The following is a 115,343-nucleotide window of genomic DNA, read 5'->3' on the forward strand; positions in this document are numbered from 1 at the left end:
GCCTGATACACGCCGCCATCGTTACCTAAGATGATGCCGTCTTCAGGGCCAGGATCACCATTATCGGCACTGATGATTTGTGCATTATAGGCTACACCATGCATCTTCTCGCCATCCCGGATACCGGCCGCAGTACCGCCAACGTGAGTGCCGTGCGCCCCCAGCTTACCGGATGAACCTACGGTCGGTGTGCCATTATAATTAAATTTATCCCCTTTTTTCACTTTAATATAGGGATCGGTATATTCACGGATCCCCGAGGTGGCAAGGGTGATCACCTTATCCGGACTCATAAATTCAGGGTGCTTGGTATAAACCGGCTGATCGAATATCCCTAGTTTGATCCCCTTACCGGTATAGCCACGGGCATAAGCCTCGTCAGCATGAATAGCGCCAAGCCCCCAGTCAGCTCGGAACTCACTGGTACGCCAGCTGGCAGGATCATTCAGCCTGCCAGGATCATTATAACTCCCCGCAAATGCACTCGCGCTGACGGCAGCCAGACAGCAGGCCACGGCACGGAAAAGGATACGTGACTCGGTTTTGACCGACAAACGCCCAGCAACCGGAATCTGCTGGAATATTCTGTATCGCTTATTCATCTCAGTTACCATCCATTGTTAATTTGCAAAAATATCATTTATGAGCAATGTGCAAGACAGCCGCCAGCGACCGGTTTTTTCACAGGAAAAACAGTTGACCACGGACAATACCGCGGAGTTTTATCTAATATTTTCTGGCTAAGTACAGGCCGTAACCTGTGTTAACGTTGACGGGTTAACGCCATCGCGGGGATCGTTCCCTGAAAGCAGAAGCAGGCTAAAACGGTAAATAAATAATTTGAATACCTGAACAAAGATCAAAACCGCGACATTGACTGCCTTGAATACATTTCATCAGCACTGCCGATGATGCTTAATAACATGCCACAATCTGTTATCCATTTTTATACATATATTTTAACTTACCATTAACAAATGGTAGTCTTATGTCACCGTTTCTATAGGAAAGTTGTTCTTGGTGATTGGCGGGATGCGAGAGAGTACCTCCCCCATTTGATTAAACTGACCAAACAGCAGAGAAGAGGAGCCGGTTATGATGTGAAGCCATAGTTACAACACAATGCCGATGCGGTGTTAGTTAGGATATTAATAATTTAATTTTTTCTAAATCCTGATTTAAATAATTTTAAAAGAAGTTATAAATTGAAAATATCAATTATTGGCGCAGGCGTGATAGGATTAGATACTGCGATGTATAGCTAATATATTAAATGAATTTTTACCACAAAAAAATAAAATTGAACAGGAGAAGAATATGAGTAATAAATATTTTGGTGATATAAAACTGAGACCTATCGAGCATGACAATGATGTACAGGCGGTAGTCGATGTTTGGTTCAATACTTCGATTAAGTGTCATGCATTTGTATCAGAAGATTTTTGGCACTCATGTAAAACGGATATGAAGGAAATTTATATTCCGAATTCTGAGACAGTTGTCGCGACGATAAACAACGAAGTCGTCGGTTTTATTAGTCTTCTTGACAATATTCTGGCCTCAATTTTTATACTTCCTGAGTACCAAAACCGAGGGATCGGGTTACAATTGTTAAATCATGCATTTGAAGTCCGTAATTCTTTAACACTAAATGTCTATGAAAAAAATACCAACGCTCGAAAGTTTTATGCAAGCCAGGGTTTTGAAGAAAAAGAGCAGGGTATTGATGAACATACCGGTGAGCCTGAAATTACCATGGTATGGAACCGTTCATAGATGCCCGCTGAATTTTCAGATGATAAAATAATTAACACTGAAATAATTTAAACATTGAAAATTAATTAATTTGGTATATGTTTCGAAAGATTATTTTTCCATATACCATTACTACGTTAACCTTATTTTAAATTCCATCAAGCGCAGAATAAATAGAAGTAGTCGATCTAATACGATATTAAAGGTTCTGTCGCATTAAGCGGTCATCAGGTAAGCTCCCCTGTTTTTGAGCGAGTCCAGAGCGGTATCCCTTATCTGAAAAGCGTTCAAACGTCTGCATTATCCTGTCGATATCATTGCCCAATGTGTTCGTTGGTACCTCGCTTATGCCCTGAGTCTGTGCAATCTCGAAGATAAGACATTGTCACCGGCAGAGATATTTTATCGATTGACTGCATAAAGAGTCATCACTCCCACCTCTGTACAAACAGGTCGAATCCAGATAACCGCGATATGTATTTCGTAGCTGTCATATTCTTGATCTATACTATCGCCCCTTTTTTAATAGACAAAAACACCATGGAACGCTTTCTCGAAAACATAATGTATGCCTCCCGCTGGCTGCTTGCCCCAGTTTATTTTGGTTTGTCACTGGCACTGCTTGCCCTTGCCGTTAAGTTCTTTCAGGAAATTATTCATATCCTGCCGCATATCTTTTCCATTGCTGAATCCGACCTGATCCTGACACTACTTTCTCTGATTGATATGGCGTTGGTTGGCGGGCTGCTGGTGATGGTCATGTTTTCTGGTTATGAAAACTTTGTTTCAACTCTGGATATCTACGAACACAAAGAGAAATTGAGCTGGCTGGGGAAAATGGATGCCACTTCTCTCAAAAATAAAGTAGCGGCCTCAATTGTTGCTATCTCATCCATTCACTTACTGCGTATCTTTATGGATGCCAAAAATATTCCGGACAATAAACTGATGTGGTATGTCATTATCCATCTGACTTTTGTGATGTCCGCATTTGTTATGGGCTATCTTGATAAGCTTACCCGCCACAAGCACTAAAACGCGCCTTCAATCAGATACCTCACCTCATTCCCCTGATGCCAGTTGATCACAGTCAACTGGCATAACGATGATTTATCTTTTCTGCGAATCCACGTCCATGGCCTCTTTCTGTAGTGTCTCCATAAACCTGTCTACCACCATTTCGACCACGTCACTTCGGGTTGTCTCAAGCCGATTGGCCAGCCCGTCAATTTTTCGAATAACGGACATCCTCAAGGAGAGAGAAACCGGCTTTTTCTTCTCCTTATCAAGGAAAACATGGCTGATAGCTTCTTCGGCCTTGAGACTATTATTCTGGATGAGCAACTCTTCAATTCTGCGCACATCTTTTTTAGTCAGTGTGCCTTTATCGACCAATTGATAGGTATTCCCCATTTTGCTGAACCGGATATCGGCACAATAGAGATCGCGTAGCTCCCTCAATGCACGGGTCAGTGTCGGTTCTGAACAATTCAGCTCTCGAATCATTCTCACTTTGCTAACGGGTTTCTCATGCGAGAGTAATAAGGTCAACCTGAAATTTCTAAATTGCTTGGGGCTAAGTAACATCGTTTAAATTACCAAATCGGGGATAACTAAACAAAAAATCCCTAATGTTAATCATAGGCATAGCGTCCAGCATAGCTCCTACCACAAGTAAATCAATATCAAAACAAATTAAAAGTTTTACAGCTTTCTTCATTGAATTCAGGCGCAATACCATAGTATTTCGCCCGGTCGAGGATATTCACAGCCCAACGTCGATGGGTAGCAGGCTCACACATCGTTCCCTGAGACTTGAATACAGCCTGACTGGAATTGAGGATACGCAGAGCATCCGCATAATCATGCCCATTGACCATCAACGCCCGCTGGATATATTCAATCTGCCCCGGATGGATGGCCGTTTTCCCCACAAGACCATGAGCAATATCCAATACCAGTTCTTTCTCAAGCAACCGCAAATCATCGATATGCTCGCAAACAGGTGCAGTCAGGGAGAAACCCCGCGCAGCAAAAATAGTCACCAGCATTTTTATCACATATCCCATTGGCCCCTCATATAAGGTGAAGTCACGCGAACGCCGCAGGGATATCACGTTCATCAGATCATTGCCGCCAATGCGCAGGGCGATAATACGCTTATAACAGGGATGGGCTTTAAGACTGTCCGCTAGCTGATTCAGCTGCCGGGAATCAAAGACTTCTTCGGTTTCCAGCGTTGGCATCATGCTGAGATGGGTCGAACCCACGATATTCCACCAGCCAGCTAATGAAGCGCGGGTAAATTTCGGCAGAACCAGCCCATCAACGGCGCTGAGGTTAACGTTGTCTACCAGATAACGTCCCATCTCTTCATTGCGGGGGCGGATAAAAATCAGGGGGTAGTCACGCTCTGTATGGGAAGAAGAGATATCAGCTCCCGCCAGTGATTGTAGTACACCGTCAAGATTCTCAATAGCGGCGGGAATATCCTGATCACTGACGGCATCTTCCAGGCAGATCACCAGAGAACGCAGACCGGGAATTTTATTGTGTAGTACAATTTCTGCAATACCTTGACGAGTGGCCGGAATGTACAGCGTTGCACCAAGTTGATGTGGGGAAGGGATCGGTTTCATCAAGCTACCTTCTTAATGATAGTCACGGCGCGATATTGTCCTATCAGATCGCCGACTTCAGTAATAACGACGTTTTTCTGACGTGCCAGATGAACCAGCAGAGCAACATCAGGATCATATTGAGATCGAACCAGTACATGTTCCGGAACGCGCCGCAATACCGCACGGGTCGCTTCTGCAATGCCCGGCTTGATGCGATTAATGCTGTCGACCCGGTACACTTCGGTAAGGGTTGAGATCACGGTTTTGCTCAATTCCAGCAAAGATATCTTTTCCTGCGGCTGCCAATCCACCACCGGTATCGTACCCAGATCCAAGCGATCGCGACAATCAGCAACGGTATCCACCAGCAGACGACTACATTCAAACTCACTCAGGTGGTCACATTGCACACAGCCGTGCATTCCTTCCTCACGCCAGATCGAACGTGATATCAGACCCGATACAGGCGCTCCCATAATGCCAAAGGGAATGAGCCAATCATCATCACTGGCCGCCAGCCATGAACATCCACAAGGATCGGCCAGTACCACCAGACGGGGGATGCCTGAATAGCCAGACCGACCCGCCAGAGAACGGGATAATTCAGCCATAATTGCGCCCTTACCTGTCCAGCCATCCACAAACACCAGCCCATCCGTGCCATGTTGCTGCTCAATATACGACAGCGCCGTACTGTCGATACCGCGATCCCGTATAATGCTGATGCCATAGTGATAAGATTGCCTGCCCATTTTTCTGAGTGTCTGGTGCAACATCACCCCCAGAGGAACCCCTGCTCTGACCAGACTCACCAACACTATCGGCGTATCACCAAAGCGTGATATCAACGCATTGGCGAGCATCACCACTTCGGTCGCCAGACGAATTGCACCTTGTTCAAGCGCTCTGTCAAATAAATCAAGATGATAAGGTGTTGGCTCTGGCTCTTGACTCAACATCTCTGAATAGTGACGAACGCCAGACTGAATAAGCTGCTCTTTGATATCAACCGGTGTCATCTCAATCTGGACGGGTTTTAGCAGAAACTGGACATCGTCAGGAGCATATGAACCAGAAAAAAGGGGAAAGCTATTCATTATTTACAGTTCCGAATAAAGAGGTCATCAAGGTGTTAGCAAACTGGCTGTGCTGGGGCATACCGAACCAATTACACAGTTTCATGAAACGGTGGTCACTCAGGCTATCCCCCAGACCAATGATAGGAAAAACGCCTCTCTCAGTACGAAGCCTTGTCAAAAGGTGACGGGTTGCCAATCCCTTGTCAATGCACTTTGGCAGCAAAGTCAGGTTGTTATTATTTTGATGAAGATAAAAATTACCAGAATCAAAAACATCAGCCATTTCTTGGGTAATATTTTCAGCAAGCACATCAAGGCCTTCCAACCGATTACAGTCTCTGTGCTTAATCACCAGATAGACGGGAACATCGCCATATTCATAATCAATCCGCGCCCATGCTTCTATACCATGAGCAGCAATCAAGCGATGACTCAAGTGCTCCAGTTCCCGAAACTGATCACGGTAAGGCGTCAGTTCTGCCAGAATATGTGCCTGCCACTCCTGATCCAGCGTACTTTCTGGCGTCAAGAGCACTGCGCCATGTGCCGCAATCCGCCATGAATTGAAAGGGATTTTCACCCGGCTAAGTTGCTCTGTATTTCTGGCCGTCACAGGGATAACCTCCGCATAAGCCAGCAACCAGTCAATCAATATTGACTGCTCTTCGGTCATATAGCTGCAAGGAGAATATTTCCGATCCAATGCGCCCACACGACAAGACTCAATATCCGGTGCTTTTTTTATCTTCCGACGCGTTTGAAATAACGTGTCATCAAGATCAGTCAAAAAAACGGGCTTAATCATAGGAGACAATCTCGACAATCGGGGAAACACGGGCAAGTTGCGTCATCAGTGCCGGATCGACGGCGGTTTTAGGCGTTTCAAGGCAGAGCAGTATGCGATCAAATTGCTGATGTGCCACATTGTAGAGAAAATTCGGGATCCCCAATCCGTAATTATCCGTAAAAGACATCACTGACTGAATGGCATGGCCGCAGGAAATGGGAGAGCGGGTTGTGGAACCAAACTTCACCTGTGCGCCTTCCTGCTCCAGCCGTTCAGCCAGCAAAAATGGCTGCCAGACAAACTCACTGGAACCCAGCACCAGCACTTTTTCACCCGCTTTAGCATGAATTTCGGTGCCGATATCACACTGAATGTCATCCAATCCGAGCCGTCCCCAACTCTGCTTACCAATAATGCCGGCATCTCCCCGCGCCGTGACATTGACTTGCGGCATGACGGGGATCGGGGCGGAAATATCTGCATCCCAATGCCAGTTTCCCTCGATCAGAGCAACCGTAGAGACTGGCAGAGGACAACGTTCTATAACAGATTTGCCACTCCAATCTGTTAACGTCACGGTGACGATATGTTCAATCTGATTAAGGCCGGCATGACTCAGTGCATTGAGTAAATTAAGGAAAGTATTTCCCGTGGTCGCTTCATCATCGATCAGAACAAGGGTACGGGCATTAACCACCCGTTGGCGCAATCTGTTTTCTTCCGGCCAGTAAATCAGATGATCCGTGGCATGACTGTGATTTTCTTTAAATTCACACAGCAGGTCACCCTCAACGGGATGACGTGTCGACGTCAAAAATACCGGAGCTTCAGCCTGTTTCCGGGTTTCTTGAAAAACCCCGGCTGCCAGCCCAACTGCCGTTTCAGCCATACCGATATACAGCACAGGGCCGGGAATGTGGGTCGGAAATTGTTCAGATAACTGCCGGTAAACCGAGCGCATGATCGATGGACTGACCGGAATGTGGCGTCCCAATACCTTGCTGACAAATAAAAATGCCCTTTTGGGGTTACGGCGTTCAGCAATATCAAACAGGGTTTCCAGAGATGCGGTGCCACGGGCTGCCGTTACAGTCAACGTCCCGCTGTTCAACTTCCATTTGGAAATCTGGCCTTGATAACTCTGCGTATCATTAAATGCTGTCATAGGGAGCCTTTTAAAAAATTTCTACCCGTCTGAGATGACTGATGGGAAACAATAACGATCCTTTCATCAACCTAATTTTATTATTCATTCGGAAGCAATGATTGAACTGTCGCTGGTCAAAATGGTCACTTTCAATAATTTTTCCAGCTCAGGCGAAATATGCGCCGCAGTCTAGAACTGGGGGGAAGTACGTGTCAATCATAATATGATTTTTTATCACAAAATTTGTTTGACTTTTGGTCTTGGAAAAGAAATCATAAAAAAAGAAATCAGATTGTTTTCTATCATAGACTTAACAACAATATTTACTGATTGCAGGAATCATAATATGACAGAATTTAGCCACATTTTTGTCATATTATGATTTTTTCCATAAGTAGAATTATCACGATTCACCGACAAAAAAAGAGGTGTTATTAATGATTTCGTTAAGCAAAAATCAGTCAATTTCGCTCGCCAAGCAGAGCGCTTCACTGGCTAAAGTTGATTTTGGTCTAGGGTGGGATCCTGTCTCCAAGAACAAAGGCTTTCTGTCTCGTATGTTCGGCGGTGGCAATGACGAAATTGATCTGGATGCCAGCTGCATACTGCTCGATAACGCTGGCAAGACTATCGACACAGTGTGGTTTGGTCAACTGGACTCACTATGTGGTTCCGTGGCACACAGTGGCGATAACAGAACCGGTGAAGGCAGCGGCGATGATGAAACCATCAGTGTCGATCTGATCAAACTGCCTGCCAGTGTCGAATATCTCGTTTTTACCGTTAACAGTTTCCGTGGTCAAACCTTTAATGATGTTGAAAATGCCTTCTGCCGTGTCGTTGACCAAAGCGGCAAAGAGCTGGCTCGCTACCAATTGGATGAGCAGGGCGCCCACACCGGCATTATCATCTCTTCCCTGCGCCGCAATAGGGGTCAATGGGATTTCACGGCACATGGTGCCGCTTGTCGCGGGCGTACTATTGACGATATGTATCCCCAAATCGTTGAGACGGTGGTGCGCTAATGAACCTGACCCCCGGGGGAAATGCCCCCGTATCCAACCAGACTCTTACGGTGAGAGTACTTTCAGGCACGGCCGTGGATGTATCCGCCTTCCGCCTGTACGCCGATGGCAAAGTTCAGGGCGATCCCGACATGGTGTTTTATGGCCAGCCGGTCAATGATGACAACACCATCCGTCAGGCAGGGGGGAACGTTAATACCTCGTTCTTTGTTAACCTGCCTACCCTGCGTCACGATGTCCAAAAAGTGGCGTTTACAGTGACCTGCGACGGCAACCAGACCATTTCCAGCCTGCGGACTCTTTCTATTCAGGTAGAACTGAACGGAAGCATCGTTCTGCAGGGCAGTGTTGACGTTCAGGGTCGGACAGAATCCGCTTTGATCCTCGGTGAATTATATCGCCGCAACAATGAATGGAAATTCCGCTTTATTGCTCAGGGTTTTAATGGTGGCCTTAAACCACTGGCGGAGCATTTTGGTGTGAATATCGTTGATGATGCGCCAGCTAAAACGCCTGTACCACCCCCTGCTCCCACTCCAGCACCAAATAGCGTCAATTTAAGCAAGGTTTCGCTCACCAAAGAAAAACCGGCGATTAGCCTGAGCAAACGTGACAATTTCGGTGAAATTCGCGTCAACCTGAACTGGAATCAGGCTGCTTCTCCGGCAAAAAAAGGGGTATTGCAGGGCATATTCAGCGCCAACAAAGGCGTGGATCTGGATCTCGGCGCATTCATTCGGCTGCATGACGGAGAACGTTATGTCGTGCAGGCGATAGGCAAAAGCTTTGGGGATTATCATCGGGAACCCTACGTAAAATTGCAGGGTGATGATCGAACTGGTGCCGTCCGTGATGGTGAATGGCTCCACATTAATGGGCTCGAATGGAAAAACATCAGTGAAGTGTTAGTTTATGCCTTGATCTATGAAGGCGTTCCCAGTTGGGACAATACAGACGGCGTGGTCACAATTCATATCAGTGGCCAAGCCCCTATCGAAACCCGCATGACGGAAGGCAATAACCAGAAACGTATGTGTGCGGTCGGCCGCCTTGTCAATGAAAACGGTGCAATCAAAGTAGAACGTATCAATCAGTACTTCAGCGGGCATAAGGAGATGGACCGAGCATTCGGCTGGGGCTTTCGCTGGGTCGCAGGCAGTAAATAATCCTTCACATTTTAGACAATCGGAGAGAACTATGTCCTTTTTAAACAAAATCAAGACGGCTTTCAGCGCGGGCCGTGAAGAGCTGACCAATCAGGTCGGCCGCTTCAAGAACCGCAAGTTCATGGAAGGCACCGTAGCCGTGTGCGCACACATTGCGATGGCAAGTAACGGCGTCAGCTCAGAAGAAAAACAGAAAATGGTAGGGTTCATCAAAAACTCCCCTGAACTGAAAGTCTTCGATACCACTGAAATTATTGAATTCTTCAACAAACTGGTCAGCAGCTATGAATTTGATGCTGACATTGGCAAAGGTGAAGCCATGAAATTCATCATGATTCTGAAACCGCAGCCGGAAGCGGCACAGCTTGCCTTGCGCGTAGGTATTGCCGTCGCCAAAAGTGACGGCGATTTTGATAACGACGAAAAAACGGCTGCCCGTGAAATTTGTACAACTCTGGGCTTTACACCCGCAGATTTCGAACTGTAATCGCAGATAACTTTAAGAGGCTCACTTCATGGTATCCACGCACATAGGTTTTCCGATGGAAACCGTTGCTGTATTCATTATTCTGTCGGTTGGCGCGCTCTTTATCGACCTCTTTATGCATCGTCATGATAAGCCGATTTCGCTGCGCAGCGCTGCCCTCTGGTCCATTTTCTGGATCGCTATTGCCTTTGTTTTCGCCGGATTCCTGTTTGTTCATCACGGTGCTGAAACCGCGAGCCTGTTTGTTACCGGTTATGCACTGGAAAAAGTGCTGTCTGTCGATAATCTGTTTGTCATCATGGCGATTTTCTCCTGGTTCGCCGTTCCTGATCGCTACCGCCATCGTGTCCTTTACTGGGGCATTATCGGTGCAATCGTCTTCCGTGGCATCTTTGTCGCTATCGGGACAAGCCTGCTGACGCTCGGCCCTTGGGTCGAAATGGTTTTTGCCGTTATCGTGGGCTGGACTGCGGTTATGATGCTGAAAAGCGGTGATGACGGTGATGAAATCGAGGATTATTCACAGCACCTTGCCTACCGTCTGATAAAACGCTTTTTCCCTATCTGGCCCAAACTGCGCGGCCACGCTTTCATGTTGAATCAAAAGGAAGTGAATGCCGAACTCACCAAACCGGAAAACGCAGATGTAAAAGTGGGTCGTACGGGCAAAGCGGCGCTTTACGCCACACCACTGATGTTATGTCTGGCGGTAGTGGAACTGTCCGATGTGATGTTTGCCTTTGACTCTGTACCTGCGGTTATTGCTGTCAGTCGGGAACCTTTAATCGTTTACAGTGCCATGATGTTTGCTATCTTAGGCCTGCGTACACTTTACTTCGTGCTTGAAGCACTGAAAAAGTATCTGGTTCACTTGGAAAAAGCGGTTATCGTCCTGCTGTTCTTTATTGCCATCAAACTCGGCCTGAACGCATCTGAACATATGTTCCACCACGGTTATTCAATTTCGGCGACAACCAGCTTGTTCGTGGTGATTGGAGTACTGACTGTCGGTATTATTGTCAGCCTGCTGTTTCCCCAAAAAGAAGAAAATGAAAGTTAAATCCTGCAATTAAAATTAATACGATCAATCAATATACCCAAATAGATTTCAAGCTGCCGCCCACAAAGCAGCAACTTAAAAAATAAGGGTATGCGACTTAATAAGTGAGGAAATAATAATGGGTGTATCTCTTTCTAAAGGCGGTAACGTTTCTCTGAGCAAAGAAGCGCCAACAATGAAAAATGTTCTGATCGGTCTTGGCTGGGATGCCCGTGCCACCGATGGACAAGATTTTGACCTTGATGCTTCTGCATTTCTGCTGTCAGCAAACGGCAAAGTACGTGGTGATGCCGATTTCATTTTCTACAATAACCTGAAATCTGCTGATGGTTCCATCATGCACACTGGCGACAACCGTACCGGTGAGGGAGATGGCGATGATGAATCACTGAAAATCAAACTGGATCAGGTTCCGGCCGATGTGGAAAAAGTGGTGTTTGTTGTGACTATCCATGACGCACAAACCCGTCATCAGAGCTTCGGACAAGTTTCCGGTGCCTTCATCCGATTGGTTAACGATGATACTCAGGTTGAAGTTGCCCGCTACGACCTGACTGAAGATGCTTCAACGGAAACGGCCATGCTGTTCGGTGAACTGTATCGCCACAATACAGAGTGGAAATTCCGTGCAGTTGGTCAAGGTTATGCGGGTGGTCTGGCATCTGTTTGCGCTCAGTACGGCATTAACGCTTCCTGATCATTCAGCTATCACTTAATTCATGATCGGGCAGGTGTGCCTGCCCGATACTTTAAAATACTATTTGGAGAGTAAAAATGGGTGTATCTCTGGTTAAAGGCGGCAATGTATCACTGACAAAAGAAGCCCCTGCGATGAATATTGCGCTGGTGGGTCTTGGCTGGGATATGCGTGCCACTGACGGAGCGGCATTCGATCTTGATGCCTCAGTTTTCATGGTTGGGGAAGATGGCAAAGTTCTGTCAGACGGCCACTTTGTCTTCTTCAACAATAAAGTCAGCCCTTGTGGCTCAGTCAACCATCAAGGGGATAACCGTACGGGTGAAGGCGCCGGCGATGACGAACAGATTAAAATCGATCTGGCGAAAGTGCCTGCTGACGTGAAAAAAATGGTGTTTGCAGTCACTATTTATGACGCAGACAACAACAAACAGAATTTCGGTATGGTAAGCAACAGCTTTATCCGCGTAGTCAACAACGACAACGATCAGGAAATTGCCCGTTTCGACCTGTCTGAAGATGCGTCAACGGAAACAGCCATGATTTTCGGTGAACTGTATCGCCACAATACAGAGTGGAAATTCAAAGCCGTAGGCCAGGGTTTTGCCGGAGGCCTCTCTGCCCTTGCTATTCAGCACGGCATAACCATTTAATGTAGTTCCACTATGATTAAAAAACCCTGCTTGGTAATATCGGCGGGGTTTTTTAGCAAGTTATTACTGATAAACATGATTATTCAAAGGCAATGTTCAGGACAACTCTGAACCAGAAAATTCATCGGCAGTTAACAGCTTGGTACTAAATATCACCCTTCTTCTCTTCCCTCTTGCTCTCCAAATTCCATCAAAGCGACCTGCGTTACTCGCGGTATATATGACTGTATGACGAATATTGCGATGGCCTAAATAATCTTGAATCAATCGTGTATCGACACCATTATCTGCTAGTGCATAACCACACGAATGACGCAACATGTGAGGATTCGCGCAAATCGCAATTTCTGCCTTGATACTTGTATTTCTAATAATTTTATAGAATTGCTGACGTGATAACGGCTCCCCGGTTCGGGAAATAAAAAGCCATTCACTCTTACCAAATTTTTCAAGTTTCTTTCTAATTGTCATCCATTTACGTATTAGTTGAATTTCTCTGGCAATCATGGGATGGATAGTAGAAAAGCCATTTTTCAAACGGTTAACACTCAAACTACGGTCACGTAGATCCACATCAGACATTCGAAGCCTCAAAAGCTCAGAAACTCGAAAACCGTGAATGAAACCCATAAAAAACATGCAGATATTACGCTCTGCATTTGGCCCTTTTTCCAATTCAGCTAATAGCTGTTCAATTTCAGAATGGGTTAAATATTTACGTTTTAGCATTATATATTATTCTTTTTGATAGGTAGTTAATTATTTTTCTTATAAATTAAAGCATTCATAAAACAACACATTTCAGTTAAAAGAATCATTTTAAATAATAATTTCCTTTGTGAAATATATTCATAAAGTATAATTATCAACATAAGCACCAATAATAAATAGTCAACCGAGTAATTATTTTTATATAAATAAAAAACCATAATAACATTCCCATAATAGAACATATGAAAAATTGATAACAAAATTAAATCTCATACAATTAACTTAATTTTCATTGTCAGATTACAAGGAAAAATATCGAGAAGATATATTCCTATACTTGAATAATGCGATAAATAAAATATACGATCAATAGATTTAAATTATCCATTGATATTCAGAGACTATCAAATCACCCTTTTAAAAATATAAGAATGGTATTTTTCTAATAAAAAAGACATATAAAATCCACAAAATAGGCTCAATACAGAGAAAATGATATTAAAGAAGCTATATTTAATTACATTTATATTACAACTTTATTTCATATATATGACAATATTATTACAGCGAAAAAAATAATAACAGCAGACTACATTTAGCCAGCATTCTGAGTTGTATTTCCAAGACATCAAATAAAGCTATCGCTTTCTGATTATTTATCGTTATCAATCGGTTTTAATCTCGATACGAAATGGGTCATGACTCCAATTTATTGATCGTGATGAATGTTCAGATAATACCCTATAATTCTGCCATGCATTTCTATGGATTTTGAAAAAGACAATGTCTTGCGAGTCAGTCTTGCCAAATGCTGTCGAAGATGGCGCATTAATGTCTTTTTTGTTCTGGGACCAAAAACATGGGCGATCACTTTTCGTCTTATCCTGTCGTCGGCATAAAAAAGCCAACGAGGCGGCTTCTTTGACTTTACGTACGACCATTGTTCATCCCTTTCACAGCAGACAATCACTTCGGTGACGGGTTTAATGGCTTCTTTACCGATTTGGGTTTGAGTTTTTTAAATGACGAATGACCAGAACGTGAGCGCCCGTTGCGATAGATCCCTTTAACTGAACAACAAGAGGGGCAAGTCACATCAATCTTTGCCATTTGAATGTTCTCCAAATAGGCAGACTATACATAATTCAATAAATTGATGTCACGACCTATTTTTGATTTATATATGGATGAAAAGGGAGTATAAGTAAAATAAGATATCTTCCAGACTGAGTAGTGAATACGCCAGGCAAGATTATAAATCAATTAAATATATCTAATTTATTAAACAGTAAGGAATGTAAATTAAACTTTTCTATACCGCAAAGAAATATTAATTATATTTATATGGAGAAAAAAGCGATGTTCAGATCAAAATCTTTTATTAATCGATCCTTGTCATTTAATTCGTTGCCTCTCTCTCAATCCACTTCGAATATTGAAAAAACTGTTTACAGTGTCAATACGTTGATCACAGTAAAAAAAGTTAGTGCAGAAGAAGCAGTTAAAGCAATTGATATAATATTAACAAAAAACATGATGGAGGAATGGAGTTTTTGTGATTTTCATGACCAGCTTGATGTTCAACATGATGTTAACCAGAAAAAATGGAGAGAAAGATATATGAATTCACATCATATTTTTCATAATATAAAGGATCATGCTGAAGATTATATGAAAAAAGCCAAATCAAACGATGATAGATTATTTTTTATTGTTTATTTTGGTAGTGTTCCCATAGGGGGACTACAATTGAGTCTTAAAAACTTATCTGAGTCTAATTTAATTTTTCCTAAATTACCTGAAGTCGAGTATATAGTAACCCATTGTGGTATTAGAAATTGTGGTATTATTCTAATGGAACAAGCAGTAAACGAATCCCAACAGTTAAATATGGGTGGAAAACTAATGCTTTATCCATTGCCAGACGCTGTGCCAGCATATTTGAAAATGGGTTTTACGAAACAGAATGGAACATATTTGTATCTTGACCCAAGTGAAAGTAGTGTATGGCACATTGTAAATGGTTGTTATAAATATAAAAAATGTTAAGTTAGTGTTTTGGTGTTAATATATTGGTCATGTATTTAATGTGTTGAAAGCTGTGATTGCAGTACAACTCTACCATTAAAGTTTTTCTGCAATTTATATGCATTAATCAGCATTAGATGCATACAATGAAAATCACAATACACACTTTGAATACGTGACCATTTTTTCCCTTTAAATTGAACATTTATCGTTATCGGATACTTGTAATCTATCCTTACAACTCAACAATAAACAGATGCATTTATGGGGCTTGGGGAGCAACGGATCATAACTCCAATTTATTGATCGTGATGAATGTTCAGATAATACCCTATAATTCTGCCATGCATTTCTATGGATTTTGAAAAAGACAATGTCTTGCGAGTCAGTCTTGCCAAATGCTGTCGAAGATTCAGGTTATGCCTCTCTATGCGTTGGGTATAACGCTTGCAGGCCACATGCAGTTTCCCCGCTAACGCCTTTTCATAACTTTGCCAACTATCCGTCATATAAATAATAATATTGAAAGGAGTCAGCAAAGCCAGTAGGCGCATTAATGTCTTTTTTGTTCTGGGACCAAAAACATGGGCGATCACTTTTCGTCTTATCCTGTCGTCGGCATAAAAAAGCCAACGAGGCGGCTTCTTTGATTTTACGTACGACCATTGTTCATCCCTTTCACAGCAGACAATCACTTCGGTGCCAAGTTTAATGGCTTCTGTTACCGATTTGGGTTTGAGTTTTTTAAATGACGAATGACCAGAACGTGAGCGCCCGTTGCGATAGATCCCTTTAACTGAGCAACAAGAGGGGCAAGTCACATCAATCTTTGCCATTTGAATGTTCTCCAAATAGGCAGACTATACATAATTCAATAAATTGATGTCACGACCAAAAAAAACTTATAAATAACACCAAATGACAACTCATATATTAACCTAAAACTAATTAACCTAAACAATATATACTTATACAACAATGATATTTCCCTGCCTATAATTCCCTTAAACATATGATACATCAGAATTATTTTGGATAAAAACAAATCTGTGTTTAAAGTATAGTATTAATAATAATAAATAAAAACACCATAATCATATTCAATCACAATGAAAAAATACATTTTTCTGAAAAATTCAAAAAAGGCTAATTCACAATCTAAAGAATAAAAAATTGAAATAATGATAAAACTCAATTTATTTGTTTTTATTTTAATCGAGACATTCTCTAGATAATTTCATCTTGTTGAGCCTTTAATAGTCTTATCTTCTATTTTTATTTTTTAAATCAGTCAAGTATGTCAGCATGGATAAATATACAGTCATTTTTTGCGAGTTACTTCGCAAAGACCAACATTATCGATAGCATATTGTTCATCTAAGCGCTAGTGTGTAGATATTGAGAATTAATCAACAAATCCGGTACAAATCAAAACACACATGAATTTGAAAACACGTATGAATTCGCAGTGCAGTATCAGCGAAGTACTGATAAAGTATCGCAATATGCCTAAATAACACAAGGAACGTACAAATGAGCCTTCATGTTTCATTTCGCCATACTGATATTCCCGAATTAATGCTTAATGGCAGCACACTCAGCGATGCTGGATTTAGTGCGGATGCGTTATTTCATATCTCACAATTGTCCAATGGGATAATTATCTCTCTCGTTGATCCTGATGTTGATCTTGTTAGTTTGATCCATGAAGTGGAAGATCATGCAGATCAAGGTATCGACAACATTCGTGAAAACGGTGAGCTTTATATTGCTGGTGATTGGCTGACGAGCAGTCAGTTAGTGGAGCAACCGATCAATATTGAAGTGACGCCTGGTAAGATTATTCTTAAACCCAAATTGACGGAATTGTTAGATTAAGAACCCATGCCCATTAATAAGCCGGAAATATCCTTAATCTTCTTTCCGGCTATTCATATTCACAACTCTTCAGCATCAGACAATAGCCACGCAATAGCTTGTGCGATTTCCTGAGCCAACCCAATTGTCAACGTATCAAAACCCTTTTCGATGCCACATAATCTATATATTCATGGGGAGACCCCACCTTATAGCCACCGATGAAACATTCACAATCGCCCCTCCCCGCCCACCATGACGCAAAGCCATTCTTTTTACCACTTCACGAGCACAGAGAATTTACCTGATTCAGCTTCTGCTTACCCGCATCGACACAAAGCATAATATCTCTATAAAAACCAAGATTACACCTATAGAGCTGTTCCAGAATATAGATATATTCTGTATTATTGATTCTCTAAAAAGCACGGCTCTTAGCCACTCAAATGGTGTTAAAATTCCTCAATTAATTGATATAAGTCATCCAAAAGAATACATTTAATTTACAGGTCATTAAAACAATACTGAATTAGGTGGCCATCTGAATAGCCACCTTTAATGGAAATAACACAAATCGGGTGCAGGCTCAAACTAACCTTCACTTTCCATAATAAACGCCATCGTTATCCATCGAAACATTCTTAATTTTTTCTTCCGCCAAAGACCAGAATGAGACTTTTTTCTTATGCTTTGCGTAGAGGGCGGTTAAATAGGTTTGATTAGAGGAAATATCGTCCGTACTTTGTATTTTTTCTCCATAATCCAAGCTTTTCTTAAGATCAGAAACGGAATATTTATAATACTTACTTGCTCCACGACCAAGTACATCTTCAACAAGCGCACGTCTTACGAGCGTCGCAGAAAAGGGAAAACCACTTTTATACAGCAAACTTGACACTTTTCTCGCCGTACTGGGAATAATAGAATCGGTAATTTTTATTACATTATCTTTTCCCAAATTCAAAATGTAATCATTGATCACGTCGAATCTTTCCACTTCTATTAGGAATAGTAAATAAAAGAAACGGTTTTCTTCATATTGATTGGCTATATCCAAAAATAATTTTATAGCCCCCCCTTTCTCATCCTTATCAAGAGTATTTTCATATAATTTATAAAATTTATGGTTATAATACTCCTTGAAAGCGTCAATACAAAGTTGTCTGGCTTCTTCTTTCTTGCCCTCTTCAATATTGGCCTTAATCAATAATTCCATTATCTTATCATCATTGAGTTCAACTGGCAGTTTGTTGTTTTTTTCTCTGAGATTTTCCAACAACACAATAGCTTCATCAGATCTGACATCTTCAATCAGCAATTCAGCGTAATCCAGATAATATCTTGGATATAAAAATCCTTTCTTCTTATCGAGATACGTTTTAAAGAATTCAATATCTTTAATGGAATAACTCAACTCCAGTGCTTCATCATCTTTTTTGTGCTGATAAAATATATCTCTTAGCTGGCGAAGAATATCAAGACCCAAAGTAGATTTATATTCACCCAACTGGGACAAAGAGAAATAATATTCGCCTTGGAAAATCTTGAAAAGCTTATTTGCTACCGTAACCTTATCAGTATCTTTTTGCAGAGATAACGCCTTAATCCAAGATTCAACAAGGTAGTAGTAATAATCCTGCCAGCCACCACTGGAGGTGTCTTTAGTTTCACTCATGCGTTCAAAGTCTTGTAACATATATGACAGTAACACTTCTGATTCTACTGGTTTTAAAGGAATAACCCGGTTCAAAAGCGTTGCCATAGAGTTATGTAGTTCATTGAAGAAGGTATCCGTTTCATAATAATCGAAAAATCGTTTGCTCTTGCTGCGTTTTTTATACTCTTTTTCAATGAGTTTCAGAATGTCTTCAGACTCCAGCAAATATCCACTGACTAATGTGATTTGAGCCAGCTCATTATTTCTGATTAATGCATGGATGATTTCAAGTAATTCTTCTTTATTAAAACTGGCAAGTAACTCAGATTGTTTTTTATTCAATGCATTTTTCATCATAAAAACCCTATATTCTGACTTTATTAAAAAACCACTGTATAAATAACCACTACAAGTGCTATAATTTAGGCTACTATTCATTACAATGTAGAGGCGGCTCTTTGCCCTCAACACAAAAGCAGTTGCAGAAATATTATGCAAACAAAGCATGTTGAACAAGGTTTCATACTCACCCGTCACTGGAAAGATACGCCATCCGGTATTGAGTTAGTATATTGGCTGGCGACGGATCAGGGTGCTCGCCGCATCACTATTTCTCACCAAAAAGCGGTGGCTTTTATTCCCCAGCATGATTTGCAGAAGGCAAAGCGTATCATCGACCAAGAACCGCGTTGTGAACTCAAGCCTCTACCGTTGAAAGATTTCAATCGCCAACCCGTAACTGCCTTATATTGCCTGCAATATCGTCAATTGCAACAGCTGGAAAAGACCCTGAAAGAACAGGATATTCCACTCTACGAAACCGATATCCGCCCACCTGACCGATTTATGATGGAGCGCTTTATTACCGCACCCGTCTGGTTCAATCAGAAACCGGATGGCAGCTATCAAATGAAACCGAATCCCACCTATCGCCCTAAACTGAAATGGGTTTCACTGGATATTGAAACCAGCCAGCATGGGGAGCTGTATTCCATCGGCTTAGCGGGTTGCGGTGAGCAAACAGTGTTTATGCTGGGGTCAGAAAACGGGAGCAGGCAAGATAGGGATTTCAAGCTGGAGTACGTCGCCAGCCGTCCGCAGATGCTGGAAAAGCTAAACGAATGGATAGCATTTTACGATCCCGATGCCATTATTGGCTGGAGTCTGATCCAGTTTGATTTAAAAGTATTACAGAAACATGCTGAACGCTATAACGTACCGCTGAAACTCGGTCGTCGTCATGGTTTGCTGGAATGGCGGGAGCACGGTTTCAAGCCGGGGCATTTTTTCGCCTCGGCTGAAGGCCGCCTGATTATTGATGGCATTGATGCACTGAAAACCGCAACGTGGAATTTTCCTTCGTTCAGTCTTGAATATGTCGCACAGGCGTTATTGGGGGAAGGAAAAGCCATTGATAGCCCCTATGATCGGATGGATGAAATCAATCGCCGCTTTCAGGAGGATAAACCTGCTCTCGCCCACTATAATTTGCAGGACTGTATTCTCGTCAACCGCATTTTTGATAAGACGGATTTGATGACGTTCCTGCTGGAGCGCGCTACGGTGACAGGATTGGCAGTGGATCGCAGCGGAGGATCAGTCGCCGCGTTCACACACCTTTATCTGCCGAGAATGCACCGCATCGGCTATGTCTCTCCCGTTCATGCAACTGACTCCGGTGATAGCCCCGGTGGTTTTGTGATGGATTCGTTTCCGGGGCTGTATGATTCAGTGCTGGTTTTGGATTATAAGAGCCTCTATCCTTCTATTATTCGCACTTTTCTGATCGATCCCGTGGGCATGGTAGAAGGCCTCGCCCAGCCCGATAGTGAACATGCCATACCCGGTTTTCGGCAAGCGTTTTTCTCTCGCACTCAACATTGTTTACCTGATATCATCACGCAAATCTGGCATGAACGTGACAAAGCCAAAAAGCAACAAAACGCCCCGCTCTCCCAAGCTCTGAAAATTATCATGAATGCGTTTTATGGCGTACTGGGGGCGTCAGGCTGCCACTTTTTTGACCCCCGCCTGACGTCCTCTATTACCCTGCGCGGGCACCAAATCATGCACCAGACCCGTGAGTTGATTGAGTCACAAGGGTATCAGGTGATTTATGGCGATACGGACTCAACTTTTATCTGGCTGAAGCACCCTCATTCTGAAGCAGAAGCCAGTCAAATAGGTCATTCGCTGGCGCAATTTGTCAATCAATGGTGGCAAAGCCATCTCAAAACGCAGTTCAATCTTGAAAGCACACTGGAACTGGAATTTGAAACCCATTATCGCCGTTTTCTCATGCCAACCGTGAGAGGCACTGAACAAGGCAGTAAAAAACGCTATGCCGGATTGAGTGGCGATAAGATGATTTTCAAAGGGCTGGAAACAATAAGAACGGATTGGACACCGCTTGCACAAATTTTCCAGAATGAACTGTACACCCTTATTTTTCACCAGAAGCCTTACCAAGATTATATCCGTGATTACATTGCCGACACGCTGGCAGGAAAATTCGATGACCGTCTCATTTACCGCAAACAGCTACGTCGCAAACTGTCTGATTACCAGCGTAATGTACCACCTCATGTCCGGGCAGCACGTCTGGCGGATGAGTATAACCAGCAGAATAATCGCCCATTGCAATACCAAAATGTCGGTTGGATCAGCTACCTCATCACGCAATCAGGGCCTGAGCCACTGGAAAACCAGACCACGCTGCCGGATTACGAACACTACATTAATAAACAGCTGATGCCGATTGCAGACGCCATCCTGCCATTTATTCAAGATAACTTTATGACCCTGCTGACAGGGCAGATGAGCATATCTTTCGAATAATGGATACTTTTGCAGGTGACGGCTTGCTCCTCTTGAATTAACATATCGCCCCTCTAATGGGCAATGGTGCTTTTACGACCTCGTTTCCAAAAAACGAGCGATGAAAAGTGTCGTTGAAAACTATCCCTATCGATAACCAATGATGATCGATATCCAACAAAAGCAGCCATCCTGCAACCATAAATAACATTGTCTAACAGAAAACTGAGCCAAAATTTATGCCATTTACCCTTGGTCAACGCTGGATAAGCGATACAGAAAGCGAACTTGGATTAGGAACAGTCGTAGCGCTTGATACGCGCATGGTGACGTTACTTTTCCCTGCCAGCGGAGAAAACCGCCTTTACGCACGCAATGATTCACCCATTACCCGCGTTATGTTTAATGCGGGCGATACCCTGACCAGTCATGAAGGCTGGAAACTCAAGGTCGATGAAGTTCAGCAAGATAATGGCCTGTTAATCTATATCGGTACTCGTCTGGATACTGAAGAGGAAAATATCACCCTGCGAGAAGTTTTTCTGGATAGTAAGCTGACGTTTAATAAGCCCCAGGATCGTCTGTTTGCCGGTCAGATTGACCGAATGGATCGCTTTGCGCTGCGTTTCCGCGCCCGTAAACATCAAAGTGAGCAATTTCGTCTGGCTGAAAGTGGGCTGCGTGGCATTCGCGCCAGCTTAATCCCTCACCAGTTGCATATTGCCAATGAAGTCGGCAAACGCCACGCTCCCCGTGTGCTGCTGGCCGACGAAGTCGGATTAGGTAAAACCATCGAAGCTGGCATGGTTATTCACCAGCAACTCATGGCCGGTCGTGCTGAACGTGTGCTGGTCATCGTGCCGGAAAGCCTCCAGCACCAATGGCTGGTAGAAATGCTACGCCGTTTCAACCTGCGCTTTTCCCTGTTTGATGATGGTCGTTATTCCGAAGCCCTGCACGATAGCGATAATCCATTTGAAACAGAGCAGTTGATTATCTGTTCTCTGGATTTTGTTCGCCGTAATAAACAGCGTTTTGAACATCTGCTGGAAGCGAGCTGGGATTTAATGGTCGTCGATGAGGCTCATCATCTGGAATGGAGCGAAAAAGCACCAAGTCGCGAATATCAGGTCATTGAAGAGTTAGCCGAGCAGATCCCATCCGTGCTGCTGCTGACAGCAACACCCGAGCAATTAGGACAGGAAAGCCATTTTGCCCGTCTGCGTCTGCTCGATCCCAATCGTTTCCACGATTATCAGGCGTTTATTGATGAACAGCAGACGTACCGTCCGGTCGCTGATGCCGTCACCCTGCTGCTGTCTGGCGAAACACTGAACAATGACCAGCAGAACCTGATTGTCGAACTGATTAGCGAGCAGGATATTGAACCTTTGCTGAAAGCGGCAAACAGTCATCAGGATGAAGAGAGTGAAAAGTCCCGCCGTGAACTGATCGCTATGTTGATGGATCGCCACGGTACCAGCCGCCTGCTGTTCCGTAATACCCGCAGCGGCGTCAAAGGCTTTCCACACCGTGAACTGCACGAAATCAAGCTACCATTACCCGCTCAATATCAGACGGCAATCAAAGTGTCTGAAATCATGGGTGCCAAAAAATCCGTAGAAGCGCGCGCTAAGGATATGCTCTACCCGGAGCGGATCTATCAGGAGTTTGAGGGCGAAAATGCGACATGGTGGAACTTCGATCCCCGTGTGGAATGGCTGCTTGGTTTTCTGCTGGCAAACCGTGATGAAAAAGTGCTGGTGATCTGTGCCAAGGCAGAAACTGCCCTGCAACTGGAGCAGGTGCTACGCGAACGTGAAGGTATCCGCAGTGCCGTGTTCCACGAAGGGTTATCTCTGTTAGAACGCGACCGTGCCGCAGCTTATTTCGCTTCCGAAGATGAAGGAGCGCAAGTGCTGCTCTGTTCTGAAATTGGTTCTGAAGGGCGTAACTTCCAGTTTGCTAACCAGCTTGTCATGTTTGATCTGCCTTTCAACCCAGATTTGCTGGAACAACGCATTGGTCGCTTAGATCGTATCGGCCAAAGCCGGAATATCAAGATCAGCATACCTTATCTGGAAAATACCGCGCAATCGATTCTCCTGCGCTGGTATCACGAAGGTCTGAATGCCTTTGAACAGACCTGCCCAACCGGTCGCCCCATCTATGACAAATATTATGAAACTCTGGTGAATTTCCTTGCCAAGCCAAACGAACAGGCTGGCTTCACGCCATTCATTGCTGAGTGTCGTGAGCATCATGAGCAACTCAGGCAGGAGCTGGAGCAAGGCCGTGACCGTCTGCTGGAAATGAATTCCAATGGTGGCGAGCAGGGACAAAAGCTGGCAGAAACCATCGCCGCACAGGATAACGATACAGATCTGGTGAGTTTTGCTCTGAATTTGTTCGATATCATTGGCATTAATCAGGAAGATCGCAGCGACAATATTATTACCCTGAATCCATCCGATCATATGCTGGTGCCGGATTTCCCTGGCTTACCGGCAGACGGTTGCTCAATTACGTTTGATCGTGAAAAAGCCTTGTCCCGCGAAGATACCCAATTCCTGAGCTGGGAACACCCGATCATCCGTAACGGCTTAGATCTGATTTTGTCTGGAGATACCGGAAGCTGTGCCGTTTCCATTCTGAAAAACAAAGCACTGCCAGTCGGAACGCTGTTGGTTGAGTTAATTTACGTTGTTGAAGCCCAAGCGCCGAAACACCTGCAATTAACCCGCTTCCTGCCACCAACACCAGTGCGCCTCTTAATGGATCTGAAAGGAACCAATCTGGCACCTCAAGTGGAATTTGAAAGTTTCAACCGCCAGCTAAATGCCATCAATCGCCATAATGCCAGTAAACTGGTCAGCGCGGTGCAAAAAGAAGTTCACGCTATTTTGCAGCAATCTGAACCGCTGGTGGAACAACAAGCCCGTGAGGTGATTGAAAAAGCGAAAAAAGAGGCAGATAACGTGCTGTCTGCTGAGTTGTCACGGCTGGAAGCGCTGAAAGCGGTTAACCCAAATATCCGTGATGATGAGCTGGAAGCGGTTGACTCTGAACATAAGCATCTGCTGCTCAATCTTGATCAGGCAAATTGGCGTCTGGATGCCATTCGCCTGGTGGTGGTCTCTCATCAATAAATAGCCACTAATAAATAGCCAATCCTGAAATACGGGGCGATCTCGATGAGATGCCCCTGTATTTTAATCTCACACCGTAAATCATATGCTGATAAAATCTGCCCCGTCATTTTTTCGACCCAACTGGAGCTACTATGCTGGAATCTTATAATCCCCCGACTGATCCCTGGTTACACGTGCTTTATCAAGACGAGCACATTATGGTCGTTAATAAACCCAGTGAGTTGCTTTCTGTACCGGGCAAAGCAGAGGACCATAAGGACAGTATCATGACGCGGATACAGGCCGAGTTTCCAACGGCTGAATCTGTTCATCGACTAGATATGGCAACCAGTGGTGTCATGGTTGTTGCACTGACCAAAGCGGCTGAACGTGAGCTAAAACGTCAGTTTCGTGAACGTGAGCCGAAAAAAGTCTATATCGCCCGGGTATGGGGAAAATTAGAACGGGAAAAAGGTCTGGTAGATTTACCACTGATCTGCGACTGGCCGAACCGCCCGAAGCAAAAGGTCTGTTTTGAAACCGGAAAATCGGCACAGACAGAGTATCAAGTGCTGGAATATGAAGCTCAGGCCACTCGCGTCAGGCTTGCTCCCATCACTGGGCGATCCCATCAGCTACGTGTACATATGCTGGCGCTTGGCAACCCCATTCTGGGGGACAGGTTCTATGCTCATCAGCAGGCAAGAGAACTGGCACCTCGCCTGCAATTACATGCACAAGAGTTGTCGATTACTCACCCGGCCTACGGCACTCCGATGCATTTTGAATGCAAGGCCGATTTTTGACAGGTGTTATTTAAAACCTTTTTCTTTTTTAATTAAATCATAAGCGGATTGGATGGACTGTGCTTTCTGTTTGGCAATATCCATCATTTCTGGCGGTAAGCCTTTTGCCACCAGTTTATCGGGATGGTGTTCACTCATCAGTTTTCGATAAGCCCGCTTAATGACTGTCGCCTCGTCATGTTCCTTAACACCCAGCACCTTGCAGGCATCTGCCAGAGTCGCCCGCGGCTGCCCATGCTCCTGATAACGGCCATGCTGCTGATATTGCCCACCAAAATGGCGGCCACCTTCCATCATGGCGAGGAATTGTTCAAATTGAGGACGAGAAATACCCAGTTCTTCAGCAATAACAAACAACACTATTCTTTCATTAGGATGCAGTTCGCCATCTGAAAACGCAGCCTGTAACTGAATTTCCAAAAACATCCGAATCAGGTCAAAACGCCCAAAACAGGCACGTCGCAATTGCCGAAGTGTTTCACGCAGAGGAAACCGGAGCTGCTTACCCTCACGAAACGCCTGCTGTGCGGCAACCCTTGCATCACCATGTAACTGCATCCTATCCATCAACTGGCTGGCGAGCTGGATATCCGTTTCTGTCACCCGGCCTTTTGCTTTGGTCAAATGCCCCAAGACCTGAAAGGTACTGCGAAAAAACAGTGCCTGCCGGGTTGGGCCTTTGTCAGAAAGTCTTTGATTGCGCATCCTGACTTTATCAAGTACATGACCGAGCAACAGGCCAATCACTATGCCCCAAAAGCCAGCACCAGAAGCAATACCAAATATCAATCCAAATAATTTTCCCCAATACTGCATATACTCTTCAATTCCTCAATGCCCTGAGCGCAATTTTGCATTATCATACTATTCATTAAGCTCCGTGCCTAACAGCAAGATTAGTAAAGTTTAACTTTACTCTGGCGCATATTTATCAAGTGCGTTAGTCTCTGAGCGTTTGCCGGCATGATGCCACTGATGACGGAACCGCATAACTATATATGAATAAATGTTATCCCACTCTGCTGGCCACAATGGTATGGGCAGCAATTTACAGTCAGCAAGCACATGCTGACCTTGCAGCACAGTGTATGCTGGGCGTACCTGTATACGATAAACCCATTATCACGGCTGATCCCAACCAAATTCCCGTTAACATTAAGTCTGATGATACACACGGTGAATATCCCAATGCGGTCGAATTTGTCGGCAATGTTGATATTCGACAGGGGAATAAAACGCTGACAGCCGATAAAGTGCGGCTCGAACAAACACAAGATGAAGTTCCTGTCAGGACCGTGACCGCAACAGGCAATGTTAACTATGATGACCCTCAGATTATTTTGAAGGGGCCTCGTGCCTGGTCTAACCTGAACAATAAAGATACGGACATGGAACACGGCAAATACCAAATGGTTGGCCGTCAGGGGCGCGGTAGCGCAGATAAGTTGATGGTGCGCGATGAAAACCGCTATACCATTATGAATAATGGGATATTTACCTCATGTCTGCCGGGCAACGATAGCTGGAGCGTTGTTGGCTCCGAAGTTATCCTCGACCGTAAAGAAGAAGTCGCTGAGATCTGGAATGCCCGTTTCAGGGTGGCCAACGTGCCGGTATTTTACAGCCCATACCTGCAACTCCCCATTGGTGACAAACGCCGTTCTGGTTTTCTGATCCCCAATGCCAGCTACTCCAATAAAGAAGGCTTTCAATTCAAGCTGCCGTATTACTGGAATATTGCCCCCAATTACGATGCCACCATTACGCCAAATCTGATCAGTAAACGGGGTCTTAAGCTGGATAACGAGTTCCGTTATTTAACAAAAGCCGGGGCGGGTACAGTAGCTTTTGATTGGCTTGGTCATGATCGCCTGTATGCAGATGATAAAAAACTTGATAAAAATCTGTCAGATCGGGAGAGCAATAACCGCTGGTTATTCTACTGGAACCACAGTGGCGTACTCAATCAAGCATGGCGTTTCAGTGCCGATTACACCAAAGTTAGTGATCCCAAATATTTCACTGATTTTACCTCGCAATACGGCACCAGTACCGACGGTTATGCCACCCAGAAATTCAGTATTGGCTATGCCCAACAGAACTGGGATGCAACCTTGGCAAGCAAGCAATTCCAGATCTTTACTGCCGGAAAAAATAGAAAAGCTTACCGTGCAGAGCCTCAACTTGATCTGAATTACTACAAAAATGATCTGGGGCCGTTTGATTTCCGAACCCACGCTCAAATTGCCAAGTTCACCAGCGTAGGCAAAGATTACCCAGAGGCAACACGTTGGCATGTGGAACCGACTATCAATCTGCCGCTCTCCAATCGCTGGGCAAGCCTCAATAATGAATTTAAATTGATGGCAACCCACTATCAGCAAGATATTCCTGCCACGACACAGAACTCTACGCTAGAGAAATCAGTCAACCGTGTCCTGCCACTGTTTAAATCCGATGCGAAAATGGTGTTTGAGCGCGCCATGTATATGAACAAGTATTACACGCAGACGCTGGAACCCCGGGTTCAGTACCTTTATGTACCTTATAAAAATCAAGATAATATCAACAACTTCGATTCTTCCCTATTGCAGGCTAACTATTCCGGATTGTTCCGGGATCGCTTCTTCAGTGGGCTGGATCGCATTTCATCTGCTAATCAGTTTACCAGTGGCATCACCACCCGCATTTATGATGAAGATTTAGTTGAACGTTTTAACCTATCCGTAGGTCAAATCTACTACTTTGAAAGTCCGCGTACCCAAGATACTGACCTCAAAGACTCAACCAAAAAAAGTACAGGTACGACAACATGGGCCGGAGATGTTGAGTGGAAAATCAATGATTCATGGGGATTTAAAGGGGGTATGCAATACGATACCCGTCTGAACAGTGTGGCAATGGGCAATACGGTGCTGGAATATCGCCGTGATGCTGAACGTCTGGTACAGTTGAATTATCGTTTTGTTAACCGCGACTATATTCAGGCTACGCTTGGAAGCCAAGCGCCGTCATTCCAGCAGGGCATTTCGCAGGTCGGGCTAGTGGCAAGCTGGCCGCTGGCGGATCGTTGGGCGTTCGTAGGTTCGTATTATTACGATACCAAAGAGAAACAGCCGGCAAGCCAGCTGGTTGGCCTCCAATACAACACTTGCTGCTGGGCGGTGAGTGTCGGTTATGAACGTAAAATCGTCAGCTGGAAGGACAACAGCAGTGAATATGACAACAAATGGTCATTCAATGTTGAACTTCGTGGCTTAAGTAGCAATCAAAGTTTGGGTAGCCAGAAGATGCTGGAGAGAGGTATTCTGCCTTACCAGCGCGCATTCTGATACTGATAAACATGATGCAAACACAATGTAAACACAATAACCCCGCCAAGGCGGGATTGATATGATGGGAAACGTATGAAGAACTGGAGAGCACTCATTCTCGGATTGATGTTTTCAGTGAATACTGTCGCAATGGCAGCACCACAGGAACTCAATAGGGTTGCTGCCGTTGTCAACAATGGTGTCGTACTGGAAAGTGATGTCGACGAGCAATTACAATCCGTTAAACTCAGTGCAAAACATGCTGGTCAGCAAATACCAGATGAAAAAGCCTTGCGTCACCAGATCCTTGAGCGTTTAATTATGGATGACATCATTTTGCAAATGGCAAAACAGATGCAGATCACTATCCCCGATCAAGTCCTGGATTCCACCATCGCAAACATTGCCGCCCAGAACCATATGGGTCTGGACGAATTGAAAAAAAATCTGACTGCCGAGGGTCTCAATTTTAATACCTACCGCAATCAGATCCGCAAAGAGATGATTATTGCCGAAGTACGCAATAATGAAATTCGTCGCCGCGTCACGATCCTGCCACAGGAAGTTGAGGCGCTGGCCAAAAATCTTAGCAGCGAAAATAATCAGAATACCGAGTTGAATGTCAGCAACATTCTGATTCCATTGCGAGAAAATCCAAGTCAAGCACAGGTAGAAAAAGCGACGGCGATCATAAACAAGATTTTATCTGAGCTCAAAAATGGTGCCGATTTTGGTAAGCTGGCTATCACCTATTCCGGCGATACACAGGCCCTGAAAGGCGGCAATATGGGTTGGAGAAAATTGCAGGAATTACCTTCTCTGTTTGCAGAACAGCTCCAGTCAGCGCATAAGGGACAGATTATTGGCCCAATCCGTTCCGGCGTTGGTTTCCATATCCTGAAAATTAATGATATCCGCGGTAGCAATATGCCACAGGTTGCGGCCACTGAAGTTAATGCCCGCCATATTCTGCTGAAAACTTCACCTATCATGACCGATGATCAAGCCCGCAGCACTCTGATGAAACTCAGAGAAGAAATCTTAAGTGGTAAAACCACATTTAATGCAGCAGCGGAGAAGTATTCTGAAGATCCGGGCACAGCCATGCGTGGTGGTGAACTGGGCTGGAATGTGCCAAGTACTTATGCGCCAGCTTTCCGTGATGCCTTAGTGAAACTTAAAAAAGGTGAGCTCAGCCAGCCTGTTCACTCTACTTTCGGCTGGCACTTAATCCAACTGATTGATACCCGCAAGGTTGACAGAACAGACTCGGCACAGAAAGATAATGCCTACCGCCTGCTGTTAAACCGTAAACTCGGTGAAGAAACACAAAACTGGATGCAGGACTTACGTGCCTCCGCTTATGTGAAAGTTTTAGATGGTAGCGATGCACAACAATAAACCCATCATTATCACCCCCGGCGAACCAGCCGGGGTTGGCCCTGATTTAGTCATTGCCCTCGCACAAAAAGAGTGGCCTATCCAACTCGTTGTATGTGCTGATCCTGAGTTAATGCTCTTACGAGCCAAGCAACTCAACCTACCCCTTCAACTACAACCTTACTCCCCTGAATACATTTCCCCAACACAGGCCGCCGGAACCCTGACTATTCTGCCCGTTTCCCTCCATTCACCTGTCATTGCCGGTGAATTGAACCGGGAAAACGGTATTTATGTCACGGAAACGCTGGCAAAAGCCTGCGAGGGTTGTCTGAATGGCGAGTTTTCTGCACTGGTGACAGGCCCGGTTCACAAAGGTGTCATCAACGAGGCAGGGGTTCCTTTTACCGGACATACTGAGTTTTTTGCTGACCACAGCCAATGCTCAAGAGTCGTCATGATGCTGGCAACAGAAGAGCTACGGGTGGCGCTGGCAACAACGCATCTGCCGATTATGGATGTTCCCAAGGCAATTACGTTTGATTCACTGAGAGAAGTAGTCACTATTCTCAATCATGATCTGAAAACCAAATTCGGTATCCGCCGCCCCCATATCTATGTTTGTGGCCTGAATCCACATGCAGGGGAAGGTGGACACATGGGGCATGAAGAAATCGACGTGATCATTCCCGCATTGGACAGCCTGAGGGCAGAAGGTATCTGGCTAGAAGGGCCGCTGCCGGCCGATACCCTGTTCCAGCCTAAGTACTTGGATCATGCTGATGCCGTACTTTCGATGTATCACGATCAAGGGTTACCCGTGTTAAAATATCAAGGTTTTGGCAGAGCCGTGAATATCACTCTCGGACTGCCATTTATCCGAACGTCTGTCGATCACGGCACAGCTCTAGAGCTGGCAGGGACAGGCCAAGCAGATGTGGGAAGTTTTATTACCGCATTAAATTTAGCAATTAAGATGATACAAAACAGTAATGAATAATAAAGTCCATCAAGGGCACTACGCCCGTAAACGCTTCGGGCAAAACTTTTTAACCGATCAATTTATCATTGAAAGTATTGTCGATGCGATGAACCCACAGCCTGGTCAGGCTATCGTGGAAATAGGCCCTGGTCTGGGTGCACTGACCGAGCCAGTGGGTGAACGCATGGATAAAATGACTGTCGTCGAACTTGACCGTGATCTGGCAGCTCGTCTGCATGTTCATCCTAAGCTAAAAGATAAGCTGACTATCATTCAGCAGGATGCGATGACCGTTGATTTTGGCCAACTGGCCAAGGATCAGGGACAATCCCTGCGTGTATTTGGTAATTTGCCTTATAACATCTCTACGCCATTGATGTTCCATCTTTTCAGCTATGCTGATGCTATCGCTGATATGAGTTTTATGCTGCAAAAAGAAGTGGTGAACCGTCTGGTCGCTGGGCCTGGCTGTAAAGCCTACGGGCGTTTGAGTGTAATGGCACAATATTACTGTCAGGTTATCCCTGTTCTTGAAGTACCACCTACGGCATTTACGCCAGCCCCCAAAGTGGATTCAGCCATTGTGCGTCTTATGCCGCACAAAGCTATGCCTTATCCGGTTAAAGACATTCGCATGTTAGCCCGAGTGACTACTCAGGCATTTAACCAACGGCGCAAAACTATCCGCAATAGCCTTGGCGATCTCTTTTCAGTTGAGCAATTATCTGAACTGGGCGTTGATCCGGGCACACGGGCTGAAAACATTTCTGTCGAGCAATACTGTAAGATGGCAAGTTGGTTATCATCTCAAGCAAAAACTGCCCGAAATCAATAAACAGCCATTACAGTAACAGGAGGCATTTATGCTCAACGAACCAAGAATTCATATCCAAGTACAGAGTACTTACGTAGAAAGCCAATCAGAACCAGAGCATCAGCGTTTTGTGTTTGCTTATACAATATCAATTCACAATCTTGGGCATTCCCCCGTGCAACTTATCAGCCGTTATTGGCGTATAACCAACAGTGATGGACACCGAACAGAAGTTCAGGGAGAAGGGGTTGTAGGAAAACAACCCGTTATCCTTCCTGGAACAGATTATCGCTACAGCAGCGGGACTATTCTGGAAACGCCTTTAGGCACAATGGAAGGCCATTATGAAATGCGTGATCATGATGGGCGTCCATTTCGTGTCGCCATTCCGGTGTTCAGACTGGCTATTCCAACACTGATAAATTAACTATGGCTACATACCTTATTGGCGATATTCACGGCTGCTATCATGAATTTCGCGCTTTATTACAACAAGTTTCTTTTCATCCCAGCAAAGATACATTATGGCTCACGGGCGATCTGGTCGCCCGTGGCCCTTATTCGCTGGAAGTGCTTCGCTTTATCAAGCAACTCGGCCCAGCGGTTAAACTGGTCTTGGGCAACCATGACCTTCATTTACTGGCCGTTTACGCCAAAATCAGCCGTAATAAGCCGAAAGACCAACTGGATAAATTACTCTCAGCACCGGATGTTGATGATTTAATTAATTGGCTAAGAAAGCAGCCAATGCTACAGATTGATGATGAACTAAAACTGGTCATGGCACATGCAGGATTAGCACCCCAATGGGATCTAGACACCGCCAGAATATGTGCCCGTGAAGTGGAAGCCATTCTCCGCAGTGACAGCTATCCTTTATTTCTCGATGCTATGTACGGTGATATGCCCAATAACTGGGATCCCGAACTGAGCGGGCTTGCTAGATTGCGTTATAGCACTAATGCACTGACACGAATGCGTTACTGCTTTCCAAATGGTCAGCTGGATATGATCTGCAAATCTAAACCCGAAAATGTTTCTGCCCCACTAAAACCCTGGTTTGAATTGCCGTGTAACATCCCTGAAGAATATTCTGTTGCATTCGGTCACTGGGCTGCACTGGAGGGCAAAGGTACGCCTGCCGGCATCTATGCGCTGGATACGGGCTGCTGTTGGGGAGGTAAATTGACAATGATGCGTTGGGAAGATAAGCAGTATTTCAGCCAATCATCATTGCTAAATCGTTAATGAGCCTACGGAATAAAACCTGTGACGCCGGAGTGCCTTGCGACACTCCGTAGATGAAATTTGATTTGTTGTGCTGACTACAACTGTTTTTTGTGATTGTTTTTTACTGCTGCCGCTCATTCACGGCGTTCTAGAATTTCGAAGCAATAGCCATGTGAGTTGTGCTCGTCTGCATCATGATATTCGGTAAAGACTGAATTCCACTCATCGGGTGCGTAATCGGGGAAATGGGTGTCACCAATGACTTCCGCATCAATGTGAGTCAGATACATACGGTGAGCCAGAGGAATAAACTGCTCATAAATTTTGCCTCCCCCCATTACCATAATTTCATCAACATCACCCGCTGCGGCCAAAGCCTCTTCGATAGTGCGAACCCAAGTGACACTATCATCACGTGCTGGCTGACTGCTTATCACGATATTCAAGCGTCCCGGTAAAGGGCGTCCTATCGATTCGTAAGTTACCCTCCCCATCACAACCGATTTTCCGAGTGTATTGCGTTTGAACCAGGCTAAATCACCTGGCAGAGTCCACGGCATGGCATTTTCCATACCAATAACTCGATCCATAGCCATCGCAGCAATCAAGCTGATATTCATTAGGTCACCTTACAGGCAAATAAATAGTATGAAAATTTTGGACACTATACGGAAAGGGCTACTCTCAGTCGATAAGATTAGCAATTTATTCAGAACAAATAGTGAGTTCATGCACTACGTTTCAGGCAAGTAATCACGCCATCAGGAACACTCAGATTTTCTGAAATAACAGCCCCATCTGCTCTGACAGGGCTTTGAGGCACTTTTATTATTCCAACATCAGGCAAAGCAATGGTGGTTATTATTATTGGCTTTTTCCTTAGCTCGTGGCTGGAGTGACAACCATTTGGCCAGCCACTCCGTCATCCGCCATTTCCAATATTTGACTGTAGTACTTGAAAGGAAAGATCTCATAAGACGGCTGCATCATATTAACCAGTAATTCGGTTCTACCCTCAATCCAAACCGTATCTTTCCAGCCATAATCTTGTGGAAATGGTCGATTTCCATTATGGCTGATGACCTTGAATCTCCCCCCTTGAATATGGAAAGGCTGTGGAACTGAAGTAGTGACTACCCAGCGCTCCCACGCACCTTGCTGGCTGCTGATGTCGATTCGATTCCTATTCAACAATACCCCATTGATCCCCTGAGTCGCATCCCCCAAAACAAACTGACGATTATGAATGGATGAGTTAATTTCCGTAGTATCCGCCACGAGCTGCGTCGGTAATTGATCTGTCACGAGAGAAAGCAGCCCACTGGCCTTGATAGTCAGGACGGTCGTTGACAACAATTTGGTTGAAGACTCAAACAGCCCTTTCAGGCGGTCAAGCATGCCTGCCGATTCTCCTGCGGTAATGGCTACGCTATCCACTTTCGACATATCGACCAAAACCTCACGGCGCTCCCCTGGAGCAAGTGACAATTGCTGTACCGTCACAGGAGCAGGCAACAATCCCTGATCAGTACCTACCATATAGAAAGGACGGTCATCACTGAGTTGCAATTGATATCGGCGGGCATTGGAAGCATTCAATAAACGTAATCTGACCCAGCCTCTGGCAACCTCAATAAAAGGGTTTTCAACACCATTAATAAGCAATGTATCGCCAAGAAAACCTTGATTGATCGCCGGGTTATACTGAGGTACACCAAAATTATCTAACCGCTTGTCCTGCAAAATGACAGGAAAATCGTCAACGCCATAATTTTTGGGTAGAGGTAAGCTGCGGCTGTTTTCATCTTCCACCAACCACATACCTGCAAGCCCGGCATAAACATGCTGTGCCATCCGGTTTGGCGTGTTGGCATGATACCAGCAAGTCGCTGCCGGCTGATTAATAGGGATAATCGGAGACCAATTTTCATTTGACGATATCAGGCGCGCCGAGCCTCCTACCAATGTCCCGGGAACCAACAACCCTCCTACAGTCATTGATACAGGTTCAGACAAACGATTGCTATATATCAGCTTGACGTTATCCCCTTTACGAACCCGAATGGTTGGCCCTAAATATCGCCCATTGATTCCCCAAACTTGCACCTTATTTTTGCCATCAAAAGACCAATGCGTCTTTTGCAGGGCTAAAAACAAGGGTTGGCCACCACGGGATTCCAGTAAAGGGGGGATCGGCAGTGCCGTTTGTTGATATTTATTGGCCCGAACCGCAAAAGGGAGCGCACCTAAACACATTGCCAAACCAGAAGCCTGTATAAATTGGCGCCGACTCAGTGACATATTTTCTCCACGACAGGAATAGCAATCCCCAAATGATTGCTTATATGAACGCAAGCACTTCACAATTCAAATAATTACTGGGATGAATTACCCAATATTTAGGCTATTGGGATTGATTTTTCTACAGATTGCGTTTAATAAAAACACTAACTTATTAAACGCAATCATATCGCGAATAAAGTGCAAACTCTAAAACTATCTTAAATTTATAGCCAGAATCCGTCCAAAGAGCAGGAGAAGATAGGTTATGAAATTAAGTCTAACCAACAGCAATTTGATTATTTGCGCTTATCCATTACTTCGACTTCGTTATTCAGCTCTTCAATTCTGGCTTGCATCATTTGACGGCAATGCTCTGCCAGCTGGCGAACCTGATCTTTAGTATATTTCGTCGTATCAATAGGGGGCAGCATTTCAACAATGACAGTGCCATTATTCCAGCGATTGAATTTGATGCGATCATGTGTGGAAGAAACACAGACTGGCACGATGGGTACGCCGGCTGCAATCGCCGCATGAAAAGCACCTGTTTTGAAAGGCAGCAGACCACGGCCACGGCTGCGGGTGCCTTCTGGGAACATCCAGACAGAAATATGCCTTTTTTTGATTTGTTGAACAACCTGTGAAATTGTGCCGTGTGCTTTTGAGCGGTTTTCTCTGTTGATCAAAATATTGCCCGTCAGCCAGTAAAGCGGACCAAAAAAGGGAATGAATAACAGGCTTTTTTTACCCACGGTTACAGTGCGGGGCTGCACGGCATTCGACATGGTGACCATGTCGTAATTATTCTGATGATTACCGATGTAGATGCTTGGCCCATATTGCTTCGCTTCTTCAGGAATGCGCTCCAGCATCTTAATGCCAAATATTTTGTGCAATTTGCCAAATGCATGACCAAAGGTCATGACATGACTCGGATTACGGGGGCTGAATAAACAGTAGATACTACCAAATAGACATATCAGGATTGATAACAGAAAAACAATAATTCCACGAATGATTGCTAACATAGCCGCCTCTTATAAAGCAGGCCAGAATAAATCTGGCCTGCTATTGTGATTGTTGTGTAACAAAAATCGTTTTGTTACTGCCTTCGGCCTATGACCGGGGCATTTCCACTTCAATACGCTCAACACGCTGTAATCCACGTGGTAACGAGGTTCCCTTGCGCCCTCTCTCAGCCCGGAACTTCTGTAAGTCTTCTGGACGAAGCAGTAACTTACGCTTGCCAAAGTAGAGCGTGATTGAGGATTGTACTGGCAAGACTAACAACCAGCTCAACATATCTTCCCCTGATGCCGCCTGTGCTGCAGGAATGGAAACAATTTTATTGCCCTTGCCTTTCGAAAGCTGAGGAAGATCCGCCACAGGGAACATCAGCATACGACCCTCTTTAGTGATCGCCAACAACATATCATCCTGCTCGTTGGTAATCTCCAGTGGCTGCATGACCTTAGCATTTTCTGGCAGGGTTATAAGCGCCTTACCCGCACGGTTTTTAGCTATAAGGTCACTGAATGTACAGATAAAACCATAACCCGCATCAGATGCCATCAAGAATTTCTGCTCTTCTTTAGCTATCAGAAGATGCTCAATAGATGCTCCCGCCGGTAATGCCAATAGTTTACCCGTCAGCGGTTCACCCTGCCCTCTGGCAGAGGGCAAATCCAACGGATCAACGGAATAACTGCGCCCTGTCGTATCGATAAAGACGACGGGCTGGTTGCTCTTACCACGTGCTGCACTACGGAAGCTGTCACCCGATTTGTAATTCAAACCAGCAGGGTCGATTTCATGCCCCTTAGCACTGCGTACCCAGCCCATTTCTGACAGCACAACCGTAATCGGCTCTGAAGGCAGGATATCGTGATCACTCATCGCTTTCGCTTCAGAACGTTCTTTCAGCGGAGAACGGCGATGATCTCCATAGTTCTCAGCATCAGCAATAATCTCTTTTTTCAGCAGAGTACTCAGCTTACGCTCAGAACCGAGGATCGCCTGAAGTTTGTCACGCTCTTTTGCCAGTCCATCCTGCTCGCCACGAATTTTGACTTCTTCCAGCTTAGCCAAGTGACGCAATTTCAGTTCCAGAATCGCTTCGGCTTGGGTTTCAGTTAGTTCAAAACGTTGCATTAACACTGGCTTTGGTTCATCTTCATTGCGAATGATCTGAATCACTTCATCAATGCTGAGATAGGCCTTCAGCAAACCGTCCAGGATATGCAGGCGCTTAAGGACTTTTTCCAACCGATAATTCAGGCGATTGCGCACAGTCTCTCGGCGGAAAACCAACCATTCGCTGAGGATCTCAACCAAACCTTTAACGTTGGGACGGTTATCCAGTCCGATCATGTTGAGGTTAACGCGATAACTTTTTTCCAGATCGGTTGTCACAAACAGGTGGTTCATCACCTGCTCAACATCGACACGATTGTTTTTAGGCACAATCACCAGCCGGGTCGGATTTTCATGATCGGATTCATCACGCAGATCATCGACCATCGGCAGTTTTTTCGCCCGCATCTGGCTGGCGATCTGTTCCAGCACTTTCGCACCCGATACTTGGTGTGGCAGCGCCGTAATAACAACATTACTTTCTTCTTTTGACCACACCGCACGCATACGCACCGAGCCACGGCCATTTTTGTAGATCTTGCGGATATCTTCTTTTGACGTGATGATTTCCGCTTCTGTCGGATAATCCGGCCCTTTGATGTATTCCATTACATCATCAAGCGAACAATTGGGATTATCCAACATAGCAACCAACGCACTGACTACTTCACGGACATTATGCGGCGGGATATCTGTCGCCATGCCGACGGCAATACCCGTTGTGCCATTCAGCAGGATATTCGGCAGACGCGCAGGCAGCATTTTCGGCTCTTGCAACGTGCCATCAAAGTTTGGCACCCAATCTACCGTACCGTGACCAAGTTCACTCAGCAGTAATTCTGCATATTTGGATAAGCGGGATTCGGTATAACGCATCGCCGCGAAGGATTTCGGATCATCCGGAGCCCCCCAGTTACCCTGACCATCCACCAGTGGATAGCGATAAGAGAAAGGCTGTGCCATTAATACCATCGCCTCATAACAGGCGCCATCGCCATGTGGATGGTATTTACCGAGCACGTCACCAACGGTACGGGCAGATTTCTTGAATTTAGCGCTGTTGCTCAGCCCCAGCTCCGACATCGCATACACAATACGGCGCTGAACAGGTTTTAAACCATCACCGATAAAAGGCAGCGCCCTGTCCATGATGACGTACATGGAGTAATTCAAATAGGCGTTTTCGGTGAATGTGTGCAGCGGCTGGCACTCCACACCATCGTGAGTTATCTCACTCATGTATTAATTTCCTCAGAATCTGTGTTGACTACCTATGCGCTCTATATCTCGGCGCTATACTTCAATATCGATGGAATTTCCCTTCTCCTGTAGCCAATTACGGCGATCTTCCGAGCGTTTTTTCGCCAGAAGCATATCCATGACTGAGAAGGTTTCCTGATAATTGTCATCGTCGATAGTCAATTGCACCAGACGGCGAGTATTGGGATCCAGTGTAGTTTCACGCAACTGTATTGGGTTCATTTCCCCCAACCCTTTGAAGCGCTGAACATTCGGCTTACCACGTTTACGACTTAAACGTTCCAGTATGGCGCCTTTTTCCCCTTCATCCAGTGCATAATGCACTTCTTTGCCAAGATCAATGCGATACAGTGGCGGCATCGCCATATAGACATGCCCACGTTTCACCAGAGTAAGGAAATGGCGGACAAACAGAGCACACAGCAGCGTTGCTATATGCAAACCATCGGAATCCGCATCCGCCAGTATGCAGACTTTGCCGTAACGCAATTGGCTGAGATCATCACTGTCCGGATCGATCCCAATAGCGACAGAAATATCATGCACTTCCTGCGAAGCCAGCACTTCATCCGAAGAGACTTCCCATGTGTTCAAGATCTTCCCGCGCAGTGGCATGATCGCCTGATATTCACGATCACGGGCCTGCTTGGCAGAGCCGCCTGCGGAATCTCCTTCCACCAAAAACAGTTCGGTAAGTTTCAGATCCTGCGAGGTACAATCCGCCAGTTTGCCTGGCAGAGCGGGGCCATTGGTCAGCTTTTTGCGCACGACTTTTTTCGCAGCCCGCATTCTGCGCTGTGCGCTGGCAATCGCCATTTCAGCAAGTTGTTCCGCGTCTTGGATATGCTGGTTCAGCCACAGGCTGAAGGCGTCTTTCACCACACCGGAAACAAAGGCCGCAGACTGACGTGAAGAGAGGCGTTCTTTGGTTTGGCCGGCAAATTGGGGATCTTGCATTTTGAGAGATAACACGTAAGCACAGCGATCCCAGATATCATCGGCAGAGAGTTTAACTCCGCGCGGCAATATGTTGCGGAATTCGCAAAATTCACGCATAGCATCCAGCAAACCTTGGCGCAAGCCATTAACATGAGTTCCGCCCTGTATGGTCGGGATCAGGTTAACGTAACTTTCGGCCAGCAATTCACCGCCTTCTGGCAGCCAGAGCAACGCCCAGTCAACCGCTTCGGTATCACCGCGTAATACCCCTACGAATGGTGTCTGCGGCAATGTCACCAACCCATTGACGGCTTCCAGCAGATAATCAGTCAGACCATCGGCATAGCACCATTTTTGTTCTGTACCCGCGAGCTTATCTTTAAAGACAATCTCAACACCCGGACACAATACCGCCTTTGCTTTCAGCAAGTGGGTCAAACGCGATGCAGAGAAACGAGGGATATCGAAATAACTCTCATCCGGCCAAAAATGGACACTCGTCCCCGTATTACGTTTCCCACAACTGCCGATGACTTCCAGTTCCTGCACTTTATCGCCACTTTCAAAGGCAATCTGATGGACTTGGCTGTCACGGCGAACCGTCACTTCCACCCTTCTGGATAAGGCGTTGACCACAGAGATCCCAACACCATGCAGGCCACCGGAAAACTGATAATTTTTATTGGAGAATTTCCCCCCTGCATGCAGACGAGTGAGGATCAACTCAACAGCAGAAACTTTTTCTTCAGGATGGATATCAACCGGCATACCACGGCCATCATCTATCACTTCCAGAGACTGATCGCTGTGAAGGATCACTTCAATATGTTTCGCGTGACCAGCCAGAGCCTCGTCCACGCTGTTATCGATCACTTCCTGTGCAAGATGGTTCGGACGGGTGGTATCGGTGTACATTCCTGGACGGCGACGAACTGGCTCCAGGCCACTGAGGACTTCAATGGCCTCTGCGTTGTAACTAGATTGAGTCATGTTGTAATTCTGTCGGTTGCTTCGTGATTAAAGGGCTAATCAGTACTGATATATACTGTTGATAATACCAGTCACTTACTTATTTTTGGCAATTTTTTTGTTATTGCCACTGGTTAGCCCCAAGAAGTTGATGATTTGAGGGAAATAATGTTCGAAACCAATAAAAGCATGATTCCCACCTGATTCGACTGTCTGCCTGCATTGCATCAGGTAAGCAATGGCCTGACGATAATCCAGTATTTCATCTCCTGTCTGCTGCAATAACCAGATAAGATCTGGCGATTCCAGCGGGTCAATGTGCATCACTTTGAGATCATAAATGTGACTTTGCTGGAGAGTATACCGCTCTTCGGTATAGGGATTCACGTTTTCCCCAAGATAATTCTGAAGAAGGTCAAATGGGCGTACCGCAGGATTGACGACTACGGCAGGCAGGCCAAAGCATTGTGAAAGCCAGATAGCCAGATAACCACCAAACGAAGAGCCTACCAGACCGATATTTTCGCCGGCGCGAGTCATTACCAAATCTTCCAGCAAACTGGCCGCGTCTTCAGGATAAGAAGGCAATTGTGGCACGAGCATGTCGATTTCCGGGTGCTGCTGGTGTAACCACATTTTCAGCGCATTTGCTTTCGCAGATTGTGGCGAACTGTTGAAACCATGTAAATAAAGTAACGTTGACATTAATACCCGTCCGAAGCTAAATCCGGGCAAAATTCATTACTCTTCAGCCTGTGAACCTGCGTTTGCAGTTTCGCTTCCCGATTGTCAGCCACAGACAGTTCAAGATAACGCCATCCCGGAGCCACTGTATCAAGCATAAAATTAGTACAATGTGGCTTAAATTGCATACAGGTTGATGGCGTTGCCATAACACGGATGCCATTCCACATTCTATCCAGCTCCTGATGAATGTGCCCGCACAATATCGCTTTTACCTGTAGTTTATCCTTCAGGGATTCTGCCAGAGCCGGGGCATTGCGTAAGCTATGCTGATCCAGCCATGTGCACCCAGATGGCACGGGATGGTGATGAAGCATCACAATCGTATTGCGATCATTATGCTTATCCAGACATTTTTGCAACCATTCAAGCTGGTAATCCGTCAATTCACCATGAGGAACGCCCTGCACCTGACTATCCAACATAACCAGCTGCCAATGCTGCCCAATGAGTACCTGTTTGGAAGGTGAAATTCCTGCCGCCGCCAGCACATCGACCATTGCCGGCTGATAATCGTGATTACCGGGCAACCAAACACAGGGAGCAGGCAGACGGGCAATACCTTCAGCAAAATTCTGATAGGCGCCGATCGTCTGATCCTGAACCAAATCACCTGTGGCAACGATCAAGTCAATATCAATACTCTGCTCAAGGATCGCATCCAGTACAGCATGGTAACTGCGGTAGGTATTGATGCCCAGTAGCGAATCGCCTTTACTGGCGAAAAGATGCGTATCAGTGATTTGCAGTATTCTGGCTGTGGCTCCCTCCGCCACAGGTACTTTAAGCAGGCTTTCCAAATGGTTTCCTTTTCCTGTCAGTCATAAGAATTATTCTAGCGCTTCTTTACAAAAAAGATCTGCTGACTGGGACACACTTCCCGTTTTCCAGCATAAATTAGGAACTATTTTCCTAACCATGCTGTTTTGAGCTTTTCATGGTGCAGAGCTAACCATTGTATTGCAATAACCGAAGCCGCATTATCGATAATCCCTTCTTCCACCCACAGGTAGGCCTGCTCACGGCTGACAACCAGAACCCGAATGTCTTCATGTTCATCAGCCAGCCCATGTATTCCTGACGCCGTGGCAGCATCAACTTCACCGACAAAGATCGCCATGCGTTCTGTCGTTCCTCCCGGGCTGGAAAGGTAGCTCAGGGCAGGCTGACAACGTTTGACTTCAAGACCGGCCTCTTCCATCGCTTCCCGGCGAACGACCTGCTCAACGTCTTCGCCTTCTTCAATCATGCCGGCAATCACTTCCAACAACCAAGGCGTTTCACTCGTTTCAATAGCTGGAATGCGGATCTGTTCAATCAAAACTACTTCGTCACGTACCGGATCATAAGGCAGCAGAACAGCCGCATGACCCCGTTCAAAAACTTCCCGTTTGATGTTATCGCTCCATCCTCCTCGAAACAGGCGATGCCTGAATTGATACTCGGTCATTTTGAAAAAACCACGGTAGAGCGTTTTTCGGGAGATAATTTCAACATCCTGCGTCGTAAACGTGAGCGGTGAAACGAGATTTTCACTCATAAAGTCTCCTAAATATTTTTTTAATTGCCTATCATTAAAATGTATTTTTCCAGATTGATCTAAATAAATTCGCTTTGATGATACAAACACGCCGAAAAATAAGGCAAGATGGCACAAACAGCCTCCCTAACTTACTGGCATTCTCTGCTAAAATCAGTGGCATTGGCCTATACTCAGAGGCAAATTAAGCAAAATAGCTGCACAACAAGGAACGCAAATGAAAAAATTGCTCTCTCTTTTTATCGCTATGAATCTGGTAGGTTTCAGCACTTTAAGCCATGCAGAAGATCTATTACAAATTTACAAGCAGGCGAAAGAAACTAACCCCGAATTGCTTAAGGCGCAGGCTGACCGCAATTCAATTATTGAAAAAATTAATGAAGTCCGTAGCCCTTTGTTACCACAGCTTGGGCTGAATGCTGGTGTTGACTACGGCAAAAGTTTTCGCAGTAAAGCAGACTCAGAAAGCTATGGGACAAATGCAAAACTGCAACTGACGCAAACCATTTTCGACATGTCAAAATGGTATCAACTGAATCAGGCTGAAAAATCTGCAGGTATCGCTGATATCAGTTACCAGATCGCCCAGCAAAAATTAATTTTGGATACAGCCAAAGCTTATTTCGATGTCTTGAGTAAAATTGATGCGTTAACCTATACCGAAGCACAGAAAGCCTCGCTGTACCGCCAATTGGATCAATCAAGCCAACGCTTTAAGGTTGGTCTGGTTGCCATTACCGACGTACAAAACGCCCAAGCCCAATACGATACCATTCTTGCGTTAGAAGTTTCAGATCGTAACAATCTGGAAAATTCGCTGGAAGGACTGCGTCTGATGACAGGAATCTACTACCCACAACTGGCTTCATTGAATATTGACCGATTCAAAACCAATCAACCTAATCCCGTTGATTCTGTGCGGAAAGAAGCCGAAACCCGCAACTTAAGCCTGTTATCAGCACGTTTGACACAGGATCTAAAACGCGAATTTATCAAAGATGCGCGGACAGGCTACATGCCTACTATTAATTTGACGGCAAGCACTGGGGTCATCAATAGCCATAAACGTGGTACCCAACGAATTGATTCCTACGATGGCGGTAACAACGTTGGTTTATCATTAAGCCTGCCACTTTATAGCGGCGGTCTCACCAATTCTCAGGTCGAACAGGCAAAATATAACTTTGTCAGTGCCAGTCAGGACTTGGAGAATACCTATCGCAAGGTTATTCAGGATGTTCACTCCTCCTCCAATAACCTTTCCGCTTCTATCAGCAGCATTAAAGCCAATAAACAGGCAGTTGTTTCTACACAAAGTTCTCTGGATTCAATGGAAGCCGGTTATCAGGTAGGAACCCGTACCATTGTTGATGTTCTGGACGCCACAACCAAGCTGTATCAAGCCAAACAGAGCCTATCCAAGGCACGTTATGACTATCTGATTAATCAACTAGTGAATAAGCAGGCTCGTGGCACCTTAAATGAAGATGATTTGGTGGCACTCAATAGTATTTTAGGCACAAAGATCTCAACGGATTCTAGCAATATTATTAAAGAGATGAAAACACCAACAACTCGCTGATTTAATGAGCTATCGTTCCTGATTAAAAAACGTTATATTAAAAACGCTATACTATAAAGAAAAGCAGCCCGCCCATTGTGTGGGCTATTTTTTAAGAATATCCCCAAGAGCCTGTCCCGTTGAGCGCCATTAATGGGATTAGCTCTTATTCAAATACCTCCAAGGTGGATGCCCCCTATGACAATGAAACGGACAAAAGAGATAAACCACGATACTTTCCGTAAAACGTGGCGAAATTATCGTTTGGCACCTGTGGCACTCGCTATCAGTGCGGTTTTCATGCTATCGGCCTGTGAACAGAACGATGAAACGGTATCACTCTATACAAATGCCGATGAGTGCTCTCAGGCGAATCCTTCTCAAAGTGAGCAATGCAAGACCGCTTACAACAATGCTCTGAAAGAAGCGGAAAAAACCGCACCGAAATATGCCTCTCGCGAGGAGTGTGTTGCTGAGTTTGGTGAACAACAATGTACCCAGACCCCAGCTCAAGCTGGAGTTGGAACCCAGGCTCAGGCTCAAAGCAGCAGCGGGAGTTTCTGGATGCCATTGATGGCTGGCTACATGATGGGACGTTTGATGGGCGGTAGTTCTACACCATCACAACCGTTATTTACATCAAAATCCGCCACCAGCCCAGCCAACGGCAAGTTTGTTGATGCTACCGGCAAAAGTTATGGCTCTGCCGCCGCAGGCGGTCGCACCATGACAGTACCAAAAACGGCGATGGCACCAAAACCAGCAACAACAACTACCGTTACCCGCGGTGGCTTCGGGGATTCCGTAGCGAAACAGTCTACCATGCAGCGCTCATCTTCCGGTTCCACTTCCCGTTCTATGGGTGGTTAAGCAAAAATGAAACGTATTGGTATTACCGAGCGCCCGGACTGGCGCGAAAAAGCAACAGAATATGGTTTTAACTTTCACACCATGCATGGCCAGCCCTACTGGAGTGAAGAAGCGTATTACCAATTCACCCTGAGCCAGATTGAAGAAATTGAAGATGCTACGGCAGAGCTACACCAAATGTGTTTGCAGGTAGTGGAAAAAGTCGTCAATAGTGAAGAACTGCTGACTAAATTCCAGATCCCTAAACATTGCTGGGAGTTTATTCGTTCTTCATGGATAACCAGCCAGCCTTCGCTCTATTCCCGTTTGGACTTCGCCTATGATGGCAAAAATCCGCCCAAGCTGCTGGAAAACAACGCAGATACCCCAACTTCACTGTATGAATCTGCCTTCTTTCAGTGGATTTGGCTGGAAGATCAGCTCAATGCTGGAAATCTGCCTGCTAATGCAGATCAGTTCAATAGCCTGCAGGAAAAGCTGATTGAGCGTTTTGACCAATTACGTGAAAAGCATGGGTTTGGCTTGCTCCATATGGCTTGCTGCCAGGATACTGAGGAAGACCGTGGTACCATTCAATACTTACAGGATTGTGCCTTAGAAGCGGGTATTCCGACGGAATTCCTGTTTATTGAAGACATCGGTCTGGGTGAAAAAGGGCAGTTTACCGACTTGCAGAATCAAGTGATCGGCAACCTGTTTAAACTGTATCCGTGGGAGTTTATGCTGCGCGAGATTTTCTCAACCAAACTGGCCGATGCTGGCGTCCGCTGGCTGGAACCTGCATGGAAGAGCATTATCTCCAACAAAGCGCTGCTGCCGATGCTGTGGAAAATGTTCCCGAATCATCCGAACTTGCTGCCGGCTTATTTTGCCGATGAACACTACCCAGAAATGGATAGCTATGTCATTAAGCCTTTATTTTCCCGTGAAGGTGCCAATATTCGCATTATCGAGCAAGGCAGGGAAATCGCCAGTGCCGATGGCCCCTATGGGAAAGAAGGCATGATCGTACAGCAATTCCATGCCCTGCCAAAATTTGGCGATAGCTATACGCTGGTAGGCAGCTGGCTGGTCGATGATCAATCTGCGGGTATTTGTATCCGTGAAGATCGTGAATTGATTACACAAGATCTTTCACGGTTTTACCCGCATATTATTTTAGACTAAGTATTTTGGATTAAGTCGGTTGGCTGATTTGCAGTTATCCGACTTGAATCGACAACATACTCAAAGAGCCATCTTCAATACCCTCAACAGGAGTTGAAATCGGCTCTTTTTTGTCCCATGTACCTATCACATAAAACAGCGGCAGGAAATGTTCTGGCGTTGGGTTGGATAATTTGCCATCTCCCCTGTCCAATGCATGGAACAAAGGATGTGGCTCCTCAAGGCTAGTCAAGCTTTCGCGGACAAACTGCTCAAAAGACAGCGACCAAGAATAAGGCTCTGCACCCAGTTTTTCGGCCGGCAGGTTATGCACGACATTACCACTGCCCATAATCAGAATGCCTTCATCTCGCAGTACAGCTAATTTCTTGCCGATTTCATAATGAAAAGAAGCCGGTTGGTTGCGATCCATGCTCAACTGAATCACCGGAATATCTGCATCTGGATACATTTTCGCCAAGATACCCCAAGACCCGTGATCCAACCCCCAATCTCCAAAATCGGTTTCAACCTCAATGGGATCAAGGATATCTTGTATCAACACCGCCAACTCAGGAAAACCTTTAGCCGGATACTGCATATCGTGCAGTGCCTGAGGAAAAGCACCAAAATCATGGATAGTTCTTGGCTGAGTCATGGCTGTCACAACCGTTCCATCAGTGTACCAATGTGCAGAAATCACCAGAATGGCTCTCGGTCTGGGCAATTTTTTTCCCAGTTCAAACCAAGCACGTGAGTAGCGGTTATCTTCAAGGGCATTCATTGGGCTACCATGACCAACGAATAAAGCAGGCATTTTCAGGAGACTCATTCTCGTCCCTCATACAGCAAATTAAACATTCTGGATTACGTCGATTGTCAATAACAACAAAAATATTATGGCAAGATTACGACTTTTCTTCCTTGAATACAGCCAATCAAAAATGATGGAGTATTTCAAAAATACTGAAGGCCGCAGGGGGTGGACTGCGGCCTTTCAAGCGTACACGCAATATAACCGGTATATTCGATTCCGATACGTTTTCTATTCCGAACAGCTTTCTATTTCACCCAAGAAAACAATATGGCAGAAAACAATATGATCTAGCTGGCAGCCTTCGCCATCTGCTGGCGATAGTCTACTAAGTCTTCAATGGTAACAACTGGCATATCATGCTGTTTCGCAAATTCAATCACTTCAGCAGCACGAGCCATTGAGCCATCATCATTTGTTAGTTCACACAGCACACCTGCTGGCTTAAAACCGGCCAGTTTAACCAAATCAATGGTCGCTTCCGTATGACCACGACGGGTCAAAACCCCTCCCGGCTGTGCCCGCAGGGGGAAAACATGCCCTGGTCGACTCAGATCATTTGGCTGTGCACCCTCTGCAATGGCGGCGTGAATAGTGGTAATGCGATCCGCCGCAGAAACTCCCGTTGTCACCCCTTGTGCTGCTTCAATGGTGACGGTAAAAGCAGTCTGATACTGACTGGAGTTATTTTCCACCATCATGGGCAATTGCAGTTGCTGACGACGTTCTTCGGTCAGACAAAGACACACAATTCCGCTGCCATGGCGGATGGTCAATGCCATTTGTTCTACGGTCATCGTTTCAGCAGCGAAAATCATATCACCTTCATTTTCACGATTTTCGTCATCCAGTACCATCACTCCGCGGCCTGCGCGTAAAGCAGCGATTGCACGTTCAACACGCTGAAATGGTGTGCCATATGAGGAAAGTAGCGTCTGATTCATGGTAAAAAAACCTCTTTAAATTTATGGGTTACCAGAATCAGGGCAATTTTGAGGAGTTGATGCTGCAAAAAATACGCAACAAAACAACAGGCAAGCGCAAGCACTTGATTGATGCTGTTATTCTCTCCCATCCGGACTATCACCGTCGGCTCCAGAATCACACTGGATCTGCTGACCTCTGTTTTATCCATCGTTGTTCTGAGACATCTGAGAACAACAAAAAGATAACTGCAAACAGAGCGCTCGCGGGCTTAATGAAATCACCAGAAAGTTATTTCACTTTACCGCCGGTAGGGACTTTCACCCTGCCCTGAGATAAACATTTGCACTATAGCTCTAATAATTCGTAGGGGCAATCAACAAAATCAATTATGAAACCTGGCCCGCAATCATTTATGCTTTCGCTATCAGGTATTAAAATAGCGACAACACCGTTATGTCACAAAAGGATGCTCATCATGCTCGATCCAAAGAAAATTGAACAAATTGCCCGCCAGATCCACAATTCTATGCCGAAAGGCGTGAAAGAATTTGGTGATGACGTAGAAAAAAAATTGCGGACTGTTTTGCAATCCCAACTGAGCAAGTTGGATCTCGTCAACCGTGAAGAGTTTGATATCCAGACCCAGGTTTTACTGCGTACCCGTGAAAAACTGGCCGCAATGGAACAACGCCTGAACGAACTGGAAGCCCGTATCGGAAACCCGCAGGCAGGAATTGAAAAGAAGACTGAGCAAGCGGAATAATTGCGTAAGGAGAATTGCCACTGTACACAATTCTCCCTCATAACTTAGACAATGCCGTTTATGTCCCACAAGAAACATAACGGCATAATGACGCGGTAAGATGCGGTAAACTTACTGGTTTTTAATAGCGTTGATGATATTGCTGGTCGAGATACCATCCTCAAAATTCAATACCATAACTTCCCCACCAGCTGCCCAGACTTCCTGACTGCCCGCGATCTCATCTGGCGTATAATCACCGCCTTTGACCAAGGTATCCGGCAGAACGCCTGCAATTAAACGCTGTGGTGTATCTTCTTCGAATGCCACAACCCAATCCACTGATTCCAGTGCGGACAATACGATCATGCGCTGATCCAACGGATTCACGGGTCGAGTTTCCCCTTTCAGACGTTTAGTCGAAGCATCACTATTGACGGCAACGATCAAGCGATCACCCAGTTTACGAGCGTTGGACAGGTAAGAAACATGCCCTGCATGCAGGATATCGAAACAGCCATTGGTCATGACGATTCGCTCACCGCGCTGACGCGCCTGTGCCACCACGTCTTTCAATTGTGCTTCGCTCATCACACCAAACCCGGTTTCTGCTCGGCCACGCACTGCGTTTTCCAATTCCACTGGCGAAACAGTGGAGGTTCCCAGTTTGCCGACAACAACACCTGCCGCCGCATTAGCAAGATAACAGGCTTCATTCAATGGTTTTCCTGCGGCCAGCGCCGTTGCGAGTACGCCAATCACGGTATCCCCCGCCCCGGTCACATCAAAGACTTCCTGTGCCTGAGTTGGCAGATGCAAAGTTGGCTGCCCTACGCGCAGTAAACTCATTCCCCGTTCAGAACGGGTAATGAGCAGGGCTTTCAATTCCAGATCCTGAACCAGTTTTGTGCCTTTTTCCATCAGCTCGTCATCGTCCTTACAGTGCCCCACAACCGCTTCAAATTCTGACATATTCGGTGTGAGCAGCGTTGCGCCACGGTAGCGCTCAAAATCACTGCCTTTTGGATCGATCAGTACAGGCACATGGGCTTCATTAGCCAGTTTGATCATTGTCTGGATCTGACTCAGTGCACCTTTGGCATAATCCGAGAGCACCAACGCACCGACATAAGGCAGGGATTGTTGGATCTTTTCCAGCATTGGCTGGGCATCCACATTTTGGAAGCCTTCTTCAAAATCCAGACGGATTAATTGCTGGTTACGCGACAAAACCCGCAGTTTTGTGATGGTTGGATGCGTTGGAACAGAAACGAAATTACACTGGACTTTCACACTACTGAGTTTTTCACTCAATGCCCGCGCAGCATCATCAATGCCCGTCAGACCAATCAAATGTGTATTTGCCCCCAGCGATGCAATATTCATGGCAACGTTGGCCGCTCCGCCAGGGCGCTCTTCAATGGTATCCACCTTAACCACAGGAACCGGTGCTTCCGGTGAAATGCGGCTGGTTGGGCCGTACCAATAGCGGTCTAACATGACATCGCCGACAACCAAAACGCCTGCGCGGTGAAAATCAGGGAGTGTTACTTTCATCCCATACTCCAAGTATCAAAATAAACTGTTGCGGATATTACCATAACCTAACTGAATGCCAGCAAGATCCAGCAGGAAAAGCTCGGTTTCCCTCACATTATCAACGACCGAGCCATTTCTGCCAGCTATCGCGCACCAATATTTGCTGCTGGCTGAAGCTTTCGGCAGGAACACGACTGGGTAAGGCCTGCAAGGCAAGGTGATGCAGTTCATCACGCATGGTAATATAAGCCTGCGTCAGCGCCATCGCTTCCTGTTCATCCATAATGTTATAGCTGGCCATCAATTCGAAAATGCGTACATTATCAGACCAGCGGGTCAGCTTTGCGTTTTCCGGTGCATAGCGCAGTACCTGATACTGAGCGATAAATTCAATGTCCGTGATCCCACCCGGATCAGCCTTGATATCAAACTGGTCATGTTGGTGGCTACCTAAATGACGATGCATTTTCTCGCGCATTTCACGCACTTGCTGACACAAGAGATCCGGATCGCGAGGCCGGCATAGAGTTTCATGTCGAATACGTTCAAAATCACCACGCATTTTCTCATCACCAAACACCATTCTCGCCCGAATTAATGCCTGATGTTCCCAAGTCCACGCCTCATGTTTCTGGTAATCGTCGAAAGCATCGAGGGTACTGACCAACATGCCCGATTCACCGGATGGGCGCAAACGGGCATCAACATCATAAAGCACTCCCGAAGCTGTCCGGGTACTGAACAAATGAATAATACGTTGGGCAAGGCGCAAATAAAATTGACGGGCATCAATGGCGCGTTCTCCATCAGTCACTACGTCCATTGGGCAATCCAGTAAAAACACCAGATCCAGATCAGAACCATAACCCAGTTCCCATCCTCCCAACTTGCCATAGCCGATGATGGCAAAACCCAGTCCTTGCTGTCGGGACAAGTGTGCTGGTGCACCATAACGTTTTACCATCTGGTTCCACGCCTGCTGTACCACAGTCCCGATAATCGCTTCCGCCAGATAAGTCAGGTGATCGCTGACTTTCATGACAGGCAGTACACCCGAAATGTCTTCCGCAGCAATGCGCAATAACTGCGCTTGCTTGAATTGCCGCAGTGCCTCCAGCAACTGCTCCTCATCATCTTCAGGAATTCGCAGTAAATATTGGTACAGTTCATCCCGGTAGGCTTCAAGTGGCAGCGGTTCATACAGCGATTTAGGATCAAGCAGTTCATCCAGCAGCAAAGGATGGAGAGACAGCTGGCTGGCAATCATTGGGGAAGCGGCACACAGACGGATAACGTGAATCATTACCTGCTCTGACTCCAGCATCAACTCCAAATAAGTCGTCCGGCTGACGATACTCAGCAACAAAGGAACCATCCGTTCCAAAACAGTATTGGTATCTTCTCTCACCCCAATTTTTGCCAGCAGACGAGGCATCAACTGATCGAGAACATCACGCCCGCGTGGGCCAATAGTGCGCTTACTGACATCGTGACGAAACAGGGCAATCACATCGAGCACTTTCTGAGCATCTTCCTCATCAAGATGAGGAACAAGCATCATCAATTCACTCCTGGTCAAAGCCTCCTGCCATACACTCTTAAACGGTACATGACTGGCTTCTTCGACATTTTCGTCAGTTTCATCACCGATCAATTGCCTGAAGATACTTCGAACAGCATGCATCCTGTGCTCTGTTTCCGCCAACAACCCATCCCAATCTGCAAATCCCATGCCCCAAGACAAGCGGGCGCGATCCAGCGTACTTTCAGGTAAAGTCTGCGTTTGTTGATCTCGAATGGATTGCAGCAAGTTTTCCAGCCGACGCAGAAATAGATAACTTTCTTCAAGCTCTCTCACCTGTTCCGGTGTTAACAATGCCAATACTTCAATGGCTTTCAATGTCAGCAGCAATGAACGGGATTGCAGGCTCGGCTCCCGCCCTCCCCGGATCAGCTGAAATACCTGTGTGATAAATTCGATTTCACGGATCCCACCTGCGCCTAGTTTAATGTTGTCTTTTAAACCTCGACGGCGCACTTCCCGCTCAATCATGCCTTTCATATTACGCAAAGACTGAATCACGCTGAAATCGATATAACGGCGAAAAATAAACGGCCTCAACATCTGGCGCAGTTCCTGGCAATACACCTGCTCGTCGTACCCCAAGATCCGTGCTTTCACCAAAGCGTAACGCTCCCAGTCACGTCCTTGCTCCTGATAATAATCCTCCAGTGCCGAAAAACTGAACACCAGCGGTCCGCTATCACCAAATGGCCGCAATCTCATGTCTACACGATAAACAAATCCGTCCACCGTTTGTTGATCCAGCACTTTGATGAGTTTCTGCCCCAGCCGGGTAAAAAACTGGGAATTATCCATTTCGCGCCGTCCACCTTGTGTCACACCATTTTCGGGATAAGCAAAAATCAGATCGATATCGGAGGAAAAATTGAGTTCCCCACCGCCCAATTTCCCCATGCCAAGGATTAACAACGGCTGTGCTACGCCTTCATGATTGGTTGGCGTTCCCCAATCCTGACAGCAACGCAGATACAACCTATCGCGGGCTGCCACAATCAAAACTTCGGCCAACATACTCAGTTGTCGCAGTGTCTGCTCTGTCGTACTGCCTTGTAGTGCCTGCAACCACGCAATTCTAACCAGCATCCGGTGACGAAACAGGCGCAGAATTCGCATCAGGGAATTTTCATCACTTGCCACAGACAACGCCTGATTTAACCAATCAGAATAGTGTTGCCCTTCCTCCGGTTGAGGAGGATTCTGACGGATTTCATCAAGCCATGCCGGATGTAACAGCAGATTTTCCGCCACAAAGTCACTCAGAGACAACACCGCCTGTTCATGTGGCACAAAGGATTTTATTGTTCCCGCTGATTGTTGGAAATTAGCAATGACATGCTGTAATTGGTGAGCCAAAGGCACTGAAAGTGGCAACATAGCAGGGTTTCCGTTCGTTATCGTATCGTTATTATTACGATTATTTTATAGAGACTGGTTTTATCGTGCTTGAGCCATCAACCACTGAGTTAACGCTAACTTACATTGCAGCCATGATGCGCTGTAACACAATGTTTCTGCATCGGCATTCACTGCTGATAAAGCCCCTTTTAATGCAGGCAATGAGCCTAATACAGGAAAAGCTTCCGCCTGTTGTTCTGTAAGCTGCTCTATCCACACTAAAACCTGCTCTAATCCTGTTTTTCCTTCAGGTATACCTGCCAGCCATCCTTCTTCCTGCTCCTGCCACTGCGCTAAAATTTCAGGCAGAAGAACAGATAATGGCTGCTGCCATCCCAACGTTTCGGGAACCTGCGATAAATCGGTCTGAGTCAAACCATACGTAAGTGCATATCCCCGCGCCGCCTTGCTCTTATGCGCCAACCGCAGCCCCTCCTGCAATGCCAGTTTATCTGCAAGTAACAGAATATCTGCCACATTCCCTTTTTTCAGTTCCAGTTCAAACTCACAAATAGCGGCCGTTCGATTTCCAGAACGAATGACACCTTGATCCAATGCGACTTCAATTTCACTTTGTCCGTGGTTCAAGATCCACTTTTCACGGGTAAAATCAGTGCTGAACAACGCGGTCAGTTGATCTTGTAATTGTGTAATATCGGTATTTTCAGGCCAGATATGGGCAGGAAACTGAGCCAAATCCAGTTCAGGATGATGAAGTGGCACATTGAATTCAGGTCGCTGGTGCAATCCACCCAACACTTTACCGGCTGTTTTGATGGTCATTTCATAGTGTCCATCAAAACCACGGATGCGCAGCCCCATATCCCAGCGACGCAATTGATTATCTGACGTCTCAAAGTAAATATTAGTCAGGTGTTGTGGTGAAAAATAATGGTGGGGAAACTGAAACAATTGCTGGCGAACTGCCGGTATCGCATCGGGTTTGACAGACAATTTTAACTCTACCTCTACAGAACGCATATATTTATCTCTCAATTTATACTGCAAGTTCCGCAGGAGAACACGCTTCTCCCTGCGAGTAACTTCTTTTGGGGAACGTTGGGGTAAAGAGAAAAAATAAACCACAATAGGGGGTTATCTCAACAATGATTATGCTCACTTCGCAAAAAAAAACCACGAACAAGGTCTGTATTCGGTCAGTTAAGAGAGTTCTCATTCTGGTTTACTGATTGCACCTGCAAACTTAACTCTTTACTATCAGTTTGAGTAGTTTGATCACAATAGTCCCATACACAAAGAAAAGAACAGTTGAGCACAGAATGCAAAAACTACATCGATTATTTATCCTATTCCTCGGTTTTACTTTACCGTTATCCATACATGCTGAAGAAAAACGTTATGTCTCTGATGAATTATCAGCTTACATTCGTAGCGGCCCAAGCAATCAACACCGTATCATGGGTTCGCTGAATTCAGGTGAAGAAGTCATCTTGTTGAGTAGTAATTCAGAAAATGGTTACTCACAAGTCAAGGATAGCAAAGGGCGTATAAGCTGGATCTTAACCAATGAACTGAGCACCATTCCCAGCCTGCGTGAACGCATTCCTGCTATGGAACAAGAGATCAGAACCCTGACGAGTAAGCTGGCTAATATTGATAATAACTGGAAGCAACGCACCGCAGATATGCAAAACAAAGTGTCTGCCAGCGATAAGATTATTAATGATCTAAAAGAAGAAAATGCCAAGATCCAGAACAAACTGACTGTAGCTGAAAAAAAGGTAGATATGGCCAATTTACAGTTAGATGATAAACAAAGAGAAATTATCTTACAGTGGTTCATATATGGCGGCGCAGTCGCAGGTATCGGCCTCATTCTGGGTCTTGTGCTGCCACATATTATTCCACGACGCAAACGCAAAGATCGCTGGATGAGCTAATTTAAGGGAGTAAAAGTGAAAGTTTATTTGGTTGGCGGTGCTGTTCGCAATCAACTCTTAGGTCTGCCCGTGACAGAAAGAGATTGGGTGATAGTCGGAGGAAATCCTGAAGAACTTTTATCTCAAGGGTATCAACAGGTCGGGAAGGATTTTCCCGTTTTTCTGCATCCAAAAACCCATGAGGAGTACGCGCTAGCACGCACAGAAAGAAAATCCGGGCAGGGGTATACCGGTTTTACCTGTTATGCCGCTCCCGACGTGACCTTGGAAGAAGATCTGCTGCGTCGAGATTTGACGATTAACGCCATTGCACAAACTGCCGAAGGCGAGTTGATCGATCCTTATCATGGTGCTGATGATCTCAAGCATCGTATTTTGCGCCATGTCTCTGGCGCATTTTCAGAAGATCCATTGCGTGTACTGCGTCTGGCTCGTTTTGCTGCTTACTTTGCTCACCTGAGTTTCTCAATTGCGCCAGAAACCCAATCACTCATCACAAAAATGGTGAAGAGTGGCGAGTTGTCATCCCTGACGCCCGAACGGGTCTGGCGGGAAACCGAAAAGGCACTTACTTCACCCTCACCGCAAATCTACTTTCAGGTTTTACATGATTGTGGTGCACTGGCTATTCTTTTCCCAGAGATCGATCGCCTGTTTGGTGTAGCCCCTATTTCTTCATGGGAGAAATCATCCCTTCAAATGGATGCAGGTATTCATTCATTGAAGGCCTTACACATGGCCACGCAATTGAGCCAAGAAATCGATATTCGTTTCGCCTCATTGTGTGCGCACACCGAAGCCATACAGGTTAAGCAGATGTGCGAAAGACTGCGCATTCCCAATACAGCACGCGATCTTGCTGTCATTGTGGCGCAGTACCACGATTGGGTACACACTGCCGAGCAGTTGCCTCCAGAAACCCTGTTGGCATTGTTTAATGCCGTGGACGCATGGCGCAAGCCCCAACGAATTGAGCAGTTGATTCTTTGTAGCCAAGCTGACGCCCGTGCATATACCGAACTGGAAGCATCCCGCTATCCGCAGGGGCGTTATTTGCGTGACGCCTTTACCACTGTCAGTCAGGTGAATGTCCAAGACGTAATTGCCCGTGGATTTCAGGGCGCTGAGATCCGTACTGAATTAGATAGGCAACGCCAGCTCGCCATCACCAAATGGAAACAACCATCTATTGATTAACTATTGATTAATTCCTGATGCTTGATTATTTCCGGTAATTGATAAAAGCGCTCCAAATAATCTATCAATTTGAGGCGCTTTTTTAATGCAGGAGCTGATCAAATCAGCCATTTATGATTACATCATTTGAACTGCGTTCAATCACCACACCAACACTTTTTGCCTGAGCAACAGCACCCGGTTTACTGACTTTAATTTTCACCCAGGGCGAATGAAATTGATTCAGTAAAATATCCGCCACCTCTTCTGCCACCCGCTCAACTAAGGCAAAGCGCTGGCTTTCCACACGGTGGATCACCGCTTCGCTGACTTTGGCGTAGTCCAGACAGTGTTCGACGTTATCACTGGAAGACGCGCGTTTGTTATCCCATCCCATTTCGATATCGAACACCAGTTTCTGTTTAATTGTCTGTTCCCAGTCATAAACACCAATTGTAGTAATGACCGCTAATTCTTCTATAAATACGATATCCATCACGACCTTTTCCCCGTTTTTCGGTTCACCGGATACCACTTCCGGCCAAATGTGCGTATTATCCATTGTTAGAGTTAAGAAAACGACCCTTATTCATTGGAGATATCTTATGAGTGCTATCGCACTTGGCATGATCATCTTCGCGTACCTATGTGGCTCCATATCCAGCGCGATATTGATCTGCCGTTTGGCAGGACTACCCGATCCCCGCCAGAATGGTTCCGGTAACCCGGGGGCAACAAATGTACTGCGCATCGGAGGTAAAGGTGCTGCACTGGCAGTGCTTATCTGCGATGTCCTGAAAGGAATGATTCCGGTTTGGCTGGCGTACAAACTCAATATTCAACCCACCTATTTGGGCATTATCGCCATTGTCGCCTGTCTAGGCCACATTTACCCCGTGTTCTTTCGCTTCAAAGGCGGTAAAGGCGTTGCGACTGCGTTTGGGGCGATTGCCGCCATTGGTTGGGACCTTATGGGATTAATTGCTGGTACATGGCTGCTGACCGTGCTGTTAAGCGGTTACTCATCATTGGGTGCCATTGTCAGTGCGTTGATCGCTCCTTTCTACGTTTGGTGGTTTAAACCTGAATTAACCTTTCCCGTCGCAATGCTTTCCTGTCTGATACTTCTGCGCCATCACGATAATATTCAGCGCCTTTGGCGTGGGCAGGAAAGCCGTATTTGGCAGAAGCTGAAAAAGAAACAGGAAATGACGGATAAAGAAAAAATTCAAGCGGTTAAAGAGCAGGAACAGCAAGACGAGTAATAACAGATGGCCCCCACAAGGGGCTGCCTACCTTTTCCATTAAAGTGATTCTGAAAAGCACCGCCCTATATCTGTAGCCTGTTCAATTGTCGTTAGCAGCCCTTATCCAAAAAGGAAATGATCTGCCATACTTATTTAAAACAACCTCTTTTATTTAATAAGAAACAATATTTTTTAATCACATAAAAACATTTAATCATACTTAATTAGTGAATATGATGATATCCGCCATTTTTATATTAAATAAAAATGGCGGATATCAATATTATCTGATAGGCATATCAAAAATAATTACCACATAAATTAATAATAGTTACAATAATTACCATAAGGACACCCAATAATGCTTACAGAAATGACCACTGTCTATCGTAAATCTATTGCACTGTATACTTTTGTTGAAAGTAATGCCCCGACATATTTAAGCACTCAAGATGGAAAAACCGCAGAGCAACTTGCTAAACTATGTCATGTTTCCGTCGATAGATTTCACCGACTACTCAATTATATGCGTTCACTTGGTGTATTACTGGAAAAAGATGATAAATTTTATCTTACCGAACAGTGCTCATCATTAAGTGATCCTAATAGCCTTGAGACATTGCATATAAAATTTGAATTAGATTCAATTAATTGGAATTCTTGGGCAAAATATAATGCTTCCTTAAATAAAGAAAATAATAAATCGGCTTTTGAAATTAATCATCATGAAAAATTTTTTGATTATTTTGGTCATGAGAAGAATAAAATCCTTAAAGATAACTTCGATAACTTAATGTCAAAAGTGACCAATATAATGAATGAATATATTATTGAGCACATTCCGCTACATAATATTTCATCAGTCATTGATGTCGGTGGCGGATACGGCGCTTTAGCAAAAAGAATAAAAGAAAATTATCCCAATATTAGATGTGCTGTCATGGATCAGTATGATTTTATCAAACAAGAATCAGAGGGAATTACCTTTATTAATGGTGATTTCTTTTCCGCTATTCCTTCAGGATATGATGCCTATTGCATGAAAAATGTTTTACATAATTGGCCAGATGAACGTGTCACTGACATTCTAAAAAATTGTCATCAAGCCATGCACAAAGATTCGACTCTATATATTATCGATATGATTAAAGAACAAAGTAATGCAGAAGCAGAATCCTTTGATTTATACATGGATGTTCTTTTATTAGGTAAAGAACGGTATCAATTCGAATTAGAAGCACTGGTAAAACAGGTTGGGCTCACCATCACTAACATATACAAAATAGGCGGTTCTAAAACAGGAGGACCACAATATGTTATTGAAATTAAAAAATAAATAATTAACTAATACTCGATACAATGATCGCTAAAGTTTAGCGATCATTGGCGTAGCCACGTGGTATTTTCACTTTTTCAAAGGAGGGAGATCAGCCAGAGGCCAGCGTGCTTTGACTGTCACACCCAGCGCACTTTCAGTGCTGCCTTGCAGACGCATCATACCAGCAAGAGCGATCATTGCACCATTATCGGTACAGAATTCAGGGCGAGCATAGAAAACTTCTCCCCCCAGCTTTTCCATCACTTCCTGCATTTTGGTACGCAATGTCCGGTTTGCACTAACACCACCTGCCATCACTAAACGTTTAAAGCCCGTTTGTTCCAGTGCTCGCTTACACTTGATCGCCAGTGTATCCACAACCGCATCTTCAAAGGCCCGGGCAATATCCGCTTTGGTTTGTTCATCTTCGCCGGAATCATGACCATGAATATGATTGCGAATCGTATTGGCGGCGAAAGTTTTCAAGCCAGAGAAACTGAAATCCAGCCCTGGACGATCCGTCATTGGGCGCGGGAAGACAAAACGCCTCGCCTCGCCATGCTGTGCCATACGAGCAAGTACAGGCCCGCCCGGATAATCCAGCCCCAGTAATTTTGCCGTTTTATCGAATGCTTCACCTGCTGCGTCATCGATAGATTCACCTAACAGTTTATACTCACCAATACCGGTCACACTGATCAGTTGAGTATGCCCGCCAGAAACCAGCAATGCGACAAAAGGGAACTCGGGCGTATTTTCTTCTAACATCGGTGCCAGCAAGTGGCCTTCCATATGGTGTACAGGAATAGCAGGAACATTCCACGCAAAGGCCAATGAGCGACCGATGGTTGCCCCAACTAACAGCGCCCCCACCAAACCTGGGCCTGCGGTGTAAGCGACAGCATCAATATCTTTGCTCGTCAGACCGGCTTCTTTCAACGCAGCCTGAATCAGGGGAACCGTTTTACGAATGTGGTCACGGGACGCCAGTTCAGGCACGACACCACCATAATCCGCATGCAGCTTGACCTGACTGTACAATTGATTGGCTAGCAGACCGGTTCTGTCATCATAAATTGCGATTCCGGTTTCATCGCAGGACGTTTCTATACCTAAAACTCGCATTGAACTATTTGTCTCGTCACTGTTTGTTTAGTTGCCATTTGCAACTATTCTATTCGCATATACTGTATTCCCCTAAACGGGCGTCAGTGTACCATCATCTGTGTGTAACCACATCTGTCTAATCACATCAACTGCACCTCCATAAAGGTGGATAAATCTGTCTCTATTTACATGCTGACTATTTTTTCTGTTTAGTCTATAATCAGTCCCCTACTTGAATATCCTGTGTGGTTAATGTTAATAACGCTAGCGCCGACTTGCTTGTTGATGTGCTGAAAATCAAGCTGCAATCCGTGGCGTTGTGTGTTTCAATTTGCCTCGGCACTTTACAAAGCCGTGTTCATTGAAGTAAAATTCCGCACCATTTTAAAGACGGCTGGCACTATCCCGCCAGCGACAAACCCGATTTCTATTGAGGTGAGAGGCACATGCCAGTAATTAAAGTACGTGAAAACGAGCCATTCGACGTAGCACTGCGTCGCTTTAAGCGTTCTTGCGAAAAAGCAGGCGTATTAGCAGAAGTTCGTCGTCGTGAATTCTATGAAAAACCAACGACTGAACGCAAGCGCGCTAAAGCTTCTGCTGTTAAGCGTCACGCTAAAAAACTCGCTCGTGAAAACGCACGCCGCACTCGTTTGTACTAATCCTTGCGGTCTATCCGCATAGTGGTTGTATTAACAAACTACTGCAGTTAAAGGCCGTGCTTTCCCCAAAGGAAGCGCGGCTTATTCTCGTTCATCAACAGGCGTAAAAGGGCTTATGGCTGGACGAATTCCACGCGCATTTATCAATGATTTATTAGCAAGAACCGATATCATTGATTTGATCGATATAAGAGTGCCTCTCAAAAAGAAAGGCAAAAATCATCAAGCGTGTTGTCCTTTTCATAACGAAAAAACCCCTTCATTTACTGTTAATGCTGATAAACAGTTTTACCATTGCTTTGGTTGTAGTGCACATGGAAATGCCATTGATTTTCTGATGAATTATGACAGGCTCGATTTTGTCGAATCTATCGAAGAACTGGCGGCTATGCACGGGTTAGAAGTGCCCTATGAAGCAAACTCAGGCGGCGGTCACATCGAACGCCACCAAAGACAAAACCTTTATCAGTTGATGGATACGATAAACAGTTTCTATCAACATTCACTGACGACGCCCAACGGCCAATCAGCCCAACAATATTTACTCAGACGCGGGCTCAGTGAAGAGATCATCCACCGCTTCGCCATCGGCTTTGCTCCAACGGGGTGGGATAACGTCCTGAAACAGTTTGCCCATAATGCGGAAGAGCGAAAGCAGTTAAACGACGCGGGAATGCTGGTCACAAACGACAATGGCCGCACTTATGACCGTTTCCGCGAGCGTGTGATGTTCCCAATCCGCGATCGTCGGGGTCGTGTGATTGCATTCGGTGGCAGGGTACTGGGAGATGCGCTTCCCAAATACCTGAACTCACCGGAAACAGAGATTTTTCATAAAGGCCGACAGTTATATGGCCTTTATGAAGCACAACAGAACCACAATTCCCTTTCAAGGCTATTGGTGGTTGAAGGTTATATGGATGTTGTCGCACTGGCTCAATTTGGCATTGACTACGCTGTGGCTTCGTTAGGAACATCTACGACTGCCGAACACGTCCAGTTACTTTTTCGAACAACCGATAATGTCGTCTGTTGTTACGATGGAGACCGTGCAGGCCGTGATGCTGCCTGGCGAGCGCTGGAAACGGCGCTGCCCTATTTGAATGATGGTCGGCAATTACGTTTTATGTTCTTGCCTGATGGCGAGGATCCAGATTCACTGATTCGCAAAGAAGGGCGTGAAGTATTTGAGCAAAGAATGGAAAAGGCACTGACTTTGTCTACATTTTTGTTCGAATCACTGTTACCACAGGTTGATTTGAGTACCCCGGAAGGAACGACCAAGATCAGCTCGCTTGCTATGCCGTTGATCAGTCAAGTCCCGGGAGAAACACTGCGACTCTACCTGCTGCAAGAACTTGGTAACCTGTTAGGAACACCTGATACAACACAATTGGAACGATTTTTGGCAAAACTTGTCAAAAAAGATACCAGTACCTATCAGGCGCTAAAACTGAAGCCAACAACAATGCGTATCTTGATTGCATTGTTGGTGCAAAATCCGCATTTAGCGACATTAGTTCCTTCATTACAAGGATTGTTTTCAGTTCAGATAGCGGGATTACCGTTATTCATTGAGCTTGTCGACACATGTCTTGCACAACCTGGCTTAACAACCGGGCAACTTTTAGAGCAGTATCGCGATAATAAGTACGCAAAACAGCTTGAAAAGCTCGCCGCATGGAACGATATACAGGTAGATGAGATTGCTGAAAAAACTTTTAGCGATGCGCTGAATCATCTTTTCGCATCAGCGCTTGATGAACGTTTCAGCTTTCTGATTGCCAAAGAAAGAACAGAAGGCCTGACACCAGAAGAACGTGAAGAAGTCAGATTAATCACAGAGTCCGGTGACAGAAAATAAGAGCCTATCTCAACAGGACTATATTACTCGGTTATATGGCAATTTGTGATTATTGCAATATAGCCTGATGAAATAGGTTCTAAACCAAAATTTAGTACGAAGACACAGAATTCACGGCTTAAATGCCGCATTAGGTAGGGTCATAGCCCTACGGTTGCCTCTATTAAAGAAAGCAGCAATACAAGAAAACTTATTGTTGGCATATTTGTTTCGCCGACCGATACCAACCAATACTCTGAAGTGTGGATACCGTCTTATGGAGCAAAACCCGCAGTCACAGCTAAAGCTACTTGTCACCCGAGGTAAGGAGCAAGGCTATCTGACCTATGCTGAGGTCAATGACCATCTGCCGGAAGATATCGTCGATTCTGATCAGATAGAAGATATCATCCAAATGATCAATGACATGGGCATTCAGGTAATGGAAGAAGCACCTGATGCTGATGATCTCATGTTGGCAGAAAACACAAACGACACCGATGAAGATGCGGCAGAAGCTGCTGCTCAGGTGTTATCCAGTGTCGAGTCAGAAATCGGACGCACCACCGATCCGGTTCGTATGTATATGCGTGAAATGGGTACGGTTGAGCTACTGACTCGCGAAGGTGAGATTGACATTGCAAAACGCATTGAAGATGGCATCAACCAAGTACAGTGCTCTGTCGCCGAATATCCTGAAGCGATCACATATTTGCTGGAGCAATACGACCGCGTAGAAGCAGGCGAGTGCCGTCTGTCTGATTTGATCACTGGCTTCGTTGATCCTAACGCAGAAGAAGATCTTTCACCGACAGCTACTCACATTGGCTCAGAACTTCCTCAGGCAGAGCTTGATGACTCTGACGACGATGATGACGAAGAAAGTGAAGACGATGCTGACAGCGAAGATGATAACAGCATCGATCCAGAATTGGCTCGCCAAAAGTTTCAGGAACTGCGCGACCAATATGAAACGACCCGTCAGTCAATCAAGAGTTACGGTCGCAGCCATCCGAATACCGCAGCAGAAATTTTAACGCTGTCCGAAGTATTCAAACAATTCCGTTTGATACCGAAACAGTTCGATTATCTGGTCAACAACATGCGTTCCATGATGGATCGTGTACGTCTTCAAGAGCGTCAAATCATGAAGATGTGTGTTGAACTGTGCAAAATGCCGAAGAAAAACTTCATCACACTGTTCTCTGGCAATGAAACGACTGATACTTGGTTCACCGCAGCAAAAGCGATGAACAAGCCGTGGTCTGATAAATTGTCAGAAGTTGAAGACGATGTGATGCGTAGTTTGCAAAAGCTGCGCCAAATTGAAGAAGAAACCGGCCTGACTATTGAGCAGGTCAAGGATATCAACCGTCGTATGTCCATCGGTGAAGCCAAAGCTCGCCGTGCGAAGAAAGAGATGGTTGAGGCCAATTTGCGTCTGGTTATTTCGATTGCGAAAAAATATACCAACCGTGGCCTGCAATTCCTCGATCTGATTCAGGAAGGTAATATTGGTCTGATGAAAGCGGTTGATAAATTTGAATATCGCCGTGGTTACAAATTCTCAACTTACGCAACATGGTGGATCCGTCAGGCAATCACGCGTTCTATCGCTGATCAGGCTCGTACCATCCGTATCCCGGTACATATGATTGAAACCATCAACAAACTCAATCGTATTTCCCGTCAGATGTTGCAGGAAATGGGTCGAGAGCCTTCACCGGAAGAGCTGGCAGAACGTATGTTGATGCCAGAAGACAAGATCCGTAAGGTGCTGAAAATCGCTAAAGAGCCAATTTCAATGGAAACACCAGTAGGTGATGATGATGATTCACATCTGGGGGATTTCATTGAAGATACCACATTGGAGCTGCCGCTGGATTCTGCAACATCAGAAAGCCTGCGTTCTGCCACCCACGATGTGCTGGCTGGGCTGACTGCGCGTGAAGCGAAAGTGCTGCGCATGCGTTTCGGTATCGATATGAACACCGACCATACACTGGAAGAAGTGGGTAAACAGTTTGACGTAACCCGTGAGCGTATTCGTCAGATCGAAGCGAAAGCCCTGCGGAAACTGCGTCACCCGAGCCGTTCAGAAGTACTGCGCAGCTTCCTTGATGACTGATCAGGGAATGTGCTCATAAACTTAAAAAACGTCTGTTCCGACAGGCGTTTTTTTATGACTCACGGATAAATCCCTGATATTCAAATAATGGCTTAAACCCAATCCTTTGATACAGCGCATTACCATCATGGGAAGCATCCAGATAACACGCGCCTGCACCATACTGTTTGGCCTCATGCAGAACATAATTTATTAAAGCAGAGGCATATCCCTTTCCCTGCTTTCCCACGACTGTGCCAATATCATCAAGACGAACAATATTATCCATCCTCGACAACGTTAAAGCACAAAGCGGCTGCCCATCCACATATAATGCATAGTGTTGCAGACATTTCCCTGCATCCAAAGCAGCCTGATGACATATCTGGTATTGCCCTGATAACATACTCCCTGTTTCAAACGCACTTTCTATCGGGATGGCCCAGTCTGCCAGACAGTGATCAACGTTTCTGATTTCATACGCCAAAAATGCCCCCTCGCCCATCTGCCAATTAGCCAAATCCAGCCACATAGCCGTCGTAGTACCATCAGGATCGGGCACAAATCCGGCCTGTTTGATCACTTCCAGAGTTTTGCTGTCAGGCTCCACGGCAAAAATACCAAAAGGGACACTTACACTTTCATCCATCAACTGAATAGCCATTTTTAGCACTTCTTCTGTTTTCATCTGACCATCTGTCACTAACAAAAAATTTAAAGCATAAGTTCCAAGCCCAGTCACATAGGCTCGAACATGCTCACTGATATGCGCATGCATCTGGCTGATAGATGAAAAGAATTTATCTTCTATTTGATGATGGTCAAAAATAGCCGCTGACAAATGATGTCTGTTCATATTGATTCACAGAAATATTTTTATAGAAAGTGATGAGAACGGATGAAAATCAATGGAAAGCAAAAAAAAGAGCCTGGAACTCTGTTAGAGTACGACAAAGTACGATAAGCAATCAAAATAATTTATCAAAAAACGACCGGAATCACTAAAAACCAAGTGAGTTTACCACTAAACGGTTAAATTACGTTAAAAGTCGCTGATTATTGAACATAAAACGCGCATATGAATTTTCGGGACTAGACCTGAACCCAAACTGTACCGTATAATTCTCCCACTTCACTGGCCCCTTAGCTCAGTGGTTAGAGCAGGCGACTCATAATCGCTTGGTCGCTGGTTCAAGTCCAGCAGGGGCCACCAAATAAAACAAGGAGTTAGATGATAAATCATCTGACTCTTTTTTGTTTTATACGAATCGGGTCAGGTAATGGGTCAGGTAAGGAATTACCTCCCTGCCCTCTTCATCTCGCTGCCAGCATCCCCGGATAGTGCTTCGCCACAATATCATTCATCTTTTCTGTCAGATCACACCGCTTAAAAGTGATGTGCGCGGTTCCTTTCTGAAAATAACGGATACTGAAGAAACCATCTTCGTAGACATCCTTCGAAGGGTTGTCCCGAATATGCTCCATCAACCGTGTAGTGACATCGCCACGGTTGTCGGGTATCGGTTTACCATCCAGCAGAAACAGCATTCGCTCCAGGTCCGCCAGTTGATCCCGCCGCCAACCCCAGTTCAGACTAAATCCCCAGCGATTGTGACTTACCAGATTATTGATGATGATCTTCTTACCGAAGTTGCAGGGACTATTGGTTTTGTAATCCCACGACAGGCCTTTGAAGACGTTGATGATGCCACGTTCAAAGACATCCATTTTGTTCAGATGTAGCTGCTCAAAAGTACTGAGGATATTCGCCTCGCTGATGGCAGGAAGGTCGCCCTCCTCCAGGTTCTTGTGCCACTGGTCGCGAGCCTGTGCATCCATCAAGGCCATCATGCCGGACTTCAGCATCAAATCGCACCAGATACTGCGGTCAATATTGCGGGTGACGGCAGGCATCGCTTTATCAACCTTCTCAGTCAGCCAGCTATCGTAGCGGTGCACGGACTTCATCGCCCAATCTTGCGCTGTGCCACCGCCAATTTCTGAGGTTAGCCGTGAAATGGCATCAAGCTGCTGAATAAGTTGTTCTATCTGTTTCAGTGCGGCATCGCGGCCAGTGACCACACGTTCGATATTGGTCGAAAGGATAAGTTCGTTGTGATCTGTTAACACGTCGGGTTCTGTTTGCATCGTTAATCGTCCATAAAAGCAAACACGCCTGCCAGGAGTGGCAGGCGCATTATGCTCTGAATAAAAAAGGTGGGAAGTTCAGAGGTAACAATCAGGAATGAGGCTCGAAGAATTCAGGTATTTATTAAGCCCGTTGCTCGCCTGGCTCTGAGAATATCGGCGGCGGTCAGGAACGGCGTCTGTTCCTGCCAGGTGAATCCCTTGCGGTCGATGCGTACCAGTTCATAACGTTCCACGAGAAAATTCACCGCATCAGCAAGAGTGATACCCGCCTCGATATGTTCCTGGATGGCTGAATCATCGTGGAATGGCGTGTCGTTGAGTGTGAGGCCGTAATGGTGTTCCAGTAGATACGTTAACAGTTGTTGCCACACTTGGACGGGAGACAGGCGTGATGAAACCGGCACCGTGGCCGGTACAGTTGAGGTTTGCATGATTAGAACCCTGAGAAAAGAAGAAGAGAGAAGGTGTTACGGGGTCGGATAAATAGAAATGTAAACGTAACCGCAGCTACCACGGGTATCAGCTATACAGGTTAAACTCGCAAGTTGAATGTTCACCTGACGTTGCTGATGTGGATTTAGTTCGCCAGCACGCAGCATATCTTCCAGTTGTTCTACAAACAGCGGGAAAGCCAGATCTAATTTCTTCAGGTGTATCGGGCTAAAGCTCCCCCGTAAAACCAGCCCTGTCAGCCAGGTAATGCAGACGCTTGCCCTCCTGTACCAGCCTTGCGCCAAAGCGGGGGGTAATATCACTTTGCAGTCCCCATTGGGGAGAATCAGATAACGACATAACAGTTTCCTTTTAATGATATTTTGCCGGACCTACAGCCAACCGCGCTCTGCAAATGACATCACGTCATCCCCTACCACGAGGTGATCCAGCACACGCACTTCGACCAAGGCCAGTGCACTCACTACCCGCTTTGTGATGTGCCGATCTGCCTGGCTGGGCTCCATTTCGCCGGATGGATGGTTGTGGGCCAGAATGACCGCAGCGGCGTTATGGCGTAGAGCCGCTTTGACCACTTCGCGAGGATGTACCTCCGTATGGCTGAGCGTGCCGGTAAACAGCGTTTCACGCTCCAGCAAACGATGCTGGTTATCGAGGTACAGGACGATAAAGATTTCCCGCTCAAGGCCCGCCATTTGCAGCTGCAGCCAGGTTTTAGTGACGCTGGTTGAGGTAAACGACTCTCCCGGCTGGCGCTGATATTTCTCCAGCAGACGCAGGGCTCGACGGATAATGCGTTGTTCGTTAACCGGAAAAACGGGAGATAATGCGATTTCGGACATCACAGTTCCTTAAAACATAATGCCCCGCCGGTTTATTGGCAGGGCATGAAAGATAATTAAAAGGTTCATGAAGCAAGCTGCAACATATTCTCAGCCATCACCCACAGAGCACGGTTAAGCTTCACATCACCGTCGATACCTTTAACAGCGCGTGTATGGGCACGTTTGCCTTTGGTGGTTCGTCCAGACAGACCGCCTTTAATCAGGTTTTCCTGAATGCGCTGATAAGTGGTCCACAGGTCGTTACTTTCATCCTGCCAGCGGCGTGGGGATAGGATTTGCGATTCCGTCACCGGCTGATGCTCTTCACCAAAGCGATAGGTTAATGCTGCTTTCGCCATCGCCTGCTGTGCTGGCGGCGATAACATTAGCGATTGCATGGCATCGCGCTTCTCTTCTACTCGGTCAAATATCCCCAGTACTTCGTAAGCCCCTTCAATGACTTTCTCCACCACATTGCCTTTATGCGGCACCCGCAAATCAGTCCATTTTGGCAAACCGATCTAAATAGCCCCGGCAGCATTTGGTATGAACTGGAGCCGTCATGACTGTTAAGCAAAATAATTTCCGGTACTTGTTTGCCAGTAATCTGTCCTTCACGCCGCAGGCGCAACATGTGCTTCGTATGTTCGCGTTTGCTCTGGTCACGTACTCGGGTCTGGCATGCAAAGAAAGGCTGGAAACCTTCACGTTGCAAGTTATCTAGCAGGGTGATGGTTGGGATGTAAGTGTATCGGTCGCTGCGGGATTCATGCTTTTCTTCGCTGAACACACTCGGCACATAATGCGCCAGTTCGTCGTGAGTTAATGGGCGGTCGCGGCGTACAACATTAACCGCACCAAAGCGGCTGGCTAATCGGGTCATGATTAATTCCTTTTTTGGAGATTAAAAACGAAGAGGCCATGCTTCCCAAAGGAGGCATGGCCCGTAAGATGGTGGGATGGTTACTTATAAGAAATGTTAACCAGCGATATTTCTGCAACCGCTGAGGTCATCCAGCTCTTTTTCTGTATTCTTAATACCAGGAGTAAAACTTCCTACTTTTTTATCATTAACATAAACATCGAACGTTGCGGCGTGACCAAGGGCATCAATAAACTGAATCCAGGCGTTATCCCCATTTCGCCAGCCCAGCGATGCAGGTAACGGGAACTGTTGATCATCGGTCACAACCGTTATTGTTGTTTTGTCATCGCGTGAGTCCAAGCGAGTACCGTCAGGTAGGTCGATGAGTACATTGTGCTGTAGGATATTCTGCTCATCCGGATTCATGGTGCAGTTAAGGTTAAAAACGACATTTTCCGGGCTGATGATCAGGTATTCAGTTATGCCCTGACCAAAGCCACTGGCCCACATATTAGGAACCGCAAAAGAGGTAATAGGGAATAACAATATGGTAAAAATAGATAGTCTTTTCATATCCAAACCTTAATTCATTATAATTTATTTTGAGTCAGGCCATTTATAACGGAAGACTTCTTTTCCATTATACGGTCCGACCATGTCATCAAATTGAGGTCTTTTACTATTAGGTCTAAAGGTTACTTTCATGCCGGGACTGCACAGTTCCTTGACTGTCACATTAAGTTTAGCATCAGCAGTAATGGTATAACCCGTTGCAATATAATCAGTTAGGATATTCTTGTCACCAGGATTGATCCATCCCCAAACACCAGCTTCGCAATCTTTTAAAGGGGCAGAACGTATCAAGATAAACCCACCTGACGCATCAATTTCAGTTGCTTTGCACATTTTTCTCACCTGCTGATAAGCATTGCACCAAAACCTGTTGCCATCCTTATTGTTGACTGCGGCAGGTAATACACCTTTATAAAGGCTGGATGCCTCCGCTAATTTTGATGTAATTATTCCAGCAGCGATCCCAGATATTAATAACAATAACTTTGTTTTTTTCATTTCATTGTCCTTTTATTTGGTTAAATATTGTTGGTACTAAAGGAAGATATAACGTCTTCGATACACTGAAAGTGTGGTAGTGCCTGAAGAAAATCGGGACGAGAAAGAATTTCGCGCACAGCCATATCCGGGGCAAAACTGTCCTTATTAAGCGTGACAGCCCGTATATCCGCCAGAGGAAACACGGCGATCCGGGCCTGATGCTCACCGGTCAGATACCACTCACGGTCACGCAATACCAGACGATAGGGAGCGAGTCCCGTGCAGCGGCAACCATTACCCAGTAGTGTCACCCTCCGATGTTCCGAAACTGCACTCACCAGTCTGGTAAATACGCCGAGGTCTGGTGATTGCAATAGTGAATCCCCGTTCCAAATAAGGCATGGAGACTCACCCGGCCCGCTCAGAAGTGAACTGACCAGATGGTTGTCCATATCAGGAAACAGCGCTTCAACACCCGACTGACGAGCAAACGTCATCACCGCCAGCTCTCTCTGTCGACCTCCGGACAGCAAGCGACACTGACCTTTGCGATACTCCAGATCCAGATACATCAGACGTTCCCGAAAGTCCCGGCGCAGGGTACGAACCGACACACCAAATTCAGTTGCCAGCTTTCGCAAATCCAGAGTTTCACCCGCCACCAGGCGGCTGATAATTAACGACAGCCTGACGGCAAGCCGGTCATGACGGCGTTCAGCCTGAGTCATGAGACAGGTTCTCCAGTAATATAATTAACCTGAATTCTGGTTAAGCCGTCACTAAGACATCCTTTTCCGAGTGGATAATATTCAGTGACGGTTTATTCTTTTTCAGGCAATAAGCAATCAGTCCGCCCAAAACAGTCAACATGAGCCCTTGTAGACTACGATGGCGTGAGTGCTCTATTTGAGAGATATTTTTTAATTGGTCATTAATCGTTTCTATAATAAAACGCTTTGATAACATCATATTATCCCATGCACTGAGGGCTTTAGCTTTCATGTTATGCCGCTTTTTGGTGATGAACGTCACCCCTGTCTCCGCTAAAGTATCCACAAGGGATTGGCTGATATAGCCTTTATCTCCGTAAAGAGAACCGGTTAATCCTTTTGCTAATTCATGCACTGGCTCGCGGTCATCCACATTGCCTGGCGTGAGTTTGGCTGCCATAATTTCCCCTTGATGATTGACTATCAGATGCAGCTTAAACCCGTAAAACCAGCCCATCGTACTTTTCCCCCGTTTCGCTACCCCGTCAAAAACTTTATGGCGTGGAATACGAATATTATGGCAAACACGGAGATGAGTAGAATCGATAAAAGCGAGTCCTGTGGGTTTTCCTTTTAGATGGGTCAAATAGCTACAAAGAGGAACTAAAACAGAGGAAGCCATCCCGATAAAACGGGTGTAACTGAGTAAGACCGGAAAATCGTTGCGGTGGTATTGCCAAATGAGCCCCAAATAAAATGTTTTGAAATTACGGTGATTTGACATATGAAAAAAAATCAGAATGGTCATGATCTCACTGACACTCATGCGCCCATAACGGCGGCGTTGTCTGTGTCCGTTCTCGATACACTGTTGTTCCCACTGTGGAATGAAAATACGACAAAAATCGTCGACATCACAAAAAAGTTCAACGAATTTATCCATGCCTGTTCCTTATTAGATCGTTTTTTTCTTGGTCGAAAATTCTGATCTTGGAACAGGCACTTAGTTCAATTTTTTATCCAGAATTCAGGTTAATTAGCTGAAAATTAAAAATTTATTCTAACGAACGGATGGGACAGGGTATGGACACAAGAAGACGTATTTTTTACTGTTGCTGAAATCAGCCTTGATGGGGTGTAAAGAGGAAACTTTAGAAATTCAGTAGCTTATAAACCTCAGAATGGACAGGGTGTGTCCTGAATATAATGGCAGGTAAGCCAGCTCAGAAGAAAAACCAGTCCCAAACGGCACGGGCAACGGATACCACTGCCTCACGGATAGTACGAATAACCGTTTTTAGTGGCACGGGAATAAATGATGCCGCTTCCGCAGAATCAAACACCTCCCCGATCGCATTACCAAAGCCCTCACGAGCCTGCTTTTTTACCAGTTCACCGCATAACCTCCCGTGCAGTTGTGTCGCCAATGGGCTGGTGGCTCGGTCTGGCAGGTAGCACATCATCGTTTCTACCATTGATGGCAGATTCCATTCTGTTCTCGCTGAGACAGCGCACACCGGATGGAGTGGTGAAAATAACTGACGAATGGATGCCAGCCTGGCCTCAATATTCACCCACTGGTGCGGTGATGGTGCATTGCCGGTGACATACCACTCATGGCTTGGCTCGATTTTGTCAACCTGATTAACGACAAACAGTACCCGTTGTTGGTAGCCAGTCATCACTCGCCGGTAGAAGCGTTCATCCACAGAGAAGGCCCGATCATCGGCTTTGATAACCCACAAGATGAGATCCAGCTCGGGGAGAATATTGCGATATAGAGATTCATATTCTTTATCCCGTTGCTCACTCTCACCTACTCCGGGGAGGTCTATCAGTATCAGGCTATGTTCACCTTTTCTCAGGCGAAATCGCAGTACGTCACGGGTGCAGGCGTGGACGTCACTGATGGGCGTAACCTCCCCCTGGAAAAGCGCATTACACAGAGATGATTTTCCCGCGCCTGTTTTGCCCATGATCCCGATGACTGGTTCGTAGTGAGTGAGCTTTTGAATATGGTCAAGAATATGTTTGCCAATGGCATGGGGGAGTGAAGCCAGCGGTTTCTCGATGGCCTGCAGACCTTCTGATTTTTTCATGAAACGACCTCAGACAGAAAAACAAAACCCCCGAGCCAGGAAGGCTTCGGGGGTGATTCGTTAGGATAATATGTGTCTGAGATTATTTTAAATGTCGGTATCTCTGAATCGGTATCCAGGCGATTGAACCGTTATTCTTGGTTAGTTGCATTAGTAGCTGGAGCGAGATGAATCAATGGATTTTGCATACAAACGCCTTCATTTCCACTAAGCTCTAAAAATAAATTTCACCCACATTCAACAAGTTGATTAACCCGCCATGAGAAAATCTGAGGTTTATATTTCAGTCGATGTCGAAACATCAGGACCTGTGCCCGGAGTATTCAGCCTCCTTTCCATCGGAGCGTGTCTGGTACATCAGGCTGAAGTAGCTATATACCTTGAATTACAACCTGACAGTCCCGAGCACGATCCTGAATCTCTTGCTGTAACCGGGTTAGATCTAATGCAACTTGAACAGGACGGGCTTCCCCCTTCAGCAGCAATGCATCAATTTAAAGTATGGATAGAAAGCGTCATTGATCCGGGACAGAAAGCGATTTTTGTGGGGCTCAATACCCCTTTTGATTGGTCATTTATCAATTATTACTTCTACAAATATGTCGGAATCAATCCTTTTGGTTTTACCGCAATAGATATAAAAGCATATTTCATGGGTGCCTACGGATACAGCTGGTCCGAAACAAAATCATCCCATATGTCAGCCATTCTGAAACCTTGCACTAAGCCAAACCACAATGCGCTTGAAGATGCTCGCTTTCAGGCCGAATTGTTTGCCCTAATGCTTGCCAGGCAAACCGGAGATATTCGCTCAGGTTAATCTGCGCCATTTATCCTCAAAGCTTCAATACAGGTTCCCGCTCTGATAGACCAGGCTTTAACGCCTTCTGGTGAAAGTGAAGTCCCCACTATGACAGCTATGGGGTAGGGTAGCTCTTGGGCATAACGTTGAGCAAAGCGTGCGAAACTCAAAATATCAGTGGAAGAAATCTGCGGGATAACTTGTGGATGTGTATGCCAGTAGCCTACCAGACGTAGGCCTTGGTCATTCGCGTTTTCAATCTCTTCTCTGCAACGTTTAGCATCCAGCTCCAACCAGGTCCTTCCAGCTCTATCGGCATAATGGGGAACAGTTGCAAAAGACAGCAACATGCCGGAAGGGTAAGTGGGGTCGACGAACAGTTGCCCACCTTTTTCTGTAGAAGAGTTATTCTGTCTGTAGCTGGAAAAGACATCGGATACTGACCGGGAAACCATCAGCTCAGTTTCTATCCCAGGCCATATCCAGTGCCATACTGGGCCGCTCATATATTATTTTTCTCAGATTCGGGCCAGCCTCGCTCCAGAACACTCAGGATTGTTCCTTCAGGAAGTTCTGGTCCTAGATATTTCCCGCCACTCAACACTGCATCCTGAGGACGGTAAAGACTGGTCACCCACGCAGGGCCATGCTGATGCGTGTTCAGAAATCTTATGGCTGCTTGTGCTACCATGGCCGCAATATTAGTCATCCCAGCCGAACCACCGGGAATAAAACTTTCCCCACATGCCGGGAGTGGAATAACACCGCCCTCAGGCCAGTTTGTATAACGGTGAATAAAATCACCGTTATCGCTAAACAGGTATCGGCCATCATGTGCCCCTTGAGGAGCAATTAAGGCATGTCCAACCAGAGTATGTGGTTCGCTCCATCCCTGTAATAGACCCCAGGTCGCACCTTCTGCTTTTTTTGTCCACAGTGCAACTTCCGATTCCCAGTCTGCTGTAGTGACAATAATTAAATCTGCCTTTTCAAAAATCTCCGGCTTTAACTCCATAATAAATTGTGCATAAGTATTGAATGCGGCTACATCAATAGTCGGTAAATCCCGAGTGAGCCTGTACTGTAATGCCTGCGCCTTTGGTTTCCCAAGATCATCAGCCCCAAGTATATGTCTGCCCAAATTCGCTGATTCGAGATTATCTGGATCGATCAGCGTCAGTTGCTTCAGACCAGCTCTTACCAGTTGCGACGCCACTGCCCCACCCAAAGAACCAACTCCGACAAAAACAACATGCGCAGTTTCAAGCCCTTTTATTTCATTACTTAGGTCACGAGAATGGATATCTGCACGGTCAATTACATTCAGGCCGGATGAACGAATACATTCCGGTAACTCACCTGAGGCCCGGACAGGCTTACGGCGTGAAGCCCTGAGTCCAAGCTTCGGTCCTCGATCGGTATTATGCCGACGAGCATAGAGGTTCAGTGTGTAAACTGGTGATCCATTATTCCCAGGTAATTCAAGGATGATCCACCTTGCTACCATTGAGCTGCTCTTCTCAAACCAGTCAGATAACTTTTGTGCGTCGCCCTCGGATATATGAGGCAGCAACCATGCAATCAAACCCTTTGGTGTGGGAAATTTGATATCAGGGTAGCTCTCCAGTTTTATATAGAACCCTGCCGCCATGGGTGACCGAACTGTTACAGTTCGCCCGGTCATTCGTTTGAAGTGCTTCTTGATAGCCTCCACGTCAGACGACAACCAGACGGTTTCTTTCCCGGAGGGTATGAGATATCGCGGATCGCTAACAGCAAAAAGCTCTGAAGCCTCTATTGGACGACCCAGCAGAATAAGGTCCTGTAAAGACTTACCATGCTGTCGAATCCAGTATGATGTAATTTCGTTCTGAAATTCAGCCTTTCTCCGCTCAGCATCACTTCCCATCAATGACAATGAAAGGATACTCGTCAGCCGTGAAATACTGTCCCGAACAATGCTTGCAGGGGAGCCTGTAATAGGGCGTTCTTTAAAACCATGAAGACATAACCCGGACTCCATGGCGTGAGGCCAGAGAAGCCAGGGCGAAGGCTCAACGTGGAGCCGCAGGGATTCGGAAGGAAAATTGTTGGGAAAACCAATATACAGTTTCCGCTCTTCACCCGCGCAATCAATCGGCAAAGGAAAGCAAAATGCCGCAGCTTCTCCAGCCCGCACACTGGCGGGCTGGAGCATTCCTGAGGTGTCACCATTTCCGAGAATTTCCCTCAGAGCGGCTATTCCCTGCTGAAGTGGAGTATCTGTTAGTTCAGCCAAGGCGTCCCACCGGTTTCACGTTTACCTGAGACCGGCTACTGCCCGTCGCACTCCCGAAAAGTGCGCCCATTGAGGCTGCATTCCGGGTTACCCCCGCAGCTCGACCCGGCATTGTCCAACTTGCTGGGACCTGCGAATTAATCTCATCAACAAATGCACGCCCGATGCCAAAATTTTCCTTAACTGCCAAGGCGAAGGAATCTGTGGAGGAATAATTCTGAAGCCCAAGATTCACGGCTTGACTGGCGTTTTCATGCCAGTCATAGAAAGCCCGACGATAAAATGGGCCTTCCCCTGGACGATTCCACTTCTCAGCAAAATTCTCACCGCTATCTCGCGGATTACAAATCATATATTCGTGGCCGTTGAGTCGAATAAATTGCGGCATTATGCGCACAATCTCAATGATAGCCTCCAGAGGCGTAAAAGGCCGCTGTTGAGATTGTTTCACCACGTCCAGATACGCGTGAGTTGCCAGCGTTGTGATTACTGCAGATATTGGGCGATTCTTTTCATTTTTCGTCCGGATAGCCCATTCATCGCGATGACGTTTCAGCAGTTTAATACTAGCACGCAGCGGATCCTCCTTCTGATAATCTCCATACTCGGGTAGAGGCTCCTGGGTAGCAGAATCCGCTGTCGCAAAACTTTTGTTAAGCGCAACATAACTTTCGAGCATAACTTCCAGGCTGGAAGCATGATGGAGCCAGTCGGAATAAGGAATGGGGCTACTTGCCTTCCATCCGAGCTCACGATCGGGAACTTCAAGCATGCCAAGCCCGTTATCCTGTTCATTCCAGAAGCAGGCACGTGCCGGGGTGACATCGATATGAAAACCGGGGTTTTGATCGGCGTAAACGATTCTTACACCGCGACGAAGTTGTTGGATATCCCCCTGTACCCGGCTTCCCTCTTTAAAACGCTTTTCGATCGCGTTTAATACTCTTCCTGCATCCACGCCTTTGGCATGTGGCAACCAGACAATAGCATCCGCATCGATAGTCCCCAAGTCAGCTGGAGCATCGGGTACCGGATTTATAGTTGTTTTTAGCCGCATTGACCCCTGAGGAAAAATATGAGCTTCAGCAAGAAGAGGATCGTCAGATGCAGAAAGGATGCTCTGCAATTGGTCATAACGACCATTGATCTTCTCGTACTGAGGTTCTGATAGCGAGATTTTTCTTGCTGCGCGAAGGAGAAAATACTCCCAGCTGCTACGTTTCGTTTGTTCATTGTTCATCACTATAGCTCCTGAGAATGACCAATAGTCAGCATTGGCCTGAACTGGTTCTGACTCATGTTTTCACGGTCGAATATGACATACGGATGTTGATGCTGTGTTGTTAACAAAGCACCGAACTCGATGGCTAAAGCTGCAGGAATAGCGGCAAAAACATGGATTGCTTCATCAGTGCTTGCTTCAAGCTGGCTTAAGCGTTTCTGTAGCTCATCACGAAAGGCATGGATCACCTCACGGCAGCTGACTATTGCATACCCCGGTTCAGGAATAGTGAACTCAGCAATGCGGACATCAGGTATAGCTGTCATGACATCACGCGGCGGGATCTTGGCAGAAATAGAAATAACAAGAGCCAATGGGCCTTTCCCTTCAGGAGCCGAAGAAAACAGGAAATCAGGAGGCTCAGCTGATTTATCCGGCCAGCGTAGACCATGCGAACGGCTCATTGAAAAAAGAAAACGTTTCGTACGATCGCCAATGGCTTGCCCGAGTAACATTAATGCAGGAATATCAGCGACGCCAATAACCGCTAATGCTGGTAAATCTCCATACATCCCACCACGGCGTGCCAACTCACCAGCTAGTTTATAGTGAATGTCATCTTTCACATTCTGCCAGTAGTATAAATCCCTGCCCCTGGGACCTGGTGCTGGGAAGATAATGTTAATCGGGTGCCCAAAAGCGGTTAACCCCTCTGAAGACATCACCATTAGCAAATCACCGACAGGAATGTTGTTGGTAGTGGCAAAGTGCTGGCTTTGCACAATAACAGGAATAGCTCGACCTTCTCTCGGCGAAGACGCTGCCAGCCTGATACGCTCCAGGCAGGCCTGATGCAACCCGCTTAAATCATTTTCAGGGTAGCCGTCTTCGTCCCGATCAATCCTGTCATGGCAACCAGGGCACAAAAGCATTAGGTTGGCGAAATCATTTGTGAGTGCCAGAGCTCGATCACCACTATGATCAACGTTTCCTCGGGGCCCTTTAGGACTTGCCGGTAAAATATGGGCAACTTCTCCCCATCTCATTGGTGTACCAACTCTGTAATCATGAGTCAGGTCGACTCCACAGAGTTCACAATGGCCTGCGGTCCGGATCCAGACAATACGTTTCACTTCGTCAGTTGTATTAAAACGCCCGCCAGAAGTACTCGTTTGTTCTTTAGTATTCAAAGCACTGTCCCTCCGGAACTCTTCGGTTTGCGGCAAGCCGTGCAATGGGGAATAACTAGGACTTTGCCCTTTTTCGGCAGAATCACCTTACCCGTCTTTTCATGAATGGCTTTTGTAGCAAAAGTGATTTCACAATCCGGTTTACAGCGTGGGCAGTAGGGTCATGTATTAAATGATTAGATTAGGTATTAAAAATAATGTTCACGTTCAATAAAGGTTCCTATCACTTTATCGTGCATTTCTTCCGATTTTGAATACCCAATGGTTTTTCTATTCAGCCTTTTGATTCGGGTACGATGCGTTAAATTCGTTCTCTCTATACGCTGAGTAAACGCCTTTCCAGTCAAGTGCTCTTCCTCGGGAAGTGGGTCATAAACAACATAGTCATCCGTGCAGTAAAACCGAATAGTAAAGGAAGATAAGAGGGTAAGCAGCTTGTCTAACGTTTTTCGACTGCGATCGCCAAAAACATGAGCCACTATTCGCTTCAGGCGGGGTTCCCAAGCATACCAAAGCCAGCGTTGGTTTTTCTTATTGCCGACAAACGACCATTGCTCGTCGATTTCACAGACAATCTGGATGCCACATTCCGCAAGGGGAAGTGTCGTTACGTTTCGGGGTCTGAGGTTTTTAATGTTTTCATGACGGTGGCGGTGGCGACTTTCAGGATCCGAGCGGTGTCACGAATTCCCCCGTTATTCATCGCGATATCGACAATCTGTTCTTTAACGCCGGGTTTGCAGGCCTGATAGGTATACGCCAACTGAAAGACCTTACAGCAGCTATAACAGCGATAACGAGGATGTCCGCCATTTCCTTTCCCATGTCCTTTGACCTGTTCTGATTTGTGGCAATAACGGCAATAGACATCAACTTTGGCCATACTTCATCCTTAAAAAGCCGGAAGCATATCACAGCAACTAACCATTTAATACATGACCGGCAGTAGCCCATTCGTGGCGTGGTCATATACCACTCCTTGTGTTGCACGGAGTGTCATTTCACCGGAGGCAGGCTTGTCGGCTACGCAATAATTAACGTATACTCAACATTCTGATCAGCAAGACTCAGTGGTGAATGACGTTCCGCAGAGTTTTTGTTTTTCTGGTGAAGGACTGTTTGCAGACAGTCCTTCACCGTCCCCTCAGAAATAATCCAGCCAGACCAACAACTTCACCTGAACGAACCTTCCTGAACTATCATGTCGATATGATTACTTTCTCGACAGAATCGATCCTATCTCATTGCTTAAAACAGTGCAACATGAAATAATGCACGGTATATTTAATGTATCATAACCTGGAGCGTATCGATGACAAAGTTTCATGACGTTTATCTGGAACTGCTGGTCGACGCCTATTCTCTTCCCCAGGCGGAACGACTGGCGTACATAGACCTCTGCATTCGCTACCTTGGCAGCATTTCCAGAGCTGAAATTATGGCTGAGTTCAAGGTTGCTCAGGCAGCAGCATCAAAGGACCTTGCTCTTTATCGAGAGTTGAAACCAGATAACTGCAGCATTGATACCGCAACCAAAAGGACCACTATCCTCGCGGACAGCTATACCCCTTTGGTCAGGATCGGCGTTCATACAGCACTTAACCTGATTCAATATGGATTTACGCGCTCCGAATTAATGCAAAAGCGGCCCATGCTACCTATTGATGAAGTGGACCCACTCTATCAACCGGAACGTCTCAAAGAAGAACAGGTGGCTGCGGTAACCCGAGCAATAAAGGAACGGTGCGCCATTAGATGCTCATATGGTTCAAAAAGCGGAGATCACAGGGAAAGGATACTGTTTCCATCAGCATTGTTTGTTGACCGTAAGAACTGGTATTTCAGAGCCTACGATCGAAATAACGGAGAACCGAATCGCAGTGGATTTAAAAACTTTAAGTTTTCCAGGCTCTTCAATGCTCATAAGGAACCATCCGTCTCACCGACTCTGGCTGAGAAGACGGACATAGAATGGAATGAAGAAATCACTTTTATTATTGAATTTAAAAAGAATCTTCCAAAGGAAACGATTAATGAAATATCGCGTGAGTTTTCAATAAATGGCAGCGTGCATTCTGTTACCTGCCGGGCAGCTTTAGCCTGCTACGTGAAGACCAACTGGAAAATTGATTTAACCAATAATGAAAACAACCAGTGGCTGTACTTTGATGTACTGAATGCTGAGGCGTTGTGGGAAGTTCAGTGTTTAGCACCATTGTTTGAACAAAAAAACAGTTAATTATTATAAAAGATTGATTGTGGCTGCTTTTGCAGCCACCCCTTGATCTTTTTCGGGCTGTTCCCATCTTAACTAACATGCCATTGTTGGCTTATCTCCTGCTCAGTAGCTTTGCAATAAAGCTCATCCATCACATCCCTCTATCAGTCTCCTGCCGGAAAATATACCGCAAGAATCAGTACTGTTATTCGTAATAAATACGGATTTATAGTCGGCATCACCTTTTGAGGTGGCTCGCTTGTTTAGAATGAGGCTGTTATCTGTTTGTAATTTAGAGGGATATATGGCAGCAGAGAATCGTTCAAAATTGCTTCGCATGACCATCCGGAACATTGGATGTATCGGGAATGAAGGCATCGATATTGCACTTGATAACATTGTTTGTCTTGTAGGTAAAAACAACGCTGGTAAATCAACAGTCTTGCGAGCATATGAGTTAGCTAAGGGTCCAACAGCATTTGATGCCAGCAGCGATCGACATCAGCATGCCTCAGAGGATGAACATTCAGAAATTTTGCTCGAAGTTCACATTCCTGACGGTATTGGTAATGTAGATGCAAAATGGAAGCAAGAAAGAGACGGTTTTCTCGTCGTTAAAAGCCGTTGGCAGTGGAAAGCACCTGATTTTTTGAAAGTCCGTACAACCTGGGATCCTACCGCTGGAGAACATGGTGAAGGGGACTGGGCAGAGGACACTAAAGCAGGCGGCGCTGATTCAGTTTTCAACTCACGTCTGCCAAGACCTTTGCGTATAGGATCTCTGGATGATGCAGGTAAAACAGAAGATGTGCTTTTGAGTTTTGCTCTCGCCCCTTTACAAAAAGAGCTTGAGAACGCGCGGCTTAATCCCGAATCGTCATTAGCAAAAGCGATTGAAAGTGTTTCCGGAAGTATCAACTTGCTTAGTGAACAGCATCAAGAACATTTTAATGGTATTGCGGGCCGAGTTTCCGAAGGATTTAAAGGTATTTTTCCGGGGCTGGATGTTAGTCTGAGCATCGGTGCCGCCCCTCTGGCTCCTAAAGTTGCGGATCTCATCAAGAATGGCTCCAGTTTAAAAATCACTGACGGGAGGGCTAATACCTCTCTTAGCCAGCAGGGCACAGGCGCTCGCCGCGCACTATTCTGGTCAATGTTGCAAGTTCACAATGAACTTAATCGCGACAAAGAAGTACGTGCTGAATTCCGCAAGCGGCTTGAGAAAGAAGTAACTGAACTTGAGAAGAAACTAAAAAAGCCGCCTAAAAACGCTGATTTGAATGCCCTTAATGATGAGCTTATTCAGGTTAGAGCCCAACTGGATGCCCATGATAGTGGTGCTCCAATCCCTGATAGCCCTGATGATCCAGCTTTTCCTGGCTATTTACTGTTAATTGATGAACCCGAGAATGCCCTTCATCCCATGGCTGCTCGTGCAGCACAGAGACACCTGTATCAGTTGGCTAAGAATCCAGACTGGCAGGTGATTATGACTACCCACTCTCCGTGTTTTATCAATCCATTTGAAGATCACACAACCATTGAGAGGCTTGAACGCGATAATTCTGAAGAAAATTCAGCAGTTACACCAAGAACTTACCGCTCTGACCATATAGCTTTTGAGGGGGATGAAAAACAGCGCTTGCAGGCATTGCAACATATCGAACCCAGCTTTTCAGAGGTATTCTTCGGTTCTCATCCAATTCTCGTTGAAGGCGATACCGAACATGCAGCATTTATGACCTCGATCATCGAGCGTGATAATGCATTGATGGATCAGATTGCGGTCATACGAGCCAGAGGGAAGGCCATACTAGTACCGCTAATCAAGGTACTGACTCACTTCAAAATCCACTTCAGTCTTGTCCATGATTCGGATTCACCTAACCGCTCCGATGGAGTTAAAAATGGAATGTGGACTGAAAACCGAAAAATCCATGAAGCATTGTGCCAAGCCAGAAACGCGGGGCTAACAGTCCGCCATCGAGTCAGTGTACCTGACTTCGAACGCTTCCTTGGTCACCGGGAAGCATACAAGGATAAGCCATTGAATGCTTACCTGCAGATCAAGTTGGATGATGGGTTAGCGAAACGGGTTCAGAGGCTCATGGATTCCCTTCTGAACTCTGATGAGCATTGCTCCTTTGGGAATGAAATCGATCACGATCGTTATATGGAAAAGCTACTGGGAGTTGTTTCTGGGTGGGCTGAGGCGAATGGATATGCGGAGGATCTGCGCTTTAAGAGCCAAAGATAAGAGAAGCGGCATGTATATGATTTTTCTGTGGTAGTAGAAATCTAACGGGGATGGATTACGTCAGAAATGTGGTTACTCACACAGTAGCCACAATTACCTTGCTCGGTACTTGTAAGCAATCTCTAGACATCCCTAACATGCACTTTAGAATGGTATCAATTCAATCCTAAATCCAAAGAAAATCAATGCAATCAATCCAGTTCGACCTCCACAAACTTGGATGGAAGGCTTTCGAGGATCTCGTATCATGTATCTTGAAAGAGACCTTTGGGCAAACATTTCAAGTATTCTCTGACGGCGTTGATGGCGGCCGCGACGGGGCCTTCTATGGCACTTGGTCTGGAACTGGTTTCGGCGATGGCATAAGTAATAGTTTTACTACCCAATGTAAACACACTAGCAAACAAGGTATGAAACTTTCAAAGGGAGTTGTTAGTGATGAACTTCCTAAGATTGAGCGGCTTGTGAGTAAAGGGCTAGCCGATGTGTACCTTCTATTCACTAATTGTTCAGTTTCCGCAGAAACAGCTGCCGTGATGGAAGAGGATATGCGGAAAGCTGGTGTAAAGTTCGCAAAGATTTATGGGGCAGAATGGATAAACCACAGCATATCCTTATACCCAAGCCTTAGGCGCATGGTACCCCGAATATATGGCCTTGGTGACCTTTCCCAAATAATTACTAATCAGGCATTTCGGCAAGCGAAAAGTGTTCTCGATTCAATTGCTCCAGATCTTGCATGTTTCGTCCCCACAGAGGCATACCGCCGTTGTGCACACGCTCTCAGGGATTACGGATTTGTAATGCTGATAGGTGAACCAGCAAGTGGTAAAACGATGATAGCTAACTTGTTAGCGCTCTCAGCGGCTGATGAGTGGGGACTGCAAACGTTGATTTTAAGTTCGCCGGAAGATTTGGATAGGCAATGGAACCCAGATGATCCAGGACAATTTTTTTGGGTTGACGATGCTTTTGGATCTAATCATTGCGACTTTAACCGAGTCCAGGAATGGAATCAAAGGCTCCCTAAGTTGAAAGCTGCTATACACAAGGGAGCGCGAGTGATTTTCACTTCGCGCAGCTATATCTTCCGTGCAGCTCAGAATCGCTTAAATACAAATAAATTCGAGTTATTCAGAGATAGTCGAGTCACAATTGAAGTCGAGAAACTCTCCGATCCTGAAAAAGCCATGATCCTGTACAACCACTTGAAGCTTGGGAAACAGACTAAGGCTTTTCGAAGGGCAATAAAGAGTTTTCTACCGTCAGTAGTATCAGTACCCAAATTTCTTCCAGAAATTGCTCGGAGATTCGCCAATCCGCAGTTCACGAATAAGCTTGTGCCTAACGAAGCTGCAGTCGTTGGTTTTTTCTCAAATCCTACGGGGATCATGGCAGACATTATTGGTGGGCTTGCACCCGCTGAAAGAGCGGCATTAGCCCTTATATTTTCAAATGGAGGGGAGCTACCAATCCCACTTCGGTTTGAAAACCCTCAGACAACCAATATCATCACGTCCATGCAATCAAATCTTGGCGACGTAAAAGCAGCATTGTCAGCATTGGATGATTCACTTATCAGAATAAGTAAAACACAAGACGAACACTACTGGAAATTCCGCCACCCAACCATTCGCGATGCTTTCGCAACTGATGTTTCGGGTAATCCAGAACTCATCGATATCTACCTTTCAGGAGTCACAAAGGAAAGATTAATCGAGGAAATCAGTTGTGGGGATATGGGGATCGAGGGGATAAAACTGGTTGTGCCGCACAGTATGTTCAAAAGTGTTCTGAACATCATCGATCCCAGTGGTAACAGAGCCCTCATCAGTAGGCCAATACTCACTTTTTTGGCAAGCAGATGTTCAATTGAATTCTTGGGGCTTTATTTCAATAGCGGCGAAGCAAAGACTTATTTGCTTGATTTAATCAGCTCTGCGAGAACATACGATAATAGCCTGACAATACTGAGTAGGCTGAATGTAAATGGTCTACTCGGGGATGACCTCAGAAGAAAAGCACTGGACAAACTGAGCGCCCTTGCCGCAATAAACCATTCAGATTGTTTCATTGACGCCGACTTTGTCGGAGTTTTACTCTCAAAAGAAGAGAATGAAGCCAGGCTTTCTGTCCAAAAAGTCGAGTTCTACTCTAACATGAATGAAATAATCCAAGATATAGAGGACTCTTGGGCTACAGACGATGATGTAGACGAAGCATTTTACGATGTCACACGCCTTTTGGAGCGATTTCGTGACGAGAACAATGAATTATACTGTGAGGATTTTTATGATAAAGATGAATGGCAAAAATCTGAACAATTTACTCGTGAAATCGAAGCCAAAAAAAACAGGATGAAGCAGAAGCAATCCGAGGCTGTGGATTACGAAGAATTAGAAACAGAAGAAGCCCAGAGTGCAAATTTGTCATCAGGTAGGAGTATTTTCGATGATGTTGACGAATAGAATCTTAGCTCCATCACGAGTGAGATAGAGGGCTTGACCCGAGCTGCTCACTTCGAAATCTTGCCAAACGATAGATAACGGCAGGTGATAATCCGGTCCGCCTAAAAAGCGAGGCCGCACTAGTAGCACGTTGTGGTGTCATTCCGTTGCCAGTATCTTCTGGAAAAACGGTCAGGCATCGATTAAATCGTGGCGGCTCGCGTGAAGGGGATATACGAGGGTTTATAACTTGGGAGCAACATTACAGTTTTCATAAGCATGAGAGCCTTCCTGTTTAGTGAACGCTCACCATGAGACGAGCATACAAAAAGTATCAGGCTATATGACCAAACCCAACGATGCCACTCCCTCTTGAGGCAGACGCTGATGGGTCGCGAGCAGCATCTTCATTTGTCGTAAAACAAAGCGCGGCATCCAACCACACAGCGACTCAAAATCGAACCGTTCGCTGTTGGCATTTCCTTCAGGCGTCACCCAGCAATTTAAGATCAGTTCATCATAGAGCCACCGATCCAATTGTAGGCTGATATCGTAATCACTAAGTAGCTTACAGTACAGCTGATGGGCGATTTTTAAGCCCGCCACATCCAAATCGCCAAAATAGAGCAGTTGTTTTACCTGTTCGACCTTGAGAAGTTGTGACACGCACTCTGCTTGGCCTGACACTTTGTTTCCCGCGCCATAAATAACCAGTGACCAGTGAGTCTGAACTCGATTAAGTTGGCAAAGTCGATAATACACATCAGAGTTTTCAACAATGATAGCCGGAAGATCGCGGCAACCTGATGACTCATACGGTAAAGGCGGAGCACGTCGAAACGCGCCCATATCAGCCAAAGTCAGTGTGACATGCTTCCAGCCGTCAGGCGGCATGGAATCCAGTGCTTTTTCATCACCAAATATAAGCAGAGACCGCTCACGGTGTCCGAGCAAGCCCGGAAAGAGTGGCTTGTCGCCCTTAGTTTGGCGAAAGAGATATGTATTCAACTGTTGTAAACGTGCCTTGATTGGCAGTGGCAGTTGCCCTGTAATACGTTCCGCCAACCAGGGATGCCAGGCTATTTCTGATGCAGTTTTTGTAGGGACGATGGCACCTTCGTAAACAAAAGTATTTGGTAGGCTCATACCCCGCCAGTAGCGATGCCAGCTAGCTTTATGCTTAGGCTGAGCCCGCCAGTCCCCTTCAAGCAGTTGCGTAACGGCCTGACTCAATAAACTTGGAACATCCTGGCGCAAAGCCTCTTGGCTATGTGTTTCTAATATCTCATCCAGAATCGCATTGGCTTTAACTGTTCGGACGGCCTTACCGGCTGCAAAACGGTGCTTATTTGCTGTCGACTCCAGCCGGGATAGCCAGATCATTACGCTACTCATACCATATCTACCTTAAAAGACTGGTTCGGACTTTGGCTTAGCAACCAGGGAAGCCGACCACAGGGCGTGGCGTTCTTTATCAACGGTTACCAGATCGCGCCGCCTCAGTTTCTGAACTTTGTTCAGGAAGAGATGGTTATCAAACATCGACTGGGCGTTTTCATCCGAGATGCCAGTCAAGTAGATGAGCTGGATTTTATAAGCCCTGGCCATTTGGGTTTGAATTCGCATCAAGTCATCAGCATTCGATTTGCCCAACGGGTTGTCGGCCAGTAAGAATCCTGCACTTGAAATACCCGTATCGTATTCACGCACTTTGCCGACTGTCACAAACAGCAAAAAGGCAGATGTGAGGCGCTGCCCACCTGAGCCTTCGAGCCGGGTGACAGGAGTCCATTGTGGACGACTGGCGTTCGTCTTCAGCAGACGTACTTCCAGCTCTCCTTCGCCAAATACCGACTGAACCAAATCTGCTGTCAAGGCATCCCGGTTTGGCGCACGGGGTACCTGCCCTCGGGCTATCCACTGCTGTAAGCGGCCACTGGCAAAACCCCTGAGATCAGCTGTGACATCACGGAGCCGGTCAGTCATTTTGATAATGGGCCGACCAGGCAGTACAGGACAGTCATCAGGAATTTTGACCGACATCGCGCGCTTGAGGAGTTTTATCGCCCCCTCCAGATGTGCAGTCAGATGGGTGACAGTCAGTTCAATCGAACGCTGGAATTGTTCCAAGCTGTCCTGCACCGCTTCGAATACCTGCGTGATCCCTGTACCGACCCTGTCCAAGTCGCCCAAAACTTCATGATAAGTTGCGACTGAGTCCAACTGTCGTAAGTATTCCTGACTGGCTCGGATATCTGGGCCCTTAGCCAACTCTTCTTCGATTCTTTTGCGGAAGTGTCCCCAGACCGTAGCGACACGTATACTTTGCTGTTTAAGCGTTTCTTTTAGGCTTGCGTACATTTGGCATTGCTTACTCAGCGCGTCAGCATACTCAGTGATACTCAGAATCCTACTAGGCAGACCCGCCGCAGAGCTCGGAGTTATGGACTGGATCGTCGCCTGAGCTGTTTTGGCGTTCTGTAGTCGTTCTTTCACATTTTCCATCTTCTTCAACAGCAGCGCTTTTTTCTCCAGTTGGAGTTTGAGCTGGTATTCAGTTTCATGGAGGCTGTTGGCGATTTCAGCCAAAGACGTTTGGATTGCCTCTATTTCGACGGGTTTCTCTTTCCACACAAAGTCCTCATCAAGCGCGTTGCGGGCATTCGCGCAATTTTGGGACAAATTTTGCAGAGTTACCTTCGAGTTAATTAGATTCTGCGTGAATTGCCTCTGCTGTTCGTTAAGGCGTGTGATGCGGTTGTTAATTACCGCTAGCTCATTGATAGCCTCCGCTTTTACCTCATCCGGATATGCACTGTAGATGGGTTGAGCTATCAAACGCTCAGAGGCGTAACGTTGTGCCTGTTCAGCATCTTTCCGTTGTTTCTTGAGGGCGGTAACCTGATCACCGTTGGCTGCTTCGAGTAATTGTTTGAGCGCCTGAGCAGCCTTCTCATGGGCATCTTTGGGGCTTCGTCCTTCCATACCTTCAGTCGCCGTAATCTCTGAATAGAACGGCTCGTTGGATAGATTATTCCATTCGCTAATCTGGATACTTATACAGGTTTGTTCGGCGCTCTTGTTATCCGCGAGCTCTTTCTGCCGCTCTTGCGCCTCCCTCAGGTTAACAAGAGTCTCCTCGCTTCGCTGAATCTGCTCGGCTAGCTGTTCCAGTTTCATTATCGCCGTTTCACGCTTCGCCCATTCCATTTCAACAAAACGGTTCAGTTTATCACGTGCTTTTTCGGCCTGAATTTTTTGCTGTTGAGCACTGTTTAACCGCGCCAGAGCATCAGCCTTCTCGTCGCGCAGTGTTTGCGCATAATGCTCCGCCTGCTTAAGTGCTACATCAGCATTTTCCAGCAGTAAGCGAGCCTGCTCGCGGTGATCAACTAGTCTTGCCCAATGCTTACCATACTGATCGTAATGCAAACGCCAGTCACCCCTGAAAGATTCCAGTATATTAAAGGCGTCCTCCACAGCCTTCACACTGGTCTCCTGCGACGCTACAGTGTCCTCCAACTCTTGCAACCGGGCATTGTAAGCGGCCTTGCTATAACCGTGTTTATCGGGGTTTGAGAGGACGACCTGCACCAATTCAGGCGTTTCCCTGCGGAGATCCTGTGCTTCATCCAGCAGATGAATAGCAATAGGTGCTTTCTTCCAGGGCAATTTCTCACTGATTTTGTGGACTAACTCAAAAGTTGCATCATCAAGTGCGACCAGGCTCAGGTAGCGGCCTGGATCATGATCGATCACTGCAGCGATACTCTCCGCCTCATCGAGGAAGACAGAGGCCAGATAGTGGGGAAATGCCCAGAGCTTATCCCGTGCAATGCCCGCCGCATAGAACGCTTCAAGCGCCTGATTGTTCTGCTTAGTGACCAGTTCATGCCCCGTCAGTTTTAACTCTTCCAGTTCGTGCTGTGCTTGCAGTAAGCGCTGTTTCATTTCATTCAGCGTTTGAGCATTCGCATTCAATACCTTCTCGAGCTGTAATCCGCACCGCTCGTTGTGCCAACTTATGTCCTCAACATCAAGATCATGTTGCGTTGACGCTGGTAGTGTTTGATAGGTTTTTACTAAGCCCTGCGCGCTATCCATTGCCAACTGGTGATTTAGATCTGCTTGAGTGCACGTCTGCTGCGCCTTACTTTGCTCAACTAACGCATTTGTCACGACATTCTGCTGCGCTTCCAGCGCCTGCTCTTTCTGATAATGATCAGTATTAGCCAGCTCTTCACTCTGCTGCGCATCATGTAAGGTTAATTCCAGTCGGTATTGAGCAACACTAGGCGTTTCTCCCTTTTGGATCAACCCAACTTCACAAAGTTTTTCCCGTTGCAATTCACCCTGGCGTTTGTCTATTTTATATCTGTCACGACCCACCTCCAGGCCGCCCAACTTCTTTTGTAGCTCGTCGTATGACTGTCTAAGGGCATTACTTTCCTTGCTTATCTGCCCTTGCTCTTCCACAAGTTTCGCCTCCTGCTGGCGATGCCTGTTGATTGCCCACTCTAATACGCCCAAGGCCTCACCAGCAGTACGCTCAAAAATCACCTGCAGTGGCCTTTCCGTTTCACTTTGGAATACCTTCAGATCTTCGTCTGCCTGACGGTACGCATCCCGCACCTTCGCATAAGCTTTGTAGTCTATAGCAGTACGAGTAATATCAATTTGACGTTGATTGGCATCGGCTTCATCTTTAAGTGCGTCGACCTTGGTTTTTTGTTTGTTGAGCTGATGCTGCGCGAAATCATATTCAAGCAGCGTTCTGCGCTTGCCCAACTGTTCAAGCAGAAACCTCTTCTGGTCAATGTATTTTTGCAAGTTTCCCGTGTCTTCTTCTAGTTGTATCTGTTCAATCTGAGCTTCCCCAATAAAGGCTGTGAGATCGCGCATTGATTCGCGGAAACCGTCATCCAACAGTTGCAGCTGCGTCTGAGTGCTTTCCAGTTGTTTGGCGGGTTCAAGAAACGTCTGCCAGTTAGCCAGCACGTCCTTGAGAAATGACTCGTTACGACGGATACCTTCCAGCTCTCCCTGACGTTCAACTTCATGCGCTACCAGTTCCCGCAACCGCTCAGCTGCATCTTTAGACATGGTGCAAGCAAAGAACGCACCAAGGAAATCATGCTCAGTTTTGTATTCAATAAAACGGGTCAAGCCACCTTCTTCGGAGTTGAAAGTCACCATTGTTTTGATGAGATCAACGTTGATTTGTTGTTCCAGCAAAAATGTGCGCCATTCACTCTGCCTGGAGGTTTTGCGCCAGTGCATCCCCCCCTCGCCGCCCGCTTTGAGATTAAGCCAGCTTTCGAAGCTGTGCAGGCTATTAGCGTAGGAACGTAGCTCAGAATCGCGTTCCGCGCGGGAATAAGAAGGGACTTCGTCAAATGGCGCCCCCAACAGGGAGTCAGGCGCATCACAAATAAACAGCGTGCGGTCAACATCATCCCCATTGCGCTGATGAGCATGCCCCAGTAATAACGTTTGGCCTGATTCATTGACCATCTCTACCAGGATAACAGAGAGCTCTTTATAGAAATAATTGCGGTAGTGGTATTCACTTTGCCGACGGTTAGCCAAGTATTGGGTGAAATCACTAACGGAGGGCTCAAAAATCGATAACAGTAGTGCGATGTAAGTTGACTTGCCACCCCCATTAACAAGCTGTTGATAGGTACTGGTCACCACCTTCGCATTCCTGACGGGCGAGCGCTGCCGTTCAATAGCAGGACTATCGACTGCTTGAGACAGGCCAATATAGTCCAGCGTGAGGTCTTTGTAGAAAGCTTCTTCATGGCCTGCGCCATCTATATAAACCCGTTTAATCAGCCACATATTTAAATCTCCAGCAAGCGTTGCGTATCTGAGGTTCCAGTGGGGGCAGGTCGTTCATTGACCGGAGGGAACCTTGGGGTGCCTACTAATGCAGCGATATCGCTTTCAACTAGATCTAACGACCGATCTTCTGTGGCTGGACTGATGCTCATCACAAAACGCACCGTCTCTTCGATGCCGGTATGGCGCAGATAGTGTTTGAGCTTTTGAGTCGGATACCAGTCGGACTCACCCGACAGACTGCTGTCTTCGGCCAGAAAACCTTCCTCCTGCAGCAGCTGTATCCAGCGCGTGGCCATTTCTGTTTGTGAGCGAATACTCGAGACACGGCCCACCTTTTCGTCGTGAATGCGAGGAATGCGTTCTTCCTGCACAAACCTGGCCACCGTTAGTAGACCGTCGACGGTATCGTCGCCCTCGGCCTTGCGTTGTACAATTACCTGGTCGGCAACATCATTGAGCCTGGCCACTACCGAGGCAGCATTAATGGCACTACTCTGACCGAATTCGACACGAACCGTGTCCGGAATTGGAAACAGCTCGGCCAGCAGCGCAATCAGAGTCAAGCCTGCAAACAGTCGCTGCTCTTTGCGTTCTTTACTCAACTGCTCCCCCGTTATTTCTGGCAGCAGGCGCTTGTTCAGCCAACCTAAAGACGGAGCAAATGGGCCTCGGCCATCTGCTGCCAGTAACACCCCGTACGACTCATGAATCCCAAGGTACCGCAATTTCATGCCTGCCGCGACGCCACGGATAATTTCAGCAAACAAGGTATCACCTTGCAGGTCTAGCGCGCGTTGGAGCGGCTCATCTCCCATTTTGTATCCCAGTGAGTTCATAATTGCCTGTGTGGCAATCTCGGCGTAGCGTTTAGCTTGTTGATGCGTGTTGTCGGACATGACTACTCCTCAAAGTGGTGTACGGGAGCTACCGTTAACAGTTTTAAATTGCTAGCCCACCACCGCGCTGTTTCGATAGCGTCACCGCTTATCTCCACCTCTATTGTGGGATCACTGTTAGCCGCCACACTGCCAATATGAAGTAAACAAACCTGTTGTTCTTGTTCGGACAATTCGTCGCACTCATAGGCGTCGAAAACATCTCTAAAGCTCACATGCCCCCGATTCTTCAACCGGTCACTCACCCAATCACTGCATTTCTTAATGACAGATTCAGGGATCCCACGCAGGGTAGTTTCAATAGCTACGGGCTGGTCGGTAGGGTCCTGTATCTCATGTGGCAGCGCTTGTTCAAATCTATCAAGATAGAGATTCAGCAGCGCCTCAAGGTCAAAGAGGATGTGTCTATCATCATCCTGACTTCGGGGAGCCAGCACGCGCGTGATGAGATCATCTATTTCCTTTTCGACAATGTCGGGGGAATGTAACAGCAAGGGTTTGAGTGCACCTTTTTCCAGCGTTTCACGAAAAAGGGTGTTATCTCTGGGAATAATGAGTTTCAGGCGAGCTCGCTCAAAATCTTTGTTCACATCATGTAAGCAGTCTTGATAGCGCTGAGTAAATATGCAGACATCGGCAAAAATCTCTTGCGCATTACGCAGCTTATTTAATTTATCGGGGTGTAATTCTGAGCGTCCATCAACGAGCATTTCCGTAATGGCCGACATCGTGGTCCGAATATGCTCCAGCACTTCCCCAGTCTTATCAAATGAGTCATTAAGTACCGGACGAATATCACGCGCATAGGATGCACTCAAATCACCAGACTGAGCGGCGCGTACTTTCATCCGCATCCCAATCAGATATTGCTCCAGTTGCCTCTGAGTTGACTGAATCTGATGCACGGCCTTGTCGATCTCACCGCGACGGATGGTTTTTAACGTGCGCCAGGCCAGAATAGCCGCGCGCTCAATCGGCGTTTCATCCAAACGGAGGGTATAGAACAGCATTCCTTCATCGGTCAGTGACCAGAGAATTACATCTGAGCCGGATAGCTGGTCGTAGCGGACCAGACGGACTATCTGTTCTTCGGAATGCGTTCGTTGCGTGAAATCGTAATAACGGAGACGGAAAGGGTCTTTAATCGCTGCAAAAATCTTGCTGGCAACCTGCGCGTAGGCCGAGGCTTCTTGTCCCGGATAAGCTTCATTTAGGTGCCCAACCAGGCATAACTCCGCTTCTTTCCGCGTCATACCGGGTTGGCGCTCGCGGTCAGCATAATAAAGCATAGCGTCAAAGAGATGCATAATAGCCGCCAGCGCATCAAGCTCGACGCCTTCCCACGGATTGCGCTGTAGGGTGCGATAGATTGAATCCAGCGTCCGCACGACCAGCAATGCATGAGACTGAATAGTCAGCTCGCGGCGTGCCATAGATTCATTACGAGCCTGCTCCAAAAACTCTAGCGACATAGTATTCTCCCTAAGTAACAGGGCCACTATAGTACGGCAAAATAATTTAGGCAAAGAAACTTTGCCTAAATTTTTAAAGTAGCAATGTTATTTGTTTTGAAGCAGTTCACCTCCTATACTGAATCCATACATCAGATTGCCAATAATTAACCTGCAAAGACAAAACAAAACTGGTATGTATTACTCAACGTTTCTTGAGAAACACAAAACATCCCTCAGCCACGCACAGTGGTTGCGTTTGCGCTATATCGAGCGCCAGCTACTATGGGAGCGAAAAGTCACTTCACGCATGATTGCTGAAGAATTTGGTGTCTCAGCGCAGCAAGCCCGTACCGACGTACGAACCTACCTTGAGATAGCACCAGGTAATGCTTTCGAACAGGGAGGCGGCCGAAAGGGATATTTTCCCAGTGAGACGTTTGTGCCTGTTTTACTGGGAGACAACGACCTAATATGGCGTGCGACGGCTGAGTTTCAATCGCCACAAACGGCTCACGCGCAGGAAATTCCACTCATACATCGCGCAGTGCATAGCCGCACACTGGCAATTTTTTTGTCAGCGATCGAGCTGCGGGGCCAAGTGCAAGTAGTCTATGCGTCAATGGAAAACCCTGAAGGCACGTCCCGTACACTGACCCCTACGATTATTATTACCGTCAATGGCCGTCAGCATGTACGTGCCTATGACTGGGACAGTTCTACGTTTAAGGACTTTGTTTTGGCGCGATTTCTGGGCTTACCGGAACTGATTGTCCCAGCTGCAGCCCCACCGCGTGAAGACACTTCGTGGGAGATCGCGATCCCTGTACGTTTTATTGTCAACCCAGCTCTAAGCGAGGCGCAGCAGGAAGTGATTGAGCGAGACTACATACTCGAACCACGTGAGTTCACTATTCGCGCACCGATGATTTTTTATTTGTGCCCCGAGAACAATCTGCCTAAAACCGACGATGAATATGCACAGGCTACAGATCCCAGTGGTCAAGGCCCCTTTGTCTATCCAATTCTTGCTGTGCATACCCAAACAGGTGAGCCTATTCACAAATACCGCCATGCAGGCGAGAGATAGCCCTTCTGTTTGCTAATTTATTGCCATGCGCTGTTACTGGGCGGATGATGGCCTGGAGATCTGAGCGGAAGCAATACTGGTCGATCTTCGCTCCTAGGGTTGGCTTGAAGTACTCGCACACTTTCATTAAGGATGCTGTCGCTTTGGTATCACGAGGAATAACGGTGTAGCACTCTCGCTCCATGCGCTTCAATACATCAGCCCACGTCCGCTTGTTGTCGAGCTTCATCTTATTGACGTAACCGTGAACCAGTTCTTTAAACGATCCCTGCGAACGATGAAGCTGCATGATGTGCTGCTCGGCCAGGCGTTGTTGCTCAAGCTCTTGTTGCGGTTCTTTTCCTTCAATAAGCCAGGCACCATACTTTTTCGCCAGCTCATTGGCCATCACCAGTTTCATCTCAGGCCAGATGCCCAACTGGATGAACTTCTCTTTCTTCCCTTTCTCAACGTAATAACGGAAATAAAAAACCTTACTGCCTGAAGGCTGAACCTTAACACCAAGCCTGCCGGTGCCACGCTGAGCGCTGTTGCTCCACACGTAGTACGCAGTACTTTTTGTCTTCAATCCACGTATAGCAGTCTCGGTAAGATTAGCGGCCATAAATCTACCTTTATAAGGATGAGCATTACCTGACCCGATGCCAATTTCGGGTCAGGTAACGGGTCAGGTAAGGATGATACAATGAGGATATCAGGCAACCAAAAAGAAACAAAATTAACATCATAACTGATTGATTATAGACAATTAAAAATACAAACAAAGCCAAATCCGAACATTTCAAAACATGCCGATTTTATGACTCATAATCGCTTGGTCGCTGGTTCAAGTCCAGCAGGGGCCACCAGAATTATCAAGGGGTTGCATCAAAATGCGACCCCTTAGTTTTTTCTAGGATACCCATAGGATACCTTCTGGCAGTAGCGTGAGGTATAACCGATTAACACCGCTACGGTAATGAAGTGTTCTCATATTTCCCTCCATGACATTTATCACATCCCATGAACATTAAGACGCCCAGATAAATAACAGCAGATTAGTGATTATTCCAGCGGCTTCTCGCGCACTTTACGCTCAATTGGTTGACCATACGAATCAAAGTAGCGGCTAGTACTACAGTCGTAAGTGCTCTGTAATCATCAGGTTATCCCGGCTCTGATAATGACATTGTTGTGCGGAGTATTGATGTCGCCGCCGCCAGTCTGACCAATGTAAAACCTGTTCGACGGTCTCTCCGGCCTTTTTCATCAATTTTGACAATAGCCTACGCAGTTCCGCCACACTGAGGGCTACCAGCCCCGTCGGCGTTTTTTTTCTCAAAACTGCCAGCACTGCATGGGCCAGGAGCGATAAGGTGATGTGCCGATACCAACTGTGCCATTGCCGCACTTCGTAATGATCCAGACCGCATTCTCCCTTTGTTTCCTCAAAACCCCATTCAATTTCCCAGCGGCAACCTGCCACCTGAGCCAGGGTTTTCAGAGCCGCCTGGTCTCTGCGCGCATACACGATATAGTAAGCCCGTTCCTGTTTTTCATCCCGGCTGCGACGAACCAGCAGATAATGGCCATATTCCCGTTCTTTCTCACTGAGTTGTAAACGCCAGAGCGGTACCCGAACCCAGTCATACTGACGTTCGCCTTTCGCTCCCCACCCCGCCGAATGGGTTTCCCATCGCTGAGGTGTCAGATTGTAGACAATCTGACACCTCTGACAAAAGTTGGCCCTTGCCACCACAACGGTTCATTTTTGGGGATCGCCAGCACAAACGGTTGATATCGGGATTCCAGCCAGCAGCGCAGGCGGCGATCCTGACCATAAACGGCATCTGCCGTCACCCAGCGACAAGGCATCCCGGCCTCGAATGCGCGTTCCCGCATCTGCCGGGCGAGTTGGGGTTTAGTGGCAAAGGGGACGGCGTCAGGAATGCCGGCAGCTTCACAGCGGGGCCGATCATCGTCCATTGTCTGGGCAGGTATAACGCCCGGTCAATAAAGGCATGACCGCCCTGACCGGCATAACAGAGAAAGACGCCTATTTGACTGTTTTCGACGCGACCGGCGGTGCCACTGTATTGACGTTGCACACCGGCAGAATGCGTGCCTTTTTTGATAAAGCCGGTTTCATCCACAATGAGCACCCCGTGTTCATCCCCCAAATGCTCTGTGACATAGTCGCGCAAAATATCGCGGGCGATATCAACATCCCAGTGGGCGCGCTCCAGCAGATGCTGAACCCCATCAGGCGTACGTTCGCCTATCCATTCCGCCAGTTGCCAGCCATTTTTACGCTCAACGTCACTGAGCAGTCCCCGGAGATAAGCGAGGCTGCGTTGTTGTGGGCCGGGATGGTGAAACAACGGAGCCAGACGAGTATGGAGTGAGAGCAGTTCCTGTTCCCAGGCGTGAGTCGGTAAGTGCATTGAACACCTCCCCGTATTTCAGGAAAAAATGTCAGGCGTTATCATGCCACAATGGGGCGTACGGCTGTAGTACTAAGTTGATTACGCAAACCTAGAATCTAATTCATGTAGGTATCTTTATTTTAACCTACACCATCCCATCAACATAATATAACCATTGGTAATATCTATTATCTCCCCATTGCCCGTATTTGCTGTTACTCCTGAAACAGTATGGTGATGGGAACCTATATATACAGAATGAGTGTGATTGCCTTGAGTATCTGTATATGCAACTTTAAAATTTTTGGTCACGTATTCATCCCGTTGTTTCTCACGTATAATGAGGGTAAATACGTGAGGGATAGTGATGGCATTAGTTGAAGTGAAGTGTCGGTTTTGTGGCCAAACCACGCCTGTTAAAAAACACGGTAAAGGAGAAGGTGGGCATCAACGATATTATTGCCAGTCCTGTCGTAGAACCTTCCAGCTCGAATACACTTACCGGGCTTGCCATTCGGGTATGAAAGAGCAAATCGTCGAGCTTGCCATGAATAACGCCGGTATTCGTGATACGGCACGGGCACTTCATGTCAGCATTAACGCTGTTGTACGCACTTTAAAAAACTCGCGCCGCGATGTGTAACCACGCTGCCGCTGGATACCCCTGAGCTTCAGCTTATCTGTGAAGTCGATGAAATGGGGTCATTCATCAGTAACAAAAAACGGCAACGCTGGCTGTGGTACGCGTGGGAGCCTCGCTTGAAACGTATTGTCGCTCACGCTTTTGGCGCTCGTAGCAAACAGACACTCAGGACGTTGCTGGAAAAGTTATCCGCTTTTGATGTGGCATTCTGGTGCACCGATAATTTCGGGGCATATGACATATTGGCTGATGAGAAACATATCACCGGTAAACTTTATACTCAACGTATTGAACGAGAAAATCTGAACCTGCGTAACAGGCTAAAGCGACTCAATCGCAAGACGCTGGGTTATTCTAAGTCAGTTGAAATGCATGACAAGATCATTGGCACATTCATCGAACGTAAGTTCTATTATTGATGGCCAATCAACAGGTTGAATACACGACCCACAAAAGCGGCAAAAGTAATAGAAATGGTCCATTTTGGGAACCATTCGAACATCACAACTCTCTGGCCTAAACTTATAGACCAAATCATGTAAGCTATCCAGATGCCAAAAGGGACAAGAATAAAGTAAACAGGTAATGATTTTTTCTTGTTACCCTGACTATATGATTTGAATTGATAGTCCATAAAGACCTTTTATAGGCTGAGAAACTTCTTTTTTAGAAGATTTCATTATTTTTTAATATTTTTCATGTCACATTGCCAGAAAAAGTACAGGAACTGGCGACTCGGCTGACTGATAATTTCCAGACCCTAAAACCTGCATCTTCAAGTTAATTGCGTATATATCATCATTCATATATAACTACATAGATTTTCACGGGATAACGGGATAAATAGATATTTTTGTATTTATTTCAAATGGTTATCCTACCCCATTTTATCCCACTTATCCCGTAGCACAGAAATACTATTTTTAACTCTCTAATATTCAATTAATTATATACCCGTCGTCATTGAAGATGCTTGATTTTTCATTTGTATCAGATCATGATTGCGCCCATGAAAATTAATCTAACAGATGCCCAAAAAGAAGCCCTCGAATTGATGCATGATACGACTCGCGATGGACGAGTACGTGACCGCATCAAGGCCGTGCTTTTGGCCTCAGAAGGCTGGACTGCCCAGATGATTGCTCAGGCTTTGCGGATCTATGAAAGTACGGTGAGCCGCCATCTGAAAGATTACTTCTCTGAGGAAAAACTCGCCCCTGAAAATGGGGGCTCTGAAAGCCGTTTGTCTGCCGAACAAACAACAGAATTAGTTGAGTATCTGATGGCAAATTTGATGCACACTACCGCACAAATTGTGGCCTATGTTCGGGCACGATGGCAGGTGACTTTCACTGTCGCAGGAATGACGAAATGGCTTCACCGTCAAGGTTTCAGCTACAAGAAGCCAATGGGTGCTCCGCATAAATTTGATGCGGATAAACAGCAACAGTTTATTGAAACCTACAACGCGCTGAAAGAAGAATGTGGCCAGAATGCGCCTATTTTATTTATTGATGCGGTTCACCCGACCCTGTCCACAAAATTAAGTTATGGCTGGATGAAGAGCGGGCGGAAGCACGTCAAAGTGGTTGAAACCACAGGCAGTCGTACTCGACTCAACATCATGGGTGCCCTTAATTTACAACGGATTGAAGAGACTATTGTTCGTGAATATCCGACGATTAACGCGAAAAATGTCGTCCTTTTTTTCGGCTCAATCCGGGAAACCTACCCACTTTCGCAAAAAATCCACATTATTCTGGATGGTGCGGGTTATCACCGTTCCGGAGTCGTCCAATTTTTTGCCGAGGTTTTGAATATTGAGTTGCACTACCTGCCGCCTTACAGCCCTAATCTCAACCCGATTGAGCGATTATGGAAGTATGTGAATGAGCAGGTACGAAACAATGTCTATTTTCCGGATACCAAAACATTCCGTGAAACGCTGTGCCACTTTTTTCATGTCACATTGCCAGAAAAAGCGAAAGAACTCACCACTCGGTTGACTGATAACTTCCAGATTTTAAAACCCGCCTCTTCAAGTTAATTGCGTATAGCCTACCAAAAAAATCTTTTTCGGGATAACTAAATTATCAGAATACAACATTATCTATCTTCACATCACATTACGGGATGCAATGGGATAATACGGGATAATTCAAAAAAAACATAACTTACTGATTATAAATGTTTTTTATCACGTCAACCCGTTATCCCAATGTTTTTCATCTTACATGAGCCTCAATCTTCATCCTTGAAAATCAGAACCACAAACCGCCCCTGAGTGCCATTCACTGAAATGGTTTTACTGATAAAGCGGTTTTTCTCCATTTTAATCAACATAACGGCATTGAGTTTACCCTGCCTGCTATTGGTGAAAACTTGCCGGATGGGGCTATGGGTAATTCCAATATGAAGGTGGCTGTTAAGGGACATGTGGATAAATTAAACAGTAAAGATATTTTTGTCACCGAACAGATTGGCATGTATTTAAAAGATACCTATGATTTTGTTGGCGCTAATGAACCTTTAGGCATTTGGAGTAAAAATGGTATATTAGATAAAATTAGTTCCGTTGATTATGCCGCTCTTTATGCGACTGGAAGTTGGCTGGCCTTATGGATTAAATATAATGGGTATATTCCTGTAAATAATGATAGTTTTAGAAAATGGCAGAAAAAACATAATGAAGGTAGTGATTTTATTGTTTTTTCTGATATTTTATGGATGAACCCGTTACCACAATATAAAACTATTCACCTATGAAAAATAAATATAAATTCTTTTTTAGAAAACCATGGCTGGTTTTGTTTTTTATCATTATTTTTATAATATGGATGTTATTTCCATCAACATTGTTCTTCGGTAATTGGAATAAATATTTTGAGGATAGGGGTGAAGATGGTCAATATACCGCAGTGGTATATAAGAAATTGCCAATATCTCCATATGCAATGTGGAAGTATGTCATTTTGGGAGACAAATATTTTATTGTTTTATATGATAATAAAAACAGAGATATCTGGAAGAGTTCTCCTTTTACGTCAATATCATATGGGGCATTTTCTGCCTCATTTAGCCTTCCAACCGCTAATAAAGATGCTTTTATCTATCCAACAAATGATGGATATGAAGTCATCTATGTAAATAAATTAAAATAATTTTTGTAAATATTTTGTCTTCATGTTTCTCTCTATTTAGCCTCTAAGTTTCAGAGTCTTTTTTATTATTGTGTGATTGAACACCATAGCAAACCTTCTTTCTTATTATTTTTCATGTTGTTAAATATATTCCATCAAAAATAAATCGATATAAAAACACGGTCGTGACATCAATTTATTGAATCATGTATAGTCTGTCTATTTGGAAAACATTCAAATGGCAAAGATTGATGTAACTTGCCCCTCTTGTTCCGCAGTGAAAGGGATCCATCGCAATGGGTGCTCGCGTTCTGGTCACCAACGTTATCTTTGCCAATCCTGCCGTCACTCCTGGCAACTGGAGTTCACTTATGCCGCTTGTCGTCTTGGTACCCATAAGCAAATCGTCGATATGGCTATGAATGGAACGGGATGTCGGGCGACAGCACGAGTGATGGGGATTGGCCTGAATACCGTACTTCGGCATTTAAAAAACTCAAACCCAAATCGGTAACAGAAGCGATTAAACCTGGCACTGAAGTGATTGTCTGCTGCGAAATGGATGAACAATGGTCTTACGTAAAGTCAAAGAAGCCGCCTCGTTGGCTCTTTTATGCCTACGACAGAATAAGACGAAAAGTGATCGCCCATGTTTTTGGTCCAAGAACAAAAAAGACATTAATGCGCCTATTCATATACAGGCTCTTAAGCATTAAGCCTTTCAAAACACGCATCCAATGTTTTGTATTTACATGATTTTCTTTGTGGTGTTTTGAACGCATTCTGACATAAATACGCTTGGGCTTTTTCCAGCCAAAAACCGGTTTCCGACCACGCCCGTTGGAGTAGGTTTTCGATTATGGGCCACAGCCAGACTTCCGTATTTTGGGCTGCTTTGAGCAATGAAACGGCGGGGAATAATCTGCTGGCCAGCGAACGTCTGAGCAACAGAGCCAGCAAACTCAGCCAAATGAGGCCCGTGACTAACGTTTCTTTTCTCGTGGCAAATCGATGCCAGTTTGTGTGTGATTTTAACTCTTTGAACAGCAGTTCTACTTGCCAGCGGCAACGATAAATATCCATGATGTCATTAGCCGTAAACTCTTCCACGGACAAGTTGCTCAACCAGAGACAAAAGCGTTTTTCTTCGGCAAACCAGCGACGAATTAAGCGAAATTCATAGCCATTACGCCGACAAATCAGATCCAGCACTTCGGAACGGTTGGTTCGGCGAGTGATGGATTTCAGCGGCTTATTGAGCAGCTTGGGCAATAATTTCCCCTGACCATTGCGGGTCACCACTATCTGAGGATTAAGGGACTTGCTTCCCCTGACAATAAACGAACCACCGGAAAGTGACACTTGCTCAAAATACGCAAAGTCGACATAACCGGCATCGGCCAATAATAATTGGTCACGTAACATCGCCGGTACAGGCAGGTAAGCCCGCTCAGGGGCGGTATCTGCGGTCACGGTCATTTTTACCGGTGACTGAGTCAGCAAGGACATTGTCATGTGACATTCCACCGCGGCCCCCGTTGTCCTGAAGCGATAGGGAAAAACATCGGCCAGGGCAGAATGGACTTTGAACGAACTCCCATCCTGGAGAATAACCTGTTTAAATTTCATGAGTTTTTGGGGTGAGGAGACCTGTTTCTCTACCCATTGCGCCATGGCAAATCTGACCAATATTTTGACAAATTCGACAAAAGCCGCTTTACGGAGCTGGTTATAAAAGGGGCGGTAACTGACTGGTTGCTTTTTATCCGGGCACAGGCCATTAAATTTTTGGTGTAACTGGGCAATAGACGTGATTTTACCCGTGCTCAGTGCAGCGATAAGGCTGAGGATCAACACGTGGGGCTCGATATTTCTGATGCGTTTCATAAACGCACATTGGAAGGCAATATGTTGCAAAGAAATGTCACTGAAGAATTGCATTAACTGGTGTTTTATAGCGATAATCGTCACAGGCTTCATCCGTGGTTTTGATATGAGTTTGGCGACGATTATCAGATCATAAATGAAGCCTTTTTTCTACCTAAAATAACGCGTTATTGCTTAAGATCCTGTATATGTGCGCCTATTAGCTTTACTGGCACCTTTCAACATTATTATTTATATGACAGATGGCTGGAAAAGTTACGAAAAAGCACTCGCAGGGAAACGCCATGTGGCCAGCAAGCGTTATACCCAACGCATAGAGAGGCATAACCTGAATCTTCGTCAACATTTGGCAAGACTGACTCGCAAAACATTGTCTTTTTCAAAATCCATAGAAATAATGGGATGGACGCCCCATTCAAGCGGCATCAGTGTGCCAAAATGGAAGTGTATTAACACAGTTATTTAATAACGGGAGCGTCCACCATGAAGATGACAACGGTTGGTATCGATCTGGCAAAAATGTCTTTCAGATCCACGGCGTTGATGCACAAGGGAAAACGGTGCTCAAAAAACAGCTACCACGCGCGAAAATGCTGACGTTTTTCGTCAACCTTCCCCCCTGCCTTATTGGTATGGAAGCCTGTGGTGGGGCGCATTATTGGGCACGCAAGCTGCGAAGTTTTGGTCACGACACGCATCTTTGACTTACGGCATTCAACCAAGATTGATACGGTTGGTAAGGTCGCAACGGCTATCGGACATCAATTAACGGTGTCCATTGAATAAAAATCACCATCAATCAACAGGCTGCGTTAATATGTAGCCTTGTTGATGTTTTCTGCCTGAAGTATTAGAGTAACTCTGTTAGTTTATCAGCTGCAATTTTGCCCACGTTCTTTTTCAGTTTTCCGCTTTTGTCCTTTTCCCCTTGCTTATGCCAGTCATTATCAGCCGCAAGGATAATTTTCGATTCAGGCCACTGAGTTCTGACCAATTCGGCAACATTCAGTAAATTGCTTTCATCAATGGCAGACAGTACCGTGCCATCATGATGTAACTGGCTGACAGTCAACGCGGTCGCGTAGCCTTCGGTAATGATGATGGTGTCCGGCGTTCCGATAATTTCAGATGCCAGAATAAAGCTTCCTTTCTTCTGTGTACCCGAGACAAGGCGCTTTTCACCATTCGGTTTGATGGTCTGAGCGCCCGTGATAGTGCCGTCCAGTGTCTGAGTTACCAGCAATAGAGAATTCTGTAATAGCCGCTGATTGGGGCATTGCAGCCCCTTTCTCGCCAAATACGGAGATTCTCCCCTTATCGATTTTGCCACCAGCTCCGCGATCCGTTCTGCAATGGGTTTCACTGTTCGGGGCTGCTCTTTAACTGGTTTGGGTTCAGGGAATGGAATTGCCAATACATCAGCAACCTGCTTAGCGGCGGTCAGAATAGTGATACCTTTAGCTCTTGCCACTAAATCCAGACCATCCCCGTGATTGGGCTGATCGCACTGGCGACAATGCCAGTCGCCATGATGGTTATCATCTATAAAGTGAAAACGGTCAGTGCCTCCGCATATCGGGCAAGCGCCATGCTTCCCCTTTGCCGGAACATCAACGCCACAGGCGGTTAACAAGCTTTATGACGCATTTGAACTTGACCAGATACAGGACGGCCAGACTATGAAGATAGCTACGAAAGGCGACCTAGTAATTATGATGTATCGGCAACAATCAGAGAGCAAATAACACATTGCCACCACAGAGTAAATGATACTGAGGTGGCAGGACAGGGCAATCGCATCTAAAATTCATTGACAATGGTTTAATTTCATGTCGTTATGCAGCTTTTAAATCCATCCTTATGTCCTCTGTCAGCCCTTTGTTACAGCATTTTGCCTCACTTGAAGATCCCCGAGTTCAACGAACTCAGTTGCATAGTTTGGAAAATATCCTGACTATCGCCATCTGCGCTGTGATTTGTGGCGCTGAAGGTTGGGTCGAAATTGAAGAGTTTGGCGAATCTAAACAGGATTTCTTTACCCAACTGCTTGCTCTCACTAATGGCATCCCCTCTCACGATACCTTTGGTCGTGTCTTTGCTGCACTTGATGCGCAGGCTTTTGCCGACTGTTTCACCTCCTGGATATCTACGCTGGCACAAGGAGTTGATCAGGATATCATCGCTATTGATGGCAAAACCATGCGCCGGTCACTCGATAAAGCCAACGGCAAGGCGGCAATCCATCTGGTCAGCGCCTTTGCCTGTACCAATCGCTTAGTTCTGGGACAAGTGAAAGTGGAGAGTAAATCCAATGAAATCACCGCTATTCCTAAGTTACTTCGACGATTGGTTTTGTCTGGAAGTCTGGTGACTATCGATGCCATGGGATGCCAGAAAGCGATTGCTCATCAATTACATGAAGCGGGCGCGGATTACGTACTGAGCCTGAAAGAAAATCATCCCGGCCTGTATAATGATGTCAGCCATTATTTCGATTATGTCTCATCCCAACCGGAGCGCCTGAGCGAATATGAAGACGTGGATGCCGGACATGGCCGCATTGAGCGACGCACAGTACAAATGACCCATGTTGATTGGTTGCCGGAAAAGGCGTGCTGGTGTGGTTTACACAGCATAATACGGGTGATCCGCGAACGCTATGTAGGAAATGAAGTGAGCCGGGAGAGCTGTTATTTTATCAGCACTTTACGTCCGACAGAGGCTCAACGGGCAGCGACAGCGATCCGCAGTCACTGGCAAATAGAAACGCAACTCCATTGGTGTCTGGATATTGCTTTTAATGAAGATCAGCAGCGAATGCGGGAAGGCAATGCAGCCGCCAATATGGCATTACTCAATAAAATCGCGTTGAATTTACTGCGCTTAGCTCCCACCAAAGCGGGAATTAAAGCACGCCGTAAACGGGCTGGTTGGGATGGTGAATATCTACTTACAGTACTGGGCAAAGCGCATCAAATTTAGATGCGATTGCCTTGGGTGGCAGGAGCCATCCTGTCTCCTGTTTGATTGTTATTATAAACAGTATTGAGTCGTGTTATCCGAATTTAACAAAAGACAAGTAGCTGTACACTCTGCATATAATAGGGGTGACAGAGCCAAAGGTAAGCAGAAAGAAGCATAAGTCTGCATTGAAGCTAAAAGAGTCGTGCCTGCTACTAGGCAAAGAAGAAGATATTTTTTCATAATCATTCTCCACATCTTTTACAACGTTATTATCACAAAGACGAGTAAATCTAATAAACCCATCTCCACCCAACAACAAGCGAATAATACTGAACAATTAGTTACTCTCTGAAACTAAAGCCAATATTTCTTTACCCATTCCCTTGAGTGGTTAAAGGAATCCCCCATGCCATCAGTTAACACGGGTGGCATTTTTGTATCTGCATTTCACCGCGCACCGCAGCGCAATTCTAACGTCGAGCCTTTATTTAGGAATGAACCTTTGAGGAATCAGCTAAAACTGATGCTACTCTACATACAGCGGCTAACACATCAAACGGGGCGACTGGCTGAATGGGTAAAAAATCAGCTTCAAAAAAACACTCTTGTGTGGTTGCTTGTGCACTCGCGAACAAGTTCGCTCGGATTGCTTGGGCAATAACGACCCAACGAACTGAGTTTAATCCATCCTGATAACGTCGAACTAAGTGACTACGTAATCATAGATAAAAGAAGTTACTTATCTGGTTTTGCGAAGACTGGTAATTGATGACTGAACGGCCTGACGGCCTGGTGATAAACCTAACAAAAAAAATGGCTCATAGAAGCCGGGCGGTTAATGAGATGGTCCCCACCACCCTGTGAGCGGTATGCTGGCAGGGTGTTTCTTTCAGGAGAAGACCATCATGCAAAACGTTACGCTTATTGGTATTGATCTCGGCAAACATTCTTTCCACGTTCACTGTCAGGACAAATCAGGAAAGGCCCTGCTGCGTAAAAAATTTACCCGCGCCAGACTGATGGAGTTTTTAGCGGGATCGCCATCAGCGACTGTTGTAATGGAAGCCTGCGCCGGTGCTCACTTTATGGCTCGCCGGATCGCTGCTTTTGGTCACGAAGCGAAGCTGATTTCTCCACAATTTGTTCGTCCTTTTGTAAAGAGCAACAAGAACGATTTTGTGGATGCTGAAGCCATATGCGAAGCTGCATCTCGTCCCTCCATGCGATTTGTGCAACCACGAACAGAGGCGCAACAAGCTATGCGCGCCCTGCATCGGGTCAGAGAATCACTGGTCAGAGACAGGGTTAAAACCACTAATCAGATGCACGCTTTTTTACTGGAATTTGGCATCAGTATGCCGATCGGAACCGCCGTGATAAAAAGACTTTCAACCGTCTTGGCAGAGAACGAACTTCCTCCCTATCTGGCACAGTTGCTGATGCGCTTACATGCCCATTATCTTTATCTTGTCGAACAGCTCACCGAGCTTGAGACGGCACTGGAGCAGGAGCTGAGACGTGATGAAACAGGACAGCGTCTTCAGACAATACCGGGCGTGGGTCCGATAACTGCCAGCGTCTTATCATCGCAGCTGGGCGATGGTAAGCAGTATGGCTGTAGCCGGGATTTTGCTGCTTCAACCGGTCTGGTACCACGCCAGTACAGCACGGGTGGCAAAAATACGCTTTTAGGGATAAGTAAACGCGGAGACAAAAATCTGCGACGGTTACTTGTCCAGTGCGCCAGAGTCTTTATCCAGAGAATCGATTATCAGTCAGGAAGGCTGGCTGAATGGGTAAAGGCTCAGCTTGAGCGAAAACACTCAAATGTTGTGGCCTGTGCGCTGGCCAACAAATTAGCCCGGATAGCCTGGGCAATCACAACACGGCAAACTGTGTTCGAAAGGTAACGACGACGCCAGTCTGACTGGCAGGTTAATCGTTAATTAAAGCAGTTCCCAATCTGGTTTTGCGAAGACTGATTATTGATGACATGAACGGCTTATCGACCTGATGGAATCCTGACATAAAAAATGGCTCTCTGAAGCCGTGCGGTTAATGAGATGGTCCCCACCACCCTGTGAGCGGTATGCTGGCAGGGTGTTTCTTTCAGGAGAAGACCATCATGCAAAACGTTACGCTTATTGGTATTGATCTCGGCAAACATTCTTTCCACGTTCACTGTCAGGACAAATCAGGAAAGGCCCTGCTGCGTAAAAAATTTACCCGCGCCAGACTGATGGAGTTTTTAGCGGGATCGCCATCAGCGACTGTTGTAATGGAAGCCTGCGCCGGTGCTCACTTTATGGCTCGCCGGATCGCTGCTTTTGGTCACGAAGCGAAGCTGATTTCTCCACAATTTGTTCGTCCTTTTGTAAAGAGCAACAAGAACGATTTTGTGGATGCTGAAGCCATATGCGAAGCTGCATCTCGTCCCTCCATGCGATTTGTGCAACCACGAACAGAGGCGCAACAAGCTATGCGCGCCCTGCATCGGGTCAGAGAATCACTGGTCAGAGACAGGGTTAAAACCACTAATCAGATGCACGCTTTTTTACTGGAATTTGGCATCAGTATGCCGATCGGAACCGCCGTGATAAAAAGACTTTCAACCGTCTTGGCAGAGAACGAACTTCCTCCCTATCTGGCACAGTTGCTGATGCGCTTACATGCCCATTATCTTTATCTTGTCGAACAGCTCACCGAGCTTGAGACGGCACTGGAGCAGGAGCTGAGACGTGATGAAACAGGACAGCGTCTTCAGACAATACCGGGCGTGGGTCCGATAACTGCCAGCGTCTTATCATCGCAGCTGGGCGATGGTAAGCAGTATGGCTGTAGCCGGGATTTTGCTGCTTCAACCGGTCTGGTACCACGCCAGTACAGCACGGGTGGCAAAAATACGCTTTTAGGGATAAGTAAACGCGGAGACAAAAATCTGCGACGGTTACTTGTCCAGTGCGCCAGAGTCTTTATCCAGAGAATCGATTATCAGTCAGGAAGGCTGGCTGAATGGGTAAAGGCTCAGCTTGAGCGAAAACACTCAAATGTTGTGGCCTGTGCGCTGGCCAACAAATTAGCCCGGATAGCCTGGGCAATCACAACACGGCAAACTGTGTTCGAAAGGTAACGACGACGCCAGTCTGACTGGCAGGTTAATCGTTAATTAAAGCAGTTCCCAATCTGGTTTTGCGAAGACTGATTATTGATGACATGAACGGCTTATCGACCTGATGGAATCCTGACATAAAAAATGGCTCTCTGAAGCCGTGCGGTTTTTTAGGCTTATCAGGTGCGGAACTCATCGAGGCGCGGGCATCCCTGCCCATAGTGACGCCGGATAGATTTAAGCAAGCCAACATCAATCAAAAATCAGTGTTGCAAAAAAGGTGGGGACCATAGATTTTTAGGCTTATCAGGTGCGGAACTCATCGAGGCGCGGGCATCCCTGCCCATAGTGACGCCGGATAGATTTAAGCAAGCCAACATCAATCAAAAATCAGTGTTGCAAAAAAGGTGGGGACCATAGATTTTTAGGCTTATCAGGTGCGGAACTCATCGAGGCGCGGGCATCCCTGCCCATAGTGACGCCGGATAGATTTAAGCAAGCCAACATCAATCAAAAATCAGTGTTGCAAAAAAGGTGGGGACCATAGATTTTCATAGCGGGTTGCAATACGCCGATTTCCTTTCAGAAAACCGAAACAGCGTTCGACCACATTCCGGTCACGATAAGCCTGCTTATCAAATTGCGTGCGACCATCAGTACTACCTTTTTCATTGATTTTATAAGGAATAATGCTCTTTATCCTCAATTTTCGCAGATAACCACGGAGTTTTCCGCCCGAATAGCCTTTATCTGCCAGTACCGCTTTACCGCGCCGTTTCATGAAACCATTTTTGCGTTGGACGCCAATGCCATCGAGCAACGGAATGGCGGATTGACTTTCATGAGCTTGCCCAGCGGTCACTATCAGGTTGAGGGGAAATCCCTTTCGGTCGGTTGCCAGGTGGATTTTGGTGCCATAACCACCGCGTGAGCGACCCAGCGCATGATCGTCAGCGATATCGGGATGTTTTTTTTCGCGCCTGCGGCATCTTTACTCGCGCGAATATTGCTGCCATCCAGGCAAATTTCAGCCCAGTCAATCAACCCTTTTTCATCCAGAATGGACAGTAAACGATTAAATATCTTGTTGATAATGCCTGATTTTGACCAACGATTAAATCGGTTATAGACCGTTTTCCAAGGCCCATAGCGTTCCGGTAAGTCGCGCCACGGTGCCCCTGAACATAGCACCCAGAACATCCCATTCATCACACGGCGGTGTTCAACATAGGGACGTCCTGCCCGTTCTGAATGAACCAGGGGCAAACAAGATTCTATCAATATCCATGCTTCATCAGGAATGTCGTAGCGTGCCATCATCTTTTCCTATATTGAAAACCGTTTAGATGATAATACTACCGATTTACATTAAGGGACACGGCCTAGGTCATTTTGTGTAGGGACACCGGAAAAGTGCGAAAGGATTCGTATAGAGCATATAGGAATGGCTAAAATTTGAATATAAAAAATAAAGCCATCTCAGCATAATGAAGATGGCTTGGGTATATCTAACTCCCGACTTGATTAATTGCGGCTTTCTTGCAATTAAGATTTCGTTTCCGCTTGGTGAAAGTTGTTCATTAAACGGCGAATCGGGATGATTAAAGCAAGCAGAATAGCAGAACAGATAATCAACGATAGTGAGACGTTGGAAAACAATTCTGGCAGGCTATCAAGTTTATTTGCACGCACGTTACCACCAATCAGGCCAGCAGCCAGATTTCCCAGTGCGCTGGCACAGAATCATAATCCCATTACCTGTCCACGCATGCGGGAAGGTGGCAGTACAGTCATGGTTGCCAGCCCGATTGGACTGAGGCAAAGTTCACCCAGCGCCAGCAAAAGAATACAAAATGCAGGTTGGAAATGGCTGCCATTCGATGAAATGACAGCCGGATAACGTTAGTCAGTGAATGTTTTTATTGTCATCGTACAGGGATGGCATACCTTCGGGACGTGTTTTAAAACGACGGTGTAGCCACATGTACTGGTCTGGTGCCTGCATAATCTCTCGTTCAACCACCTTGTTCATAAATGCTGCCGCTTCAACTTCATCGTTTTTTGGAAAACCTTCCACCGCTGGCTGGATCATTAGCTCATAACCTTTTCCATCCGGCAATCTACGGGGAGTAAAAGGGAGCAGAGCTGGGTCGGACAAACGGACAAGAATCGAAGTACCCATCGTTGTTGCTGCGTGTTCAACTGCGAATAATGGAGCGAATACGCTTTTACGTGGGCCATAATCATGGTCCGGCGCATACCAAACCATTTCGCCGTTTTTCAGACAACGGATCATGCCTTTCACATCTTTTCTGTCCAGCATATATTTATTGGAACGCAGTCGTCCCCAAGTTTGCAGCCAATCCATGACGGGGTTGTCATTTGGGCGATAAACACCGATCCCCGGATTTAACAGACCCAAGATACGTGCACCCAATTCCAGTGTCAGAAAATGGATCCCGATAACAATGAATCCCTGATTACTGGATAGCACTTTTTGGAGATTTTCTTCTCCTGTGATTTTGAACCAACGCTTGATTCTCCAGTCAGGCCAAAACCATGCCATGCCAGTTTCAACCAACCCCATACCAACAGACTCAAAATTTTTGACTAGTAATTCATTTCGTTTCTCTGGTGACATATCAGGGAAACAGAGAGCTAAATTGCGTTCAGCGATTTTGGCTCGTTTTTTCAAAAAGCGTTGTGAAAGCCGGCCAAGCCGGGTTCCTATCCAATAAATCACCGGATAAGGGAGTAAAACCAGTAAATAAAGTATCCCGATACCTAGCCAAGTCAGCCAATAACGGGGGTGTAAAAATGAACGTTCAAAAGATGGTGCTTGTATCATGTGTTTTCAGTGTATTAAGGAGAACATTTAACTAAAAGCCGAACTCGCCAGGCTCCAGGAAGTAATATTGGTGTATTGTGACATTTTTTAGTGGAATATCGAAATATTGATACATTAAATGCTTAATTGTCGATAAATCAAACACCATATCCACTATCGGGTAATGCTGCGCCAGGCCATGATTATGATATTCCTGCGCATTATATTCAAATGCTGTTTTACATCTGTTGGACATGAGTTGGGCGTGAAATGAGGAGCAAGCACGAATTATTATCACAGAATAGCAAGGTTAAAAATCACTATTCTCTAAAGGCCATTTTCGTTATGATATCCAGCTATCAATGGGATAGCCATTGAAGTTTTGATTCTTTTATTACAGAAATGTTACCGAAATTCAGGAAAGTACACCATGCCAGTGTTACATAACCGTATTTCTAATAAAGAGCTGAAAGAGCGCATGTTGGCTGAAATTGAGCCGCGCACGACTATCTCTTTTTATAAATATTTTACGATTTCCGAACTACAGGCTTTTCGCGATAGCCTGTATCAAAAATTTACCGAGTTGTCTGTTTTTGGACGGGTTTACATCGCTAAAGAAGGCATCAATGCGCAAATCAGCGTACCTTCTAAAAATGTCGATGCTTTAAAAGCGTTACTGGATGCGACTGATCCGGCTTTATGCCATCTGCGGCTGAATATTGCGCTGGAAGATGATGGCAAGTCATTTTGGGTATTGCGCATGAAATTGCGTGAGCGCATTGTTGCTGATGGTATTGAAGATGAAACCTTTAATCCATCAAACACAGGCGAATACTTAAAAGCGGAACAGGTTAACCAAATGCTGGATGATCCTGATACCTTATTCGTTGATATGCGTAACCACTATGAATATGAAGTGGGGCATTTTGAAAACGCTATTGAAATCCCTTCAGATACATTTCGTGAGCAATTGCCAATGGCAGTAGAAATGCTGAAGGATAATAAAGACAAAAATATCGTTATGTATTGTACTGGTGGAATTCGTTGTGAAAAAGCCAGTGCTTACATGCTGCATAACGGTTTTGACAAAGTCTACCACGTAGAAGGTGGCGTTATTGAGTATGCCCGTAAAGCGAAAGAACAGGGGTTACCTGTCCGTTTTATGGGTAAAAACTTTGTTTTTGATGAGCGTATGGGTGAGCGCATTTCTGAAGATATCATTGCGCATTGTCATCAGTGCGGTACAGCCTGTGATAGCCATATCAATTGTAAAAATGATGGTTGTCACCTGCTGTTCATTCAGTGTCTCTCCTGTGCAGAGCAGTTTGAAGGGTGTTGCAGTGATATTTGTCGGGAAGAGATGAAACTGCCTGAAGAAGAACAGCGTTTTCGTCGGGCGGGAAGAGAAAATGGGACAAAAATTTTTAATAAGTCTCGCTATCGTTTAAATGATGGCCTGAATATTACATCACTACAATCCATTAAGTAATAAATATTATTTAATGGATAGTTCGCGGTAATCAGAATGTTGGCGTAAATAGTATCTCATTATTTATGCCAGCATTGTTATTTTAGAAGATTTAACAGATATATTTAAAAATATTGTAAATAAAAAGTAACTCTATTTTGTTAGAAATACCGATTTTTTCTATAATATGTCTTTTGTGTGAATAGACCGTACTATTGCTAATTTTTAGCATTTTAGCAATTTTATGTGTATCGGTCTCTTGCATCCAATAATGGATGATTCGGTTTTCCTGAAGACTGAAAATAGAACTTTGTGTATTAAAATTGGCAAAATAACGTTGAATATCATGTGCTGTCATTTCTTGTATCCTAACCAATAATGTGCTCAGATTCTTTTTTGGTAAAATAAAATCCTTATTTGTCAATTGAATGCTCGTATCGCACAAGGGGTATGGTTTATCGATATAGGTATAAATACGGGCATCATTAACTAACGAAATAAACAATTTCAGTTGTTCACAATATTCCTTATGGTGGCCATAACTCGTCAAATTCACTAAGATGATATCTGGAGGAAATATAGGCAAAATATTTATGGCGTCATGAATTGATACAGCCCCGATTGAGAGGATATCTATATTTTCTTTCAGGGATTCAATAATCCCCAAACGCGTATAATGGCACTTATCAATGACTAACAGTTTCATTAACTGAACATCCTTGTTCTTCTATGGTTATTATTTAAATAAAAAATGGCTTAATAATTAAGAATTAGGCGGATGAGAATGACTATATGATACAGTATTATGAAAAATAATAAACTATGCGAATAATTCAGTTGACTAATATTTGTTCAAACGGTTAAATTGGACACTCAACATACTGAGTGTCCAAATGTTTTTCTAATGCTCAAGGTGATTATTAATGCTTAATATGATCAAGCTGACTGTATTCTGATGCTTCTATCTTTTCAATCCCAGCCTGCAGAATTAGGATGAGTTGTTTGGCTACTCCTGTTGTCAACCACAATGTTTTGTCAATATTGACATTGCCAGAGGCTTGATCTTGGGAGGATAAGTAATGAAGACGTATCATCATAGCGTCATAGGCATCAACAGTACTGATGTCCCAACCTACAACAGGATGAGTTTGAATAATTTCATTTTTTTGTTCCATATAACCTCCTAATCAGACGACAGCATTCTTATTGATATAATTGACTAAGAGCAGAAAATCTCATCAAGGATGAGCAATAGCAGTATAACCCTTTTTAGCAATCTAAGAAGGGGAAAGAGCGAGATTTTTTGTATTATCACTAATTGGGATTATTGTAAGTGATGCCAGCGACTTATTAGGTAAGCGTAAACGTGCGGAAATAAAAATATTTTCCGCACGGGTAGTAATGAAAAAATTAGTCACATACCTTTACTTCCCACTTGGCATCCTCTCCGGCCAGAAATGGGATTAATTTCTCATCACCGCATTCGATATACTCTGTCACTGGCGTAGGTTTACGTGTGAGTTCAACGAAGCCTTCATTAACGGGCAGACCATAAAACTTAGGGCCATTTAAAGAGCAGAATGCTTCAAAGTGAGCTATTGCATCGATTTCGTCAAAAACGGTGGCATAGGCTGCAAGAGCAGTAGGCGCATTGAAGACGCCCGCACAACCACAGGAAGATTCTTTGCGATGCTGTAAATGAGGGGCTGAGTCTGTTCCTAGAAAGAATCGATTACAGCCACTGGCTACCGCGGAACGCAATGCTTCCTGATGGATATTGCGCTTTAATACCGGTAAACAGTAGAGGTGAGGACGAATACCGCCAACCAACATGTGATTACGATTAAACATTAAGTGTTGCGGTGTCAGTGTTGCCGCTAATTTATCATTGCCTGCAAGAATGTATTCGGCGGCTTCCTTGGTTGTAATATGCTCAAAAACAACTTTCAATTCAGGAAACTGCTTACGCAATGGTTCCATCACCTGCTCTATAAACCGAGCTTCCCGATCAAAAATATCAATATGGGATGCAGTG

At 45.7% G+C, this 115,343-nt stretch carries 95 protein-coding genes, 1 tRNA gene, 16 pseudogenes and 1 riboswitch (2 of these 113 running past the window's edge); of the genes and pseudogenes, 52 read left to right on the forward strand and 60 right to left on the reverse strand.

Annotation, left to right across the window (positions count from 1 at the left end; all coding sequences use genetic code 11):
* On the reverse strand, positions 1 to 602 hold the beginning of the coding sequence (locus XBJ1_RS07570) for an autotransporter outer membrane beta-barrel domain-containing protein (RefSeq protein ID WP_012988262.1). Its footprint begins 2,521 nt before the window's first position; only the first 602 of its 3,123 coding nucleotides appear in the window; it begins with the start codon at positions 600 to 602; its stop codon lies off the left edge, out of view.
* Between the two features lie 715 nt (positions 603 to 1,317).
* On the opposite strand from XBJ1_RS07570, the gene XBJ1_RS07575 reads away from it, so the two are divergent.
* From XBJ1_RS07575 to XBJ1_RS07580, 3 genes and pseudogenes are all read left to right on the forward strand, one after another.
* Positions 1,318 to 1,776: a GNAT family N-acetyltransferase gene (locus XBJ1_RS07575; RefSeq protein WP_012988265.1), complete on the forward strand. Its 459-nt coding sequence runs from the start codon at positions 1,318 to 1,320 to the stop codon at positions 1,774 to 1,776.
* Between the two features lie 274 nt (positions 1,777 to 2,050).
* Positions 2,051 to 2,131 (forward strand): annotated as a pseudogene (locus XBJ1_RS22975) (IS6 family transposase); the annotation flags it as partial.
* A gap of 164 nt (positions 2,132 to 2,295) precedes the next feature.
* The gene (locus tag XBJ1_RS07580) at positions 2,296 to 2,790 is read left to right on the forward strand and encodes a TIGR00645 family protein (protein ID WP_012988267.1); all 495 of its coding nucleotides are present in this window, start codon (positions 2,296 to 2,298) and stop codon (positions 2,788 to 2,790) included.
* 75 nt (positions 2,791 to 2,865) lie between these two features.
* Here the strand turns inward: XBJ1_RS07580 and XBJ1_RS07585 are convergent, their stop codons facing one another.
* The 5 genes from XBJ1_RS07585 to XBJ1_RS07605 form a co-directional block, all read right to left on the reverse strand.
* On the reverse strand, positions 2,866 to 3,342 hold the full coding sequence (locus XBJ1_RS07585) for a hypothetical protein (protein WP_012988268.1): 477 nt from the start codon (positions 3,340 to 3,342) through the stop codon (positions 2,866 to 2,868).
* Positions 3,343 to 3,440: 98 nt separating this feature from the next.
* Positions 3,441 to 4,394 (reverse strand): HpcH/HpaI aldolase/citrate lyase family protein, encoded by a 954-nt coding sequence (locus XBJ1_RS07590; protein WP_012988270.1) that lies wholly within the window; start codon positions 4,392 to 4,394, stop codon positions 3,441 to 3,443.
* On the reverse strand, positions 4,394 to 5,473 hold the full coding sequence (locus XBJ1_RS07595; protein WP_012988271.1) for a cysteine protease StiP family protein: 1,080 nt from the start codon (positions 5,471 to 5,473) through the stop codon (positions 4,394 to 4,396). Before XBJ1_RS07595 ends, XBJ1_RS07590 begins: the two co-directional genes overlap by 1 nt.
* Complete coding sequence (locus tag XBJ1_RS07600; RefSeq protein ID WP_012988272.1) at positions 5,466 to 6,260, reverse strand: hypothetical protein; 795 nt, start codon at positions 6,258 to 6,260, stop codon at positions 5,466 to 5,468. The genes XBJ1_RS07595 and XBJ1_RS07600 overlap by 8 nt, the downstream gene beginning before the upstream one ends.
* Entirely contained in the window at positions 6,253 to 7,407 is a 1,155-nt protein-coding gene (locus tag XBJ1_RS07605; RefSeq protein WP_012988273.1) for a phosphoribosyltransferase domain-containing protein, read from the reverse strand. Before XBJ1_RS07605 ends, XBJ1_RS07600 begins: the two co-directional genes overlap by 8 nt.
* Positions 7,408 to 7,826: 419 nt before the next feature.
* Here XBJ1_RS07605 and XBJ1_RS07610 point away from each other — a divergent pair, with 419 nt between their 5' ends.
* The 6 genes from XBJ1_RS07610 (at position 7,827) to XBJ1_RS07635 (ending at position 12,477) form a co-directional block, all read left to right on the forward strand.
* Positions 7,827 to 8,414: a TerD family protein gene (locus XBJ1_RS07610; protein ID WP_012988274.1), complete on the forward strand. Its 588-nt coding sequence runs from the start codon at positions 7,827 to 7,829 to the stop codon at positions 8,412 to 8,414.
* Positions 8,414 to 9,580, forward strand: coding sequence for a TerD family protein (locus XBJ1_RS07615; RefSeq protein ID WP_012988275.1), 1,167 nt, complete (start codon positions 8,414 to 8,416; stop codon positions 9,578 to 9,580). The genes XBJ1_RS07610 and XBJ1_RS07615 overlap by 1 nt, the downstream gene beginning before the upstream one ends.
* A gap of 31 nt (positions 9,581 to 9,611) precedes the next feature.
* Entirely contained in the window at positions 9,612 to 10,067 is a 456-nt protein-coding gene (locus tag XBJ1_RS07620; RefSeq protein ID WP_012988276.1) for a tellurite resistance TerB family protein, read from the forward strand.
* Between the two features lie 28 nt (positions 10,068 to 10,095).
* On the forward strand, positions 10,096 to 11,127 hold the full coding sequence (locus tag XBJ1_RS07625; RefSeq protein WP_012988277.1) for a TerC/Alx family metal homeostasis membrane protein: 1,032 nt from the start codon (positions 10,096 to 10,098) through the stop codon (positions 11,125 to 11,127).
* 118 nt (positions 11,128 to 11,245) lie between these two features.
* Complete coding sequence (locus XBJ1_RS07630; protein WP_012988278.1) at positions 11,246 to 11,824, forward strand: TerD family protein; 579 nt, start codon at positions 11,246 to 11,248, stop codon at positions 11,822 to 11,824.
* Between the two features lie 77 nt (positions 11,825 to 11,901).
* Positions 11,902 to 12,477: a TerD family protein gene (locus tag XBJ1_RS07635; RefSeq protein WP_012988279.1), complete on the forward strand. Its 576-nt coding sequence runs from the start codon at positions 11,902 to 11,904 to the stop codon at positions 12,475 to 12,477.
* A gap of 96 nt (positions 12,478 to 12,573) precedes the next feature.
* Here the strand turns inward: XBJ1_RS07635 and XBJ1_RS07640 are convergent, their stop codons facing one another.
* The 3 genes and pseudogenes from XBJ1_RS07640 to XBJ1_RS22980 all read right to left on the reverse strand — a co-directional run.
* The gene (locus tag XBJ1_RS07640; RefSeq protein ID WP_012988280.1) at positions 12,574 to 13,206 is read right to left on the reverse strand and encodes a tyrosine-type DNA invertase; all 633 of its coding nucleotides are present in this window, start codon (positions 13,204 to 13,206) and stop codon (positions 12,574 to 12,576) included.
* A 691-nt stretch (positions 13,207 to 13,897) separates the two neighbouring features.
* Positions 13,898 to 14,208 (reverse strand): annotated as a pseudogene (locus XBJ1_RS19695) (IS1 family transposase); the annotation flags it as partial.
* Positions 14,209 to 14,247: 39 nt separating this feature from the next.
* Positions 14,248 to 14,298, reverse strand: a pseudogene (locus tag XBJ1_RS22980) (hypothetical protein); the annotation flags it as partial.
* 123 nt (positions 14,299 to 14,421) lie between these two features.
* Here XBJ1_RS22980 and XBJ1_RS07650 point away from each other — a divergent pair.
* Positions 14,422 to 15,237 (forward strand): GNAT family N-acetyltransferase, encoded by an 816-nt coding sequence (locus tag XBJ1_RS07650; RefSeq protein ID WP_143827647.1) that lies wholly within the window; start codon positions 14,422 to 14,424, stop codon positions 15,235 to 15,237.
* A 278-nt stretch (positions 15,238 to 15,515) separates the two neighbouring features.
* On the opposite strand, the gene XBJ1_RS07655 is transcribed toward XBJ1_RS07650, so the two are convergent.
* On the reverse strand, positions 15,516 to 16,052 hold the full coding sequence (locus XBJ1_RS07655; protein ID WP_012988284.1) for an IS1 family transposase: 537 nt from the start codon (positions 16,050 to 16,052) through the stop codon (positions 15,516 to 15,518).
* 697 nt (positions 16,053 to 16,749) lie between these two features.
* Here XBJ1_RS07655 and XBJ1_RS07660 point away from each other — a divergent pair.
* A complete protein-coding gene (locus tag XBJ1_RS07660) occupies positions 16,750 to 17,094 on the forward strand; it encodes a SymE family type I addiction module toxin (protein ID WP_012988286.1) in 345 nt (114 codons plus the stop codon).
* A gap of 101 nt (positions 17,095 to 17,195) precedes the next feature.
* On the opposite strand, the pseudogene XBJ1_RS22425 reads toward XBJ1_RS07660, so the two are convergent.
* Together XBJ1_RS22425 and XBJ1_RS07665 are read right to left on the reverse strand one after the other, a co-directional pair.
* Positions 17,196 to 17,370: pseudogene (locus XBJ1_RS22425) on the reverse strand (SDR family NAD(P)-dependent oxidoreductase); the annotation flags it as partial.
* Between the two features lie 301 nt (positions 17,371 to 17,671).
* Positions 17,672 to 19,087: a DUF6880 family protein gene (locus XBJ1_RS07665; protein ID WP_038198663.1), complete on the reverse strand. Its 1,416-nt coding sequence runs from the start codon at positions 19,085 to 19,087 to the stop codon at positions 17,672 to 17,674.
* A gap of 135 nt (positions 19,088 to 19,222) precedes the next feature.
* Here XBJ1_RS07665 and XBJ1_RS07670 point away from each other — a divergent pair, with 135 nt between their 5' ends.
* The 3 genes from XBJ1_RS07670 (at position 19,223) to rluA (ending at position 25,484) form a co-directional block, all read left to right on the forward strand.
* Positions 19,223 to 21,568, forward strand: coding sequence for a DNA polymerase II (locus XBJ1_RS07670; RefSeq protein ID WP_012988289.1), 2,346 nt, complete (start codon positions 19,223 to 19,225; stop codon positions 21,566 to 21,568).
* Positions 21,569 to 21,786: 218 nt separating this feature from the next.
* The gene (gene rapA, locus XBJ1_RS07675) at positions 21,787 to 24,696 is read left to right on the forward strand and encodes an RNA polymerase-associated protein RapA (RefSeq protein ID WP_012988290.1); all 2,910 of its coding nucleotides are present in this window, start codon (positions 21,787 to 21,789) and stop codon (positions 24,694 to 24,696) included.
* 134 nt (positions 24,697 to 24,830) lie between these two features.
* The gene (rluA, locus tag XBJ1_RS07680; protein WP_012988291.1) at positions 24,831 to 25,484 is read left to right on the forward strand and encodes a bifunctional tRNA pseudouridine(32) synthase/23S rRNA pseudouridine(746) synthase RluA; all 654 of its coding nucleotides are present in this window, start codon (positions 24,831 to 24,833) and stop codon (positions 25,482 to 25,484) included.
* Positions 25,485 to 25,490: 6 nt separating this feature from the next.
* Here the strand turns inward: rluA and djlA are convergent, their stop codons facing one another.
* A complete protein-coding gene (gene djlA / locus XBJ1_RS07685) occupies positions 25,491 to 26,300 on the reverse strand; it encodes a co-chaperone DjlA (protein WP_012988292.1) in 810 nt (269 codons plus the stop codon).
* Positions 26,301 to 26,482: 182 nt separating this feature from the next.
* On the opposite strand from djlA, the gene lptD reads away from it, so the two are divergent.
* From lptD to apaH, 6 genes are all read left to right on the forward strand, one after another.
* The gene (lptD, locus tag XBJ1_RS07690) at positions 26,483 to 28,816 is read left to right on the forward strand and encodes an LPS assembly protein LptD (protein ID WP_012988293.1); all 2,334 of its coding nucleotides are present in this window, start codon (positions 26,483 to 26,485) and stop codon (positions 28,814 to 28,816) included.
* 75 nt (positions 28,817 to 28,891) lie between these two features.
* Positions 28,892 to 30,199: a peptidylprolyl isomerase SurA gene (gene surA / locus XBJ1_RS07695; RefSeq protein ID WP_038198666.1), complete on the forward strand. Its 1,308-nt coding sequence runs from the start codon at positions 28,892 to 28,894 to the stop codon at positions 30,197 to 30,199.
* Positions 30,186 to 31,178, forward strand: coding sequence for a 4-hydroxythreonine-4-phosphate dehydrogenase PdxA (gene pdxA / locus XBJ1_RS07700; protein ID WP_173346396.1), 993 nt, complete (start codon positions 30,186 to 30,188; stop codon positions 31,176 to 31,178). Before surA ends, pdxA begins: the two co-directional genes overlap by 14 nt.
* On the forward strand, positions 31,171 to 31,995 hold the full coding sequence (gene rsmA, locus XBJ1_RS07705; protein WP_012988296.1) for a 16S rRNA (adenine(1518)-N(6)/adenine(1519)-N(6))-dimethyltransferase RsmA: 825 nt from the start codon (positions 31,171 to 31,173) through the stop codon (positions 31,993 to 31,995). The genes pdxA and rsmA overlap by 8 nt, the downstream gene beginning before the upstream one ends.
* A 28-nt stretch (positions 31,996 to 32,023) precedes the next feature.
* Positions 32,024 to 32,401, forward strand: a complete 378-nt coding sequence (gene apaG / locus XBJ1_RS07710; protein ID WP_012988297.1) for a Co2+/Mg2+ efflux protein ApaG — start codon at positions 32,024 to 32,026, stop codon at positions 32,399 to 32,401.
* 2 nt (positions 32,402 to 32,403) lie between these two features.
* Entirely contained in the window at positions 32,404 to 33,222 is an 819-nt protein-coding gene (apaH, locus tag XBJ1_RS07715) for a bis(5'-nucleosyl)-tetraphosphatase (symmetrical) ApaH (RefSeq protein WP_012988298.1), read from the forward strand.
* A gap of 116 nt (positions 33,223 to 33,338) precedes the next feature.
* Here the strand turns inward: apaH and folA are convergent, their stop codons facing one another.
* The 8 genes from folA to nudF form a co-directional block, all read right to left on the reverse strand.
* The gene (gene folA, locus XBJ1_RS07720) at positions 33,339 to 33,824 is read right to left on the reverse strand and encodes a type 3 dihydrofolate reductase (protein WP_012988299.1); all 486 of its coding nucleotides are present in this window, start codon (positions 33,822 to 33,824) and stop codon (positions 33,339 to 33,341) included.
* Between the two features lie 259 nt (positions 33,825 to 34,083).
* A complete protein-coding gene (ftsP, locus tag XBJ1_RS07725) occupies positions 34,084 to 35,505 on the reverse strand; it encodes a cell division protein FtsP (RefSeq protein WP_012988301.1) in 1,422 nt (473 codons plus the stop codon).
* 278 nt (positions 35,506 to 35,783) lie between these two features.
* On the reverse strand, positions 35,784 to 36,515 hold the full coding sequence (locus XBJ1_RS07730; protein WP_012988302.1) for a 1-acylglycerol-3-phosphate O-acyltransferase: 732 nt from the start codon (positions 36,513 to 36,515) through the stop codon (positions 35,784 to 35,786).
* An 88-nt stretch (positions 36,516 to 36,603) separates the two neighbouring features.
* Positions 36,604 to 38,859, reverse strand: a complete 2,256-nt coding sequence (parC, locus tag XBJ1_RS07735; RefSeq protein ID WP_012988303.1) for a DNA topoisomerase IV subunit A — start codon at positions 38,857 to 38,859, stop codon at positions 36,604 to 36,606.
* A gap of 54 nt (positions 38,860 to 38,913) precedes the next feature.
* Complete coding sequence (gene parE, locus XBJ1_RS07740; RefSeq protein ID WP_012988304.1) at positions 38,914 to 40,809, reverse strand: DNA topoisomerase IV subunit B; 1,896 nt, start codon at positions 40,807 to 40,809, stop codon at positions 38,914 to 38,916.
* A gap of 75 nt (positions 40,810 to 40,884) precedes the next feature.
* Positions 40,885 to 41,493, reverse strand: coding sequence for an esterase YqiA (gene yqiA / locus XBJ1_RS07745; RefSeq protein ID WP_012988305.1), 609 nt, complete (start codon positions 41,491 to 41,493; stop codon positions 40,885 to 40,887).
* Complete coding sequence (gene cpdA, locus XBJ1_RS07750) at positions 41,493 to 42,332, reverse strand: 3',5'-cyclic-AMP phosphodiesterase (RefSeq protein WP_012988306.1); 840 nt, start codon at positions 42,330 to 42,332, stop codon at positions 41,493 to 41,495. Before cpdA ends, yqiA begins: the two co-directional genes overlap by 1 nt.
* Before the next feature lie 104 nt (positions 42,333 to 42,436).
* Complete coding sequence (nudF, locus tag XBJ1_RS07755) at positions 42,437 to 43,072, reverse strand: ADP-ribose diphosphatase (RefSeq protein ID WP_012988307.1); 636 nt, start codon at positions 43,070 to 43,072, stop codon at positions 42,437 to 42,439.
* A gap of 217 nt (positions 43,073 to 43,289) precedes the next feature.
* Between nudF and tolC the strand changes: the two genes are divergently transcribed.
* The 3 genes from tolC (at position 43,290) to XBJ1_RS07770 (ending at position 46,670) form a co-directional block, all read left to right on the forward strand.
* Positions 43,290 to 44,654 carry an outer membrane channel protein TolC gene (tolC, locus tag XBJ1_RS07760; protein ID WP_012988308.1) on the forward strand — a complete coding sequence of 455 codons (1,365 nt, stop codon included), beginning with the start codon at positions 43,290 to 43,292 and terminating at the stop codon, positions 44,652 to 44,654.
* Positions 44,655 to 44,837: 183 nt separating this feature from the next.
* Positions 44,838 to 45,503 (forward strand): DUF1190 family protein, encoded by a 666-nt coding sequence (locus XBJ1_RS07765; RefSeq protein ID WP_173346412.1) that lies wholly within the window; start codon positions 44,838 to 44,840, stop codon positions 45,501 to 45,503.
* Positions 45,504 to 45,509: 6 nt separating this feature from the next.
* A complete protein-coding gene (locus tag XBJ1_RS07770; protein ID WP_012988310.1) occupies positions 45,510 to 46,670 on the forward strand; it encodes a glutathionylspermidine synthase family protein in 1,161 nt (386 codons plus the stop codon).
* A gap of 34 nt (positions 46,671 to 46,704) precedes the next feature.
* Here the strand turns inward: XBJ1_RS07770 and ygiD are convergent, their stop codons facing one another.
* Together ygiD and ribB are read right to left on the reverse strand one after the other, a co-directional pair.
* Positions 46,705 to 47,481: a 4,5-DOPA dioxygenase extradiol gene (gene ygiD / locus XBJ1_RS07775; RefSeq protein ID WP_012988311.1), complete on the reverse strand. Its 777-nt coding sequence runs from the start codon at positions 47,479 to 47,481 to the stop codon at positions 46,705 to 46,707.
* A gap of 272 nt (positions 47,482 to 47,753) precedes the next feature.
* The gene (gene ribB / locus XBJ1_RS07785; RefSeq protein ID WP_012988313.1) at positions 47,754 to 48,407 is read right to left on the reverse strand and encodes a 3,4-dihydroxy-2-butanone-4-phosphate synthase; all 654 of its coding nucleotides are present in this window, start codon (positions 48,405 to 48,407) and stop codon (positions 47,754 to 47,756) included.
* Between the two features lie 115 nt (positions 48,408 to 48,522).
* A riboswitch (FMN riboswitch) is annotated at positions 48,523 to 48,729 on the reverse strand.
* A 136-nt stretch (positions 48,730 to 48,865) separates the two neighbouring features.
* Here ribB and ubiK point away from each other — a divergent pair.
* Positions 48,866 to 49,153, forward strand: coding sequence for a ubiquinone biosynthesis accessory factor UbiK (gene ubiK, locus XBJ1_RS07795; RefSeq protein WP_012988315.1), 288 nt, complete (start codon positions 48,866 to 48,868; stop codon positions 49,151 to 49,153).
* Positions 49,154 to 49,264: 111 nt separating this feature from the next.
* Here the strand turns inward: ubiK and hldE are convergent, their stop codons facing one another.
* The 3 genes from hldE to XBJ1_RS07810 form a co-directional block, all read right to left on the reverse strand.
* A complete protein-coding gene (gene hldE, locus XBJ1_RS07800) occupies positions 49,265 to 50,689 on the reverse strand; it encodes a bifunctional D-glycero-beta-D-manno-heptose-7-phosphate kinase/D-glycero-beta-D-manno-heptose 1-phosphate adenylyltransferase HldE (RefSeq protein ID WP_012988316.1) in 1,425 nt (474 codons plus the stop codon).
* Positions 50,690 to 50,789: 100 nt separating this feature from the next.
* Positions 50,790 to 53,630 carry a bifunctional [glutamate--ammonia ligase]-adenylyl-L-tyrosine phosphorylase/[glutamate--ammonia-ligase] adenylyltransferase gene (gene glnE, locus XBJ1_RS07805; protein ID WP_012988317.1) on the reverse strand — a complete coding sequence of 947 codons (2,841 nt, stop codon included), beginning with the start codon at positions 53,628 to 53,630 and terminating at the stop codon, positions 50,790 to 50,792.
* 60 nt (positions 53,631 to 53,690) lie between these two features.
* Positions 53,691 to 54,632, reverse strand: a complete 942-nt coding sequence (locus XBJ1_RS07810; protein ID WP_012988318.1) for an inorganic triphosphatase — start codon at positions 54,630 to 54,632, stop codon at positions 53,691 to 53,693.
* 299 nt (positions 54,633 to 54,931) lie between these two features.
* Here XBJ1_RS07810 and XBJ1_RS07815 point away from each other — a divergent pair, with 299 nt between their 5' ends.
* Positions 54,932 to 55,552, forward strand: coding sequence for a TIGR04211 family SH3 domain-containing protein (locus tag XBJ1_RS07815; RefSeq protein ID WP_012988320.1), 621 nt, complete (start codon positions 54,932 to 54,934; stop codon positions 55,550 to 55,552).
* A gap of 15 nt (positions 55,553 to 55,567) precedes the next feature.
* The gene (locus XBJ1_RS07820; RefSeq protein ID WP_012988321.1) at positions 55,568 to 56,749 is read left to right on the forward strand and encodes a multifunctional CCA addition/repair protein; all 1,182 of its coding nucleotides are present in this window, start codon (positions 55,568 to 55,570) and stop codon (positions 56,747 to 56,749) included.
* A 103-nt stretch (positions 56,750 to 56,852) separates the two neighbouring features.
* On the opposite strand, the gene folB is transcribed toward XBJ1_RS07820, so the two are convergent.
* Positions 56,853 to 57,224, reverse strand: a complete 372-nt coding sequence (folB, locus tag XBJ1_RS07825; protein WP_038198679.1) for a bifunctional dihydroneopterin aldolase/7,8-dihydroneopterin epimerase — start codon at positions 57,222 to 57,224, stop codon at positions 56,853 to 56,855.
* A 109-nt stretch (positions 57,225 to 57,333) separates the two neighbouring features.
* Between folB and plsY the strand changes: the two genes are divergently transcribed.
* Positions 57,334 to 57,993 (forward strand): glycerol-3-phosphate 1-O-acyltransferase PlsY, encoded by a 660-nt coding sequence (gene plsY / locus XBJ1_RS07830; RefSeq protein ID WP_012988323.1) that lies wholly within the window; start codon positions 57,334 to 57,336, stop codon positions 57,991 to 57,993.
* A gap of 343 nt (positions 57,994 to 58,336) precedes the next feature.
* Positions 58,337 to 59,311 carry a methyltransferase gene (locus XBJ1_RS07835; protein ID WP_012988324.1) on the forward strand — a complete coding sequence of 325 codons (975 nt, stop codon included), beginning with the start codon at positions 58,337 to 58,339 and terminating at the stop codon, positions 59,309 to 59,311.
* Positions 59,312 to 59,380: 69 nt separating this feature from the next.
* Here XBJ1_RS07835 and tsaD read toward each other — a convergent pair whose 3' ends face one another.
* Positions 59,381 to 60,418, reverse strand: coding sequence for a tRNA (adenosine(37)-N6)-threonylcarbamoyltransferase complex transferase subunit TsaD (gene tsaD / locus XBJ1_RS07840; protein WP_012988325.1), 1,038 nt, complete (start codon positions 60,416 to 60,418; stop codon positions 59,381 to 59,383).
* Between the two features lie 428 nt (positions 60,419 to 60,846).
* On the opposite strand from tsaD, the gene rpsU reads away from it, so the two are divergent.
* The 3 genes from rpsU (at position 60,847) to rpoD (ending at position 65,033) form a co-directional block, all read left to right on the forward strand.
* Complete coding sequence (rpsU, locus tag XBJ1_RS07845; protein ID WP_001144069.1) at positions 60,847 to 61,062, forward strand: 30S ribosomal protein S21; 216 nt, start codon at positions 60,847 to 60,849, stop codon at positions 61,060 to 61,062.
* A gap of 115 nt (positions 61,063 to 61,177) precedes the next feature.
* Complete coding sequence (gene dnaG, locus XBJ1_RS07850; protein ID WP_012988326.1) at positions 61,178 to 62,926, forward strand: DNA primase; 1,749 nt, start codon at positions 61,178 to 61,180, stop codon at positions 62,924 to 62,926.
* A gap of 256 nt (positions 62,927 to 63,182) precedes the next feature.
* A complete protein-coding gene (gene rpoD / locus XBJ1_RS07855) occupies positions 63,183 to 65,033 on the forward strand; it encodes an RNA polymerase sigma factor RpoD (protein WP_012988327.1) in 1,851 nt (616 codons plus the stop codon).
* A gap of 52 nt (positions 65,034 to 65,085) precedes the next feature.
* Here the strand turns inward: rpoD and XBJ1_RS07860 are convergent, their stop codons facing one another.
* Positions 65,086 to 65,868: a GNAT family N-acetyltransferase gene (locus XBJ1_RS07860; RefSeq protein ID WP_012988328.1), complete on the reverse strand. Its 783-nt coding sequence runs from the start codon at positions 65,866 to 65,868 to the stop codon at positions 65,086 to 65,088.
* 281 nt (positions 65,869 to 66,149) lie between these two features.
* Here XBJ1_RS07860 and XBJ1_RS07865 point away from each other — a divergent pair.
* A tRNA-Ile gene (locus XBJ1_RS07865) sits at positions 66,150 to 66,225 on the forward strand.
* A 101-nt stretch (positions 66,226 to 66,326) separates the two neighbouring features.
* On the opposite strand, the gene XBJ1_RS07870 is transcribed toward XBJ1_RS07865, so the two are convergent.
* From XBJ1_RS07870 to XBJ1_RS07915, 10 genes and pseudogenes are all read right to left on the reverse strand, one after another.
* Positions 66,327 to 67,160, reverse strand: coding sequence for a DUF4942 domain-containing protein (locus tag XBJ1_RS07870; protein WP_012988329.1), 834 nt, complete (start codon positions 67,158 to 67,160; stop codon positions 66,327 to 66,329).
* A gap of 113 nt (positions 67,161 to 67,273) precedes the next feature.
* The gene (locus XBJ1_RS07875) at positions 67,274 to 67,594 is read right to left on the reverse strand and encodes a TA system toxin CbtA family protein (RefSeq protein ID WP_012988330.1); all 321 of its coding nucleotides are present in this window, start codon (positions 67,592 to 67,594) and stop codon (positions 67,274 to 67,276) included.
* A 36-nt stretch (positions 67,595 to 67,630) separates the two neighbouring features.
* Positions 67,631 to 67,955, reverse strand: a pseudogene (locus XBJ1_RS07880) (type IV toxin-antitoxin system YeeU family antitoxin).
* A 32-nt stretch (positions 67,956 to 67,987) separates the two neighbouring features.
* A complete protein-coding gene (gene radC, locus XBJ1_RS07885; protein WP_012988333.1) occupies positions 67,988 to 68,458 on the reverse strand; it encodes a RadC family protein in 471 nt (156 codons plus the stop codon).
* Between the two features lie 65 nt (positions 68,459 to 68,523).
* A pseudogene (locus XBJ1_RS07890) lies at positions 68,524 to 69,323 on the reverse strand (DUF932 domain-containing protein).
* Between the two features lie 96 nt (positions 69,324 to 69,419).
* Complete coding sequence (locus tag XBJ1_RS07895) at positions 69,420 to 69,878, reverse strand: hypothetical protein (protein WP_012988334.1); 459 nt, start codon at positions 69,876 to 69,878, stop codon at positions 69,420 to 69,422.
* Between the two features lie 24 nt (positions 69,879 to 69,902).
* Entirely contained in the window at positions 69,903 to 70,376 is a 474-nt protein-coding gene (locus tag XBJ1_RS07900) for a hypothetical protein (protein ID WP_012988335.1), read from the reverse strand.
* Between the two features lie 20 nt (positions 70,377 to 70,396).
* Positions 70,397 to 71,086: a WYL domain-containing protein gene (locus XBJ1_RS07905; RefSeq protein WP_012988336.1), complete on the reverse strand. Its 690-nt coding sequence runs from the start codon at positions 71,084 to 71,086 to the stop codon at positions 70,397 to 70,399.
* Positions 71,087 to 71,126: 40 nt separating this feature from the next.
* On the reverse strand, positions 71,127 to 72,011 hold the full coding sequence (locus XBJ1_RS07910) for an IS982 family transposase (protein ID WP_012988337.1): 885 nt from the start codon (positions 72,009 to 72,011) through the stop codon (positions 71,127 to 71,129).
* 280 nt (positions 72,012 to 72,291) lie between these two features.
* Positions 72,292 to 73,167 (reverse strand): GTPase family protein, encoded by an 876-nt coding sequence (locus tag XBJ1_RS07915; RefSeq protein WP_012988338.1) that lies wholly within the window; start codon positions 73,165 to 73,167, stop codon positions 72,292 to 72,294.
* A gap of 259 nt (positions 73,168 to 73,426) precedes the next feature.
* On the opposite strand from XBJ1_RS07915, the gene XBJ1_RS07920 reads away from it, so the two are divergent.
* Entirely contained in the window at positions 73,427 to 73,987 is a 561-nt protein-coding gene (locus tag XBJ1_RS07920) for a 3'-5' exonuclease (protein ID WP_012988339.1), read from the forward strand.
* Here XBJ1_RS07920 and XBJ1_RS07925 read toward each other — a convergent pair.
* The 5 genes from XBJ1_RS07925 to XBJ1_RS20705 form a co-directional block, all read right to left on the reverse strand.
* Entirely contained in the window at positions 73,984 to 74,475 is a 492-nt protein-coding gene (locus XBJ1_RS07925) for a Mov34/MPN/PAD-1 family protein (protein WP_012988340.1), read from the reverse strand. The genes XBJ1_RS07920 and XBJ1_RS07925 overlap by 4 nt on opposite strands.
* On the reverse strand, positions 74,472 to 76,247 hold the full coding sequence (locus XBJ1_RS07930) for a ThiF family adenylyltransferase (protein WP_038198674.1): 1,776 nt from the start codon (positions 76,245 to 76,247) through the stop codon (positions 74,472 to 74,474). The genes XBJ1_RS07925 and XBJ1_RS07930 overlap by 4 nt, the downstream gene beginning before the upstream one ends.
* Entirely contained in the window at positions 76,240 to 77,487 is a 1,248-nt protein-coding gene (locus XBJ1_RS07935) for a nucleotidyltransferase domain-containing protein (protein WP_012988342.1), read from the reverse strand. The genes XBJ1_RS07930 and XBJ1_RS07935 overlap by 8 nt, the downstream gene beginning before the upstream one ends.
* A gap of 2 nt (positions 77,488 to 77,489) precedes the next feature.
* Positions 77,490 to 78,659 (reverse strand): HNH endonuclease, encoded by a 1,170-nt coding sequence (locus XBJ1_RS07940; protein ID WP_012988343.1) that lies wholly within the window; start codon positions 78,657 to 78,659, stop codon positions 77,490 to 77,492.
* A 188-nt stretch (positions 78,660 to 78,847) separates the two neighbouring features.
* A protein-coding gene (locus tag XBJ1_RS20705; RefSeq protein ID WP_143827612.1) for an IS1 family transposase occupies positions 78,848 to 79,542 on the reverse strand; the annotation gives its coding sequence in 2 pieces (ribosomal slippage) (positions 78,848 to 79,287 and positions 79,287 to 79,542; 696 coding nt in all).
* 429 nt (positions 79,543 to 79,971) lie between these two features.
* On the opposite strand from XBJ1_RS20705, the gene XBJ1_RS07950 reads away from it, so the two are divergent.
* The 4 genes and pseudogenes from XBJ1_RS07950 to XBJ1_RS21350 all read left to right on the forward strand — a co-directional run.
* Positions 79,972 to 80,898 (forward strand): helix-turn-helix transcriptional regulator, encoded by a 927-nt coding sequence (locus XBJ1_RS07950; RefSeq protein ID WP_012988344.1) that lies wholly within the window; start codon positions 79,972 to 79,974, stop codon positions 80,896 to 80,898.
* A gap of 283 nt (positions 80,899 to 81,181) precedes the next feature.
* Entirely contained in the window at positions 81,182 to 83,134 is a 1,953-nt protein-coding gene (locus XBJ1_RS07955; RefSeq protein ID WP_012988345.1) for an ATP-dependent nuclease, read from the forward strand.
* 410 nt (positions 83,135 to 83,544) lie between these two features.
* A complete protein-coding gene (locus XBJ1_RS07960; RefSeq protein ID WP_230578737.1) occupies positions 83,545 to 85,602 on the forward strand; it encodes an AAA family ATPase in 2,058 nt (685 codons plus the stop codon).
* 74 nt (positions 85,603 to 85,676) lie between these two features.
* Positions 85,677 to 85,805 (forward strand): annotated as a pseudogene (locus XBJ1_RS21350) (transposase); the annotation flags it as partial.
* A gap of 115 nt (positions 85,806 to 85,920) precedes the next feature.
* Here XBJ1_RS21350 and XBJ1_RS07965 read toward each other — a convergent pair.
* The 4 genes from XBJ1_RS07965 to XBJ1_RS07980 are packed head-to-tail and all read right to left on the reverse strand — an operon-like array spanning position 85,921 to position 93,796.
* A complete protein-coding gene (locus tag XBJ1_RS07965) occupies positions 85,921 to 86,964 on the reverse strand; it encodes a Wadjet anti-phage system protein JetD domain-containing protein (protein WP_038198687.1) in 1,044 nt (347 codons plus the stop codon).
* Between the two features lie 24 nt (positions 86,965 to 86,988).
* A complete protein-coding gene (locus tag XBJ1_RS07970) occupies positions 86,989 to 91,425 on the reverse strand; it encodes a hypothetical protein (RefSeq protein ID WP_012988351.1) in 4,437 nt (1,478 codons plus the stop codon).
* A gap of 2 nt (positions 91,426 to 91,427) precedes the next feature.
* Positions 91,428 to 92,324, reverse strand: coding sequence for a hypothetical protein (locus tag XBJ1_RS07975; protein ID WP_012988352.1), 897 nt, complete (start codon positions 92,322 to 92,324; stop codon positions 91,428 to 91,430).
* A gap of 2 nt (positions 92,325 to 92,326) precedes the next feature.
* Positions 92,327 to 93,796 (reverse strand): hypothetical protein, encoded by a 1,470-nt coding sequence (locus XBJ1_RS07980; protein WP_012988353.1) that lies wholly within the window; start codon positions 93,794 to 93,796, stop codon positions 92,327 to 92,329.
* 136 nt (positions 93,797 to 93,932) lie between these two features.
* Here XBJ1_RS07980 and XBJ1_RS07985 point away from each other — a divergent pair, with 136 nt between their 5' ends.
* A complete protein-coding gene (locus XBJ1_RS07985; protein ID WP_232503314.1) occupies positions 93,933 to 94,865 on the forward strand; it encodes a WYL domain-containing protein in 933 nt (310 codons plus the stop codon).
* A 139-nt stretch (positions 94,866 to 95,004) separates the two neighbouring features.
* Here XBJ1_RS07985 and XBJ1_RS07990 read toward each other — a convergent pair.
* The 3 genes and pseudogenes from XBJ1_RS07990 to XBJ1_RS21770 form a co-directional block, all read right to left on the reverse strand.
* Positions 95,005 to 95,469: pseudogene (locus XBJ1_RS07990) on the reverse strand (Arm DNA-binding domain-containing protein); the annotation flags it as partial.
* 720 nt (positions 95,470 to 96,189) lie between these two features.
* A pseudogene (locus tag XBJ1_RS20710) lies at positions 96,190 to 97,288 on the reverse strand (IS701 family transposase); the annotation flags it as partial.
* A gap of 117 nt (positions 97,289 to 97,405) precedes the next feature.
* Positions 97,406 to 97,582 carry a hypothetical protein gene (locus XBJ1_RS21770; protein ID WP_158304285.1) on the reverse strand — a complete coding sequence of 59 codons (177 nt, stop codon included), beginning with the start codon at positions 97,580 to 97,582 and terminating at the stop codon, positions 97,406 to 97,408.
* A 55-nt stretch (positions 97,583 to 97,637) separates the two neighbouring features.
* Here XBJ1_RS21770 and XBJ1_RS20715 point away from each other — a divergent pair.
* The 5 genes and pseudogenes from XBJ1_RS20715 to XBJ1_RS22435 form a co-directional block, all read left to right on the forward strand.
* A protein-coding gene (locus tag XBJ1_RS20715) for an IS1 family transposase (RefSeq protein WP_143827648.1) occupies positions 97,638 to 98,332 on the forward strand; the annotation gives its coding sequence in 2 pieces (ribosomal slippage) (positions 97,638 to 97,887 and positions 97,887 to 98,332; 696 coding nt in all).
* A gap of 590 nt (positions 98,333 to 98,922) precedes the next feature.
* On the forward strand, positions 98,923 to 99,960 hold the full coding sequence (locus tag XBJ1_RS08020) for an IS630 family transposase (protein ID WP_041573265.1): 1,038 nt from the start codon (positions 98,923 to 98,925) through the stop codon (positions 99,958 to 99,960).
* 350 nt (positions 99,961 to 100,310) lie between these two features.
* A complete protein-coding gene (locus tag XBJ1_RS08025) occupies positions 100,311 to 100,679 on the forward strand; it encodes a DUF6402 family protein (protein WP_080515954.1) in 369 nt (122 codons plus the stop codon).
* The gene (locus tag XBJ1_RS22430) at positions 100,676 to 101,074 is read left to right on the forward strand and encodes a DUF6201 family protein (RefSeq protein WP_230578739.1); all 399 of its coding nucleotides are present in this window, start codon (positions 100,676 to 100,678) and stop codon (positions 101,072 to 101,074) included. Before XBJ1_RS08025 ends, XBJ1_RS22430 begins: the two co-directional genes overlap by 4 nt.
* 217 nt (positions 101,075 to 101,291) lie before the next feature.
* Positions 101,292 to 101,743, forward strand: a pseudogene (locus XBJ1_RS22435) (IS1 family transposase); the annotation flags it as partial.
* A gap of 15 nt (positions 101,744 to 101,758) precedes the next feature.
* Here XBJ1_RS22435 and XBJ1_RS08035 read toward each other — a convergent pair.
* Positions 101,759 to 103,024, reverse strand: coding sequence for an IS4 family transposase (locus XBJ1_RS08035; protein ID WP_041573266.1), 1,266 nt, complete (start codon positions 103,022 to 103,024; stop codon positions 101,759 to 101,761).
* 109 nt (positions 103,025 to 103,133) lie between these two features.
* On the opposite strand from XBJ1_RS08035, the pseudogene XBJ1_RS19720 reads away from it, so the two are divergent.
* The 3 genes and pseudogenes from XBJ1_RS19720 to XBJ1_RS22440 all read left to right on the forward strand — a co-directional run.
* Positions 103,134 to 103,406 (forward strand): annotated as a pseudogene (locus tag XBJ1_RS19720) (IS1 family transposase); the annotation flags it as partial.
* A 17-nt stretch (positions 103,407 to 103,423) separates the two neighbouring features.
* Positions 103,424 to 103,641, forward strand: a pseudogene (locus XBJ1_RS08040) (IS110 family transposase); the annotation flags it as partial.
* A complete protein-coding gene (locus XBJ1_RS22440) occupies positions 103,586 to 103,726 on the forward strand; it encodes a hypothetical protein (protein WP_232503328.1) in 141 nt (46 codons plus the stop codon). The pseudogene XBJ1_RS08040 and the gene XBJ1_RS22440, both read left to right, overlap by 56 nt.
* A gap of 67 nt (positions 103,727 to 103,793) precedes the next feature.
* On the opposite strand, the pseudogene XBJ1_RS08045 reads toward XBJ1_RS22440, so the two are convergent.
* Positions 103,794 to 104,573, reverse strand: a pseudogene (locus XBJ1_RS08045) (primase-helicase zinc-binding domain-containing protein); the annotation flags it as partial.
* Here XBJ1_RS08045 and XBJ1_RS21360 point away from each other — a divergent pair.
* From XBJ1_RS21360 to XBJ1_RS08065, 5 genes and pseudogenes are all read left to right on the forward strand, one after another.
* Entirely contained in the window at positions 104,503 to 104,685 is a 183-nt protein-coding gene (locus XBJ1_RS21360) for a DUF4752 family protein (RefSeq protein ID WP_012988373.1), read from the forward strand. The pseudogene XBJ1_RS08045 and the gene XBJ1_RS21360 sit on opposite strands and share 71 nt — an antisense overlap.
* Positions 104,686 to 104,800: 115 nt before the next feature.
* Positions 104,801 to 105,922, forward strand: a complete 1,122-nt coding sequence (locus XBJ1_RS08050) for an ISAs1 family transposase (RefSeq protein WP_012988374.1) — start codon at positions 104,801 to 104,803, stop codon at positions 105,920 to 105,922.
* A gap of 514 nt (positions 105,923 to 106,436) precedes the next feature.
* Positions 106,437 to 106,597 (forward strand): annotated as a pseudogene (locus tag XBJ1_RS22445) (IS110 family transposase); the annotation flags it as partial.
* Positions 106,598 to 106,809: 212 nt separating this feature from the next.
* Positions 106,810 to 107,814 carry an IS110 family transposase gene (locus XBJ1_RS08060; RefSeq protein WP_012987226.1) on the forward strand — a complete coding sequence of 335 codons (1,005 nt, stop codon included), beginning with the start codon at positions 106,810 to 106,812 and terminating at the stop codon, positions 107,812 to 107,814.
* 215 nt (positions 107,815 to 108,029) lie between these two features.
* A complete protein-coding gene (locus tag XBJ1_RS08065) occupies positions 108,030 to 109,034 on the forward strand; it encodes an IS110 family transposase (RefSeq protein ID WP_012987226.1) in 1,005 nt (334 codons plus the stop codon).
* A gap of 25 nt (positions 109,035 to 109,059) precedes the next feature.
* On the opposite strand, the gene XBJ1_RS21880 is transcribed toward XBJ1_RS08065, so the two are convergent.
* The 4 genes and pseudogenes from XBJ1_RS21880 to XBJ1_RS08085 all read right to left on the reverse strand — a co-directional run bounded on the left by XBJ1_RS21880 (position 109,060) and on the right by XBJ1_RS08085 (position 111,861).
* Positions 109,060 to 109,266, reverse strand: coding sequence for a hypothetical protein (locus XBJ1_RS21880; RefSeq protein WP_162467458.1), 207 nt, complete (start codon positions 109,264 to 109,266; stop codon positions 109,060 to 109,062).
* A 297-nt stretch (positions 109,267 to 109,563) separates the two neighbouring features.
* A pseudogene (locus tag XBJ1_RS20725) lies at positions 109,564 to 110,330 on the reverse strand (IS5 family transposase); the annotation flags it as partial.
* Between the two features lie 228 nt (positions 110,331 to 110,558).
* A pseudogene (locus tag XBJ1_RS22450) lies at positions 110,559 to 110,903 on the reverse strand (peptide MFS transporter); the annotation flags it as partial.
* Between the two features lie 16 nt (positions 110,904 to 110,919).
* Positions 110,920 to 111,861, reverse strand: coding sequence for a Kdo(2)-lipid IV(A) acyltransferase (locus tag XBJ1_RS08085; protein ID WP_012988378.1), 942 nt, complete (start codon positions 111,859 to 111,861; stop codon positions 110,920 to 110,922).
* A gap of 409 nt (positions 111,862 to 112,270) precedes the next feature.
* On the opposite strand from XBJ1_RS08085, the gene XBJ1_RS08090 reads away from it, so the two are divergent.
* On the forward strand, positions 112,271 to 113,329 hold the full coding sequence (locus tag XBJ1_RS08090) for a rhodanese-related sulfurtransferase (RefSeq protein WP_012988380.1): 1,059 nt from the start codon (positions 112,271 to 112,273) through the stop codon (positions 113,327 to 113,329).
* A 91-nt stretch (positions 113,330 to 113,420) separates the two neighbouring features.
* Here the strand turns inward: XBJ1_RS08090 and XBJ1_RS08095 are convergent, their stop codons facing one another.
* From XBJ1_RS08095 to pyrC, 3 genes are all read right to left on the reverse strand, one after another.
* Positions 113,421 to 114,014, reverse strand: coding sequence for a LuxR C-terminal-related transcriptional regulator (locus XBJ1_RS08095; RefSeq protein ID WP_012988381.1), 594 nt, complete (start codon positions 114,012 to 114,014; stop codon positions 113,421 to 113,423).
* A gap of 214 nt (positions 114,015 to 114,228) precedes the next feature.
* Positions 114,229 to 114,483: a biofilm formation regulator BssS gene (bssS, locus tag XBJ1_RS08100; RefSeq protein ID WP_012988382.1), complete on the reverse strand. Its 255-nt coding sequence runs from the start codon at positions 114,481 to 114,483 to the stop codon at positions 114,229 to 114,231.
* A 235-nt stretch (positions 114,484 to 114,718) separates the two neighbouring features.
* Positions 114,719 to 115,343, reverse strand: partial view of a dihydroorotase gene (gene pyrC, locus XBJ1_RS08105; protein WP_012988383.1) — the 3' portion only. 428 nt of this gene lie beyond the right edge of the window; only the last 625 of its 1,053 coding nucleotides appear in the window; its start codon lies beyond the right edge, outside the window; the stop codon is at positions 114,719 to 114,721.

The organism is Xenorhabdus bovienii SS-2004 (genome assembly GCF_000027225.1).
Lineage (GTDB): Bacteria > Pseudomonadota > Gammaproteobacteria > Enterobacterales > Enterobacteriaceae > Xenorhabdus > Xenorhabdus bovienii_C.

Coding starts and splice junctions, on each gene's coding strand:
- XBJ1_RS07575 (WP_012988265.1), top strand. CDS start 1,318: ATGAGTAATAAATATTTTGGTGATATAAAACTGAGACCTATCGAGCAT.
- XBJ1_RS07580 (WP_012988267.1), top strand. CDS start 2,296: ATGGAACGCTTTCTCGAAAACATAATGTATGCCTCCCGCTGGCTGCTT.
- XBJ1_RS07585 (WP_012988268.1), bottom strand. CDS start 3,342: ATGTTACTTAGCCCCAAGCAATTTAGAAATTTCAGGTTGACCTTATTA.
- XBJ1_RS07590 (WP_012988270.1), bottom strand. CDS start 4,394: ATGAAACCGATCCCTTCCCCACATCAACTTGGTGCAACGCTGTACATT.
- XBJ1_RS07595 (WP_012988271.1), bottom strand. CDS start 5,473: ATGAATAGCTTTCCCCTTTTTTCTGGTTCATATGCTCCTGACGATGTC.
- XBJ1_RS07600 (WP_012988272.1), bottom strand. CDS start 6,260: ATGATTAAGCCCGTTTTTTTGACTGATCTTGATGACACGTTATTTCAA.
- XBJ1_RS07605 (WP_012988273.1), bottom strand. CDS start 7,407: ATGACAGCATTTAATGATACGCAGAGTTATCAAGGCCAGATTTCCAAA.
- XBJ1_RS07610 (WP_012988274.1), top strand. CDS start 7,827: ATGATTTCGTTAAGCAAAAATCAGTCAATTTCGCTCGCCAAGCAGAGC.
- XBJ1_RS07615 (WP_012988275.1), top strand. CDS start 8,414: ATGAACCTGACCCCCGGGGGAAATGCCCCCGTATCCAACCAGACTCTT.
- XBJ1_RS07620 (WP_012988276.1), top strand. CDS start 9,612: ATGTCCTTTTTAAACAAAATCAAGACGGCTTTCAGCGCGGGCCGTGAA.
- XBJ1_RS07625 (WP_012988277.1), top strand. CDS start 10,096: ATGGTATCCACGCACATAGGTTTTCCGATGGAAACCGTTGCTGTATTC.
- XBJ1_RS07630 (WP_012988278.1), top strand. CDS start 11,246: ATGGGTGTATCTCTTTCTAAAGGCGGTAACGTTTCTCTGAGCAAAGAA.
- XBJ1_RS07635 (WP_012988279.1), top strand. CDS start 11,902: ATGGGTGTATCTCTGGTTAAAGGCGGCAATGTATCACTGACAAAAGAA.
- XBJ1_RS07640 (WP_012988280.1), bottom strand. CDS start 13,206: ATGCTAAAACGTAAATATTTAACCCATTCTGAAATTGAACAGCTATTA.
- XBJ1_RS07655 (WP_012988284.1), bottom strand. CDS start 16,052: ATGGCAAAGATTGATGTGACTTGCCCCTCTTGTTGCTCAGTTAAAGGG.
- XBJ1_RS07660 (WP_012988286.1), top strand. CDS start 16,750: ATGAGCCTTCATGTTTCATTTCGCCATACTGATATTCCCGAATTAATG.
- XBJ1_RS07665 (WP_038198663.1), bottom strand. CDS start 19,087: ATGATGAAAAATGCATTGAATAAAAAACAATCTGAGTTACTTGCCAGT.
- XBJ1_RS07670 (WP_012988289.1), top strand. CDS start 19,223: ATGCAAACAAAGCATGTTGAACAAGGTTTCATACTCACCCGTCACTGG.
- rapA (WP_012988290.1), top strand. CDS start 21,787: ATGCCATTTACCCTTGGTCAACGCTGGATAAGCGATACAGAAAGCGAA.
- rluA (WP_012988291.1), top strand. CDS start 24,831: ATGCTGGAATCTTATAATCCCCCGACTGATCCCTGGTTACACGTGCTT.
- djlA (WP_012988292.1), bottom strand. CDS start 26,300: ATGCAGTATTGGGGAAAATTATTTGGATTGATATTTGGTATTGCTTCT.
- lptD (WP_012988293.1), top strand. CDS start 26,483: ATGAATAAATGTTATCCCACTCTGCTGGCCACAATGGTATGGGCAGCA.
- surA (WP_038198666.1), top strand. CDS start 28,892: ATGAAGAACTGGAGAGCACTCATTCTCGGATTGATGTTTTCAGTGAAT.
- pdxA (WP_173346396.1), top strand. CDS start 30,186: ATGCACAACAATAAACCCATCATTATCACCCCCGGCGAACCAGCCGGG.
- rsmA (WP_012988296.1), top strand. CDS start 31,171: ATGAATAATAAAGTCCATCAAGGGCACTACGCCCGTAAACGCTTCGGG.
- apaG (WP_012988297.1), top strand. CDS start 32,024: ATGCTCAACGAACCAAGAATTCATATCCAAGTACAGAGTACTTACGTA.
- apaH (WP_012988298.1), top strand. CDS start 32,404: ATGGCTACATACCTTATTGGCGATATTCACGGCTGCTATCATGAATTT.
- folA (WP_012988299.1), bottom strand. CDS start 33,824: ATGAATATCAGCTTGATTGCTGCGATGGCTATGGATCGAGTTATTGGT.
- ftsP (WP_012988301.1), bottom strand. CDS start 35,505: ATGTCACTGAGTCGGCGCCAATTTATACAGGCTTCTGGTTTGGCAATG.
- XBJ1_RS07730 (WP_012988302.1), bottom strand. CDS start 36,515: ATGTTAGCAATCATTCGTGGAATTATTGTTTTTCTGTTATCAATCCTG.
- parC (WP_012988303.1), bottom strand. CDS start 38,859: ATGAGTGAGATAACTCACGATGGTGTGGAGTGCCAGCCGCTGCACACA.
- parE (WP_012988304.1), bottom strand. CDS start 40,809: ATGACTCAATCTAGTTACAACGCAGAGGCCATTGAAGTCCTCAGTGGC.
- yqiA (WP_012988305.1), bottom strand. CDS start 41,493: ATGTCAACGTTACTTTATTTACATGGTTTCAACAGTTCGCCACAATCT.
- nudF (WP_012988307.1), bottom strand. CDS start 43,072: ATGAGTGAAAATCTCGTTTCACCGCTCACGTTTACGACGCAGGATGTT.
- tolC (WP_012988308.1), top strand. CDS start 43,290: ATGAAAAAATTGCTCTCTCTTTTTATCGCTATGAATCTGGTAGGTTTC.
- XBJ1_RS07765 (WP_173346412.1), top strand. CDS start 44,838: ATGAAACGGACAAAAGAGATAAACCACGATACTTTCCGTAAAACGTGG.
- XBJ1_RS07770 (WP_012988310.1), top strand. CDS start 45,510: ATGAAACGTATTGGTATTACCGAGCGCCCGGACTGGCGCGAAAAAGCA.
- ygiD (WP_012988311.1), bottom strand. CDS start 47,481: ATGAGTCTCCTGAAAATGCCTGCTTTATTCGTTGGTCATGGTAGCCCA.
- ribB (WP_012988313.1), bottom strand. CDS start 48,407: ATGAATCAGACGCTACTTTCCTCATATGGCACACCATTTCAGCGTGTT.
- ubiK (WP_012988315.1), top strand. CDS start 48,866: ATGCTCGATCCAAAGAAAATTGAACAAATTGCCCGCCAGATCCACAAT.
- hldE (WP_012988316.1), bottom strand. CDS start 50,689: ATGAAAGTAACACTCCCTGATTTTCACCGCGCAGGCGTTTTGGTTGTC.
- glnE (WP_012988317.1), bottom strand. CDS start 53,630: ATGTTGCCACTTTCAGTGCCTTTGGCTCACCAATTACAGCATGTCATT.
- XBJ1_RS07810 (WP_012988318.1), bottom strand. CDS start 54,632: ATGCGTTCTGTAGAGGTAGAGTTAAAATTGTCTGTCAAACCCGATGCG.
- XBJ1_RS07815 (WP_012988320.1), top strand. CDS start 54,932: ATGCAAAAACTACATCGATTATTTATCCTATTCCTCGGTTTTACTTTA.
- folB (WP_038198679.1), bottom strand. CDS start 57,224: ATGGATATCGTATTTATAGAAGAATTAGCGGTCATTACTACAATTGGT.
- plsY (WP_012988323.1), top strand. CDS start 57,334: ATGAGTGCTATCGCACTTGGCATGATCATCTTCGCGTACCTATGTGGC.
- XBJ1_RS07835 (WP_012988324.1), top strand. CDS start 58,337: ATGCTTACAGAAATGACCACTGTCTATCGTAAATCTATTGCACTGTAT.
- tsaD (WP_012988325.1), bottom strand. CDS start 60,418: ATGCGAGTTTTAGGTATAGAAACGTCCTGCGATGAAACCGGAATCGCA.
- rpsU (WP_001144069.1), top strand. CDS start 60,847: ATGCCAGTAATTAAAGTACGTGAAAACGAGCCATTCGACGTAGCACTG.
- dnaG (WP_012988326.1), top strand. CDS start 61,178: ATGGCTGGACGAATTCCACGCGCATTTATCAATGATTTATTAGCAAGA.
- rpoD (WP_012988327.1), top strand. CDS start 63,183: ATGGAGCAAAACCCGCAGTCACAGCTAAAGCTACTTGTCACCCGAGGT.
- XBJ1_RS07860 (WP_012988328.1), bottom strand. CDS start 65,868: ATGAACAGACATCATTTGTCAGCGGCTATTTTTGACCATCATCAAATA.
- XBJ1_RS07870 (WP_012988329.1), bottom strand. CDS start 67,160: ATGCAAACAGAACCCGACGTGTTAACAGATCACAACGAACTTATCCTT.
- XBJ1_RS07875 (WP_012988330.1), bottom strand. CDS start 67,594: ATGCAAACCTCAACTGTACCGGCCACGGTGCCGGTTTCATCACGCCTG.
- radC (WP_012988333.1), bottom strand. CDS start 68,458: ATGTCCGAAATCGCATTATCTCCCGTTTTTCCGGTTAACGAACAACGC.
- XBJ1_RS07895 (WP_012988334.1), bottom strand. CDS start 69,878: ATGAAAAGACTATCTATTTTTACCATATTGTTATTCCCTATTACCTCT.
- XBJ1_RS07900 (WP_012988335.1), bottom strand. CDS start 70,376: ATGAAAAAAACAAAGTTATTGTTATTAATATCTGGGATCGCTGCTGGA.
- XBJ1_RS07905 (WP_012988336.1), bottom strand. CDS start 71,086: ATGACTCAGGCTGAACGCCGTCATGACCGGCTTGCCGTCAGGCTGTCG.
- XBJ1_RS07910 (WP_012988337.1), bottom strand. CDS start 72,011: ATGGATAAATTCGTTGAACTTTTTTGTGATGTCGACGATTTTTGTCGT.
- XBJ1_RS07915 (WP_012988338.1), bottom strand. CDS start 73,167: ATGAAAAAATCAGAAGGTCTGCAGGCCATCGAGAAACCGCTGGCTTCA.
- XBJ1_RS07920 (WP_012988339.1), top strand. CDS start 73,427: ATGAGAAAATCTGAGGTTTATATTTCAGTCGATGTCGAAACATCAGGA.
- XBJ1_RS07925 (WP_012988340.1), bottom strand. CDS start 74,475: ATGAGCGGCCCAGTATGGCACTGGATATGGCCTGGGATAGAAACTGAG.
- XBJ1_RS07935 (WP_012988342.1), bottom strand. CDS start 77,487: ATGAACAATGAACAAACGAAACGTAGCAGCTGGGAGTATTTTCTCCTT.
- XBJ1_RS07950 (WP_012988344.1), top strand. CDS start 79,972: ATGACAAAGTTTCATGACGTTTATCTGGAACTGCTGGTCGACGCCTAT.
- XBJ1_RS07955 (WP_012988345.1), top strand. CDS start 81,182: ATGGCAGCAGAGAATCGTTCAAAATTGCTTCGCATGACCATCCGGAAC.
- XBJ1_RS07960 (WP_230578737.1), top strand. CDS start 83,545: ATGAAACTTTCAAAGGGAGTTGTTAGTGATGAACTTCCTAAGATTGAG.
- XBJ1_RS07965 (WP_038198687.1), bottom strand. CDS start 86,964: ATGATCTGGCTATCCCGGCTGGAGTCGACAGCAAATAAGCACCGTTTT.
- XBJ1_RS07970 (WP_012988351.1), bottom strand. CDS start 91,425: ATGTGGCTGATTAAACGGGTTTATATAGATGGCGCAGGCCATGAAGAA.
- XBJ1_RS07975 (WP_012988352.1), bottom strand. CDS start 92,324: ATGTCCGACAACACGCATCAACAAGCTAAACGCTACGCCGAGATTGCC.
- XBJ1_RS07980 (WP_012988353.1), bottom strand. CDS start 93,796: ATGTCGCTAGAGTTTTTGGAGCAGGCTCGTAATGAATCTATGGCACGC.
- XBJ1_RS08020 (WP_041573265.1), top strand. CDS start 98,923: ATGAAAATTAATCTAACAGATGCCCAAAAAGAAGCCCTCGAATTGATG.
- XBJ1_RS08025 (WP_080515954.1), top strand. CDS start 100,311: ATGGGTAATTCCAATATGAAGGTGGCTGTTAAGGGACATGTGGATAAA.
- XBJ1_RS22430 (WP_230578739.1), top strand. CDS start 100,676: ATGAAAAATAAATATAAATTCTTTTTTAGAAAACCATGGCTGGTTTTG.
- XBJ1_RS08050 (WP_012988374.1), top strand. CDS start 104,801: ATGTCCTCTGTCAGCCCTTTGTTACAGCATTTTGCCTCACTTGAAGAT.
- XBJ1_RS08060 (WP_012987226.1), top strand. CDS start 106,810: ATGCAAAACGTTACGCTTATTGGTATTGATCTCGGCAAACATTCTTTC.
- XBJ1_RS08065 (WP_012987226.1), top strand. CDS start 108,030: ATGCAAAACGTTACGCTTATTGGTATTGATCTCGGCAAACATTCTTTC.
- XBJ1_RS21880 (WP_162467458.1), bottom strand. CDS start 109,266: ATGTTGGCTTGCTTAAATCTATCCGGCGTCACTATGGGCAGGGATGCC.
- XBJ1_RS08085 (WP_012988378.1), bottom strand. CDS start 111,861: ATGATACAAGCACCATCTTTTGAACGTTCATTTTTACACCCCCGTTAT.
- XBJ1_RS08090 (WP_012988380.1), top strand. CDS start 112,271: ATGCCAGTGTTACATAACCGTATTTCTAATAAAGAGCTGAAAGAGCGC.
- XBJ1_RS08095 (WP_012988381.1), bottom strand. CDS start 114,014: ATGAAACTGTTAGTCATTGATAAGTGCCATTATACGCGTTTGGGGATT.
- bssS (WP_012988382.1), bottom strand. CDS start 114,483: ATGGAACAAAAAAATGAAATTATTCAAACTCATCCTGTTGTAGGTTGG.